The sequence below is a fragment of the Colwellia sp. MB02u-6 genome (assembly GCF_014077095.1).
GTDB lineage: Bacteria > Pseudomonadota > Gammaproteobacteria > Enterobacterales > Alteromonadaceae > Cognaticolwellia.
The window spans coordinates 173,014-288,356 of record NZ_JACGVG010000038.1 but is presented as its reverse complement, the minus strand read 5'-3'; the positions used below and the strand labels follow the sequence as shown (position 1 = coordinate 288,356).

Below are 115,343 nucleotides of genomic sequence, written 5' to 3'. Positions count from 1 at the left end.
GATTAAGTTTTCTTGCTAAATAACCATCAAGCGCGTCACTCACAGCGGCAAACCAAAAGACGACAAAGGCACCAAAATGATTCCACGACACCGGCAAATAAAACACCACGATAAAAACCGGGATTAAAACAATTCTAAATAAAGTAATTTGGTTGGGGATTGTCCACATAATATGTCTTATATTCTTATCGTTAACTAATTAAAATTACATCGAGGTAAAAGACATTTTACACAGATTGTGAGTTAATTGTCATGCAAGGCGTCATAAATATTTTCTGCCAATACTTTACTGATACCCGGCACTTTTTCTAGCGCGGTTCTGTCTGCCTTTAATACTTCTTGTAAGCCACCTAAATATTGTAAAAGTACTTGTCTTTTCTTAGCCCCTATTCCTGGAATATCTTCTAATGTAGATTTTTTACTGGCTTTTTGTCGTTTTGCTCTGTGTCCCGTGATGGCAAACCGATGCGACTCATCTCGTATATGTTGTACAAGGTGCAGTGCCGGTGACGTGGCAGGTAACGATATGAGTTGATGACTGCCAGCTAATATTAAGGTTTCTAGCCCCGGCTTTCTTGACTCACCCTTCGCAACCCCAACCAATAGCGGGGTTTTTACTTTATCTACGCCGGCAAAAAACTCTTCAGCTTTTGCTAACTGCCCTTTACCGCCATCGATAAAAATAATGTCTGGCATTTTTTCTTCACTGGTGACTTTGCTATAGCGTTTGTCTAAAGCAAATGCCATGGCGGCATAGTCATCACCTGGCGTAATGCCATATACGTTGTAGCGTCGATAGTCACTTTTTAGCGGCCCTTCTTGATTAAACACCACATTTGACGCAACGGTTTGTTGTCCCATAGTATGGCTAATATCAAAACATTCAATTCGTGATATGCCATTGGTTAGTTCAAACACTTCATTTAATGCGACAAATCTTGCCTGCATTGATTCTTTATGGGAGTTTCTTGTCATTAAAGCCGTTGCAGCATTAGTGCAAGCTAATTTAAGGTATTGCGCGCGCTCAGTGCGAACATTATGTGATATTTTTACTTCATGCTCTGCTTGGGCGCTAATAACCTGAACGATGTCTTGCTGGTTATCAATAGCCTCAGGGATAATAATTTCTTTTGGGATAGCACCTAAGTTAAGTTCATTACCAATATAATGTTGGCTAATAAAAGCAGCCATTATTTCGGCATCACTAGTATCGACTGGCACTGTTGGAAAATAACTTTTACTACCTAATATTTTATGCTCTCGAACAAATAATAAGTGAATACAAGCTTGAGACTTATGACGATGAAGCCCAATAACATCCATTTCCGCGGCAGAGCCACTGACAAACTGTTGCTGCTGAACTTTTCTTAAGGTCGCAATTTGATCTCGGTATTTTGCCGCGTGTTCAAAATTGAGCGCTTTGCTGGCGTTTTCCATATTCTCTACTAGGTGTTTAATCACAATCGAACTTTTGCCTTTGAGAAACAATTTGGCTAACTGCACTTGCTTTTGATAATCCGTTGGCGATATTTTATCTACACAAGGTGCTGAACATCGGCCTAATTGGTGCTGTAAACATGGTCGACTTCGGGCCCGATAATAGCTATCTTCACACTGTCTTAGTGGGAAAATCTTTTGCATTAAGCGCAAACTTTCCCAGACAGCACCTACCGTTGGATATGGCCCAAAGTAATCACCTTTAACTTTTTTTCCACCACGGTGTAAACCTAATTTTGGATGTTTGTGATCGGTAATCAGTAAGTAGGGATAGGTTTTATCGTCGCGCAGTAAGATATTATATTTTGGTTGATACTTTTTAATATAATTGTTTTCGAGGATCAGCGCTTCGCCTTCCGTGTGTGTTACGGTCACGTCAATAGCAGAGATTTGTTTAACCAGTGCGCGAGTTTTATTACTGCCAACATCTTTGCGAAAATAACTCGCTAAACGTTTTTTTAGTTGCTTAGCTTTACCAACATAAATTACCGTTTGGGCTATGTTATACATGCGATAAACGCCAGCTTGTTCAGAAACTGCCGCTAGAAAGGCTTTGTGATCAAATGAGGTTTCAGCATTTGATAAAATTTTATCAGACAATGCTATAGCACTTCAGTTTTTAACATACCATGGCGAATAGCCAAATGCGTTAGCTCAACGTCATTACCGACATTAAGCTTATCAAACATACGATAGCGGTAGCTATTAATGGTTTTAGTACTTAGCACTAATTGTTGTGAGATATCAGGTACTTTTTCGCCACGCGTGATCATTAACATGATTTGTAATTCACGTTCAGACAAACTACTGAACGGATTTTCATCTGGGGATTTGAATTGGCTTAACGCCATCTGCTGGGCAATCTCTGGTGTTATATAACGTTGGCCGCTATTAACAGCACGAATCGCATTAATCATTTCATCAGGACCGGCACCTTTCGTTAAATAACCTGCCGCACCAATCTGCATAACTTTTGTCGGAATGGGGTCATTGCAATAAACAGTTAAAACAATAACTTTTACATCAGGTGCATAACGAATAATTTTTTTTGTTGCCTCTAAGCCGCCAATGCCTGGCATGTTCATGTCCATAAGGACAACATTAGGCTCGACTTTACGGCAAAATTGTACCGCTTCCTCACCTGTTTTAGCTTCACCGATCACCTTAAGTCCTTTAACTTCGTCTAGGATTTTTCGTATTCCAGTACGAACCAACTCATGGTCATCAACTAACAAAACATTTATCAACGTAAAATTACCTTATTATCACTTTATAAAAAGCAGCAGAATTAATAAAAATAATATAGCGAATTGGTCTCTAACACAATATAAATTCTTGCTTTTTCTTTAATTCATTTCCTTAATCAAGGTCGTTTAAGCCATGATTACAGCTCGTTTTTATTTAGCCAGTTATTTAACAAGTTAATTTGGCCATTTTTATATGCCGCATAAGTTAAACGTACGGCATTACTTAAAATGATACTGTCATTCCATTTTGTTTGCTCAGCAATCAGTTCGTAACACTTTTGCGCTTCTGGTGTCAGATAACCCCGCATTTCTTTTTTACCGCTAACTTTTTGCCGTTCACGATAACGTTTTTGTTTTTCCGCATTAGTTAATATTTTCTTTTTTATATTCATCAATAGCTTACCTATTAAAATTTTAAAACCTTAGTTGTTATGTATAACCGATTTTTACAAAATATTTTGAATTTTTTAAGTCATATATAAATTTATTTAACTGTTCAGAGTTGTTTAGCGTACAAGTGTTAGCTAAAGTAAGGTCTTTGAAATTATTAATAAACGTAAGTGATGACATGGAACAACAAAATTCGTTCTCAAAAGAAGACCTAGTAAAAGCAGGTACTGGTGAAATGTTTGGCCCTGGCAACAGCCAGTTACCATCTGACAATATGTTAATGATGGATAGAATTGTTAGCATTAATGATGACGGCGGCGAACATGGCAAAGGCGAAATTATCGCTGAATTAGACATAAATCCAGATCTTTGGTTTTTTGATTGTCATTTCAAAGGTGACCCTGTTATGCCGGGTTGCCTAGGCTTAGATGCGATGTGGCAATTAACAGGTTTTTTCTTAGCGTGGTCAGGTGGTCCAGGTCATGGTAGAGCTTTAGGTGTAGGTGAAGTTAAATTTACTGGCCAAATTTTGCCCACCGCAAAAAAAGTCACTTATAAAATCACCTTAAAACGCGTTATTAAGCGTAAATTATTTATGGGTATTGCTGACGGTACGGTTTCTGTCGATGGTCGTGTGATCTACACAGCGAAAGATTTAAAAGTGGGCTTGTTTACCGATACCACTAAATTTTAATCATTATTTAACGTAAGTGGTAATCAGTAACATTGTCGCGTTCACATTCGTGTGAACGCGACATCCCCCTCTTCATGAAAATAAAAAGCCAGCAATTAAGCTGGCTTTGGTTTATCTAATATTGTCAATACACTTAGATCTTGCCCAAAACTCACTACCCTTAAGTATTCACGGCTTCTTTTTTCATTTTCTCCTTGCTGTAAAAAATAATAAAAATAATTTGCAGGCAGAAAACAAGGAGGACTACAGGAGGTAAAACTTTGATAGTAAAATCTCTTAAATCCCTTTTCATTTACGGCTAATATACTCAGCAGTAAAATACTTTGCGAAGGCCCTAAACAAAAAAAGCCAGCAATTACGCTGACTTTGGTTTATGATTTTCCACACAAGGTTAATTTTATAAATTAACTATTAGCGATACGCGCATCAACCACGGCGATAGCTTGATCAATTCTAGCCAAAACTTTTTGCTGATCTAACAATGCCAAGGTAATATCCAATGAAGGTGAATTACCACCACCTGTGGCAGCAACACGCAAAGGCATGCCTACTTTACCCATACCTACTTCAAGCTCTGTTGCTGTGTCATTAATCGCAGCATGAATGGGTGCAGGTGACCAATCAGTCAAAGCCGCTAATTTTTCTTTGACTAACAACAGTGGTGCTTTTACTACCGGGCGTAAATGTTTTTTCACCGCACTAGCATCAAGTTCAGTAAAATCTTCATAAAAGTATCGGCTAATTTGTGCCATTTCTTTTAATGTTTTTACTCGGTCCGCTTGTACTTTAACAACTTCTTCAAGGGTTGGGCCATTTTCAACATTGATACCCTGCTCTTTCATATGCCAAGCAAGGTGAGTAGCAACATAAGCGGGATCGAGTGTTTTCATGTAATGCTGATTAACCCAGATAAGTTTGTCAGTATTAAAGCCTGAGGCTGCTCGGTTACAATCCTTAAGATCAAATAACTCAATCATTTCTTCACGAGAAAAAATTTCTTTATCACCATGTGACCAACCTAAACGCACTAAATAATTCAATAGTGCTTCTGGCAAGAAACCGTCATCACGATATTGCATTACACTCACAGCGCCATGACGTTTTGATAAACGTTTACCGTCATCACCTAATATCATTGGGATATGAGCATATTCAGGTATGGTTGCGCCTAATGCTTTTAAGATATTAATTTGTTTTGGCGTATTGCTGATGTGATCATCACCACGAACCACGTGTGATACTTTCATATCCCAATCATCAACAACAACCGTTAAGTTATAAGTGGGTGTACCATCTGAGCGAGCAATAACTAAATCATCAAGTTGCTCATTACTGATAGTAATATCGCCCTTAACCATATCTTTGATAACAACATCACCGCCTAATGGATTTTTAAAACGAATCGCATATGGCTTATCTGCTGGATAATCGGTACGTTCTCGCCATAAACCATTGTATTTCTCAATCTCACCTTTCGCTTTCGCTTCTACACGCATAGCATCAACTTCTTCAGCAGTACTATAACAACGATAAGCGTTACCCGATGTTAGTAGTTGCTCAATCACTTCTTTGTAACGGTCAAAGCGTTGCGTTTGAAAATAAGGCCCATGAGTCCATGGTAGGTTTAACCAATTCATGCCGTCCATGATGGCGTCAACGGATGCCTGTGTTGAACGCTCTAAATCCGTGTCTTCTATTCTAAGAATAAAGTCACCGCCATTTTTTTGAGCATAGAGCCAACTATATAAAGCAGTACGAGCACCACCAACATGTAAATATCCCGTAGGGCTAGGGGCGAATCGAGTTGTTAAAGTCATAAAAGTCTCAATGAAATATTTATTTGCTTAAGTCAGCAAATAAAACAAAGGTTATTAAAAAAGTTGCGGCATTTTATCAGGCAAGTGCATGAAATACACCTTTTAGCGCGTTAAATTTCCTGACGACCTGAGACAACAAATAAAAATAAAGTTCACAAAACCATCAGTCTGTCCAAATTTGAAGCATTCAAGCGCAATAGTGAAAATAAATATAAATAATTACTGAGTTTTGGTTGACAGCTTTTATGATCTCCCTATAATACGCCCCCACAGAGAAGGACGATTAGCTCAGTTGGGAGAGCACCGCCCTTACAAGGCGGGGGTCACTGGTTCAAGCCCAGTATCGTCCACCACTTCTCTGTTAGTAGTGTGTAAATAGTATGTGTAAATTTATATCGGACGATTAGCTCAGTTGGGAGAGCACCGCCCTTACAAGGCGGGGGTCACTGGTTCAAGCCCAGTATCGTCCACCACTTCTTTTGCCATAAAGAAGTAAAAATAAAATGGACGATTAGCTCAGTTGGGAGAGCACCGCCCTTACAAGGCGGGGGTCACTGGTTCAAGCCCAGTATCGTCCACCATTTCTATTTCAAGTTAAAATTTCCATGTAATCAATACTCTTCTTAAAGTAAGACTAAAAGTAACTCACCTCTTTATTACTTGCTCCGGATCATGGGTTCAAGTCCAGTATCATCATCCACCTTTATTGCTTATTTAATTTCCTTATCATTAATATTAAAGTCATATCTGGTCTTTTGAATATCACCTTCATCGTTAGCCGAAATGGCTCAATAAAGACTTTACAATGATATTCAACCATCTACACAAAGTGATTAATTAGTCGCTCAACAGTATCTATATTTTCTAGCCTTAGTGCTAATTCGTACTATTAATTTCTTTTACAAATTCGCCAGAGTTTTCTAAAAATCAATCTAGATGAAACACTAATTTTGCTCTCTAGTGGCCAGTATCGCTTTTACGCCATCTAGATAAGCGTCATATTTTTTCCAGTTACCCACTGAGCTATTATTAATTGGACTACGAACTTGCATTGCACTGGCTGTAGCTACAGGCGCAGAATTTTGGTCAATATCAACACATTGTTCTTGCCAAGAAAGATTACAAAATTCAATCAGCTGCTTGGCTTCATTTACTGGGTCATTAACCAACTTCTCATAATTAATAAAATAAAAGTTTTCTGGAAAAAGTGCTAACCATAACGCTGTTAACTGTTTAAATAGTAAATAAAATTCTGTAGTGCTTTCTAAATCATATGAATAACTATAATACGATTGATTAACTGCAAAAAGCTGTCGAAAATTACTCACAATGGTATCCAGTGGATTTCTATCTAAGCAGACAATTTTAGCTTTTGGTAATGCTTTTAAAATAAAGCCAACATAAAGTACATTTAATGGCATTTTATCAACAAATTTTGCTGTTTTTCCAGTTATTGCCCGCGTACTTTCAATATAATCTTCACCTAACTTGGCAAAATTTATATTTTCTGTCGCGGCTATTGTTTCTGCATCAATTACACGCTTGCTCGTGGTTTTAGTCATTTTTTTAAGTAGCAAACCAAAGTGCTGCAATTCACCGGCACTCGTTACTTCGCTGTGCTGTGAAATAATTCGTTCAACCAGCGTTGTTCCTGATCTTGGCATACCAACGACAAATATTGGCTCATCAGTTTCGAAACCTTGAACCTTTAAGCTATCAACATTTTTAAAGTGACTTTGAAGACGGCTAAACAGCGCTTTATCTTCATCAATATGGTAGTTAAATTGTTTGAGTTTACTTTTTTTTGCCCTATCTAAATAGAAAAATGCTTTATCAAAATTTTTCAGTGATTCATATTCTCGGGCAAGAGCATGGCCTATATATAAGCTGTCGTCTGCATGTTGCGTTTGTGAGAACAATTGTTCAAGTAGAGGAATATGGTTTGATGTTGCTGATATGCCGCCTAAGCCAGTTAACGCGGCATGAGCTTTGTAATAATTTGGTGCCATTGCAATCGTTTTTTCATAGGCTTTTTTAGCGCCGTCAAAATCACCAATAAACTTGAGTGCTGCGCCTAAATTAAAGAAATAATTAGGATTTTTATCGTTAATAGCCACAGCTTGTTGAAAAAAAATCACCGCTTTTTCGTGTAAGCCAATTTTACTATATGCCACACCAAGCGTATCTAGCGTTAATGATGATTTTGAGGCAAGTTGAGCCGTAAGTTCAGCAAAGTACACCGCCTGTACATGATTATTTTCCAGTGCATAGTGCTTGGCCAGTTGTGACAAATATTCGGCATTGTTAGGAGCAAGTTTGTTGGCTTGTTTAATCAACTCAATAGCTTTGAGAAAATTATGATGCGCACTAGCAATCATGGCTAGCAAAAAATAAGCATCCGAAAAATATTTATCTTGTTGTAAAATAGCGATTAATTTTTTATGGGCTTGTTGATACAAACCTTGATTTAAAGCTTGTTGTGCCTGCTGATGCAATATTTTTGTTGTGTAAGACATACTTCAACTACTCGAATTTAATTATTTCAAATCACACTTGTCGATATACTTTGCCAGTTTTCATCACAAAAACAATATCTACAAGGGTATTAATTTTTTTTATTGGATTATCATTAACCGCGATAGTATCCACAAAATTTCCCATTTTTATTTATGCCACTTTTTATCTGTTTAATCATCGCGCACTGTTAATAAGTCACTGCTTGCCTCATTTGTAATGGTGTCATAACAAACTGTGTCATACAGTTGAATGGTTTGGCGGTGTCGTCATGGGGATAAAATGCTAAATAAAATGCTAAAAAGGCACAGTATCATTTAACGTTTAAATGATACTGTGCCTTTTTTTTTATAGCTTTTATTTAAGTGAAAATTATACTTAAATAATTACATATCGAATAAATATTCGAAACGTACTCCTACTTTGCGTGGAGTGATTAAGTAATGTCCATAGTTACGCTGAAGACTGGCATCGTTCGAGTTCATCACAGGAAACTTTGCTAAGCCAATATCACCTTGATCACGACGTACCGAGCTATAGGCATATTTATCAAACATATTATCCACGTATAAGGTGACCGACCAAGCACCTTCAGTTAATTTTGCTGACATATTACTTATTGCATAGCCGGATAAAGCCTCACCATCAGCGCGTAAACCGACCTTAGAGTAAACATCACTTTGATAAGTTAAGCCGTAATTGATATCTAAACCTGTACTACCAAAAATTTCGGTAGAATAGCTTGCTCCTAATGAAAACTGCTGTTCAGGTGAGCCAGGTAAACGATCACCATTTTTACCATCATAAAAACTTTGCTCTGCACCTGCATCAAGCTGATCTTCACTTAAGACTTGAAATAGAAAAGGTGCGTCACTGGTTAATTCTGCATTGGTGTAGGCATAAGTAGCATAGGCGGTAATATTATCACTTAGCATAGCGCGAGTTGATATTTCAACCCCTTTTGATTCTGCTGCTGCGGCATTACTGGTAATGGGTTGCTGACCATAGAAAGTAGCACCCGCTACTTGAGCATTGTCCCACTCAACCATAAATACAGCGGCATTAAAGTGTAATTGGTTACTCAACCAAGTACTCTTAAAACCTAATTCATAGTTAGTCGTGGTATCTGCTTCGTAAAGAGCTTCATTGGGTAAAGCACAAACATTTTGAAAGCCCGACTCTTCGACGTCATCAGGGCAGGCAGCAACACCATTAGAGCCACCAATTCTAAAGCCTTCACTTACCGTGCCATATGCCATCACATCATCACTAAATTGATAACTGGCATTAATTTTCAATAAGTTGCCATCACCATCAGCAGGCGGAGTGCTTTCAAGATCTAAATTGATTTCACTTGCTGCATAGTCATCAAATAAGGTGTTATACAAAGGTAAGTCTACTGCTGAAGACGAGTTAACTTCATAGTCATAAAAACGAGCACCAATCATCAGCGTTAATTTATCGGTTAGGCTATAAGTTAACTCACCAAACAGAGCTGATTCAGTGATTTCAGTATTACCCACCGAAATATACTCTAATGAATCAGGACGTAATTGATTGCCACCCCAGTTATCAACAGCATATTGATCGAAGCCAGGCGCATATTCACGGCTATCACCAAAACTTTCGAATTGGTTGTAATAAGCACCTACAATCCAAGAAAGTGCTGAATCTCCTGTTGATACTAAACGAATTTCTTGGGTAAAGTTTTCAGCCTCATCCACTTCTCGAGTAAAAGTAGAAAAACCCGGGAATTCTTCATAGCTGTAATCTAGACGGATAAGTAAGTCAGTTTGATCACGTTGCCCCAGTGCTTCAAATTCTGAATAACCGGTAGCTGAGGTCAGTTCAGCAAAACCTAAATCAAGGGTAATTTCTAAACTAAGTAAAGTGTCTTCTTTTTCTCTTGGTTCTTGGTAGCGATAACCTGAGTCATATTCTCCTATAACTGTCGTTAAAGGATTTGTCTCGCTTAAGCTACTGTTATGCACAATAGAACGACCACCGATGTCTTGTTTTTGATAAAAATACGACAAGGTTGCATCAAAAACTTCATTCGGCTGCCAGCGGATCATCGCTTTAGCTGTACTGGTTTTTTCATCGTTAGCATCTTTCACCTGTTTTAGGTTAGCGTTAACTGCATCAGTATCTGACCAATTTGGATCAGGTAATGAAACACCTCCCTCGCGCACCACATAATTGTAATCAATATAGCCAGGTTCATTTAAATAATTAAAGGCAAAACGCACGGCTAATTCATCTTCAATTAATGGCGTGTTAAAAACAAAACCGGCTTCACCACCGGTATCATCACTTTCAGATAAAGTGAAAATGTCACCATAGAGCGAACCAGAGGTTACATCAAGTACGGGTTTATTCGGTAAGTAGCGAATAGCGCCACCTAAAGTTCCTGCACCATATAAGGTTCCTTGTGGGCCAATTAATATTTCAACTCGTTCAACATCAATGAGTTTCATGTCAACGACTAGGGGAATTTCACCAATATAAGTGGCCACAGTGCCACCATCAGAGCCAGGCCCTGATGAGTTAGTATTCAAACCGCGTACAACAATCGGGGAGCCAGTACGACTCCCTTGATCAGCAACACTTAAACCTGGTACCCAACGAGCAACATCTGATAATTGTGTAATGTTTTGATCTTTCATCACATCACTATCAAGTGCGGTGATATTTAAGGGAGCATCTTGCACAGTCGATGCACGACGTGAGGCCGTAACTTGAATGCGTTCAATGCCTTCAACAGCAAGTTTTCCGGCGACTGCTTCAGCGTAACTATAGGTGGTTATAGATAATGCGGAACTGAGTGCTAAGCATACAAGAGATTTTTTAAAGGTTTGCGATTTTTTTACATACATGGCTGGGTTCTCTTCCTCAGAGTTATTTATATAGCTTGTTACTATTTTTTATATTAAGTGTTTTTATAATTGGTTTTTATTCGTTCAAATATCGTTATTCATAAGTTATCAAGCGTTACAATTAATCTATAAATAAAAATTAATCACCAAGCTTGTCAAATGAAAATATTGTTTAAAATGAAAAAACCTATTATTTAAATGTGTTACAGAATTTAGGCAACAAAAAAGCGGACAACAGCCCGCTCGTTTACATCAATAAATGCAATACTACTTTAATTTAACCATAAATGCATGTATTGCCGCTACGGTTAATACTGGCGAAATAATGGTTGCTGACGGGGGTATTACATTATCTAGGCATTGATAATTGACGCTACTCTAGTTATTAACTTTACTTGCCGTTCTCGCTAATACGACAACGACATCACAAAACAAGTAAGATATAATCAGTTTTTTCGTTAACTACAAGAATAGACCTTACATGCCTTCAAATTTTCCGCTTATTGATGTTTCCACACAACCTATTGAACTTTGCAAATTATTAAAAATAGCGAATATGGTCAGTGGTGGCGGTGAAGCTAAAATAGTAATCAGTGAGGGGTATGTGTTATTGAATAACGAAGTAGAATTTCAAAAGCGCAAAAAAGTTTATCACGCTGATATCATAGAATTTAACAGTGAAATTATTCAGGTTAATGTTGTTAAAATAGGCAAAGACGAACTCCCCCTAACAACAAAAAAACAAGCAGAAGCCACCTTAACTAAACAGAACGCGTTTAAAAAAGCTAAAAAGAAAAAATCCATTAATAATGACAAAGCACAAAGTGTTCAAGTCACTGATAAAGCTCGCTCAAAGCGCAAACCAATTTCTTTTTAATTCCGCTTAGTATGCGATTGTTGCAAGTAAGCATCTAAACTGAACCTAGTCTGTTAAGTTGACTACATAAATTCCATCCTACAGATAATATTGTGCCTAAAAACGGCTTTACTCATTCAAGTACTTAGCACAAAACTCTATAACTTAATTTTATATCAGTTGGTCGCCAAAAATTAAGCAAGCCAAACTATATTAATTAATTGTATCGTTTGCTTGGAAATCTGAAGAAATGCCCAAAGCAGTACAGTTTCCTGCGCGATCTGGATCATCTGAAATATTATCAGCATCACATAGATCGCGTATGCGTGCAAAGCCAGGAGAAACTGGATCAAATGCTTCAGTAATATTTGGAGCACGTAACGCTTCACCAATTGTAACGCGAATTCGTAAATCTTCGAATGGTGCATACATCAAACCAATTTTCCATGCTTCTGCTTTACCAGCATGAGAATAGTCAGCGGTACGAAACGCTGGATCTTCAGTGAGTTCATGTGCTAATTTCATCCCAGCAAGTAGAAGTAAACTTACTTCAACAAAAAATTCACTTACATCGTATTCACCGTATGAGTCTGGTAAAGCAGCGCTCGTTAAAAAACCACGCGGTGTGAATTCATCAGTAACTGACTCTGAAGACTCTTCACGATATTCAAAGCCAGCAGCAAACCCGATACCACCACCTTGTAATTTTATAAATTCTGCTGAATCAAACGAGATTACACCACCAACAAATTCTTGTTTGATAATATCAGATCTTGTTACATCTGCAGACACATAGTCACGAGCTTCTTGTGAAGAGTTTTGGCCAAATGGATTGAATGCAACACAATTATTACCATTCACAGAGGCTGGATCTTCGTAATCATCACCTTGAGCACTAGCTACTTGACTACGACACGCTGCTTGGCCAGTACTAGGATTAATTACTGAGTCAACAGCTGCAACAAAGTTATCTGGTATTAAGTCATTAAGTGTTTTACGTACGTTAGTTGTTTCACCGTTAACGTAATATAATTCCCAATCCATGGCAGTTTTACTAACTGGAAACTGCCCTTTCAAAACCTGCAGTATATCTAAATAAGTTACGGCGGTTAGCTACAGAGCGGTTACCAAGCTATTCAAAAACTTAGCCATCCCTGCATTAGTTTGACCCACGTCTAATAATGTTTGACGCAAACCCGCATCTAAAAAGGCATTATCTTCTACATCAACATTAATACTACCGAATCTAAATGAAGGTTGGAATTGTTGTACTACGTCTGAACGAAGGTATTTAAAGTCACTGTTAAAAGAAATATTATTAGTAAGATCAAATCTTAATGTCGAACCGACATTAACTTTCTTCACACCTAGCGAGTAATTTTCATAATCTTCGCCATTAAAGCAGAATTGACAACCGTCAGGGGAATTACCAAATGCAAAGCTGTTGCTATGGACCATTGTGGCCTTTTAGAGCTCAATGGAAAATTACTGACCATTGGCGGTATGGACGAGAACCAACAAGTGCTTAAGGGAATTAACTACTATTAATCTTCATTTATAAGAAAATTTTCTCTATTGGCGCAATTTAAACCTTTTGTGGCTGAAATTGCCCTGCTAGAATAAGCGCCATATTTTATACTTGTTTATTAATGGAATTTTTTCTCAATGCGTACAAGCCAATATTTACTTTCAACTTTGAAAGAAACCCCTGCTAGTGCTGAAGTTATCAGTCATCAATTAATGTTACGTGCTGGTTTAGTGCGTAATGTCGCATCAGGTTTATATACTTGGTTGCCGACAGGCTTAAAGGTACTTCGTAAAGTTGAAAACATTGTGCGTGAAGAAATGGAACGAGCCGGCGCATTAGAAGTACTAATGCCAATGGTTCAGCCCGCTGACCTATGGGAAGAGTCGGGCCGCTGGGAAGATTACGGCCCAGAGTTATTACGTTTAAATGACCGCCATAATCGTGCTTTTGTTTTAGGCCCAACGCATGAAGAAGTGATCACTAAGCTGGTTAGTAACGAAATTAGTAGTTATAAACAACTACCATTAAATTTGTTTCAAATTCAAACAAAATTCCGTGATGAAATTCGTCCTCGTTTTGGCGTAATGCGTGGGCGTGAATTTTTAATGAAAGATGCTTACTCTTTTCATTTAGGTGAGGAGTGTTTGAAAAAAACATATCAAGCAATGTTCGATGCCTATTGTCGTATTTTCGACCGTTTAGGCCTAGATTACCGCCCAGTTATTGCTGATACTGGCTCTATTGGTGGCGAAGCTTCGCATGAATTTCACGTTTTAGCCGACTCAGGCGAAGATGACATCGCCTTTAGTGATGTTAGCGATTTCGCTGCTAATGTTGAAAAAGCAGAAGCGCTAGCGCCAATGGGTGAACGACCTGCAGCAAAACAAAGTTTAACGAAGGTTTCAACCCCTAACGTGCGAACAATAGAAGATCTTGCCAAGTTCTTATCTGTTGATGCCAGCCATACAGTTAAAACATTATTGATCCTTGGCGCAGCGACAAAAGAAAATAAAGCCCCTATTGTTGCTTTAGTCTTGCGCGGTGATCATCAGTTAAATGAAGTTAAAGCTGAAAATTTAGCACAAATTTCCTCACCATTAACCTTTGCTACTGACGAGCAAATTTTAGCCGCCGCTGGCTGTAATGCGGGCTCAATTGGTCCGGTTGATTTAAGTATTGATGTTATTGTTGACCGAAGTGCGGCGCATTTAGCTGACTTTGTTTGTGGCGCAAATAAAAATGATAGGCACCTAACCGGCGTAAACTGGGATCGTGACGCACAAAACTACAGTGTTGCCGACTTACGTAATGTAATAGCGGGTGACCCTAGCCCTTGTGGTCAAGGTAGCATTGTTATTAAACGTGGTATTGAAGTAGGTCATATTTTCCAACTGGGTGAAAAGTACGCTCAAACAATGAACTGTGGCGTGTTAACGGAAAATGGTAAAAACCAAATTTTGACTATGGGTTGTTACGGTATTGGCGTTTCACGCATTGTTGCCGCTGCCATTGAACAAAACCACGATAAATATGGTATTAAATGGCCCGCAGCGATTGCACCTTATCAAGTTGCCATTGTACCAATGAACATGGCAAAGTCAGCTCGTGTTAAAGAAACTGCCGAAGCGTTATATGAACAATTACAAACAGCGGGTATAGAAGTTATTTTTGATGATCGCAAAGAACGCCCTGGGGTTATGTTTGCAGATCATGAATTAATTGGTACACCATTATTACTTATTATTGGTGAACGTAATCTCGACAACCTAGAAATTGAAGTAAAAAATCGTATTTCTGGTGAAAAGTCTATGTTAGCAATAAGTGATGTTATGTCATTGTTTGCCTAATCACGGCTCTTTGCAAGTTTGGCCCTAAAGGTCAAACGAAGCTAAATATAATAACGGCTTTGCAGTTTATGCACAGCCGTTTTTTATCTCAATATGTTACTAACTGTGCCACAAACAATGGCAACTATCCCATCCCGTCAAGCATTCGGTCAACCTATTGGCTAATTCTCCTGAGCAAAACTTAATATACCAAGTTGAATAAATAGCTGAAAAATCAATCATAATAATAAGATGGTATAGTTATTAATGAGTTATTAGTGAATTATTATAAAAAGTTGCAAGTAACTGTTTCAAAGTTAAGTAATATTAGCAACAATGGACTCAAGCAGATTAATGTAATACCACTGCCATTAAGTTTGTGAACTTGTTGTGTGCAAGAAAATAAATTAAGGTACTGCGCTGGATTCATTGATTACGAGCTATTTGGCTTAAGGACACAGGTTTTAGTTCAAGACAACACCTAACTACTCACATCCATGTAAGTAGTTCCTTAAGTTATTTTAACTAGCGCAAGTGGTTAATAACTAAATAAAATACGCTCACACAATGACTATAGCTTTATGCTTAGCTTAATTTTCTTTTAACGATGACGATAACGTTAATTCACTTTTATCATTTATAAGACTGCCATTATGAAAACTATCACCAAATCTTCAAAATTAAAAAACGTCTACTACGAAATTCGTGGACAAGTTGCCGCAGAAGCCAAACGTTTAGAAGATGAAGGCTATAAAATTTTAAAACTTAATATTGGCAACCCTGCTTCCTTTGGCTTTGAAGCGCCTGATGATATTTTAAAAGATGTTATTCATAATCTGCCAACAGCTCAGGGTTACTGTGAGTCAAAAGGGATCTACCCTGCACGCGTAGCCATAATGCAGTACTTTCAACAACAAGGCATTTTAGATGTCAGTGTTGACGATATTTATATCGGTAACGGTGTCAGCGAACTCATTGTTATGGCGATGCAAGGTTTGTTAGATAATGGCGATGAAGTGCTCATTCCAGCACCTGATTACCCATTATGGACTGCAGCAGTTGCCCTGTCTGGCGGCAAACCTGTGCATTATCGTTGTGATGAAGAAAATCAGTGGTTTCCAGATCTGGAGGATATCGCCAGCAAAATATCGTCAAAAACCAAAGCTATTGTTTTGATCAACCCTAATAATCCTACGGGTGCAGTTTATAGCGAAGAAGTGCTTCAGGGTATTGTCACACTTGCGCGTGAACATAACTTGATCATATTCAGTGATGAAATATACGATAAAATTCTTTATGACCAAGCACAACATGTTCCAACCGCAAGATTAGCAAACGATGTTTTAATCATTACTATGGGTGGTTTATCTAAAAACTATCGTATCGCTGGCTTTCGTGCCGGTTGGATGGTGATTACTGGCCCTAAAATACATGCCGAAGATTATTTAAAAGGCTTAGATATTCTCTCTTCAATGCGCTTGTGTGCCAATGTGCCTGCCCAACATGCTATTCAAACCGCACTCGGTGGCTATCAAAGCATTAATGAATTAATTAAAAATGATGGCCGTTTATTAAAGCAACGTAATCTTGCGCATAAAATGATCAACAATATTGATGGTTTGTCATGCAACCCCGCTATGGGCGCTTTATATTTGTTTGTTAAAGTAGACCAAGAAAAATTTAACATCCATGATGATGAAAAAATGGTTTTAGACTTACTCAAGCAAGAGAAAATACTATTGGTGCACGGTCGCGCCTTTAATATTAAGCAAGACAATTACTTTCGCTTAGTGTTTCTACCGCATGTGGACGAATTAAAACCTGCATTGGAAAAACTAGGCAAGTTTTTCCGTACTTACCGTCAGTCAACAAGTGAATAAGGTTATATAATGCAAAGTACTTTTCTTGCCTGGATGTTCAGAATGCCACTGATTAAACGTTGGTCATTGATGTTTTGTGTTAAACCAGAAAATGTTGCTGAGCATTCTCATCAAGTGGCTATTGTCGCCCATTTGCTGGCGGTGATTAAAAATCAAAAATTTTCGGGCAACATTAATGCTGACAAAGTAGCTACTGTTGCACTTTATCATGAAGCCAGTGAAACCCGTTTTGGTGATATTGTTAGCCCAACAAAATATGCTAATCCTGAGATTGCTCGAGAGTTTAAAAAAATTGAATATATAGCTGAAAAGCAATGTCTTCAGTCCTTGCCTGAAGAGTTTCAAGCAATGTTTGCCGATATAATTGTGCAAGATAACGTGGATGAGCAATATAAGAAAATTGTCAAGGCAGCTGATATTTTAGTGGCTTATATTAAAGCGCTTGATGAATTAAATCATCAAAACCATGAGTTTGATCATGTAAAAGAACGTTTAGAATTAAAGCTAGACACCATTAAACAGCAAATGCCTGAAGTCGGCTATTTTATGGATGTTTTTCTGCAATCATGCTCAGCAACGGTTGATAAATTAACCGAAGTTCAAGTTAAAAAATAGTGTAGTTCACCAGGGATGCCTGCTAGAAATATCGCTAACAATATTATATACCTGCTCAACTTAATTTTGGAAAATTTTATAACATGATGATTAAAAAACATTTAGGTTTTTTCTTTAACCTTATTGCCATCACATTATTTATTCCGGGTATATTATTGCCAATGTTTTCTCTCAATATGGTCATGACAGCTAATGTCAGTGGTGCAAAAATCACGAATACAATCATTGATAAAAACTTGTCATTGTTACAAACCATACAAGAGCTTTGGCAAGATGATCGCCTGTTAGTGGCCTTATTAATTTTTTCTTTTTCTATTTCAATACCGGTATTGAAATTTATTTTACTCAGTATTGCTTACGCAAGTAAAAACGCTAGATTAGAGATTACCGTTTATAAGTTTATTAGCCAAATTGGCAAATGGTCAATGGCTGACGTTTTTGTTGTCGCCATTTTTCTTGCAGTACTATCAACTAATCACGCTGAAACCGCAGCACAACAACAATTAGCGTTATTTGGTTTTAAGTTAGATTTTATTGTCAGCAGTGAAACATTATCCGCATTAGGACCAGGCTTTTATTTCTTTACTAGCTATTGCCTATTATCTTTATTAGGGTCAAGTATGAGTAACAGTAGTCTTAACACCAAGACCAAAAAGCTATCACCATCACCATCAGTTAACACTTTGATAGATTAAAACTGTGATGGATTAAAACTATTGATCATATAAAGTAAGTTCTTCTATAGTTACTATACTTAGGCACTTAAATACTTAATACAGGAGTATTTTATAGAACTTTCAAAGCACAATAGGGCAAACTTATTCGCTCAATTGGGTATTAAAAATAGTGATGAGGAAATAAGGGGTTATTGCATCTAATTCTAGTATCCCAGAAAATCAGGCACTTGCTAATGCTGATTTTTGGAGCAATGGCCAAGTGCAATTTTTACAAGAAGCTATTGTACTTGATTCTGATTGGAGTGAAGTTGTTGATAGCTTAGACGCCTTATTAAGAAACTAAACAATTAAAAAAAGCTTAGTTTCTTCTAAAACGATACGTTAAAAATGCCTATTATAATTCTTCGACAAGCTCTTATAGTTCATTAATAATCTCTTAATAAATATTTCACCATAACACTTATATTTATCTTACTGGACGTTAGTGCTTTATTTATTAAAATTTACTAACAATAACTTATATAAGTTATCTAGGTTATATCCATTAACTGAATCTGATATTGTCCTATATTTTGTATTTTACAATACATAACATAGTTTATTTAATGGTTATTTGAATTAAGTACGTGATTGAACTGAGTTCCTGATTTAATTAGGTCATATAAGAACTGTTCTTGATTTAAAGAAAAACCTTTGGCGTCAAGCCAATTAATGGCATCATTTAAATTGTCAAAGACTGCGCGCTCATAGCCCCGATGTGTTTGTGGTATCATTTTTTCTAATTGCATTTCTTTAACTGGACTAGCTTGATAGACATGGCAATCTTTAATACAACCCTGTTCTTTAAACCATTCACAAAGCTCAATAACATGTTGCTCTATTTCTGGTATACCTAACTCCCACTGCTCAAAAATAGAAATTATTGCCCAATCACTACCCACCAAAGGTACTGCTGCTGCTTTAAACTCTTTTACATAAGTAATAATAGCTTCTTCATTCCATGAATCTGCAAACCACTGCATAAGTACTTTATCAGTAACCTTTATTTTCCAACGACCGTGAATTTCTAACATAAAAGTCCAAGTGAAATAAAAGCTATTTATAATATAGCGTTTACGGTGATCATAAGCTAACTATGCTTCAAAGACCATAAAAAAAAATCATGTCATAAAGAGCACTGTGACACTCTAATGGTCAACTAATTAATTTGGTAACTGAGTCGTGTTGAAAAATCTTTATAAGTAATCGCATACAAATTTTTATTTTTTTAGTGCTAACAATAACAAATAATTTGTCTTACGCTAACGATAAAACCCTTAGTATTAGCTTACCGCCTTTCCCACCATTTAACCGTTTTTCTCAGGGTACAGCATTTACAGGCGTAGGGGTTATTGCAATACAAGAGGTGACCAAAAATCTCAAAGTAAAACTGGCATTAGCACCTTACCCATACGCCAGAATTATGCACTCTTTGAAAACTGGCGAACTCGATTTAGCCCTTATTTTCAAAAACAATCTTATTGCCAATGATGTTGAATATATTGGTCCTCTCTCGCTATCGAAAGTGCTTGTACTCATTAGAAATAATATTACCATTGAACATTACGATGAGTTATATAAACTTAACAGTATTGGCGTGATTAGAAATGCACATTTTAATGAAGAGTTTGACCAAGATAATTTATTAAATAAAGTAAGCGTTAACAGTTATAGCTAAGCTATTCATTTACTCAAACTCGATCGTATTAGTAGTGTTGCTGGCTCAAAAACAGGTCTTGAATACGCCTTACGTCAGCATAATATGGATTAAGTGCTAATAACTAATGCTTTTAATCTTGGCGACAAAGAATGGGGCATACACCTGTCAAAAAAATCTCTTTTTATGGCTAAGCTGGCTGTATTAAGAACTGTAGTTAAAAGTAGCTATAGAAAAGATGTTATTTATCGCCTCTATCAACGGCAGATCAGCCATTGTTCACTCGTTAAAAGTTAACAGTTTTTTCAGCATTGATTTATTTTGGCATGTATTACACCAATGAATATTATTTCAAAGAGAACCCGCGGTTATGACCAGCGATTATCAAACCTAATAAGTAGATTTACATCCTAAACTATTAAGCTTTAAATCAATGTAAACTGTTATTGATAGCGTAATTAAAACAGAGTTAACATTAGATTAACTGTGCTTACAGCCACTCGCCTCAATTTGCAGTACACTGGTATTAACATCGAATTGTTCTTTTAGCATACGCTCGATTTGAAAGCGGCATATTTCATCGTGCTTTTCTAAAGTACATTGGTGTTTTAGTACGATATGAGCACCAACCACTACTTGGCCGCTGTCACTTGTAACAATTAAATTGTGCACATTGTCTATGTGCTCTAAACCTTGCAGAGCCATTTCAATTTTCTTCAATGCCGGTAAGCGAACGCCATTAAAAAATAAACCTTTAATACATTTATAAAGTAGTTTAGAGCCTGTATAAAGTACAAATACAGAAATAAGTATGCTCGACAACGAATCGACAATTGTCCAACCCGTAACATGAATGACAATGCTGGTGACGAATGTGACTATGGTAGATAGCAGATCAAAAAAGGTATGCAAAAATACCGCATAAACGTTAACACTATCTTTACGGCCTTTATATAAAACATACGCTGACGCGCCGTGAAATAGAAACCCTAACGAGGCAACCGCCGACATAACAAAAGTATTTATTTCATGTGCATCATGATGTTCGTGGCCAAATAATCGCTCGGCCCCTTGCAATAAAATCCAACAACTGATCAGTAAATATAACGTACCGTTGATCAGGCCACCTGAAAGCTCTAAACGACGATAACCATCACTAAACGTTCGACCGAATTTTATCGCTAAGGTCGACGCTATTAAGGCAATAAATAGTGAACTATTATGCACAAACAAGTGCCCTGCATCTGCATATACCGCTAAAGAATTTGCATAGGTGGCGCCAACGAGCTGCAGCAACATGAATACACTGGTAATAGCCAATGCAATCAGTAAACGACGTTGTGATGATTTATGTGTTGTAAGAGTAGTCATGCAAAAAATCAATGTCTCATTAAAGTAATTAAATAGTATGTTCCATGTGCTCTTATCAATTAAAAAGCGTTGCTATTGTTATCTTAATTTAGCTAATTAAAAAGTTGCCTCCATAACAAAGACTAAACGCTACTGGATTTTATCCGCAGGTTTACCGTTAACTACTGTGACCAATAGGCTTGATCTAAACTGTCTTCTCGTTCTGGTAAACCACGTGACAAACGCGGAGAATGTTGTACTAATACTTCATAACTAACTCTGTTGGCGTATTTACTCATTTGCGATAATGACGAGTAAGTTAAGGCTAATTGCTCATGCTTACTTGAGTTTTCCACAGTATTTTTATGATAAACATTGGCACTTAAGTCATGTAATATAGCTGCAAGCGCTGCGTCTCCAGCGCCATTGGTATTTTTGATACTTTCGGGGCCTCCCATGTAAGGTGCAGAATGGGTATATATTCGCATCGGTTGCTGGCAATCTTTCAATAACATGGGACGAGAATATTCATAACGATTAAACTCATCTATCTCGCCTGATAATAATGGGTATTCACTTTCGCGTTTAAACGTTTCATCAACATAGCCCGCCATATATAAGCCGTGTTTACCGGCGGTACAAATAACCATATCAACCCAATCCAAACATTTATTCGCAGCGAGTAGTGGTTCTTCAATACCCGTGATGGCTAATGCTTCTTCTTCGTTCATGGTCAGTATGTTGACATGCTTTTGAACAAAATCACGCCAAAAATCAGGTTCTTCTTCAATCAAAAATTTAGTACCTAAGGTCAATACCACAGGTACGCCAGCAGCATTTGCACATTTTACCGCTTTAATTGCTGCTTGGGTCATGGTGTCGCCAGCTTGTGTGCGCATCAAATAAGAGCTAATAACCAGTGCTGAAGCCCCAGCAATTAATGACTCATCAATAGAATCAGGATGTAGACGATTGATTAAGCCAGCATTAATACCAAAAGTGCGCTCACCGTTATCATCAATCAAGGTAAAACAACGACCAATAGGGCCATCGACAGGCTGAAGATAGTTAAGATCAACACGTGAAGAGGTATTACTTATAAACCGGTAAGCATAGTCACCAACATGTATGTTTTTGGACATTACACCCAATAAAACTGAACGGTCATCCGCTAACACAGAGTAATTATGCATAGTATTGCCAATAGTGCCGCCAGCAAATTCATAATTGATTAGCGATTCATCTTTCAAACGTTGATAAAGGCGCAGAGTAACTTCGTCTGAGATAACCTGTGACATACCAAGTTTTAAATCAAATTCATTCAAAAATTCTTGATCAACTTTAGCTTCAATATCCACTAAAACCTGATCTATACCAACAATATAGTTTTGAGCCGCTTGAGCGCTAGGACTTACTTGGTTTGTTAATGGGTTTTTATGGTCGACAGGAAAGTAATGTCGATGTTGACGGCGTCCGGGAAACTTCATGAAGTAATACACGGTTAATGACAAAAAACGGATTATAGCGCAATGCCCTTTGGTTTGACCAGAACCATCACCTAAATTTTGGAGAAATGTCTATAATCGCTGGTTTGAATATCATGACCAGTACAAATGAAATTAAAGAGCGCAAACTACGACAACAAAATGCCAATCATTTACGCTCAAACATAATATGGCTGAGTATTCACATTCCATATTAATGTGTTATGTAATCATCATAAGACGCCATTTCTCGCTGCATTCTTTTTTTTTCCTTAAAAGCCTCTATTTCTTGCCACTTACGCTTAGCCTGTTTACTATTTTTTTCTTCTGATTATCGAAGTAAGCATCGATATCATTAAGGTTTTCTTCTTGCCATTCTTTAGATTGCATCACAAATACTCCTATTGATAGTTTGCTCTACACTAATCAATTTATATGACAGTTTGGTTAAATTACCTTTATCTGGAATAAATGATGTTAAGCACGAACTATATTCACTTACCTACTTACCTACTCACTTACTCACATAGTCTAGGTGAATATAGCTTCTTGATTTTTATGCCATTGTCAAATTGTGATTTAGAAATAACTAACCTATCATAAGAATATTGCCAAGAAAAACGGTAAACTTAACGTTTACCGTTTTTCTTTACTTTAAACAACCTATCTATATCGAGTAATAAAAGTCGTGTTAACACGACTAGTGACCACTGAGTATAAGAAATAATAGCGCTGTTATTGTACTGGAATAGTTATTGCGCCAGTAGAAATATCACCAGCTATGGTTTCATAGGCATATTCAAATGAAATCGTATTCTTAGAGCTGGGGGTATTATCTGACATATATTCATAATTACTCATACGATAAACAGCTTGTGAGTCGTCTTGAGCTGTTCCTGTGTATACAGTGACTTGCATACGATCTCTAACAATAACTTCATTTTCGGCCAATTTAACCGTACCAACACGGCTATTATTTACATTGCCATTATTAATAAAAGTAAAGCTGCGAGCATCTGTTCTAACAACATTATCTTTAGTAATACTTAATTGACGCATAGTAAAATTTTTCAAACTATGAATACTTGCTGGTAAGTAGAAGTAAACACTTCTATCGCTATTTGAACTTGTTGAAGCTTCATTGGCCGTATTAACAGTGGTAATCGCAATACCCTTGGTAGTGAAATTCTCATTATCCAATTTAACGTCTGTAATATCAAAAGTTTGATTAGGATTAGTGATTGTAAAAAACAGTGAATCATCATTGATGTCAGTCACTTCTTCCGTTGAAATAACTTCAACGTTACCAACATTATAATGATAACTACCCGGCAGCACTAAAACTGACTCAGGGATAACTTCAAGTTTAGTATTATTTAAAGTAACGGTATGTGACGTAGCAATATTAAAACCACCGGTGAATAATGTCGCACCCGGTAAAATTAAATCGTTACTGTCATCATTTCCTTTAACTGTAGTAAAACCGCTTGTTCTTACTAAAGAAACGCTTGCATTAGGAATCGATACCCCTTGAGAGTAAAATACTTTAAAAATAGAGTTAACTGAATCAATTTCTTGTGACTTTGTTACTACTTCTAAAGCACTGACATTTGAGGTAACACGCGGCAGCAATACTAATGTCATAGTGTCTGAATTTGGTATGCTATAACAACAATTTTGATAAGTGCCTGATATACTAACCTCTAACTCCTCTTCGCTTTGTTGATATAAGCGAATCGAAGCACTTTGATAATGAATACCATTAGCGCTAAACGCTGGCATATTAAGTGAAATTTGTTGTGAAAATTTGGCCAATACTACGTGTTGCTCTGTCGTAGCATCATAAACTGACTTAAGCATGGCATTATTTTCGTCTTCAATCACCAATTCTGCTGAAGGAATTGAATTGGCAGCGCTATCAAGAATAGATATTCGATATTCAACATCACTAATAACAGCGTCATTGTTATCGGCAACATATACCGTTAATACATCAATTGAGTTTGCTGAATTAATATATAAATCAGTACCCATGAGATTATTTGAATATTCAGGTATCAAGTCAACTTTCCCATCACGGTTAAAATCAAGGCCAGCGCTAACACTGGTGTTGATATGCTTTGGCAGAGTAATGTTATATTGACCATTAACCGCGTCATAAGTGGAGGTGTGCTTATATTTTAACGTCGAAGAACTGCTACCAACATGCGAATAAGCACTAAACTCTAAATTTTCAACCGACGAATTATCGACACTATTTAAAACACTAATCTGAACCTCTTGTGGTTCAGAAACCGCAAAAGTGCCAAAGTCTTTTATCGCGACATTTGCAGTACTAGCACCGGTATTTAAGAAAAAAGCTCGACGTGAAAATTGCTCATTATTACTGGAAATAATAACTTCTATATCTGAATTAGCGGGTAATGTCGCTATTTCAAATACACCATTTATGGCGATTAATCCGTCAACGACAGTTTCAGTGCCTAAATAAACAGTGATTAATGCCGAAATAACTGGTTGGTCATCAAAACTATCAACAACAACGCCATGAAAGGTAACAGACGCTTCGCTGGTTTGTTGTTCTGAAATAACAGCTGTTTGAGCGTTAATAGCTTGCACAACATCTTTACTATCGTCGTTATAATCTAGACAACCGTTTAAAAATAGCAACGAGGCTGTTGCAATAAAAAGTTTTGAATATTTCAATCTATTTTCCTTTGAAAAGTGAATACCTTAGAGGAAAAATTAAAAATCGACCAGTTGACTTTTATCTCCCTCCGTGGCGATAAAATTTTGTGGCTAAATACTACCTTATTGGAAGTACTAACAAAAGCATTTAACCTTATTGATCAGTTATTTAATCAACTTAGAACCGAATAAACCCTAAAAACAATCTATATCTGCGCTATAATTTAATGCTTAAAACCTATGTGGCCGCGATTTACACGATTTAGGACCCAATGATATCTCCATTAACTTACCTTTCGTTGACGGCGTTTATATCGTTTTTGATCATCATCACAGTGAAATCCTGCGTAATGAAAAACGCGACAATCATGTAATTGGCCCTGATGATCCTTCAGCTGCTCTTGTTGTTTATGGTTATTATGGTGGTACTGCAACCTTCCCATCAACCTTCCCATCAAGCTGGACAAGCATGATGTAAGCCTTTGATAAAGGCGACTCAGCACAATTTAATATCGCAGAAGTTTTACACGCCAAGCGCTAGGAGTTACTTAATTTTATTATGAACTCTCACACAGGTTTAGGCCGTTTTAGAGACTTTCGGATCTCGAACTGATGGAAAAAATATTGAATAAATATAATCTGAAGGTGATTTTTTTTCGTAGGTTTTAAATAAGATAGATAAAGTAAAGACTAAACCCACTGCATTAAACGCGGAAATATTAAAAATCACGGAAAAAACACGTTTAATGCAGCTGCGCCGAGCCAGTCTAAAGCTAAAGAAGTATGAGCGGCGTTAGCCTCCCTGCTCTTTTCTTGCTGTAGTCGTCACCCGACACCAAACCAGTAAAAAATACCAAACAATTAATTTACAATTCCTAATCATCTGGCCCCTATTTTATTAAGTTAAATACGAGAAAATTAATACTGATGGCTTGATAAGTTATCAGCTAAAACATGAGCAATTTAAGCTTCAATTCCCCAACCATCCGTATAACCATTAAACTGAGTTACTATTTGTTCAAACTGAGCTTCTTGAGCAATAATTACATCATAAAGAGGGATCACTTTTATTGCACAATCTAAATCCCATGCTTTTGGATCTTCATTAATGTGAACATCACAAATAATATCAGGTGCTATTTCAGCAAGATGAGCTGCCATAGCCTGTGCTTTTTCTTGTGTTTCAAATAAGTGAAAAAAAACAATAGTATGCATAATGGTTAAATCGATACCCGCTTTTTGCATTTCAAACAATACTTTACCGGTTTCATCTTTTGGGAAGTTCATATTACTCTTCAAAGCTATAAATTAATGCGGCATTATAAACGGCAATGTTTTAAATAAATAGAATAGAAAACAAAAGTATGTGAAATCTTTTTAATAGGTGTAGTCGGCACGCCGATGCCAAACCAGTAAGCTGACTCCAAAATGCTAAATTAGAGTAAGTGGGATCTAGTTTTATAAATTGAACAGCTTGGAGTTTAATTTTTATGTCTGGCGTCGCGGTGGCGACAACACCCAGAGGAGCGTTACACACTGCTCATATTAAACTCGGCCTCTGGACTCCCCATGGTGCCCTACTCAGCAAAACACTCCAACTCACTTTTCTTTAAACATAAGCGGCGCGATGTTTATACCTGCCGAAAATCATCCCTTCACACGGCAGTCTACGCTATCCATGGCTCCGATAAACATCGCACTTATCTAAATTAAGTTTACGTTGCTGAGATGGTATTAGGAATTTGCTGCACTAGTGGTATTTTATAAAAAGTTAAAAAGAAACACCACAGATAAACCAAACACTAAGTCTGCTTCATTAAGCGCCGGAATGACGGCCAATATTCACGTATCACTGGCATGGATGCCAGTGAAAGCGCTGTTGGCACACGGACGTGCCATCAGCGCTGGTACGTCGAAGAATATTGGACGTCATGGAGGAAACACGTTTAATGCAGCAGCGCCGGGTGAGTCCAGAGAGCTTTACTTAAACATAGCGCGTTTAACCCTCTTTGGGTGTAGTCGGCACCCCGACGCCAAACCAGTAAACAAACTCCAAACCATTAATTTAGAGCCAGTAACAACTTAAACTCTAGTTTACACAGTTAAATATGAGAAAGTTATTATGGGTTGCCTGATAAATTTCTTAATCTAATTTATTTATACCAAAAATAAGCCTCAATAAAATTGAAACTTTAGGTAATCCACCAAATGATAAACACTTATAAAAATAAGGATATTTAATGACTAATACAATAGATATTGGCTATATGAAATATAGTGGTGAAGGCGTAAAAAAGGAATAATAGATGCAAAAAAATAAGCTGTAGCTCTAATTGGAATACACTTCACTTTACGTTCATGCATTAATAAACAGTCTCCTGATTTACAAAAATTCGATTACAAAATTCTTATCAAAATACAAGAAGGTTCTTGGCAAGCACTTATTCCTGACTCTTCAGCACAATGGGTTCTTGCAACAGCTAGTGCACTTGGCTTTACATATGCAAAAAAGCTATTGAAAAAATGGCAGAAAATGATTTTGGAGATATTGGATTTAAAGATGTTATAAGGAAATCTGTAGATGCGATAAAGTGGTTTGCGAAAATAACTATTCACGTAGGCGATACAACAACAAAATCATTCCACAATGTAAAATTTTTGAATAATAATAGTAAAATTGGTATTAGAAATAATGTTGGTGAATACTTATATGTCCCAAATTACATATTAGATATGTATGTTACGAGCAATCCTAATCTACTAGAAAAATTAGCGGAAAATATATTAAAAAATAAAGATCTCAAAATAGGTACTATTAGTAAAAATGAAAGAGATGAAGTGACAATTAGTCAGTCTAAAAAATTTATATTTTGCAAAGTTGACACTGATGAAGAATTATTTCCAGAATTAAAACATGGCGATATAGTTACTTTAGAGGGAGAAGTCACTCGCCAGAACAAAACAACTAATAACATGGGATTCAAATATTTAAATCACATCCTCACTGCTTACCCTAAGAATGGAAACATTGTTCAATACATGCCTCTTTTATTTTTAAACTGTAAGCTATATGGAATTGTCAGTCGAGCAGATGATAAAGGTAATATAACATTGATAAAGCCTAAACTAATTTTTAGCAGCCTTTAGATAAAGATAAAAGTAAAAGTAAATCATTATTCTAACAAAAAACCCGCTAAAAGCGGGTTTTTATTAAGATTTACAAGCTGTAAGCAAATCGCTTACCAACCTGTTTTCTCTTTAAGTGCTGAGCCAATTTCAGCTAAAGAACGTACAGTTTTAACACCGGCCGCTTCTAGTGCTGCAAATTTCTCATCAGCTGTACCTTTACCACCGGCGATAATCGCGCCAGCGTGACCCATACGCTTACCTTCTGGTGCAGTCACACCAGCAATGTAAGATACTACAGGTTTAGTAACATGAGCTTTGATATATTCCGCAGCTTCTTCTTCAGCAGTTCCGCCAATTTCACCAATCATGACGATTGCTTCAGTTTGTGGATCGTTTTGGAACATTTCCAATACGTCGATGAAGTTAGTACCTGGGATAGGGTCGCCACCAATACCTACACAAGTAGATTGGCCAAAACCAGCATCAGTTGTTTGTTTAACGGCTTCGTACGTAAGCGTACCAGAACGTGAAACAATACCAACTTTACCTGGTAAATGGATATGACCTGGCATGATACCAATCTTAGTTTCGCCCGGAGTGATAACACCTGGACAGTTAGGACCGATCATACGAACGCCAGATTGATCAAGCTTAGCTTTAACGTCAACCATATCTAAAGTTGGAATACCTTCAGTGATAGTAACGATAAGCTCGATGCCTGCATCAATAGCTTCTAAAATTGCATCTTTACAAAACGGAGCTGGTACGTAGATAACTGTTGCTGTTGCGCCAGTTGCTTCTACTGCTTCACGTACTGTATTAAATACTGGTAGGCCTAAATGCGTTTGACCGCCTTTACCTGGGCTTACGCCACCAACCATTTGTGTACCGTACTCAAGTGCTTGTTCTGAATGGAATGTACCTTGACCACCAGTGAAACCTTGACAGATTACTTTAGTATCTTTGTTAATTAAGACAGACATTATTTGGCCTCCGCAGCTGCTACAACTTTAGTCGCTGCATCAGTTAATGACTCAGCAGCAATGATATCTAAGCCAGAGTTTTTAAGAACTTCACGACCTAATTCAGCATTAGTACCTTCTAAACGTACTACAACTGGTACTTTAACGCCTACTTCTTTAACTGCGCCAATAATACCTTCAGCGATCATGTCACAACGTACGATGCCACCAAAGATGTTAACTAAAACAGCTTTAACGTTGTCGTCAGAAAGAATGATTTTGAATGCTTCAGAAACACGTTCTTTAGTCGCCCCGCCGCCTACATCTAGGAAGTTAGCTGGCTTGCCACCGTGTAAGTTAACGATATCCATTGTACCCATTGCTAGGCCTGCACCGTTAACCATACAACCAACATTGCCATCTAATGCAACGTAGTTTAATTCATAGCGTGCTGCATGAGCTTCACGTTCATCTTCTTGAGATGGATCGTGGAACGCGCGCATTTTAGGTTGACGGTATAACGCATTACCATCAATACCAATTTTACCATCTAAACAGTGAAGATTACCTTCGTCAGTAATAACTAACGGGTTAATTTCTAGTAAGGCGAAATCACAATCTTCAAACATTTTAGCAAGACCTAAAAAGATCTTAACAAATTGCTTCATTTGCGTTGGGTTTAAACCTAACTTGAAACCTAATTCACGAGCTTGGTATGGTTGAGCTCCAACAAGTGGATCGATTTCAGCTTGGTGAATTAACTCAGGCGTTTCTTCAGCAATCTTTTCAATGTCAACACCGCCTTCAGTAGAGGCCATGAATACTACTCTACGACTAGCTCGGTCTACAACAGCACCAAGGTATAATTCGTTAGCAATATCTGTACAGCTTTCTACTAAAATTTTAGCTACTGGCTGACCATTCGCGTCTGTTTGGTAAGTAACTAAGTTCTTACCTAACCAGTGTTGGGCGAAATCTTTGATTTCTTGTTTTGTTTTAACTAGCTTAACACCGCCAGCTTTGCCACGGCCACCGGCGTGTACTTGAGTTTTAACAACCCACATTGTGCCGCCGATTTTATCAGCCGCTTCTGCCGCTTCCTGAGGAGTATCGCAAGCGAACCCTTCAGAAACTGGTAAACCATATTCAGCGAATAATTGTTTCGCTTGATATTCATGCAAATTCATGGTGTTTTATCCATTTATCTGTAGATGTAAATGGCAATAATTTTTAAGTTACTACCATCGAAAAAAGTCGAAAGAGTATAGTACAAAAGCTCTAAAGAACATAGTCCTTAGAGCCTAATACTATAGTCTAGATCGAACGATAGATTTTATTATTACTACTTACTATATGTTCAGCAACAAGCGTGTTGGGTCTTCCAACAACTCTTTAATTGTTACTAAGAAACCTACTGATTCTTTACCATCGACTAAACGATGATCATAAGAAAGTGCTAGGTACATCATAGGTAAAATTTCAACTTTTCCGTCAACAGCCATTGGGCGATCTTGGATTTTGTGCATACCTAAAATTGCCGCTTGTGGCAAATTAAGTATAGGTGTTGAAATTAATGAACCAAAAACGCCGCCATTAGTGATAGTAAAATTACCACCTTGCATCTCATCCATGGTTAATTTTCCATCACGACCTTTAATAGCTAAGGCGCGAATACCGTTCTCGATACCAGCCATGCTGAGTTGATCTGCATCACGTAATACCGGTGTAACTAGACCACGTGGTGTAGATACTGCAATCGATATATCAAAAAAGTTATGATAAACAATGTCATCACCGTCAATTGAGGCATTAATTGCAGGGTAGCGCTTAAGTGCTTCAGTGACCGCTTTAACGTAGAACGACATAAAACCTAAACGGGTATCATGGGTTTTTTCGAATACGTCTTTATATTGTGTGCGAAGATCCATAATTGGTTTCATATTAACTTCGTTAAACGTGGTTAACATGGCCGTAGAATTTTTCGCTTCTAGTAAACGTGTCGCAATTGTTTTACGCAAACGTGTCATAGGTACACGTTTTTGTGTGCGCTCACCTAATGCAGCAGAAGCTGGTGCAGTTGACGCTGGCGCCGCTGCTTTAGCTGGTGCCGCTTTTGGCGTATTTTTAACAGCAAGGGCGGCGGCTTCTACGTCTTCTTTAGAAATACGACCACCTTTACCTGTGCCTGTAACATTACTAGCCGTTAGACCTTTCTCGGTCATTAAACGACGTACTGATGGACTAGCTAGTTCGTCAGAACTAATAGCTTCTTCAGCTGAAGTAACTGGCGCTGAGCTTGCTGTTGCACCAGCGTTAAGCTCACCAAGTTTTTGACTGCCTAAGACTGTGTCACCTTCAACATGAATTATTTTGCCAATAATACCATTTTCTTGTGCCACAACTTCTAAAACGACTTTATCAGTTTCAATATCAACTAAGTTTTGGTCAACAGTGACTGTATCGCCTTCAGCAACATGCCAGGCTGCTACAGTTGCGTCAGCAACTGATTCTGGCAATACCGGCACAACGATATCAATCACTTTAACTGCACTGTCTGATGCTTTAGGAGCACTTACAGTAGCTGGAGCTTCTTCGCTCTTACTTTCAGATGCTTTACCTTCAGACAAGATAGCAATAACTTGCTCGCCTAAAACCGTAGCACCTTCAGCTTGAGATATTTCAGTAATAACGCCATCTGATGTTGCTGGTACTTCAAGTACCACCTTGTCAGTTTCGATATCAACTAATACTTGATCACGAGACACTTTATCGCCTACTTGTACATGCCAAGTCGCTATTGTTGCATCTGCAACTGATTCAGGTAAAACGGGAACCTTGATTTCGGTTGTCATTTATATAATTCCTTACACACTCTTAATTAATCTCTTTATAAAAAAGAGGGTCTATTCCACATTGAGCGCGTCATAAACTAGCGCCTGTTGTTCTTTTACATGTAATGACATATAACCTACAGCTGGTGCTGCAGATGCATTACGACCTGCATATGTCAAATAGCCTTTCTCAGGGATAGCCGCTCTAAAGTGATGCTGTGAACAGTACCAAGCACCCTGATTTTGCGGTTCTTCCTGACACCAAACGAATTGCTTAACGTGCTGATATTTTGCAATTTCAACTTTTAACTCATCTTCTGGGAACGGGTATAATTGTTCGACACGAATGATGGCAACATTAGTTTGCTCATTCTTACGGCGTTGATCGAGTAGCTCGTAGTAAACTTTACCACTACAGAACACTACGCGTTCAACACGGTCAGCGTCAAGCTCATCAACTTCACCAATAACATTATGGAAAACACCGGTAGAAAGCTCTTCTAATGAAGAAACGGCCATCGGGTGACGCAATAGTGATTTAGGAGACATAACCACCAATGGACGACGCATAGGGCGTACCACTTGACGTCGTAACATATTAAACACTTGTGCAGGCGTTGTAGGTACACAAACTTGCATATTGTGATCAGCACACAGTTGTAAAAAGCGTTCTAAACGTGCAGATGAATGCTCTGGGCCTTGACCTTCATAGCCATGAGGTAACAACATGGTTAAGCCACATAAACGGCCCCATTTTTGTTCACCTGAACTGATAAATTGATCAAATACCACTTGTGCACAGTTAGCAAAATCACCAAATTGAGCTTCCCAAAGGGTTAAGCCACTTGGCTCTGCTGTAGTATAACCATATTCAAACGCTAGTACTGATACTTCGGATAGTACTGAGTCATTGACATTAAATGGGCCTTGACCTTCGCGAATGTGTTGCAATGGTAAGTGACAACTAGCATCGTCTTGATTATGTAAAACGGCATGGCGATGGAAAAACGTACCACGACCTGAGTCTTGACCGGTCAAACGAACACGCTTGCCTAGATCAACAATCGAGGCATAAGCTAAGTTTTCTGCCATACCCCAATCCAGTAATTTTTCACCACTAGCCATTTTCACACGATCGTCATAAATTTTATTTACGCGATTGTGTACTGGAAAGCCTTCTGGAATAGTCGAAATTTTACTCGCAAGCTCTTTTAACTTCTCAAGCGAAATTTCTTTATCGTAGTCGTCATCCCAGTTATGACCAATATAAGGTGACCAATCAACAGAGTGCTCTGTCATTGGACGCCACTGTTCTACAGTACATTGGCCTTCATCGAGCAATTTACGATAATAAGCGGTTAACTCATCAGTCTTCGCTTTGTTAAGCGAGTTTTCAGCATTAAGCTTATCAGCGTAAAGTTGACGGGGGGTAGCATGCTTTTTAATTTTTTTGTACATAACTGGCTGAGTGGCACTAGGCTCATCAGCTTCGTTATGCCCATGACGGCGGTAACATACTAGGTCGATTACCACATCACGTTTAAATTCATTACGATAATCAAGGGCGATTTGTGTTGCTAAGATCACCGCTTCAGGGTCATCACCATTAACGTGTAGAATCGGTGCTGAAACCATTTTTGCAACTTCAGTACAGTATTCACCACTTCGGGTATCTTCTGAACTTGATGTCGTAAAACCTACTTGGTTATTCACCACGATACGAATAGTACCACCAACTTTAAATGCACGTGCTTGTGACATATTAAAGGTTTCTTGCACGACACCTTGGCCAGCGATTGCCGAGTCACCATGAATCGTGATGGGTAAGACTAAATCACCCTCATTACAATCACGACGGTCTAATCTTGCACGCACAGAACCGATAACCACAGGGTTAACAATTTCAAGATGCGATGGATTAAAGGCCAGTGCTAAATGAACATTGCCACCTGGGGTAACAAAGTCAGACGAGTAACCTTGATGATATTTAACATCACCAGAAGATAATATTTCGTCATGCTTACCGGCAAACTCGTCAAATAGCTTAGAGGGGTTCTTACCCATAACATTAACTAACACATTTAAACGACCACGGTGGGCCATACCCATTACTACTTCTTTAGCGCCTTGTGTACCAGCACGAGTAATAAGTTGTTTTAACATGGGGACTAGCGCATCAGCACCTTCAAGAGAGAAGCGTTTTGCACCTGGGAATTTTGCCCCTAAGTACTTTTCAAGTCCATCAGCCGCAACTAATCCCTTAAATATTTCTTCTTTCTCTTCAACACTAAGTACAGCTTTTGACTGCACTGACTCCAGTCGTTGTTGTAACCAACGCTTCTCATCAGTGGAGTTGATGTGCATATATTCTGCACCAATAGAGCCACAATAAGTCGTTTTAAGGGTTTTATATAAGTCACCGAGTTTCATTGAGTCATGGCCAGTCGCCAAAGAACCAATTTTAAACTCACGATCAAAATCATTTTCTGAAAGATCATGGTGAGATAATTGCAGGTCACGTACTTTGTCACGTTTCCATAACCCTAAAGGGTCAAGGTTAGCATTTTGATGTCCACGAAAACGAAAAGCATTAATCAGCTGTAAAACTTTTACTTGCTTAGCGTCACTGCCACCTGAAACAACCACAGTTTTATGTGTCTGCTGGGCCAGATCTTTAAATTCATCGCGGATTTCAGAATGCCGATATTCAACGTCAGCACCTTCAATTTTAGGAAGTTGTTGGAAAATACCTCGCCACTCTGCAGTAACAGATTGTGAGTTATTAAGATAAGATTCGTATAATTCTTCAATATAAGCAGCGTTTGCACCACTTAAATGAGAAGACTCTATCCAAGCCTTCATAGCACCTTCGGGCATTGCCTGTTCCTTTATGGGATAAAAGCAATTAAAACAAATGGTTGAAATAAAATATCCGAGCACATTCGCTAGAAAGCACCCGGATGATTAAATTAAACCGCTCTGGTTAGCAACATTGACTTAATATGGCCAATGGCTTTGGTTGGGTTTAATCCTTTCGGACAAACGTCAACACAGTTCATGATACCGTGACAGCGAAATACACTGTAAGCATCTTGTAGGTCATCTAAACGTTCTTCTGTAGCGGTATCACGGCTATCGATAAGAAAACGATAAGCATGTAATAAACCCGCTGGACCGATAAATTTATCAGGATTCCACCAGAAAGAAGGACAAGATGATGAGCAACACGCGCATAAAATACACTCATAAAGACCGTCTAATTTTTCACGTTCTTCAATAGATTGCAAGTGCTCACGTGCAGGTGGCGCTTTACCATCGTTAATAAGGTAAGGTCGGATTTTCTCATATTGATTATAGAACTGAGTCATATCAATAACTAAATCACGTATCACCGGTAAACCTGGCAATGGACGCAAGACAATTTTCTTTGCTGGCACAGCAGACAAAGGTGTAATGCAACCTAAACCATTTTTACCATTGATATTCATACCATCAGAGCCACAAACACCTTCACGACATGAACGACGAAATGATAATGATGGATCTTTTTCTTTTAATAAAGTTAAAGCATCAAGTACCATCATGTCTGAGCCTTCTGGAATTTCCAGCTCATAGTCTTTCATGTAAGGCTTGTTATCAACATCAGGGTTGTAACGGTAAATCGAAAAAATTTGTTTCATCGCTAGTTCTCCTTAGTAAGTTCTTGCTTTCGGAGGGAAAGCTTCACGGTGGACCGGAGCCATATTTACTTTACGCTTAGACATAGATTGTGTCTCTGGCGTATAAATACTATGGCATAACCAATTTTCATCATCACGAACAGAAAAATCTGCGCGCGCATGAGCACCCCGTGATTCAGTACGGAAATTCGAAGCTTTTGCCGTACAAAAAGCAGTTTCCATCAAGTTGTCTAATTCTAAACACTCGATACGCGCAGTGTTAAATTCTGAAGACTTGTCATCAAGGCTGGCATGTTGAATACGTTCACGAATTTCTGTTAATTCTTTCATGCCTTCAGCCATGGCATCGCCGTCACGAAACACTGAGAAGTTAAATTGCATGCACTTTTGTAGATCTTTACGGATCTGGAATGGACTTTCACCTTTAGTAGATGACTCCCAACGCTTTGTACGCGCTAATGAAGCCTCTAAGTCAGACTCAGATGCATCTGTACCTGCTTGAGTATCATTTAGGTAAGTACCTAAGAAATTACCTGCAGAGCGACCAAATACTACTAAATCAAGTAAAGAATTACCGCCTAAACGGTTTGCACCATGAACTGATACACAAGCAATCTCACCAACAGCAAATAAGCCTTCTACAATTGTCTCTTTACCCGTTTCTGGATTAAAGTTAACTGCTTGACCATTGACATTACAAGGTATACCACCCATCTGGTAATGACATGTTGGTATAACTGGAATAGGTTCTACTGCTGGGTCAACATGAGCAAATGTTTTAGATAAATCACAAACACCTGGCAAACGCTTTTCTAGTGTTTCACGACCTAAATGGTCAAGTTTAAGCTTAAGGTGTGGACCCATAGGACCATCAAAACCACGACCTTCACGGATTTCTGTCATCATAGATCGAGCTACAACATCACGTCCTGCTAAATCTTTAGCATTTGGCGCGTAACGCTCCATGAAACGCTCACCGTCTTTGTTAAGCAGGTAACCACCTTCGCCACGACAGCCTTCAGTTACTAGTGTACCTGCACCGGCAATACCTGTTGGATGGAACTGCCACATCTCCATGTCTTGCATTTGTATGCCAGCACGAACTGCCATGCCAACACCGTCACCAGTGTTGATATGGGCATTAGTTGTTGATGCATAAATACGACCAGCACCACCAGTAGCAAGTACTGTTGCGCGGGCTTTAAAGTAAACTATTTCACCTGTTTCAATGCAAATAGCCGTAGTACCAACAATGGCACCGTCACTATTTTTAACTAAATCTAAAGCGTACCATTCTGAGTAGACGTTAGTTTTGTTTTTAACATTTTGTTGATACAAGCAATGTAACAAGGCATGACCCGTACGATCAGCTGCTGCTGCTGTACGTGCGGCTTGTTCGCCACCAAAGTTTTTCGATTGACCACCGAATGGACGTTGGTAGATTTTACCTTCTTCGGTACGAGAAAAGGGTAAACCCATTTTCTCTAATTCGATAATGGATTCTGGACCCGTTTTACACATATATTCGATAGCGTCTTGGTCACCGATATAATCAGAACCTTTAACCGTATCGTACATATGTTGTTCCCAGTGATCTTCATGAGCATTACCCAAGGCTACGGTAATACCGCCTTGCGCTGATACCGTATGAGAACGAGTAGGAAATACTTTTGAAATCAAAGCACAAGATTTGCCTGATTCTGATATTGCTAAGGCAGCGCGCATACCTGCACCACCTGCGCCAATAACAATGGCGTCGAATTCACGAATTGGAACGTTCACTTACACACCCCACACAGTTAATGAGCCTGCTACAAGATATACTAGCAACAGAACAGAAAAGAAAAATTGCAAACCACCACGTAAAAGCGCTGGTTTGATGTAATCGGAAAGTACTTGCCAGACACCAATCCACGCATGAACTAATAACGCAATAAGTGCTAAAATTGTAAATACTTTAGTGCCAAAACCACTAAAGTATGTCTGCCAGATTTCAAAAGTTACATCTGGGGTTATAACGAAAAAACCGACAAGATATAAAGTATAAAATGCTAGAATTATTGCACTTGCACGAACAAGTACATAGTCATGTACGCCACTACGGCCTACTGTTGCTGCATTATTTACCATAATTTAACTCCTACTACTACAGTAAGCACTAACCAAAGTGCGATAACAAACTTTGCTGTAGCATTACCCGAAGCTAGCTCTTCAAAATAACCTAAATCCATAATTAAATGACGAATACCGCCAAGTAGATGATAAATAAGTGCAGAAAGCGTACCAAGGATAATTATTTTGAAGAATACACCACTAAGTAGTGCCTCTATTTGGCTGAATCCTTCAGCAGAAGATAGGGATAAAGAAAGTGTCCACAATAAAATACCAATAGCAAACACCATGATTACACCTGATACTCGGTGTAATATAGAAGCATTGGCTGCTGCATGCATTTTAATTGTTGACAAATCTAAGTTTACAGGACGTTGTTTTTTCACGATTGTCGCCTAAGGAGCTCTTGGAGCATTCAACTTATTTGTTTTTACGCTACCTAACTAATTTACTAAGTTAGATAACCCCCTTTCAATTCAAATTATATTTCTACACTTAATAATTGAATGCAAAAAAAGAATTTAGATCGGCCCGATTATATAGATGAAATCCATTAATTACAATTCTCTTGCTGACAAATTAGAGCCTATTTTCATGGCTTACGACTAATGGCTAACCTTGGTTTACAAATATCTATTTGCACATCTGACTTTAGTCTAAGTGTTTAACAAACGAATTGACTTATAGGGGGTGATCTGAAGTAGAATGGTGTCAGTTTTATATTAACAAAAATTGTCTAAGCACTTAATTTTAACGTTTTAACAATTTTTAAGATAAGCGATTTATTATAATGGGGACGAAACATATGGCTGATTCAAAAGCCTCTCTTAGTATCGACGGTAATGTAATTGCAGAATTGCCAATTCATAAAGGTAGTGCGGGTAACGATGTCATAGACATACGTACTTTAGGTGCTGCGGGCTACTTTACCTATGACCCAGGTTTTATGGCAACAGCGTCTTGTGAGTCTGCGATCACTTTCATTGACGGTGATAAAGGTATTTTACAACACCGCGGTTATGCGATAGATAGTCTTGCTAAACAAGCAGATTACTTAGAAGTTTGTTATATTTTATTGCACGGCGAAGCGCCAAATAGAACGCAATACGATGAATTTAAAGGCATTATTAACAATCACACTATGGTACATGAAAAATTAGTACACTTTTTTCATGGTTTCCTTCCTGATGCGCATCCTATGGCGATGCTATGTGGTGTGGTTGGCGCGCTATCTTCATTTTATCATAGTGACTTAGATATACACGCACCTGATCAACGTATGCGTAGCGCGCATCGCTTAATTGCCAAAATGCCAACTATTGCGGCAATGGCATACAAATATAGTATTGGACAGCCATTCGTTTACCCACGTAACGATTTAAATTATGCAGAAAACTTCTTGCATATGATGTTCTCTGTTCCAGCAGAAGAATATGTTGTTAGCCCAACAGTTGCCCGTGCGATGGACCGAATTTTTACGCTACACGCTGACCATGAGCAAAATGCATCAACATCTACTGTACGCTTAGCTGGTTCTTCTGGTGCTAATCCATATGCCTGTATTGCTGCGGGTGTTGCATCGTTATGGGGCCCTGCACACGGCGGCGCAAATGAAGCATGTTTAACTATGCTTACAGAAATTGGTTCTTTAGACCGTGTTGACGAGTATGTTGCTAAAGCAAAAGATAAATCTGACCCCTTCCGTTTGATGGGCTTTGGTCATCGTGTTTATAAAAACTTCGATCCTCGTGCCACGGTAATGCGTGACACTTGTCACGAAGTGTTAAAAGAATTAGGTATTCAAGATCCGTTGCTTGACGTAGCAATGGCGTTAGAAAAAGTAGCACTTGAAGACTCTTATTTTATTGAGAAAAAATTATACCCAAATGTTGATTTTTACTCAGGCATCATTTTAAAAGCTATTGGTATTCCAACGAATATGTTCACGGTTATCTTTGCCATGTCACGTAACGTTGGTTGGATTGCTCATTGGGATGAAATGCTAGGTCAACCTGGACAAAAAATTGGTCGTCCTCGTCAAAAATATACTGGCGAAATCAACCGTACATTTATTCCTCTAAGTGAAAGATAACCAAAGCTAAATCTCATTAGCTAACCCTTCATCTTAGATAAAAAAGGCAACCTCTTGGTTGCCTTTTTTGATTTATAATTTTGTTCAGTCCTGAAATAAGTTATTGCACAACTAATAGCCTAATATATTGGGTCGACAAACTTCTGTACATTGTTGTTTCAAACACTATATTGTTGCAGCGATTTTTTATAATTTAAGCGGTGTCATATTTGTGCTAGACCATATTTTAATCGTCGATGAAAGTCGCTTAGTTCGAGAAGCTCTTGCTAAAATATTACTCTCCTGTGGTATTAGCAAAAATGCCATTGCATGTATCGAAAGTGCTGAAGACGCAAGAGAATATGCGCAATTTTCAGCCATAAGCTTGTTGATTTGTGCCGATAATTTAACCAGTAAAAGCAGCTTAATTTTTCGTGACGAATTAGCAAAAGCATCAAAGATAAAACAACTACCATTAATGGTACTGACGCATCAAATTGATGAAAAGAATTCAGCCATAAATTTAGACAAAACCCATAATGTAAAGTGTGCATTAACTGATAGCATTTCTCTATTCCCCCCTTTTAGAAAACAATATGTGATCGAAGCATTATTTGCATTAACACAAAACACTATATTTACCGCTCAAGCTCATCAGGAAGATGATAATGAAGCATTATCAAAGCCTGCTAGTAACACAGCACCTGTGTTACTAGAACAAAAGCCAACTATCCTTGTCGTGGACGATGAAAGCAGTAACATTGATGTAGCAGCCGGTAACTTGCGTGATCTTTACCGCGTAATGGCAGCAAAATCAGGTGAACATGCACTGAAAATAGTGGCAAATATCAAGTATAATATCAGGTTGATTTTACTTGATATTATGATGCCAAAAATGGATGGCTATCAAGTTTGTAAAAGCCTTAAAGACAATGAGGCAAGCGCCAATATCCCGGTAATATTCCTTAGTGCTAAAGCACTCGTTGAAGATATAAAATATGGGTTTGATTTAGGTGCTGTAGATTATATTACCAAACCATTAAATGGTGATTTGCTGCGTGCTCGTGTTGCTACACACATCCGCTTACAGCAGCAAAAGCTAGACCTCTCTGCGCAAGTAGCCACCCTTAAAGAAAATGCCAAGTTACGTGAAGATATTGAGAAAATAACTCATCACGATTTAAAAGCGCCCCTGAACAATATTTTATTTGAAACATATCGATTAACTGATAAAAAAGCGGCAAGATCAATTAATCGCGCAGTAAATAATGTTGTAAACATGGTTAATAACTCCCTCAATGTTTACAAAATTGAACAAGGTATTTATACACTAATGCCGCAGGCAACCAACTTAAACCTGTTAATTGACGATGCCATCAATGCGATATCCAGTATTAGCCATGACAAAAAAATCCACTTTGCATTAAGTGGCCTTGATATTGAATATGCCATTATGGCTGAGCCTTTACTTTGTTTGTCAATTTTCAATAATTTGATCAAAAATGCAGTAGAGGCCTCACCTGTAAATCACACAATAACGATAGAATTAACGCATGATAATAATGATATCTGCTTTAAACTGACCAACCACGGGATTATTGCTAAGCACTTACGCTCATCCTTATTTAACAAGTACAGTAGCTCAAACCATAGTACTGGCACAGGATTGGGCACTTATTCAGCTAAACTAATGACTGAAGTACAGCATGGTCAAATATCGTTTACTATTATCAATGAGCAGCAAACACAGTTTATAGTCAAACTGCCTGCAGCTTAACCGTATTGTTATAGATATTATTTAGCTATAGCAAGAACAGTGCTTAAAAAATGGCTAAAAATTAAGACTATATTCATATTACAGTGGGCAAAAAACACTTAATTAGTAGCCTGATTTGTTATGGCATCTAACTAAAATTCTTTGTAAATGACTAATGAGCACCTGCTAGAACACTTATTTAAAGCGCTTTAAATATCCTATGCACAAGCTAATAATGTGGCTAAATCATCAAGCAATAACCCTTAACAAAAATCAGCACATCAATAATACCGCTTGAATATTTGTTATTTTTAGCCATAAACATGTCAAAAAAATCCCCTTTTATGGCGATTAAAATGTAGTAGAGTGATATTTAGACAAATATTAGCGTTAATTAAACAAATTATTTTATAAAAATGAGTCTTAATTAGCTAAAAAATGACACATTTACTTATATTTATACTTATATTTATCACAAAATTTTACACTCTGACTAAAGCAAGCTTCATTTATGATTAAAAAATCAGCGCACTTGGCTCTTTATCATCAAGATAAGTCTAATTTTCTATCAATACTATAAATATTGAATATAAGGCTAATAAATACTAAATAGAGCAATAGGGTAAAATTGAAGCTAATAAAAAAATTAGGTCTTTACTGAGCGCTATATTACCTGCATCCATAGCTTTACTGAAAGGTACTGCTATAATGCGCAGCGAATTTTCAAGCGAGTGGATAAATAATGTCAGATTATCAATTAAGGTTCGGTGGTATTGCCCGGTTATATGGTAATAGTCAAAGTGCAGCGCTACAGCAGGCACACTTTTGTGTGATCGGTATCGGCGGTGTGGGTTCATGGGTAGCAGAAGCCTTAGCCCGTAATGGCATTGGGCAAATAACATTAATTGACCTAGATGATTTATGCGTAACCAATATTAATCGCCAAATTCATGCCTTAACCGATACCGTAGGCTTAAGTAAAGTTGACGTTATGCGCGATAGAATAAAGCAAATTAATCCTGAGTGCTTGGTTAGCACCATAGAAGACTTCGTAACCCTGGAAAATGTCCATGATTTACTGTCAAATTCGTTTGATTACGTTATCGATGCTATCGACTCTGTTAATGTTAAAACGGCCATTATTGCTCATTGTAAACGAAATAAATTACCGATTATTACCATCGGCGGTGCTGGTGGTCAGATTGATCCCAGTAAAATTGCCGTTGCCGATTTAAGCCAAACATTTCAAGATCCGCTGCTAGCAAAAGTACGTAACCAACTGCGCAGAGAGTACAATTTTTCACGGAATGTGAAACGCAAATTTTCAATTGATGCGATATTTTCCACTGAACAACTACGCTACCCAGACTCCGAAGGTAATGTTTGCCATGCTAAACAGTCAGGCGATGGATCGATGCGTTTAGATTGTAGTGGTGGCTTTGGCGCAGCAACCCAGGTTACTGCTTGTTTTGCTTTTTTTGCAGTTGCCAAGGCAATGGATAAATATTTGAAAAAAGCGCTTAGTTAGCCTTTATATATTCTACATAAAGGCTACCACGTCACTGTTATCACTCTACCGAGTGCTGTATTTTCTGCACAATAGCCCGAAGTCCATTACCACGTGAAGGGCTTAAGTGTTGCAATAAACCTAACTTAGCGAAATAACCATCCATATCAAAAGCGCTTATTTGCGCTGCAGTTTTGTTATCAACCGCAGCCAATATAATGGCAAATAGGCCTCTAATAACTTTGGCGTCACTATCACCTTTAAAGCGAAATAAGCCATCTGCCTCTTGATAACACAACAACCATGCCTGACTTTCACAGCCAGAAATTAATGACAGCTCGGTTTTATCTTCATCAGGTAAGCGTAATTGCTTTTTACCCAACATCATAATTTCACGATGTTTACTGTCCCAACTTTTTGCTTTAGCGAACATAGCTAATATGTCATCAACGGCTAAATTACTATTGGCAAGCGCATTAACACTAATCATATCATCAGATTTTGAAGCACTTAAATCATCAATAACATTCGATATTGACTCACTCAAGCTTCGTAATTGCTGCACAGTAAAGTCTATCTCTTGAAAGCTATTATATGCCGACAAAGATAAGCGGATGCAGCCATCAATATTGAGATATTGCATTAAAGGCATAGCACAATGATGCCCCGAGCGAACCGCAATCCCTACGCTGTCTAGCGCAGTAGCAACGTCATGATTATGTTGCCCTGTAAGAGTAAATGAAAATACCGGAATATCCGGCACTTCATCAACAATAAAATTTAACCCCTGCACGCTTGATAACTGCTCAAAGCAATATTGTGTTAATTGCCTTTCATATTCGAGTATCCCTCTATACCCTTGCTTTTCAATGAAACTAATCGCCACACCTAAGGCTACAACACCAGCAATATTAGGTGTGCCGGCCTCAAACTTATACGGTAAGTCATTAAATGTTGTTTGCTCAAAGCTCACCGCTTTTATCATTTCGCCACCGGCTTGATATGGTGGTATATCCTCTAGTAATTCCTGCTTACCATACAGCACACCAACACCTGTTGGACCATACATTTTATGAGCAGAAAAAACATAAAAGTCGCAGCCTAATGCACTGACATCAATATTTACATGAGCAATGGCCTGAGCGCCATCAACTAAAGTTAATGCTTGGTACTTATTCGCTACACGAATAATCTCTTCAATTGGATTAATTCGGCCAACGACATTAGATATATGACCAAAACAAACAATTTTGCTGCGTTCGCTGATAATTCCCTCTAGTTGTGTAACATCTATTTCACCGGTTTGCGTTAGTGGCAATACTTTAATTTTAGCACCCGTTTGCTTTGCAACAATTTGCCAAGGCACAATATTAGCGTGATGCTCGCTATAGCTTAAAACAATTTCATCATTGGGTTGTAATCTTGTTCGTCCCCAACTCTGCGCAATTAAATTAATACTTTCAGTACAACCTTTGGTCCAAATAATTTCTTTACTGGTTTTAGCATTGATAAATTTCTGTGCTTTTTCTCTAACACTTTCATAAGCCACAGTTGCCCTGGCGCTTAAGGCATGAGAAGAGCGATGCACATTAGCATTATTTGATTGATAATAATTTTTATGGCTGTCAATAACACAGCTTGGTTTCTGAGTTGTGGCCGCATTGTCAAAATAAATTAACGGTTTGCCATTAACTTTGCTGGCAAGAATAGGAAATTGTTGACGAAAGGAAGTAAAAGAAAATTTTTCCATAAAAATGTAATAATAATTTCATTAAGTTGCCACAATTATATCTTAACTTTCTTTGTAAGCGCGAGAAAATCTTTAGATAGATAAAATATCTAACATCATTCAGCAAAAAGAAATAATTTACGCTATACCTTAAGTGAGTAATTGGAGGAATAAATACTATGGCATTATTTTCATGGTTTCTTAGAAGGACAAAAGTTAGCTCCACCAAAAATAGTAAAGCGTTAATAGAGAAAGAACTGACAGTATTTAACAACAACACCATGTGGCCGATAGCTAAAGTAAGAATCAACACTGTATTACAGCAGGAATACGCAAGTTCGGCAGCACATTTTAAAAAAGCAACTAAGTTCAATGCACTAAAGGAATCTAAGATTAATGTACTTAAAGAACACATTAGCTGACATCAAGTTAACTAATGAAACGAAAAAATAATCATATAGCCAATAAGTATAATGTTTAAGTTGGCTATATTTCAAGTTGCTAAGTTCTAAGTTGCTAAGTTGCTAAGTGTTAGTTAATCAAATTGCTTAGCCCTTAATATACTTTCCACCTTGGCATAATCCCCTTAATGAGCTAAATCTCGTTTCAGATTAAAATGATAATTTGGCATTAAAAAAAGCTTGGGTGCTAACTCAATAATATTTAAATATATTTCTGGAAAATACAATTCAAAATACTCCAGTTTTGTACGTGAGGCTAAGGGTTTAAACGCTTGCGTCTTACGCTGTTTATTACAAGAAGCTGTGGTAAACAGTCCTATTTCGTTTTGATATGTTACTGGTGTGGCTAACGTCCAGCCTTGCTGATACTTCGACAATATTGGTGTTGAGTGTTTAATTAAATTTCGCCATGGTACCTGAGACAGTATGCTTGCTCGCAACTTTTCACGCTCACCTTGATAATAATCAGGTAAAACAACCAAATTATGCGCAAAGGGGTTTTGCTGAACTTGCTGACACTTTTGATGTTGTTTTGGTAGCGGATATTCATCAACAAAACCAATAAAATGACTAAGCTCATGAATTAAAACATCAAGATTATCATCTTGATCTATATACATAATACCATGATCAACATTAGCACCACCTTGCTCAACAATAACACCAATATAACGAGTATTAATGTCATCACGTGTGATCCAAACACTTGTATTACAGCTTATATTTTCGCTAACGCTATGTAAGCAATTAATGGCTTCGGCAGGAATATATTTAGGTGTTCGCAAACAAATATATTTTGCCAACTTTTGATGCTCAAAAGCTGACATTAACTGTTGGCCATGGCGTAAACCTTTTAAGTTTGTTGCAAACAGTTGCACATCTACCGAGCAAGCTGAATTATTTTTTATATTTTTTTCTAGATTGTACTCGTGTTTTTCTTCACTCTTCTTTTGCTCTTCGCTTTCACTAAACACAGAAAACTGTTCAAGCTCATTGTAAAAGCCAATATTATCACCTTGCGCTAGCCTGTTTTTATGCTCTGCAATAAAGGCTAGATCACCTTGATATAAGGCTATTTTATATAGCATGGCTAGTGCAGTGTCATTGACCGCAATAGACAATAATAATGGCTTAATTTCAGCATATTTTTGATGCTTAAAATAAATATTTGCCAAGGCTATTCGCGCCAAAAGGTGCTGCTGACGTATCGCTACTCGATACCATAGTTCAGCTAATCTTATTTGCTTACTACGACGATAATATTCAGCTAATTGATAAGCCGTATTGGCGTTGAAATCGCCATGAAGTTTTGCTAAGTGTAGCCATGCCTTATTATTACCTTTTGCTAAGAGCTGAACTAATCGTTCATCTGTAGTAATAAATGGGTCTAAGGTTTCTAGTATAGATAATTGTTGACGAGTGATCTCGGCATTAGCAATTTTTTCGCGATAATCAGTGATAAAAAAAAATAAGCTTAGTGATGTAAAAACGACTAGGCTTATTAAAATTTTTTTAATTATCATTAAATTTTGTCTGTAATATAGATTAAGGTTCTCTACTTTCTAGTGCTGTTTCGCGCATTAAGTCTAATTCAAGTTTGGCATACCTGTGCTCAACAAATTCATATACGTTGGTACTGAGCGCTAGTTTAAAAAAGTTAATCGCCGCATTAGCATCACCTTGCAGTTGACTGTACTTACCTAAATAGAAATAGGCTTCACATAAGCGTTCTGCCAGTGCTTCATTTGAATTAACATCTTCCGCCATCCGATCAATAAAAGTACCTTGGCTCATTTCGCCTAAGTAAAGTTTAATAACATTTTTTGCCCAAACCCTATCACCTACCTGTAGTGCATAAACGACTAAGTCTTGATTGGCTTTTTTCTGATCTAATTCTACGTCCGCCAAGTATTGCCACAACAGGCGATAAGGATCATTCTGCTGGTATTGTCTAAATACCTTAAAGTCATCTGCAGCTAAATTTGGCCGGCCACCATAATAAAGCGCAATACCACGATTTAAATAAGCGTATTCATGATCAGGAGCCAATTCTATCGCGGAATCAAAGGCATCATATGCCTGATTAAATTCTCGTAACTGAGTAAAGTGAATACCTAAGAAATTGTAGGCGTCTGACATATCAGGCTTTAGATTAATCGCTTGGTTAAAGTCAAAGCGAGCTAAAGCACGTAAACCCACTTTGTCGTATTCAACCCCGCGCTGATAAAATAATTCTGCTCGTTGGCCATCGCTGATTTCAGCGCGTTGTAATACTTGTGTTAATCGTGCCAGCGCTATTTCATTTTTATAACTAATGGCAATGGGTTCAGCAATGATCAAGTCGCCAATAACAGAGGGCTCGGGGGTTGTTGATAAGCAACCTTGAGTGAGCAATAAACCTGAAATAAGTAACACTTTGGAAAATAAAGCTTGAGAAAGTAGAGTTTTAGAAAGTAAGCGCACGTAAAGCAGTATCCTAGTGAGTATTTATACTATTGAGTATATAAAAAAGGGAGCAATTAAGCTCCCTTTTTGTGTACAAGATCTCAGGTGATTTTTACAAACACACCTGATACACTTGATTTATAACAAAATAATTATTCTGCTGCGTCAGTTGTAGGCGCTGCAACAGGTTTTTCCATTGCTTCTTTCATGCTTAAACGTACGCGACCTTGACGGTCAACTTCTAATACTTTAACTGTTACGTCTTGACCTTCTGTCAATACGTCGCTAACAGCGTTAACACGTTCTTCAGAAATTTGAGAAATATGTACTAAACCGTCTTTACCTGGCAATACGTTAACAAACGCACCAAAATCAACGATACGTACAACTTTACCCGTATAAACAGTACCCACTTCAATTTCAGCAGTTAATGCAGTAATACGTGCAATAGCATCTTTCGCTTGCTCGCCATCAGTCGCCGCGATTCTAACGGTACCATCATCTTCAATTTCAATGGTCGTGCCTGTTTCTTCAGTTAACTGACGAATAGTTGCGCCACCTTTACCGATAATGTCACGAATTTTATCTTGAGGAACTTTCATGGTATGAATACGTGGAGCAAATTGAGAGATATCATCACGATGTCCGCCAATAGCTTCATCCATAACAGCTAAGATGTGATTACGAGCCGCTTTTGCTTGATTTAAAGCAAGTTGCATGATTTCTTGCGTGATACCTTCAATTTTAATGTCCATTTGAAGTGCAGTAATACCACCGGTAGTACCCGCTACTTTAAAGTCCATATCGCCTAAGTGATCTTCATCACCTAAAATGTCAGAAAGTACAACAAAGTCATCGCCTTCTTTAACTAGGCCCATAGCAATACCAGCAACTGAAGCTTTGATTGGTACACCTGCATCCATAAGTGCTAATGAAGTACCACAAACAGAAGCCATTGAAGACGAACCGTTTGACTCAGTAATTTCAGACACTACACGAACTGAATAAGGGAATTCTTCCGCAGAAGGCATAACAGCCAACATACCGCGTTTTGCAAGACGACCATGGCCGATTTCACGACGCTTAGGAGAACCAACAAAACCTGTTTCACCAACACAGTATGGAGGGAAGTTATAATGTAGCATGAAGCTATCAGTTTTCTCACCCATAATAGTGTCAAGACGTTGTGCATCACGTTGTGTACCTAAAGTAGCAACAACTAAAGCCTGAGTTTCACCACGAGTAAATACAGCAGAGCCATGAGTACGTGGTAATACACCAGTCATTACGTCTAGTGCCCGGATCATTTCAGGATCACGACCGTCGATACGAGGCATGCCTTTTGTAATACGACCACGAACGACTGTTTTCTCTAAGTCGTGGAATAAATCTTTGGCTTCTTGCACATCAAGCGCAGGATCGGCAGCTAATAATGTTTCAATAACACCATTGCGAATTTCTTTAATTTTTTCGTAACGAACTGCTTTTTCCGTGATTTGATATGCTTCGTTTACCTGGCTTTCAGAAAGCTCTGTAATTTTAGCGATAACATCAGCGTTCTTGACTGGTGCAACCCAATCCCATTTAGGATTGTTAACTTCTGCAGCCATTTCTTTAATAGCAGTAATAGCTGTTTGCATTTGCTCATGACCAAACATAACAGCGCCAAGCATAACTTCTTCAGAAAGCACGTCAGCTTCTGACTCAACCATTAATACAGCAGAGTCTGTACCAGAAACAACTAAGTTCAACTGAGAAGCTTCTAATTCAGATTGTAATGGGTTAAGAATATATTTTCCGTCAGTATAACCAACGCGCGCTGCACCAACAGGACCGCTAAAAGGCATGCCTGAAATAGCTAATGCCGCAGAGGTACCCAATAAAGCAATAATATCTGGAGAAATTTCTGGGTTAGCCGAAACTACAGTGATAACGACTTGAACTTCGTTAGTAAACCCTTCAGGGAATAGTGGGCGAATTGGACGATCGATTAAACGACAGATTAATGTTTCTTCTTCTGAAGGACGGCCTTCACGTTTAAAGAAACCACCTGGGATTTTACCAGCAGCGTAAGTACGCTCTTGATAGTTAACCGTTAATGGGAAAAAGTCTTGTCCTGGTTTTGCTTCTTTTTTACCAACAACAGAGACTAATACTGAGGTATCGTCCATGCTAGCCATAACGGCACAAGTGGCTTGACGAGCAATAACGCCCGTTTCTAGAGTTACGGTATGTTGACCGAACTCAAATGTTTTAGTAACTGGATTAAACATTTAGTTAGTTCCTTAGATATTTTTGATTTTAATCAATCTGTACAATTATTTATTCACTTAGTTAATCATTAAATATTAAGGCGTTACCGATAAGTTACGCACTAAGCTGAACAAAAAATTATACAGTTTGATTGATTATTTTTTTACAAATACGAAATTTGCAGGCACATTATACTTAACACCTATGTTTTTACTAGCCTGAAAGCATAAATGATGGGTTTAAAAGAGCAAAACCTGAAGATTTTTGTCTACATTAGATATTTTGACAATTTGCATGCATGTTATATCGGCTCAACTTTAAGATGCAGATTTGGATACGTTAAGCAGGAATAAGTTACTGGTATGGCTTGAAGACAACACTAACGATGGTGATGGTGGAGCGCAACATTATGCCAGAACAGAGCATAGTTTTGCTCGGTAACTGCCTCCAGTGTTATTCTAATAACTCACCTATAGGTAAGAGTGGTGTCTAAAATCACCATACAGGCAACAGCCCTTCATCGACTTACCAGTAAGAGACTAAGTTGGCCTTAATTAACCTGTAAAAATCTTATCACTGCCGACACTGTTGCTTGGGGATCTTCCTCATGTGGTACATGACCTAATTTATCAAAAATAATCAATTGACTGTTAGGAATTTCTTGCGAAAATTGCACGCCAAATTTCTCCGGTATTAGCTGATCTTTTTTACCCCAGAGTACAAGTGTAGGCTGCTTTATTGTTCGAATTTTTTTTGCCATCGGCCCAGGTAATGTTTGCTCAAAACGTGCTTTTAAAGCGCTACGGTTACCCTCACGAAGAGATAGTTGATAGTATCGCTCAACTAATTCATTGCTGACCAAGTCAGGATTTCCATAAACATTTTTAACACTGCGTGCTACCAAGGATTTTGGTAAAACATTTTTTAATAAGAGACTTGTGACTGGATTTTTTGACAATTTAAAAGCAAGTGGCATGGATTTAGACTCATAAGGATACCCACTCGCATCAACTAAAATCAATTTTGATACTCTATCGGGGTGCAATACAGCTGTCGCCCAAGCAATATAACCACCTAACGAGTTACCTGCTAAGACACTTTCATTGATTTGCAATTTATCTAACACGGCAATAACTACTTCAGCGTAATGTTCAATTTTATAGTTGTTTTGCGGATCGGGGCCTGTCAAACCAAAAGCGGGTAAATCAAAACGAATAACTCTACGTTGCTCTTTTAAGACCTCAACCCAACCGTCCCATGTATGCAATGAGGCACTCGTGCCATGGATTAACACAATAGGCTCTTTATCAGATATTGGTCCCTCATCTCTGAGGTGAATGTTCATACCGGCAATATTTAAAAATTTTGAGGGTTCAGGTGCCCAACGTTCACTAAGTTCTGCAACAGATCTGTCAGGGGCTTTATTTGCATAGAGGTAAATGGCAAAGGAAACTATTGCTATTAGCAATAGGTACAAACTACGCTTTAAAATTATCAACGTTTTTGACACCTTATTTTTTCACTATATTAATGATTGCAGCTATTTATATCAGATAACCTTATACCCTCTTTATTAATTTTGTTGTTACTCAAAAAAATCATTACGATGGCTATGACTAAAATTCAAAGTAAATTCAACATTTATTAAGGTTAGATTTATCTGAAAAATGCATATTCTCTTTATCTAACTTTTAATTTTAACGCTAAGAATACCTTATACTTTTCAGTTTATTAGATTATATCCATAAGCGACATAGGTATTATACTTTTGCATAAATCCGAGCTGTCATGGCGATAAAGTACAAGCAACTCCTTTTATCTATCAGGATTAAATTTAGATTTTATGCACGATAACAGTTAAGTAGCTACATTATGATGCTAATCGCTGTAAAAAAAACCTAGACACAGTTCCATATCTCTCAAACTTAGGTCAGTAAACTCAAGGGATAAAAAAAGGAGCTATTAGGCTCCTTTTTATGATTTTTGCTTATTTTATAATAAAGCTCGTCTTAACGACGTAGACCTAATTTACCAATTAAAGCAGTATAACGTTCAACGTTTTTGCCTTTTAAGTAATCAAGTAATTTACGACGTTGGCTTACCATGCGTAATAAACCACGACGTGAATGGTGATCATGGATGTGCTCTTTAAAGTGACCTTGTAAGTGGTTGATTTGTATAGTTAACAAAGCAACTTGTACTTCTGGAGAACCAGTATCACCTTCAGCTTGTGCGTATTCTGCAACGATAGCAGCTTTTTCAACAGCATTTAAAGACATAATATTTACCTTAATTTTAGTGTTTAAAATCGCGTCGAGCCGAACACTAAATCAGCAAGACGTTCCAAGAGCGCGTATTCTATCAATAACTGCTGTAATTGCAACCTAAACCTATAGTCTAAAGTTATCCAACAACAGTGATACGTTTAGGATTAACTAAACCATCATCATCAATTTCTCCAACGCCAATAAACTCACCCGTATCAACATCATCGCCAATGAATACTTGTACTAGACCGGTTGCTGGCGCATTTGAGCACTGTACAGGGTTACCGTGGCGTAAAAAGTTTGCTGACATATCATCAACGAAAACTGCAGGAATACCATCACAAGCGGTTGTCATCGGTAATAATAAGTCATCTAAATACACCGATGGCGGAACATCTTCAGCGACGGCTTGTGCTAACAGGGTTTCTAATGTTTTGATTGTCACCATTTTTTCTGTCGGGTAATTACCCACAGCACTGCGACGTAAATGAGCAACATGAGCACCACAGCCCAAAAGCTCGCCTAAATCGTCAATAATAGTGCGAATGTAAGTACCTTTAGAAACATGAATATCTAAATCAACTTCATCACCTTCAAAGCGTAATAAGTCCAAGCGAAATACCGTAATGTCACGTGATTCTCTAGGTACTTCAATACCTTCACGGGCATATTTATATAAAGGTTGCCCTTGATACTTTAACGCTGAATACATCGATGGGATCTGTTGAGTTGTACCGCGAAATGAGTTTAATGCTATGGCTAATTGCTCAGCACTGACATCTACAGACTTTTCGCTAACAATCTCACCATCCGCGTCACTAGTGGTAGTACGCACACCTAATTTAGCGGTAACTTGGTAAGTTTTATCGGTATCAAGTAAGAACTGAGAGAACTTAGTTCCTTCGCCCAAACATATCGGTAACATACCAGTGGCTAATGGGTCTAAAGCGCCGGTATGACCTGCTTTTTGCGCGAAATAAATGTGTTTAACTCGCTGTAGCGCATTGTTAGACGACATATCATAGGGTTTATCAAGTAATAAAACGCCGTTAATAGCACGGCCTTTTCTTTTCTTCGCCATGGTTATTCGCTCTCTGGGGCTGGGGCTTCGTCTATTTCACCTTCGTGATTCTTCACGTCTTCAGCAACCGCTTTATCAACTAGGTTACCCATGCGAACACCTTCAACCATAGAGCTATCATAAATAAATCGTAGCTCTGGCATAATGCGGGCATTAATGCGTTTAGCTAACAAAGTACGAATGTAACTTGCCGCTTCATTTAATACCTCGATTGAAACATCAACATTTTGACCTTCCAAAGTGAAGAAGGTAACAAATATTTTTGCATAGGCTAAATCACGGGTAATTTCTACCGCATTTACCGTCACCATGCCTAAACGTGGATCCTTTACTTCGCGTTGAATAATCATCGCGATTTCTTTTTGAATTTCTTGTGCAACTCGATCAGTACGAGCAAATTCTCTGGCCATAAATAATTCCTACAACATAATGAGATAATATTGATGACAGTATACCTGTATCAATATTAAGTATTACTTATATTTTGTAAATGAAAATGGAGGCTAAGCCCCCATTTTAACTAAACCATGAAAACTAAACGCAATTAAAGTGTGCGTTTAATCTCAACCGTTTCAAATACTTCGATTTGGTCACCAACACGAACATCGTTATAGTTCTTAACACCGATACCACATTCAGTGGAGTTACGAACTTCTGCTACATCATCTTTAAAGCGACGTAAAGATTCTAACTCACCTTCGTAAATAACTATGTTTTCACGCAATACACGAATCGGTGCTGAACGTTTGATAATACCTTCAGTAACCATACAACCAGCAATTGCGCCAATTTTTGGTGACTTAAATACATCACGTACTTGTGCTAAACCGATGATCTCTTGCTTAAACTCAGGAGCAAGCATACCGCTCATTGCTGCTTTAACTTCGTCGATTAAGGCGTAGATAACACTGTAGTAACGTAAGTCAATTTTATCAATTTCAATGACTTTACGTGCTGCTGCATCGGCACGAACATTAAAACCAATCACAATAGCGTTAGAAGCCGAAGCTAAGGTTGCATCTGTTTCAGTAATAGCACCAACGCCACTACCAATAATGCGTACTTTAACTTCATCAGTAGAAAGCTTAGTCAATGAATCTGAAATGGCTTCAAGTGAACCTTGAACATCAGATTTAAGTACTACATTAACTTCAGACACTTCGCCAGTAGCCATACTTGCAAACATATTTTCAAGTTTGGCTTTCTGTTGACGCGCAAGTTTCACATCACGGAACTTGCCTTGACGGAATAAGGCAACTTCACGCGCTTTCTTCTCATCTTTAACAACGGTTGCTTCATCACCTGAAATTGGAACACCACTTAGGCCAATAATTTCTACTGGAATTGATGGACCAGCAGATTGAATAGCGTTGCCATTTTCATCACGCATAGCACGAACACGACCGTATTCTAAACCACAAAGTACGATATCACCTTGGTTCAATGTACCTTCTTGAACAAGTACTGTAGCCACTGGACCACGGCCTTTATCAAGTTTAGACTCAACAACAACACCATTAGCCATTTTATCAACAACAGCAGTAAGTTCTAGAACCTCTGACTGTACTAATATAGCGTCAAGTAATTCGTCAATACCTAAACCCGTTTTGGCTGATACATGACAGAACTGAACGTCACCGCCCCACTCTTCAGAAAGTACGCCGTGTTGTGATAACTCACTCTTAACACGGTCAGTATCTACACCTTCTTTATCCATTTTATTGACAGCGATGATAATTGGCGCGTCAGATGCTTTAGCATGCTGAATAGCTTCAATTGTTTGTGGCATTACACCATCATCTGCGGCAACAACAATAATAATAATATCTGTTGCTTTAGCACCACGTGAACGCATGGCTGTAAAGGCCGCATGACCAGGAGTATCAAGGAATGTAATCATTCCGTGCCCTGTTTCTACATGGTAAGCACCGATATGCTGGGTAATACCACCTGCTTCGTCATCAGCTACTTTAGCTTTACGAATGTAATCAAGTAATGATGTTTTACCGTGGTCAACGTGACCCATAATAGTCACAACGGGTGCACGTGTAATAGCTTCACCGGTATGATCGCGATCTGAAAGTACCGCTTCTTCTAAGGCATTTTCTTTTACTAGCACAACTTCACGACCCATTTCTTCAGCAACTAATGCTGCAGTTTCTTGGTCAATCACTTGGTTAATGGTTGCCATGGCACCCATTTTAAACATGGCTTTAACGACTTCAGCGCCTTTAACCGACATTTTGTTCGCTAACTCTGCCACCGAAATTGTTTCGCCAATGCGAACTTCGTTCAGCTTAATTTCAACTGGCTTAGTGAAACCATGCTTCAAGCTTTGAGGTGAAGATAAACCTGACTTACCTTTACCTCTAGCATTACGACCACGGTTATTTCTGTCTTGGCCAGCAGGTTTTTTCTTCTTGCGGCGACGACCACTTTCATCTGCCGAATCACTTTTATCTTCAGCTTCTTGCGCGTATTTAGAAGAAGTTAAATGTACCACTTCTTTCTCTTTCGCTTTACGCTCTGCTTCTTGCTCTTTCCAGCGTGATTCGTTTTCTTCAGCAAGTTTACGTGCTACTTCTGCAGATAAACGGGCTTCTTCTTCAACTTTAGCGGCTAATTCAGCATCTTGCTGTAGGCGTAATTTTTTCGCTTCTTCAGTTTCAGCTACCACTGGTGCTGGTTTAGCAGCCGACTCTTCAATGTTTTTTGCTTTCACTACAGCAGCTTGCTTAGCTTTTGCGTCTGCTTCAACTTTTGCTTCGGCTTTAGCTTCTGCCTGCACTTCTGCTTTTACTGCGGCTACTGCAAGCGCGTTTACTACTTCTTTAGCATCAGCTTCTGCTTTGGTTTTCAAATCGATTTCTGCTTGAATATGTGCTTCTTCTGCAGCTTTCGAATCAACTTCAGCTTGTTGTTGCTCTTCTAAATCGCTGCGTTTTACGTAGGTACGCTTTTTACGTACTTCTACTTGAACTGACTTAGCTTTGCTACCGTGACCTAATACCAAAGTAGATTTTTGCTTACGGCTAAGGGTCATTTTGCTTGGGCTAGCGGTTGAGTCATCACCATGTTGCTTTTTCAAGTGGTCAAGTAATGATTCTTTTTCTTCTTGCGAAACAGAATCGGTTGCCGATTTATTCACGCCAGAGTCAGCCAATTGGCTAACTAAGCGATCCACCGGTGTACCGATCTCTTTGGCAAGTTGTTCTACTGTTACGTTTGCCATCTATATAATTCTCCCGGTGAGTTATTCTTCGTTAAACCAACAAATATTACGTGCAGCCATAATTAGCTCGCCCGCTTTGGTTTCATCTAATTCATCAATGTCTGATATTTCATCAACACCTTGTTCAGCAAGATGTTCTAATGTTGTAATACCACGACTCGCTAATACAAACGCTAAATGACGTTCTAAACCGGCAAGATTTAATAAATCTTCGGCTGGCTCTGAACCTTCAAGTGTTTCTTCACTGGCTAATGCTTGCGTAGTAATTGCCGCTTTTGCACGTTCGCGCAATTCTTCAACCATGTCTTCATCCATGCCGTCAATATCAAGCATTTCAGCAACAGGTACGTAAGCAATTTCTTCTAACGATGTGAAGCCTTCTTCTACTAACATCAAGGCAAAGTCTTCATCAAGATCTAGCTTGTCAATAAATAGCGTTAATACTTTATCGTTTTCAGCTTGGTGTTTTTCGTTCATGTCTGCAACGGTCATGACGTTTAGTTCCCAGCCTGTTAATTGGCTAGCTAAACGTATATTTTGACCACTTCGACCAATCGCCATGGCTAAGTTGCCTTCTTCAACAGCGATATCCATGGTATTTTTATCTTCGTCAACAATGATAGAGGCAACTTCTGCCGGTGCCATTGCATTGATAACATATTGTGCCGGATTGTCATCATATAAAACGATATCAACACGTTCACCGCCTAACTCACTTGAAACGGCTTGTACGCGTGAACCACGCATACCAACACAAGCACCAACAGGGTCGATGCGTTTGTCGTTACTTTTTACAGAAATTTTTGCACGAGAACCTGGGTCGCGAGCTGCGCCTTTGATCTCAAGCATTTCCTCACCAATTTCTGGTACTTCAACACGGAAAAGTTCAATTAACATTTCAGGTTTTGTACGGCTAACAAATAATTGCGCACCACGTGCTTCTGGTTTAATTTCATAAAGTAAACCACGAACACGATCGCCTGGACGGAAGCTTTCACGCGGTAACATATCATCGCGGTAAATAATCGCTTCTGCATTATTTCCTAAGTCTAAAATAACACTGTCACGGCTGGCTTTTTTCACCACACCTGTGATAATTTCGCCAATTTGTTCTTGGTAAGCATCAACAATAAGACCACGCTCTGCTTCACGTATTTTTTGTACAATAACTTGTTTTGCCGTTTGCGTTGTGACACGGTCAAACTTCACAGATTCGATTTGATCTTCAACATAATCACCAACGTTTAATTCTGGCTCATCATATTGTGCGGCTGCCAAACTAATTTCAGCATACGGATTTTCCATTGGTGTATCGCTTTCTTCAACGATTAACCAACGACGAAAAGTATCAAATTCACCCGTTGTACGGTCTATACTGACACGAACTAAAATGTCGCCTTCGTATTTCTTTTTTGTCGCTGTTTCTAAAGCGGTTTCCATCGCTTCAAAAATGCTTTCTCGTGGTAGTGCCTTTTCATTAGAAACAGCATCTACAACCAGTAATATTTCTTTACTCATGCTAGTTAGCCTTTCTCAGTATTTTAAATTTATTTACGATGGTTATAAATAAGGTGAGCCTTATCTATGTTACTGATAACAAGTTCATATTCTTCATTATCAACCATTACAATTAAACTGTCGTTTTCAACAGTAACTAATTTACCTTTGAATTTCCGACGGCCATTCAATGGCATTGAAATTTTTACTTCTACTGTTTCATCAACAACCGCTTCGAAGTGCGCTTTCTCAAAAAGCGGGCGATCAAGCCCGGGTGATGAAACTTCTAAGCTATATTCACTACTGATTGGGTCTTCTACGTCTAGCATAGCCCCTACTTGACGACTTACTTCAGCACAGTCATCAACATCGATACCATTTTCATGGTCGATAAATATTCGTAAAACCGAGTGGTTACCCGCGCTATGAAATTCAACGCCTAATAACTCCTTACCCGTTTCTTCAACGGCAGGACGTAACATTGCGGTTAGTTTGTGTTCAAATTTAGCCAATCATTTTCTCCAATTTGGAAGAGTCCAGAAACAAAAAAAGGGCATAAAGCCCAGCGATATACCTTGCTGCTATTGCACCTTTTTACATAGTTAAGATACAAAAAAGCCCCATTACGCGGGGCTTATTCACTGAACCCACGATGTAAACCAAGCAATAACTCTCTTGGTTCTGTATAACAATATCTTAGAAATTTACCTAATTGCGATAAAAATCTATTCAGTGAAATATTGCTACATTCAAGCTGCGCGTATTATATAGAATAGCTATTTTTATAGCAAGTTAATTTTCTTAAACACGATAAGGCCGAAGTAGTAAGCTAACCGCACTCTAGCGAAAAAATTTACTACAAACTTTACCGACATGAGTATAATAATTATTGTGGTATAATCAGACAGTTAGTAAATTACCTAAATTCATGTTAAAAATCATTTCCAACACTTAACTTGTTATCATTACAGCGGCACGTACCGGCATTCTGGAATTATATGTATAGATATTCTCAATTACTTTTAAGAAATTTTCTCTTTGCTTTAATCTTGATTGCTAGTACGGCACTTGCCTGTACTTTGCTATTAGCATTTCAAATCTCTGAGCAACAAACTCAACACCAGCAGACATTACTCACTTTAGACCAAGAGATAATACTTGGTGACAGTGCAACGTTTGCCAAGCAAATATCAAGGTTTAACCATTACCAATTTATTAATATTGCTAATAATGAGGGTACCATCATTATTAATCAGCAACAAAAACCTATGCAATTTTCTGACTTGATACTGGCGCCTATTAGCCAAGTGAAATTGCCTAATTCAGCTCTAACGATACGTTATCAATTAGGTGCCAATGATAAGGTAGTATTTTTACGTCAGGCGGTATTATCGATGTTTGTATTAAGTGTTTTATTCATTTTTATTGCAACGTCATTTAACCTTGCACAGTATCGTCGATTAACTCAGAATATTTGTTATCAAATAAAGCAAGACCTTAGCGTTATCATTTCCGGTCAAGATGAAGAATTTAAAGATAATAAAATTGATTTACCTGAAATTCAGCAATATTTAACTGAACTTAAAGCACTGCTTGCTGAAAAAAATAGCGTAACAGTCTTATTAGAAAAAGATGCTTACATCGAGCCAGTCACTAAATTAGAAAATCGAAATCGTTTTATTCAATTTTTTGAAGATGCTGATAGCCGTTCCGATTTTGGGGTTTTATCGATTACTCGTTGCTCTGAATTACAAACTATTAATCAAGTGCACGGTTATCATCAAGGTGATAATTATATCCGTAAGGTGGCTGACATAATGAAAAATGCCATCAGTCAATATAGAGGTGCGCAAGTTTTTCGATTAAATAGTTCTGACTTTGCGACATTAATCCCCAATGTTAGCTTAAAAAGTGCAGAAACATTTGCGGCAGACCTAACGGCAAGTTTTAATGACTATCAACATGCGTCAGATTTAGACTCTATTGGCTATACAGGTTTGGTTTATTTTAATGATAACAAGCCGTTAAGTGAACTTTTAGCGTTAGCCGATACCGGTATTAGTGTCGCCCAAACCAAAAGTGTTAATGCTTGGTATGCCCAAGCTGACAGTAGCATTTTATACAACATGAGCGCGAGTTATGGCAATCAACATTGGCGGCAAGAAATTGATAGTGTTATTGAAAACCAAAGAGTTAATTTACTTGTCCAGTCGATTAAACCCAGCAGCCCTAACAAACGGGTCTACTCAGAAGTTTTAGCTCGCTTTTTAAATAGTAATGACGATATTCTTCCCACAACTTCTTTCTTCGCTATGGCTGAAAAACTCGACAAAATTGCTGCTGTTGACCAAATGATTATAGAAACTGTAATAAAAGAAATTGCTGAAAAAAATATGCAAAATCATTTCTTTGGTATTAATATTAGCGCTCGTTCGATAAACGACAGGCATTTTGTTATTTGGCTAGAAAGACGGCTTTTGCGCGATACCGCCATCGCCTCAAAACTGGTGTTTGAAATTACTGAAAGTGGTTTACAACAAAATATAAAAACCAGCAAGAAATTTATTGATATGATCCACCGGGTTGGTGCCAAAATTACCGTTGAGCGTTTTGGTATTGGCTTAACTTCATTCAAATTTTTTAGAGATTTAAAGCCTGACTTTATTAAAATGGATAGCACGTACACTCAAGATATTGACGAAGACAAAAATAATCAATATTTTATGCGTTTGATGGTAGATTTAGCACACAGATTAAGTGTGAGTGTACTGGCAGAAAGCGTTGAAACCCAAGAAGAAAAATTTATGCTTGACAAACTCCTTGTTGATGGATGTCAGGGTTTCTACATTGGTAAGCCTAGGGCTATTTCTTTGGTGTAGTGGATTAAGCAACCTTAACTAAAGCCACTAAAATACTGTGGCCTTTTATTTTTTATCCGATTTTAAAAGCCATTCACTTGTTGCTTCATTGCTTAACTTTACTCGCGTTTTTTCACCATAAGTAATTAATGACAGATTAAATGAATACCCTTACGGTTCGTATGTTGTTTATTGCCTGATAAACACGGATAATGGTGTCAATTTCCACAGTAATATATTGATCAAATGACTGATTATCTCTTGCTACTTGTTGGCACAGTATTAGTAAATAACTTTGTCTTGGTTAAATTTCTAGGCTTATGCCCATTTATGGGTGTATCGTCTCGAACTGAAACTGCCATAGGTATGTCGTTTGCGACAACATTTGTTATGACGCTAGCTTCGTTACTGAGCTACATCGTCAATAGTTATATTCTAGCGCCCTTAGGTTTAGAATATTTAACCACAATGACCTTTATTTTAGTGATTGCTGTTGTCGTACAATTTACTGAAATGGTTGTGCATAAAACCAGTGCAAACTTATATCGCTTGTTAGGTATTTTTCTGCCACTTATCACCACTAACTGCGCGGTACTTGGTGTTGCGCTATTAAATCTTTATGAGCAACATAACTTTTTCGAATCTATAATTTATGGTTTTGGCGCCGCTGTCGGCTTTTCTTTAGTATTAATCATGTTTTCAGCTATGCGAGAAAAACTGGCTAATGCCGATGTACCAGCGCCATTTAAAGGTTCAGCTATTGCCATGATCACGGCAGGTTTAATGTCATTAGCATTTATGGGCTTCACAGGATTGGTTAAGTTTTAATGAGTACAATCATCGCAATATTAGTACTGGGTATTCTTGCCGCCTTATTTGGTGCCTTGTTAGGTTTCGCTTCAGTGCGGTTTAAAGTACAAGGTGATCCACTGGCTGAACAGTTAGATGCACTGCTGCCACAAACACAATGTGGCCAATGTGGTTACCCTGGTTGCAAACCTTATGCAGAAGCCGTTGCTAATGGCGAAGCTATAAACAAATGTGCGCCAGGTGGTGAAGACACCATTAAAAAAATTGCTGAGTTAATGGGTGTGGAAGTTCAGCCTTTAGATGAAAATCATGAAGCAGATAACTCACCTAAAGTCGCTTTTATTATTGAAGAAGACTGTATTGGCTGTACCAAGTGCATTCAAGCCTGTCCAGTTGATGCCATTATAGGCACAACCAAGCAAATGCATACGATCATTACTGATGAGTGCACCGGTTGCGATTTATGTGTTGCACCGTGCCCAGTAGATTGTATAGAGATGATCTCAGTTGCCACAACAACACAAAACTGGCAATGGGATTTAGATAGTATACCTGTAGTAAAAATAGATTAAGACGAGGTTTGGGTGGAATCGGTAATTGAACGTATAAAACGAGGAAGTTTTTCGCAATTTCATGGCGGCATACATCCACCTGAGCAAAAATTTCTCACCTGCTCCAAACCCATTGCCAGTGCTCAAATTCCTGAACAATTGATTATCCCTATTCGTCAACATATTGGCCAGGCAGGTAACGTAATTGTCAAAGTCGGTGACAAGGTGCTTAAAGGACAAATATTAAGTGATTGTGACAGTCCAATGTCGGTGCCGATTCACGCCCCTACTAGTGGTACAATCACGGCAATTAAATCAATGGCAATCCCTCACCCTTCTGGATTGAGTGAAGCTTGCATTATATTGACACCTGATGATGAAGACACTTGGAAACAGCGTCATATTTGTCCTGATTTTCACTTGTTAAGCAAAACACAAATATTAGAGAAAATAGCCAATGCCGGTATTTCTGGTATGGGCGGCGCAGGCTTTCCAACACAAGTTAAAGTAAGCACCTTAACTAAAATAAATTATCTAATTATTAATGCTGCTGAGTGTGAGCCCTATATCACTGCTGATGATTTATTGCTCCAAGAGCATAGCCCAACTATTCTAGATGGCATTAAAATTCTTGACCATTTATTAACACCAAAAAACATTCTTATCGGTATCGAAGAAAATAAAGCTAAGGCCATTGCAGCCTTAAAAAAAGCCACGGCAGATATTGACCATATCGACATTTGTGTCATTCCAACAAAATACCCAAGTGGTGGTGAAAAACAACTGATACAAATATTAACCGGTCAAGAAGTCCCTAGTGGTGTTTTACCTAGCTCGTTGGGTATAGTAATGCAGAATGTTGCCACCTGCTTTGCTATTGCTGACGCCGTAATCAATGACACACCACTGATCAAACGCGTTGTTACCGTTAGCGGCCAAGCGTTAGAGAAACCACAAAATATCTGGGCACTTATTGGTACTCCCGTTGGCTTTTTAACGAGTCAATGTGGCTACAACAATAGCCAAAATAGGCATTTAATCATGGGTGGCCCTATGATGGGCTTTAGTTTACCACATGATCAAATTCCGGTGATTAAAACCACCAACTGTATCTTAGCGCCGAGTGAAATTGAAATAGCCTCCCCCTTTTCGTCAACTAGTAGTAAAGAGGTTGAGTGTATTCGCTGTGGTCAATGTGCCGATGTATGCCCTGCACAATTACTACCACAAGAATTACAATGGAGTGCGAAAGCAAAAGATCAAGCACAACTTGAAAAACTTAATCTATTTGACTGTATTGAATGTGGCGCTTGTGCCTACGTTTGCCCAAGCCAAATCCCATTAGTGCATTATTATCGTGTTGCCAAAGCTGAAATACGTCAACAAAAATTACTCGATATCAAAGCCGAAAAAGCTAAAGTGAGATTTGAAGCACGTAAGCAAAGACTTGAACGCGAAAAAGTTGCCCGAGTAGAGAAACATAAAAAAGCGGCCGAGGCTCGCAAAGCCAGAATGAATACAGGTACAAGCGCAGCAAAATCAGAAAAATCTGCAGTAGCAGACGCACTTGCTCGCGTAAAAGCAAAAAAAGCTCAAGCCAGCATCAAGCAAAATACGGCTGAGATTTCTATTACCAGTACTCTCGAGATGACTGCTGAATCAGTTGCACCAGCTGACGATAGTAAAAGCCAAGTGGCCAATGCTATTGCAAGAGCAAAAGCGAAAAAAATAGTACAGAAAAACCAAGCACAAATAGAGTCGTTAGATACGTTGCAAAACAACGAATCGCCAAGCTCATCGCAAGCAGCGCCTGTTGTCATTGATAAAAAGGCTAAGCTTGACCTAGCTATTACAAAAAAAACAGCAAATGAAAATACACCTCAAGCAGAAACAATATCAGACAGCGCTAATGCTCAAGTTGACGCAACAACAAAAGTAGTTTCTCCTGAGGTAGTTAACTTAGCATCAGTTTCAGATGAAAAAGCCACTCAAGCACTAAATAAAAAAGCGAAAGTGGCCGCTGCAATTGCGAAGGCAAAGGCTAAGGCAAAAACTAAAACAACAGCAAGTTTAGCGGCTGAAACAGCGTTTGACAGTTCCCAGCTATCAACAACTTCCCCTAACATTGATGTAATGCAAGATAGTAATACAGCAGCACAAGTTAAAAATGTTGCAGAAGCTATAGCCAAAAAGACACCAAGCGGGCCACAAATGGTCAGTAACATTGATACTGCAGATCGAGATCAAAAAACTAAAATTGCAGCGGCTGCGGAAAAAGCAAAAGCCAAAGAGTTGCCACTAAAGTCTCAACAAATATCCAACTCAACATCAAGCTCCATTAAAAGTGAGCAAGATAGTATGCGGGCAACACAAGCGGATATTGCGGCAATTAAAAAAGCGCACGTAGCGGCAGTAGTTGCTAAAGCAAAGGCGAAAAAACTAGCCGCTTCATCCAACAAATTAACAACTTCAGAGTAATTAAGCACCATGGCCTTTTGGATAGCAAGTTCACCGCACAATCATCAACAAAATGAAACATCAAGCCTAATGAGGCTGGTGATTTATGCCACCATTCCAGGTATATTTGCGCAATGGTACTTCTTTGGCTGGGGTAACTTAATTCATATTTTTTTAGCAGTAGCCGCCGCAATTATCGCTGAATTTACCGTACTATCGTTAAGAAATAAAAAAATAAAGCCCCAGTTATTTGATGGTAGCGCCATATTAACCGCTGTTTTACTGGGTATAAGTTTACCTGCCTTAGCCCCTTGGTGGATATCAGTTATTGGTAGCGTTTTTGCGATTGCACTGGTTAAACAACTCTATGGTGGTTTAGGACATAACCCTTTCAATCCAGCGATGGCGGCCTATGTGATGCTGCTCATTTCATTTCCACTGCAAATGACCCAGTGGCAACCACCACTCTCATTACTGGCCATGGATATACAATTAACTGACACGCTTGCCGTTATTTTTTCTGGCTATACGCCACAAGGTTACTCAGTTGAACAAATTCGTACGCACATTGATGGTTTTACCATGGCGACTCCGCTAGATACGCTTAAAACTAATATGACTTTAGGGTTAACGGTAGTTGAGAGTATGCAAGCCCCAACCATAGGTAAACATTTTGGCCTTGGTTGGGAATGGATTAATGCCGGTTTTCTACTTGGCGGCTTATTTTTATTGAGTAAAAAAGCGATTCCTTGGAGCACACCAGTAAGTTTTCTATTAAGTTTATTTGTTTGTAGTTTCATTGCCTTTATGATTAGTCCTGATAGCAATGCCTCAACTATGTTTCACTGGTTTACTGGCGCTACTATGCTAGGGGCATTTTTCATCCTGACCGACCCTGTTTCTGGTGCAACTAGCGTTAAAGGTCGACTCATCTTTGGCGCGCTGGCTGGCTTATTAGTTTTTTTGATCAGAAAGTTTGGCGGCTATCCTGATGCTGTCGCCTTTGCGGTTTTACTGTGTAATATGGCTGCACCTTTAATTGATCAATATACCCGACCTCGCACTTATGGCCACGACTTAGGAGTGAAAAAATAATGTCTGAGTTAACGCCTGCAATAAGTAAAAACTCAAAAATATTAGCTTTATTCGCAGTAGCCTGTACGGCGACCGTTGCTTTAGTGCAGCTACTGACAGAAGATCGTATTGAATTTCAGTCTCAACAACAATTAATTCAACAATTAAATCAAGTTATTCAGAAAGATAGTCATGATAATGAAATGTTCCGTGACTGTATTATAGCGCCTACTGGCAACGACACAGAGTTGTTAATCGATGTAATTTACCGTGCAAGATTAAATAACATGCCAACAGCTGCTGCCATAAAAACAGTGGCACCCGATGGCTACAGTGGCAATATCGAATTGTTAATTGCGCTGAACATTGATGGCAGTGTTAGTGGTGTCAGAACATTACTACATAAAGAAACACCCGGTTTAGGTGATAAAATAGAACTCAGAAAAAGTGACTGGATAACAACATTTGCTGGAAAAAAAGTCTTAGATAAAAACGATAATCGCTGGGCGGTTAAAAAAGACGGTGGTATGTTTGACCAGTTTACCGGAGCTACCATTACCCCTAGAGCTGTAGTAAAAACAGTTAGAAAAACCATTGACTACTTTCAAGCTAATCAAAAAGTCATTTTTAATGCCGCAAGTAACTGTGGAGTGGAACAATGAAAATAAATCCAGAATATAAAGAATTAGCTTGGCAAGGTTTATGGAAAAACAACCCAGGCATGGTACAGTTGCTTGGCCTTTGTCCCTTATTGGCGGTAACCTCAACGGTTGTTAACGCCTTAGGTTTAGGCATTGCAACCATGTTTGTTCTGATTTGTTCAAACGCCACCGTCTCAGCCATCAGACAATGGGTTCCCAAAGAAATCCGTATTCCAATTTTTGTGCTTATTATTGCCACTTTTGTTACTTGTGTGCAGTTGCTGATGAACGCATTTACCTACGATTTATACCAGTCGTTGGGCATTTTTCTGCCGCTCATCGTCACCAACTGCGCTATTATTGGTCGGGCAGAAGCCTACGCCTCTAAGAACCCTATTAAGCAATCTAGTTTTGATGGCTTAATGATGGGGCTTGGTTTCTTAGCCGTATTAGTTGTTTTAGGGGCAATACGTGAAGTTTTAGGTCAAGGCACATTATTTGATGGTGCAAACCTGCTTTTAGGGCAATGGGCAACAGGATTTAGAGTAGAAATTTACCAACTTGATAGCCAGTTTTTATTGATGATATTACCGCCGGGTGCATTTATTGCCATGGGCTTTTTAATCGCAGGTAAAAATGTTATTGATCATAAAATAGCACAAGCAAAACCTAAAAAATTAGAGCAAGCTATTGAACGTGTTCGTGTAAATTTTGAAAATTAACTAAGCACACTTAAATAAGCATACTTAAATGAAAACAATAAAAAATATCTCTGATGAATAAAGAAACACGATTAGCCATGTTAACTCGGTTGCGAGACAACGACCCAAGTCCAACCACAGAGCTTAATTTCTCAAGTGCTTTTGAGTTATTAATTGCGGTGTTATTATCTGCTCAAGCTACTGATGTCAGTGTCAACAAAGCCACTGACAAACTATATCCTGTCGCTAATACACCACAAGCACTGCTTGATCTTGGTCTTGATGGCTTGAAGTTTTACATCAAAACCATTGGTTTATTTAACACCAAAGCAGTAAATACCCTTAAAACCTGTCAAATGATAATCGATTTACATGGTGGTGAAGTACCTGAAAATAGAGCGGCCCTTGAAGCCCTACCTGGCGTTGGTAGAAAAACCGCTAATGTTGTACTCAACACAGGGTTTGGCTGGCTAAAAGATAATGAAGGTAAATACTTTATTGCCGTTGATACCCATATCCAACGTGTCGCTAACCGCACTGGCTACGCCAAAGGCAAGACAGTAGAAGAAACAGAAAAAAACATCATCAAATACACACCAAGAAAAACAGAATTTTTCTTTAATTTACATCATTGGCTAATTCTTCATGGCCGCTACACCTGCATAGCTCGCAAACCAAAATGCGGTTCATGTACTATTGAAGACTTATGCGACTTTAAAGGTAAGACTGAAGACTAAAAGTTTACTTAACGTATTTAAGACCAGTGCAACTGCAATATTAGCCATTGAACTTAAGCTTTTATCATTAATGCCAGCAGCCAAAGCAGATAAAAACCACGTTGTTAATCCTGCCATGTCTATTCAACACTTGGCTCATAACTTAGCGGTCTTTACTGACAAACTAAACCCATCAGACTGCCTATGTGTTCATGACAATCACTTAGCAGTCTGATTTAATTATCTGTAATTTTTGTTTCATAAAATCGATAAACATGCGGTTTTTATTTGGCATATATTTACTTTGCACATACTGCAAACAAATGTCACCGTGATAACTACATTGTAACTGCCAGTCTTTCAATAGCGGGATCAGCCTTCCCGCCTCAAGCCCTTTCTGCGCAGTGTAATCGGGTAAAGAGCCAATACCAAAACCTTGTTCAATCGCATCTCGACGCATTTCACTGTGGTTAAGTAAATATGAGCCCGTAACTTCTACAGTGGTTTTATGATTTTCATTACTAAATCGCCATCGGTTGTCGGTCATATTTTCGCCTAAGCAAATGCAAGGTAAATCTTTTAAATCATCGGGGTGTTTTGGCAGAGCATGCTTTGCTAAAAAATCAGGACTGGCACATAGCACCTGTTCAACGCGGCCAATATTAACATTTACCAAAGCTTCAATAGGATAGTCATTAATATGAATCAAAAAATCGACACCGTCGTGGATCGGATCTAAAATACGGTCGGTTACTTTTAAATGTAACTGAATGTCTGGATAAAATTTTAAAAACTCAACAAAAAGTGGCCGTAATACCTGATTGGCCAGTGATTTTGGTGCCGCCACCCTCAATAACCCACTCACCGTCGATGTTACAGAACGACTGGCATTAACCGCTTTTTCTGCCGACTCAACCATCTGTTTACAGTAATCAAAAGTTATTTGCCCTGACTCAGTTAACGCCAGTTGTCGTGTCGTACGCTGCAATAATTTGATACCTAATGCATCTTCTAATCTGCTTATTTTACGGCTCACTGCCGAGGGTGTTACGCCAAGTTTTTTTGCTGCTTTACTAAAATTCCCCTGTTCAACCACAGTGACCAAAATAGCCATATCTGACAATAAAGGCATGAGTTTATTTGTGTCCATTGAGCACAAGTCCTTATACAAATATGTGTATTGTTTTAAATATCTCATAGATTAACATACATCCGCAGTCATGAGTCGGCTGCTGTGAGCATATGTTAAATGATGAGAGGTAAATATGGAGTTGTTAATAAGTACGTATATGGCTGAAATTATCGCGGTGAGCACCATCGCTATTTTTATGGCTATCTTACCTGGGGCTGACTTTGTGTTAGTGACCCGCACGAGTATCTACAATGGTCGTTTGGCCGGTTTATATATGAGTTTGGGTATGTGTTTATCTGTTTGTATTCATGCCAGCTATTCAATTGCAGGCTTAGCCGTGATAATTGCAAATTCAGCCTGGTTATTTTCTACAATCAAATATTTAGGCGCAGCTTATCTTATCTATATTGCTTGGCAGTTGTTAACAACACCCGAGCCTTTACATAATGACGAAAAAAATCAAACAGCAGATATTTCACCCTTTATCGCGCTGCGTCTAGGCTTTACTTGCAACATATTAAACCCTAAAACTTCTATCTTTTTCTTAAGTATTTTTACCCAAGTAGTATCGGTAGATACCCCATTAATAATACAAATAAGCTATGGTTTGATCATTATGTTGGCACATTTCATCTGGTACAGCGGTGTTGCTTTACTGTTATCACACCCAAGTATATTGCCTCGCTTTAATCGCCAAAAACAAAAAATTGATAAAATAGCAGGGGTTATCTTGATGCTCATTGCTATAAAGCTCACCCTAATGAGTGCTATTTAAGACAGAGCTACAATTAGCGATCTCAAGACATAGCTAATTGTAAGCCTTCAGACTGAGTTTTTATCAAGATATGGTCAATAAAAAATTCAGGTTTCACTGTTATTTTCACGTGATACTTATTGTTATACAAAGACTAATAGTGCCGAGGCAGATATTCAGCATTAAGATTCAACACTTAACATTCAATATTTGCCTTCCAAGTAATAACATTATTTAAGTTCAGCTAATTTTTTGATATGTGCAGGTGAAACCCCACAACAGCCACCGATAATAGAGGCACCAGATTTAAGCCAAGATGATGCAAATTCGCTATACTTTTCTGGCGGAACATCATCTCTGACACCAGAAATACCACTACTTTTATTCGCTTCGTGTAGCTCACCAATTGCTGGAAAATTATTAGCGTACACACCTAACTGAACTTCGTTTTCAATTCCTTGCTCTAATAATGCCTGTTTAGCGGTGATAAGTGCGGTTTGCATTACTTCAACACAGCTACAATTAAATAATATTGCCGAAACATTTTGCCCTGCAATTTGGCTAACAGCATCATAAACTGACTCTCCTGAACGTAGAGTCGACTCGGTGGATATTTCATCTTTAACAGTAAAGGCAATCCAGGTAGGTTTACCTGTGACAAGAGTGCGAGCCTTGATCATTGCGGCTTCTGCGATAGAAGATATCGTTTCGGCTAGCCATATATCTACATTAACTTCCTGATTTTTTATTAATAACTCAAGCAATGGCTGCGCGCGTGCAACTGAAAAAAGATCCGGTCGGTAAGAGCCTAACACTGGCGGAATACAACCCGCGACTAACAAACTTGAATTATCCTTAACGCACTCTCGTGCTAACCTAGCAGCTAATTTAATGAGGTTAGCCCCTTGTTCATTAAAGCGTTTATCACCAATATGAAAAGGCACTAACGCGTAAGTATTGGTGGTGATAATTTCAGCACCGGCCTTGATAAAACTACGATGCACTTGAGAGATAAGATGAGGCGCTTCAATTAACGCTTGAGCTGACCATTCTGGCTGTTGAAAAGGGGCACCAATACGTTGAAGTTCACGGCCCATACCACCATCAAGAATTATTGGTAATGTAAAGGGTAATTTCATACTCATTATTTCATCTATTATCTATAAAATAAAAGCAGAATAACCATGCGATTGGCGTAAAGCAAGCGTAAATAAGACATTAATAAAATTGCGCTACACTTTGCACTTTTGGGTGTTGCTCTCTAATAGCAAGGTACTGACCTAGTTAACTACCAATGTGCCCTTGCCTACTTAAGTCATATAAAAATCATTATACCAGGCATTCGTTACCCTATTATTTACCGAAAACAGATTGACCTTTAATATCAATCGAGCTAAATTGAAAGCGCTTCCAAATATGATAAAAAAACTGAAAAATCTAAAAATAACGAACTTTAACTAAAACCACTAACAATAAATCATTAAGAAAAAATAACTATGAAATTGACATTACCTTATAACTCAAAAATGAATTCAACAGATTTTATTTATGGTGTTGCTACTGCCTCATTCCAAATCGAGGGAGGTATCAAGCAACGATTACCTTGTATCTGGGATACATTTTGCTCTTTAGAAAATAGTATTGTCGATGGTTCAAATGGAGACGTTGCCTGTGATCATTACCATAGATGGCCTCAAGACATCGAAATGATTGAATCGCTCGGCGTTGATGCTTATCGTTTATCTATTTCGTGGGGAAGAGTTGTTAATGAAGATGGCAGTATCAATGCTGCAGGTGTAGCATTTTATATTGCTTTATTAGATAAATTAGTTGAGAAAAACATTAAATCCTTTGTTACGCTTTATCACTGGGATTTACCCCAACACCTTGAAGATAAAGGCGGTTGGTTAAACAGAGAAACGGCTTATGAATTTCAAAAATATACAGAAATAGTGATTAAAGCATTTGGCAATAGAGTACATTCGTATGCGACGTTAAATGAGCCTTTTTGCAGCGCTTATTTAGGCTATGAAATTGGCATTCATGCACCAGGTATTAAAGGTAAAGAGTTTGGCAAAAAGGCAGCTCATCATTTATTACTTGCTCATGGTTTAGCGATGCAATCACTTAAAAAATTAAGCCCAAACACACTTAATGGCATAGTACTTAATTTTAGCCCTAGCTACCCTGCTTCCCAAAGCCCAGCGGATATAGCAGCAGCCCAGTTCGCCGATGATTATTTTAATCAATGGTATATAAAGCCTATCTTTGATGCTCAATATCCTGAAATACTTGCGCAACTACCATTATCACAGCATCCTAATATTATTGCAGGTGATATGGACATCATTGCAGAATCTGTTGATTTTTTAGGTATTAATTATTATACACGTGCAATATATCAAGCTGATAAAGATGAAATATTCGCTCAAATTACCCTTAAAGATGTTGCATTAACAGATATGGGTTGGGAAATTTATCCATCAGGGTTTTCTGATTTATTGATTTCTTTAAATGCCAAATACACCTTACCTCCTATTTATATCACTGAAAATGGTGCCGCAATGCCTGACAACATCAAAGATGGCAAAGTAGAAGATGCTCACCGAGTGGCTTATTACCAAAGCCACCTTAATGCGGTAAATACAGCTATTGAATCCGGTGTCGACATCAGAGGTTACTTTGCTTGGAGTTTAATGGATAATTTTGAATGGGCTGAAGGCTATTTAAAAAGGTTTGGTATTGTCTATGTCGATTATCAAAGCCAAGAAAGAACAATAAAAGCCAGTGGTTATGCCTATCGTGATTTAATCCATCAACGAAATAGCAACTATTTATCAAATAGGTAATTGAACAATGTAAAGTGTCATTGTATATAAAACAAGAAAAATATTAACTTAAAAAAAGAGATTCACATGCTTAAAATTAAAGAAAAAATAGCTTACGGTTTGGGCGACACAGCCAGTAATATCATCTTCCAAACCGTGATGATGTTTTTACTTATTTATTATACCGATGTTGTTGGTCTTTCTCCTGCACTTGTTGGCACTCTTTTTCTTGTTGTTAGAATATTTGATGCAATTACTGATCCCTTAATGGGGGCAATGGCTGATCGAACGAAAACTAAGTGGGGACAATTCAGGCCTTATTTATTATGGCTAGCCCTGCCTTTTTGCCTGATCAGTATTTTAGCTTTTACCACCTTTGATTTATCTGAAAATGGTAAAATCGTTTATGCATTTGCTACTTATACCTTGTTAATGATCGCTTATACTGCGATAAATATTCCTTATTCAGCGCTAGGTGGTGTACTTACCGCTGACCCTGAAGAACGCGTATCAGTACAATCATATCGATTTGTTTTTGGTATGTTAGGTGGTCTAATCGTTGCTGCAGGCACTATGCCATTAGTAGAGTGGTTTGGTGCTGGAGATAAAGCACAAGGCTATCAGTACACTATGATAGCCATGAGCTTGCTAGGCTTAATGCTTTTTCTGCTTTGTTTTGCCGGTACTAAGGAAAGAGTCAGCCCACCAAAAGATCAAAAATCAAGCTTTAAAGAAGATTTATCTGCCTTATGGAAAAATGATCAATGGCGAATTCTTTGCTTAGCTGGATTATTGTTATTAAGTGGCCAAGTACTGCGCGGCACACTAGCCGTTTATTATGTGAAATATTATTTAGGTCGCGCTGACCTGATCACCTTGTTTATGACTTTAGGAATGATAGGTAGCATTCTAGGTTGTGCACTGGCGTTACCACTATCTAAAAAAGTATGTAAAATTAAAGCCTATATCTGTTTACAATCAATCGCTGCTTTTATTTGTATTATCAGTTATTTTGTTGGCAGTGAACAAACAGTTATGGCCTTCACTTTATTCTTTCTTTGGAGTTTTTTCCTGCAGATGGCTACCCCCTTACTTTGGGCTAAAATGGCTGATACCATCGATTATGGACACTGGAAAACTGGCGTTAGAATAACCGGCATGGTTTATTCAGCTATCGTTTTTTTCATCAAACTTGGCGTTGCCATTGGCGGTGCATTAGCGGGTTGGTTGTTAGCATATTATGGCTACCAAGCTGATACAGAACAAAGCACTACCACGCAACAAGGCATATTAGCCGCTTTCACTATTTTTCCTGCTGTAGGTTCGATATTAGTTGCCTGGGTAATGCGCTGGTACATACTTGATGCAAAGAAAGTACAGTTTATTCACCAAGCTTTAAAAAGTACACCAAGTTAGTTAATTTATAAAATGTAAACCGCTGACCTAAAAATAATATAGTTAGCGTTTTATTAGCCAGTTAAAATCGCCTCTATTAAGTAAATAAACGCGCGCTAAGGCTAGCAATTAAGTAACATTTAAACTTAAATTTAACGAGTAAAAACTCTAAAATAGTTAACTTTATTTATTAAAATACTGTTGACCTTATTAGTAAAATATTTTAAATTGTGGAAGCGCTTCCTGAGTGAATTTTTTTAAATAAAGCTGGAAGCGCTTCCAAAAATATAATCATCATAATATGGAATGCCTAGGGGAGATACATGAAGAATTCAACTTTTAAAAAAACTCAACTTGCTACAAGTTTATCTATAATTTTAGGCGTAACGGCAATAACGCCCGTTTTTGCTGTTGCCGAAGAAGTTACAAACAATAAAACTGAAGTGATCGAAGTTACGGGGATCCGTAGCAGTATGATCAAATCAATGGATATTAAGCGCTCTGCAAGTGGTATTGTGGATGCAATTAATGCGGAAGATATAGGTAAATTCCCAGACTCTAACTTAGCAGAATCATTACAACGTATTACTGGTGTTTCAATTGACCGCTCTAATGGTGAGGGCAGTAAAGTAAGTGTTCGTGGTTTTAGTGCCGACCGAAACTTAATCTTGTTAAATGGCCGTCAAATGCCTAATACAACAGGTGATCGCTCTTTTGACTTCTCAAACGTTGCAGCAGAAGGCATCAGTGGTGTTGAAGTTTACAAAACATCGATGGCAAAAATGTCTACGGGTGGAATTGGTGCAACACTTAACATTAAAACGAATAAACCACTAAACAACCCTGGCATGCACGCCGTTGTTAGTGTACAAGCTTTAAATGATACCTCAGCACAGACAGGTGGTACGACTCCTGAGTTGTCAGGTTTATATTCAAATACCTTTGCCGATGATACTTTTGGTATTTCTCTTTCAGCCAGTTATTCAGAACGTGAAAGTGGTAATCAACAAGCAGGTGTAAGTACTGGTTGGAGAAGTTATGACCCTGATGGTCAAGACATCAACGGTAATAATCGTTTTGGTCCTATAGAAAACGGTCAAAGCGATCAATTTAACCGTGCTGAAAATCCAGACGTTTATTCTGTTCCACAAACCACTTTTTATACTTTTGAAGAAGTACAACGTGAGAGAACTAACGCTCAATTAGTATTGCAGTACAGCCCGATGGAAAACATCACGGCAACATTGGATTATACTTACATCCAAAAAGAACAAGATACACAAGTAGCTAATGTTTCAGCTTGGTATGCCTCTCCTGGAAATGCTGTTGATGTATGGACCTCAGGTAATGTTGCCTCTCCATTATTACATTCTGAAGTTTATGATGATCCAACAGATTTAGCGATGGGCTCTGGTGATTATGGGATACGTGACAAAACCTCTTCAATAGGTTTTAACCTTGATTGGCAAGTTAGCGATAGCTTGAGCCTATCATACGATTATCACGATTCAGATGCTGAAAATACACCAAATAATCAGTATGGCTCTAATAACAACTTAGCGGCACGAGCACTTATTCGTACGGCATCAGCTACTGACTTCACGGGTGTTTTACCTACGCTTGCAGTACGTGGTGGTAATGCGGTAATGGCGTCAGATATGCAAGTAACAGGTAGTTCTTTCAGTAATGAGCAAGATCATTCTCACATTGAGCAACATCAGTTTGATGGTGCTTTTATTTTTGAAGAGTCGGGCAGTATAGACTTTGGCATCGCCATGACAACAGCTGAAAATCGTGATCAAAGACGAACAGTACAACGTAATAACTGGGGTGGTGAAGGTGAACCTGGATCATTTGGAGATGAAAACTTTACACGTAGAACTATTTTAGATCAGTTTGACGAAAGTGGTGGAAATTTCAGTGATTTTGTAGACATTACTGGTACTGATTGGGCACCAGATATTTTAAATACTTATTTTGAATTTGACTTTCTTGACGTAAGACAAATTGCTGAAGATACTTTATCTATACAGCCAGGTATTATTGGTGATTGTGGCTCATCTTTTTGTCCTTCAACAGATTATGCTCTTGGTGTCGATCAATATACCAAAGAAGAAATGACCGCAGTATACCTCCAGTATAATTATGAGGGTGAAATAGGTGACATGCCATTTGATGTGCATTTAGGTGTGCGTTATGAAGAAACAGAAGTTGCAACCACATCAAATGTTCCTGGTTTTAACGCAACAACTTGGGTTGGCGATACTGAATTACCGATAACTCTATCCGGTGGAACTGAATTTCAGACCAAAACGGGTAAATATGATCATGTATTACCAAGCATTAACTTCAATATAGAAGTAACCGACGATATTATACTTCGTGCCGCTTTCAGTGAAACGATAGGTCGCCCAAGCTATGGTCAAATGATTGGCGGTACATCATTAGGTGGATTAGCTCGAGTAAATAGTCCTGGTGCAGGTAACTCAGGTGATGCAGGTTTATTACCGCTTGAAGCTAAAAATTTCGACCTGTCGGCAGAATGGTATTATGGCGAAGGTAGCTATATTTCATTAGGTTATTTCCAAAAAGATATTACTAACGAAAGTATCCGAACAGAATCAGTTTATACCCAAGATAACCTTACTAACCCTGGTGCTTTAACAAGTCCGTTTGTTCAACAGGCTCTTGCAGCTGGTATTGACCCTAACGATCGTCCGGCTCAACGCGATTGGATTGCTGAAAACATTAATGACCCAGCAGTAAATGTTGTTGGTGGTAATGTAGAAATAAATGGTCGTCCGGTTGATCCATTAGTGCAATTTAATATTGCATCATTTGCTAACTCTACCGAAGAATCAGGTTTTGACGGTGTTGAATTTGCCGTACAACATTTATTTGGCGATACAGGTTTTGGTACGATTGTTAACTATACCTATGTTAACTCTGATAATTCGTATGATAATGCCTCTATTGGTAGCTCAATTAATAGTAATGGCGTTAACTATGATTCTGATCAAGTCGCAGAAACTGGCATTAGTGACACGGCGAACGTGGTAGGTTTCTACGAGAAGCATGGTTTTTCTATACGTATTGCTTACAATTGGCGTGATCAATACCTAGCATCTCATTTCCAAGGGGATGTAGGAGCTTCACCAGTTTATGTAGAAAAGTACAGCCAAGTTGATTTAGCGGTAAATTATGATGTGCCACAAGTTGAAGGCTTAACTGTTTTCTTCAACGGTATTAACATTACTGATGAAAAGAGACGCACACGCGGTCGTAGTAGCTATGAAGTATTAAATTACACCCAAACAGGTGCTCGTTTTGCTTTAGGCGCTCGTTATACGTTCTAATAATGACCTTGGTTATTTAGAAATAGTAAAGCCGCTAAATTAATAATTTATGCGGCTTTTATATTTACAACAAACAAAAATAAATTTTTCAAAAATACTTAGGTGCTATATTAACTAAATCTTAAAAGCTGCAGCTGTCTCAACATCATGTAAATAACAGTAATTAGACCAACTAAGATACGATATAGTTTAGTAAATAAAACCTAATTTTTCATGAGGAATTAAGAAAAAATTTATGAATCAACCATTAAAAAGAATAGTAATTGTTGGTGGTGGCTCTGCGGGCTGGCTAACAGCGGGTATTATCGCCGCCGAACATGCTACCAATCAAGATTCAGGGGTAGAAATTACACTAGTTGAATCAGCTGATGTTGCACCTATAGGTGTTGGTGAAGGTACCTGGCCATCAATGCGTAGTACATTACAAAAAATGGGTATTTCTGAAACTGAATTTTTATTAGAATGTGATGCAAGTTTTAAGCAAGGTTCGAAGTTTACGAACTGGAAGACGAATGCTAACGAGCACTATTACCACCCTTTCACCTTACCAAATGGTTTTAATGAGATAAATCTTTCATCATATTGGCAACCCTTCAGTGATAAAATTAGTTTTGCCGATGCCGTTTCTGAGCAAAGTCATTTAGGTGCTTACGGTTTAGCGCCAAAACAAATAACGACCGCTGAGTATTCATTTGTAGCCAATTATGGCTACCACTTAGATGCAGGTAAATTTGGTCAGTTTTTACAAAAACATTGCACAGTTAAATTAGGTGTAAAACACGTTATTGATCATGTCACTAAAATAAATTCATCTGCAACAGCTGATATAGCCTCAATTACCACAAAAAAACAAGGTGATATATTCGGCGATCTGTTTATCGACTGCACGGGGACATCATCATTATTATTAGCTCAACATTATAAAATTCCCTTTATTAGTAAAAAACATATTTTATTTAATGATTCTGCAATGGCCGTACATGTGCCTTACGAGAATAGTGATAGTCCTATTGCATCATTTACTTCATCTACAGCCCAAACCGCAGGTTGGATTTGGGATATAGGACTGCCAACACGACGAGGTGTTGGCTATACATATTCCAGTGCACATATATCACATGATATAGCAGAAGAAGAATTACGTAATTACCTAGTCCCTTCAATGGGAAAAGATGCTGCTCATTCAGTAATGATACGAAGAATACCTTTGAATCCAGGACATAGAGAAAAGTTTTGGCATAAAAACTGTGTTGCAATTGGTTTGGCTGCAGGTTTCATTGAACCCTTAGAAGCCTCTGCTTTAGCATTAGTTGAACTATCAGCAAAAATGATCAGTGAACAGTTGCCTGCGAATCGCCAGACCATGGATATTATTGCCAAACGTTTTAATGACAAATTTTTGCATCGTTGGGGAAACGTAGTTGATTTTTTAAAGTTACATTATGTCTTAAGTCAGCGAACTGATTCAGCTTATTGGCTAGATAATAAAAATGAAGAAAGTATACCTAAAAGTTTACAACAACTTATAAGCCTATGGCGTTATCAACCACCTTACCATTATGACGCAACACACACTGAAGAAATGTTTCCACCTGCTAGTTTTCAATACATTTTATATGGTATGAACTTCGTCACTGAGCCATTAGCACACAAAAAAAGGGTGAGTTATGCTGACAAAGCAGATAAATTATTTAATGATAATATAAAAAAAACACAGAAACTTTTATCTATTTTACCAACAAACCGTGAAATCATTAACAAAATTAAAAAATATGGTTTACCCAAAATTTAGCGTTACAAAAATACAGTAACTCTCTTTAACTGAAATAAATGTAAACAATATGTGGAATTAAAAATGACAAATTCTGTTTTACTAAACAACATCGATCACCAAAACTTAAAAATAATCACCGAACGATCTGACACCTACGGTGACAACCTATGGTATGCACAAACTTTTCCGATGGAATTTAAAAGTGTACAAGCCTATTACCCCATTTTTTTTAATAAGAATCCAGATACAGGTAAATTCTTTCCACTTGCTTTATTTGGTTTTGAAAATAAAGAGAACTTATTCCTCTCTGACGATAAATGGACCGCGGATTATATTCCAGCAATGGTTGCTAGACAGCCGTTTTTAATCGGTATACAAGCACTAAATGAAGGAGGTATTGAAAAGCAACAGAGAATGTTGAATATTGATCTTGATAATCCCCGTGTTAACCAAGAACAAGGTGAATCTATCTTTTTAGAACATGGTGGCAGTAGTCCTTATTTAGATAAAGTTGCAGATCTACTTGAAGCCATTCACCATGGGCTAAACGATAGTAATGATTTTATCAATGCTTTAAATGAACATCAATTATTAGAATCAGTAACTTTAGATATCACTCTTAATGATCACTCAAAAAACCAAATGCTTGGTTTTTATACTATTAACGAAGAAAAACTAGCTGAATTAAGTAGTGATATTTTAAAGTTATTGCATAAAAAAGGATATTTACAAGCAATCTATATGACCATTGCATCACAAGCAAATGTTAGAAAATTAATTAGTAAGAAAAATGCAAGACTTGGTCTTTAATCCCTTTAGTATCATCCTTTTTCATTATAAATTTAAACTTGGTATCTGCAAATGTTGGCAATAACAAATAAAGTTAAAGAGATAACCAATTGTCAACCAGGTGATATACCTGAATTTGTTTTATCATCAACACAACCACTTATTTTGAGGGGTTTTGGTGATAAATGGCCGATGGTGATTGAAAGTAAAAAGTCGCCTGAAAGTTCGGCGAATTATTTACGTAAATTATATAATAATAAGCCTGTATTTAGTGCTTATGGCGAACCAGAAAATCAAGGACGTGTTTTTTACAATGATGATATGAGTGGTTTTAACTTTAAAAACATTCGTGCTGATCTGAATATAGTCTTAGATAAATTATTAGCACACGCTGCAGATAATAAACCACCTACAATCTATGTTGCCTCAACAGAAATTAATGCTTGCCTTCCTGGTTATAATGATGAAAATAATGCTTCGATTGACCATCTAAAACCATTCACCAGTATTTGGATTGGTAATCAAAGTAAAATAGCCGCACATTATGACTTCCCAAATAACCTCGCATGTTGTGTTGCAGGTAAAAGAAGATTTACTTTATTCCCACCAGAGCAGATAGCTAACCTATATGTTGGCCCGATGGAAATGTCACCAGGTGGTCGTGAAATTAGTTTAATTGATTTTGAACAACCTGATTTTAAAAAATTCCCTAAATTTAAACAAGCATTAGAAGCCGCTCAAGTTGCAGAGTTGGAAGCTGGCGATGCCTTATTTCTTCCGGCTATGTGGTGGCATCATGTCAAAGCATTAAGTGCTTTTAATGTACTGGTAACTCATTGGTGGCGAGACAGTCCTGCGTTTATGGGACAACCAGAAAATGCATTGAACTTAGCGATATTAAGTTTGAGAAATCTTCCTCCAGCACAAAGACAGGCATGGAAAGCTATTTTTGATTATTATATTTTTGATCATCAAGAAAACGATTTAGATCATATTCCTGATTTTGTTAAAGGGATGCTATCTCAACCATTAGACGTAAATTCAGCAAAAAAAATCAGGGCTGGCTTACTTAATAAACTAAAAATATAAACTAAAAATATAAACTAAAAATATCTTTTTAAAACTAATAATTATATTTGTAAGGATAATTTAAATATGAATAACAAAGCCATAAAAAAAGTTGTTATTGCCGGTGGTGGTACTGCGGGCTGGATGACAGCAGCGGCATTATCAAAGCTGTTTGGTAAGAATTTAGACCTTGTCCTTGTTGAATCTGATGACATCCCTACCGTCGGAGTTGGTGAGGCGACAATACCTACTTTGCATATTTTCCACCGATTATTAGGCATTAATGAACAAGAGTTTATGGCAGCGACGAATGCTACTTTCAAGTTGGGTATTTCATTTGAAAATTGGCGTGATGTTAATAAAGACTATATTCACTCCTTTGGATTTTTAGGTCAAAATTGCTGGGCGGCTGATTTTCAACATTTTTGGTTAAAGGGAAAACAGCGTGGTATAGTTTCAGACATAGGCGATTACGTGCCTGAACACTTAGCCGCTAGAGAAGGAAAGTTTGCCGTAGACGCAGATCAAGCCTCTAACTATGCCTATCACCTTGATGCTGGTTTATATGCTGTTTTTCTACAAAAACTAGCAGAAAAGCACGGTTTAAAGCGAATTGAAGGCCGCATTAATAATGTTGTTCTAGATAAAGATAATGGTTTTATTAGTGCTCTTGAGTTAACCAACGGCAAAGTAGTTGAAGGTGACTTATTTATTGATTGTACTGGTTCTAGAGCTTTGTTAATTGAACAAGCGCTACATACTGGCTATGAGGATTGGTCACACGTATTACCTTGTGATAGCGCTATAGCGGTACAAACTAAAACTGTTACTAAACCTGTGCCTTATACTCGTTCTATTGCGAGAGATGCTGGTTGGCAGTGGAAAATCCCCTTGCAAAATCGAACGGGTAATGGATTTGTTTTTTGTAGTAAATACATGTCTAACGAAGAGGCTACAAAAACTTTATTAAATAATATTGAAGGTGAACTGCTAAATGAACCTCGCGTTATTAAATATAAAACAGGTACTCGTCGTAAACATTGGAATAAAAACTGTGTTGCTATAGGTTTATCTTCCGGTTTTATTGAACCACTAGAATCTACTGGTATTCATTTATTTCAAAAAGCGATTATACGCTTAATGCAGATGTTTCCATCGCAAGGGATTAAACAATCTAATATTGATGAGTTTAATATACAAACTAAAACCGAAGTTGACAGTATTAAAGACTTTATTATTTTACATTATAATTTAACCGATCGTAAAGACACCCCTTTTTGGCGGTACTGTAGCAATATGGATATCCCTGAAACGTTAAAACACCGTATGTTGTTATTTAAAGAAAGCGCCAATGTATTCAAAAAAGAAGAAGAGCTTTTTGGAGAAACATCTTGGGTACAAGTAATGATGGGACAGGGTCTAATGCCTGAACAATATCACCCTATTGTTGATTTAATGGATGATAATGAATTACAAAGATTTTTAGATAATATTAAGCTGACCGTCAAGCGTAAAGTTGATCATTGGCCTCATCATTTAGATTTTATTGAGCAATATTGTAAAGCAAAAGTAAAATAGCCTGTGGTATCTTAAATTAGTAATTATGTGGAAGAAACATAATATTCATACCCGCTCGAATAAAATGACTGGCAATGAGCAGGCAGATGCAATAGCCAGTTGAGTTTGTTACTTTATATACTGTTAGCATTCAAAATTTACAGTCACTATATTAGTTGTAAATGTAAAAAAGTGTAAAAAAACCTTTGTTATAAGCATTACTGGTGGTATAAATGTAAAGGCTTTCAAAATAAGAACGTTGTGTTAAAAAATAAATCAGCAGCACTTATAAAAAAAATTGGTAGCGCTTCCAGTAGGATTAATAGCGATACCTATATAAATGAACTCGCAGCATCAGACGTTGAAATTGAACTAACAACATATTGTTTTTTCCTCTTTTAAGCCGTTTGCGTGTGCAGTTCTAATAATATAATATCTAGGGGAACAACTACATGATCAAAATTAAACATTTAAATATTAAGCTATCAACTTTAGCTTTAGCTATTGCACTTACTGGCTGTGGTGCTGATTTGGAGCCAGTAGATGGTGACTCTATTGGACCAAGATTTGCGGCTCCAGAGTTTACTAGTGCCGCTGCTGGAACAGCTGCTGGAGTAGGGGAAGAATATAGTCATACCTTTACAGCAACCGATGCTGATGGTGATGCATTAACTTTCTCAGCAATTCTTCCAGATGGTTCTTGGTTAAACTTTGATACCAGTACCGGTGTTTTATCAGGTACTCCGGCATCAGGTGATAAGGGTCTTAGTTCTGTAACCGTAAACGTAACAGATGGCATGTTTACTACATCTGAGAATGTCATTATTTCAGCAGGAAGTGGTGGTAAGCCAGATACCGCGGGTAACTTATTAACAAATAGTACATTTGATGCTGGACTTACCGACTGGTCAGACGCTCCCGGTGTGTATGTATATGAAAATCTTGTTCCAGAGCCTACGACAAATGTGTATGATACGGGAATTAGCCATCCATTAACTTTAGTTACAGGTGAAGTTTATACTCTAACTTATGATGCTAAAGCCTCTACAGCCCGTCCTATGACTGCTGGTTTTGGTTTATTTCATGACCCATGGACGAATAACACACATACAGTTGAGTTAACAACTGAATGGGATACATATACGTTTATGGAAGCCGCTTCTGCGGGTGATGATAATAGTCGTACTATATTTGATATGGGTGGTGCAATTGCAGGAGATATTTCATTACGTAACATCTCACTTGTCAACTCTGCTGACACTGATATTTTTGCCACAACTGCTCCTGTAGGAAGCTATTACGAAGCTTATGTAGCAACTGCTGGTAACCCATATGATGTTAACTTAAGCCAAGTTATGACTATCATTCCTGATGCCATTTATGTAGTAGAGTTTAAAGCAAAAGCTTCTGTCGCTCGTGATATTATTGTTGGTGTTGGTTTAAACCATGCCCCGTGGAATAATACTGCAGAGTCTGTTGCTATAACGACTGAATGGGTGACATATTTTGTTGTTGTTCCTGCTACAGGTTTTGGTGATGACGATAGCCGTGTATTATTTGATATGGGTGCTCAAGTCGGTGACGTATCTCTAGACGAGATAACTGTAGGTATTGCTCAGTAATTCTTTGGTATTATTTAGCTGGAGAATAGCGGTTAATTGCTCAAGCTTCATATAATAATGCATTACTTCAATATTGATGATATCTCTTTAGATATCATCAATATTTTAATTAAAATACTTCAATTAAATTAACTAAAAAGCTGCAAGAACTACAATAGCTAAAAAATTTTTCCCATCAAGCGTTGATGACATACCTTCAGTTAAAACAAACACACCTATAATTTTTATAACTACCTAATATATTTTAAGTAAGCACCAGCCAATGGTCATATAAGGGGTAATTTCATGACTAAGAATCTGAAAAAATATCTTTTATAAATAATTAATATTAACTTAAGCAAATCATCTGACCACGATAGACATCGGAGTAATAGTAGCTATATGCTCAGATTTATGAAAATATTGGTGAATTTTTTGACCCTAGAGAGAATTCAATCGCCAAACTATCAAATGAAAACTTCAAGGTTGTGTATCCATTTGATATATAGCTTTATATTCAATATTTAAAACCAAATTATAAATATATAATTAAATAGCTGTAAGTCTTAGCTATGATGATGCCTTAAACAGTCAATTTATCCTGCTTTACCCGCCCTTAATAAGCTCAGCCTTAAGGCGATTTTCTATTTAATACTTAATTCATCTACCGCAGAAGATAATATAACCGATCGGCGAAAATCTGCCAACAAAGCCATAAATTAGCCAGTCATTCTATTAATCATACTTGTCGAGGATCATTAGCCAATAGAGCATGGCTGCCAAAACATATATCCAGATAATAAGTACTTAGCTAAAATTGTTAAGAAGTGAATACAACAAACTCATTTTTAAAAGTAATGGACGGTGAAATCACAATAAGCTTTACCGTACCTTGTACCTATCAAATGGTGGAAAATAAAAACTACGTAGATACTCTTTATGACATTTTTTTTGGTATTAAATCCCATATAGGGCAAATCAAAAAAATCGCCGTTCAATAAATATTATGGCTGCGACAGTTTGAACACCGTCAGAAAACTCAGGGGCTGAACTAATCGCTCACACACAACTCCGCTCTGCAGAGCACTATCACTAACTTTATTTTTTATGGCGTTGATAGCATCACCTTTTGCTATCAAAAAATGCTCGTCAAGAATGATTAGATTACCTAGTTAATAATAAAGCTACTTATTGGCTAGATAATTATCGTGATATTAATTTATGCGTAAAAAAAAACTAACTAGTACTTTTTAAAGTCTTAGTTAGCATTTAACTGTTCTATAAATACCTTATCAATCAATAAGAATTTTCAGAGTACTTAAACAATTACAGAGCCGGTGCTTGCTTACCACCAATTAAAGCGGCTTCATCACCGATTGTTGCACAGCCAGCACCTGTGAGAGGCGACACTGAGCATTCATAAACTCGGACATAATCTATTTCTAATGATTGTGGAAACACACTGTCATTAATACCTTTGTCGTTAACCGAAGCGGGCCAATTGCCCCCAACAGCAAAATTTAATAATAAATGAAATTTTTGATCAAAAGGTGCACCACCCTCACCGTTTATCAATAAGCCCTCATCATTCATATATTGGCTATACCAGCCGGTATCACGCTGTGTAGCAAAATGAATATCATCGACATACCAACGAATTTCCCCTGCTTGCCATTCAATGGCGTATTCGTGGAAACCATCTGCCGGGTTAACACCATCAGGTAAGTTAAATCCTTTACCTGAATAAACATTCTCAGGCCAGGCACGGCCATAATGAAGCGTGCCATGCACACGTGACTCTTCTTGCCCTGAGCTCGCACCCGCTTCATCTGATTGTGTTTTTAAATTCACCGCCTCCATAATATCAATTTCACCGGAGCCAGCCCATCCACCATAAGCCCAGTCAGTAGGCAGCATCCAAATAGCTGGCCAGGTGCCTTGTCCTTGCGGTAATTTAGCGCTAATTTCGAAGCGTCCAAAAGTCCAATCACCTTTGTTTTTGCTGCGCAACCTTGCTGATGTATAAGGTAGAGTGCGGGTATTTATAGGGTTGTAATTAGTATCATCATCATGTGCTGCAGGACCAGTAAAATTTTCTTTTAATGCCACTATTTTCAAGATACCTTGTTCAATAAAAGCATTATCTTCTCGATCGGTATAACATTGTTGTTCATCATTACCCCCACCAAAACAATTGACCTCAAAACTCCATTTATTTAAATCAATATTGTTATCATTAAATTCATCCTGCCAAATTAACTGCCATTGATTATTCACTACAGAAGCAGTTGTTGGGTCTTTACTCTCTTCACTCGCATGATCAGAAGATATATCTGTAGCTGGCGTAGTTGATATATTAGTCGTGCTCGTGTTGTTACCAGATTCACCGCCACATCCGAGCAAAGTCATTGAACAGGCTATGAGTAATAATGTTAAATGCTGCATAGAAAAGTCCTTGTTATATATATGTTTTTATTAGTGAATGCCAATCAGTAGTTACCGCCGTAATTTTAGTAATACGGCGGTTTAAGTTAACGCGTCAATAATAGTTTAATCACAGCTCATTGTTGCTTTATCAATAGTTTGTGGCGTTAAGTTTATATCAGCGAAGCTTAATGAAACTTTACCTTGGGTAGACAAGTTAAATGGTGACATAATTTTAGAAAAATCTGTGCCTGCTTTTTTAAAGCAAGCCAAGTCGATCGTCACTTTATGCCATTCATTTAAACTCTGGTTAATTAACAATGAGGTGATATCAAGAGAGCCTTTGCAATCCCCTTCACAACTCATAGCTAAATTAATCGGTGCTACTGGTGTAGTTTCTAAACGCACGCTAAAACTTAATACCGAGTCAGCCTCGATATATGCCCGCAAATCTTCTGGAAAGTTACTAAAGATATTGACACTTGCTAGCTCACTGCCATCAAAGATTATTGTTCTAGCATCTTCTTGTACCACTTTGTCCATAGTTCTCAAGGTAATAGCCCCTAATGACTGCGTATTTGAAGTAACAGGAGATGACTGTTCACCTGATTGCAACGCAATACTCCATGGCTGCTTAACCGCTAATTCAAATATTTTAAAAGCGGCTAACTCATCAGAAGCTATTTTAGAGACTTCACTTAACTGATCAGACAATATGGTCATTTTTTTATTATCTTGCTGCTGATAGGTTAAACCAAAACCATAAGGTAATAAAGGTTGATAGTTTTCATCAAATCGATTAACCGATGTTTGATCTGCACTAGCAGGCCAAGAATATGAAAGCTTACCCTTAAAGTCATAACGTAAACTGTTATCCGCTTTACTAAACAAAACGTCAGCGATACCATTGCCTTCTGAACCCGGCAACCAAGCGGCAACAAAAGCACTTGACGCATTAAGTTCCGCATTTACCCACATTGGCCGTCCACTAATGAACACAGAAACAACAGGTATCCCTTGTGCTTTTAAACGTTTGAGTAAAGCTAAATCGGTTTTATTACCGCGTTGATACTCAAGGTTATCTAAGTCGCCATTGCCCTCGGCATAAGGTTCCTCACCAAAAACAACAATAGCAACATCTGGTTTTTCAGTGAACTCACCTGTTGAGCTTAATTGCACTTTACCGCCAGCAGCATTAACAACTTGCTCTATACCGTCATAAATCGAAGACCCACCTGGAAAATCAGCGTTAGTGTTACCTGTACCTTGCCAAGTAATACTCCATCCCCCTGACTGCTTACCAATATTGTCAGCGCCGTCTCCTGCAACTAATACATTTGCACTCGGCGTTAAAGGTAATAAATTAGCTTTATTTTTAAGCAAAACTAAAGATTCACGTACGGCTTGACGAGCGACTAAACGATGTTCTGCTGAGCCAATTAAGTCAGTTTTACCTGATAATGGACGATTTTTTGGACTGGGTTTAGTGAATAAACCTGCGCGTATTTTTACTCTTAAAATACGGCTAACCGCATCATCTATTCTTGATAAGCTAATTTCACCATTGTTAACTTGTTTAATGGTATTTTCATACAAAGGTTTCCAAGCAGCTGTTGGCACCATATAAATGTCTAAGCCCGCATTGACTGCTTGTGGACAGCTTTCGTTAGTACAGCCTTTGACTTGGCCATGGCCGTTCCAGTCACCAACAACAAAGCCATCAAAGCCCATACGATCTTTTAAGACCTCAGTCATTAAATACTTGTTGCCATGCGTTTTAGCCCCATGCAAGCTATTAAATGATGCCATTACCGATTGTGCGCCAGCCGTTAAGCCACCAACATAACCTTGGGCATGATGTTTAAAAAGATCACTTTCGCTGTCTAAGTTATCCCCTTGGTCATCACCACCTTCTGTGCCACCATCACCAATAAAGTGCTTAACCGTGCTGATAACGCGAGTATCGCCTAAAAAGTCATCGTCTACAGAGCCTTGAAGCCCTTTTACAATAGCGGCCGAATATAAGCGGACTATTTCAGGGTCTTCAGAGTAACCTTCATAAGTTCTGCCCCAACGATCATCTCTAACAACGGCAACCGTAGGAGCAAACACCCAATCAATACCGGTTACCATCACTTCTTTAGCCGTTATACTGGCTATATTTTCCATAAGTTCAGCATTATTTGCCGCGCCTAAGCCAATGTTATGTGGGAATAATGTTGCGCCAATCACATTGTTATGACCATGTACTGCATCAGTACCCCACATAGTCGGAATATTTATCCCATCTACCGAGTCATCGATTGATGCTTGATACAGCGCTTCAGCTAATTTTATCCAATCAGCAGGCGTTGCATGTTTATTATTATCAGGGAAAGAACCACCACCATTTAAATATGAGCCAAAACCATATTTACGCATATCTTCAACAGTAATGTCTCGGATTTCAGGTTGGATCATCTGTGCAACTTTTTGCTCTAAAGTCATAGTCGCTAGAATTTTGGCAACTTTAGTTTCGACGTTACTGTCTTTTTTAACTTCAATATCAAGTACCGGCCAAATAGCTATATTGTTTTCGCCATAAGGGGCAACGTCAACCTGAGCTATGTCTGAGTTAGCGTTATCAGTACAAGCAAAAAGTGACATGGCAACAGCAATCCCCATAAAGGGTTTAGCAACGCTTTTAAGTGAGTTTATTTGAATAGACATAAGAATATTTATACCTTTACTGATACAGGTTTACTACCTGACAAACCATAATAAGCAATAAATACATAGCAAATAATGGGTAAGAAAAATGAGTTTTGTAGGCCAATACTGTCAGCCAAAACACCTTGAACAAGTGGTAAAATAGCACCACCAACAATCGCTAAACATAAAATACCTGAGCCTTGACTGGTATGCTGCCCTAGTCCATTAATGGCCAAACTAAAGATGGTAGGGAACATAATTGAGTTGCATAGACCAACTAACAGAATGGCCAACATCGCTATTTGACCAGAGGCAAGGATAGTAATAATCATCAATATCACCGCCATAAAAGCGTTGAAGGCTAATACTTTTCCGGCGGCTAATTTTTGCATAACCGCGGCACCAATGAATCGTCCCACCATCGCACCACCCCAATAGTAGGCAATATATTTTGCTGCTTGCGATTCTTCTAAACCAGCAATGTTCGGATCATTAAAAAAGCTAACTAAAAAGCTGCCAATAGAAACCTCAGCACCAACATAAACAAAAATACCAATGGCACCTAAAACTAAATGACGATATTGCCAAGCGCTGCCCGCTATCGGTTTTTCAGACACTGACTCTTCAATATGCTCAACAACAGGTAATTTTATATAAGAAAAAATAGCTGCAAGTATTAATAATAAACCCGCGAGTAAAACGTAAGGTAATTGCACAGATTCTGCTTGTTGAGCGACCGACATAGATTCTGCTACTTGATCTAAGATCAAATAAGCACCAAAAAATGGCGCGACTGTGGTGCCAAGTGAATTAAATGCCTGTGTCATTGTCAGACGTGAAGAGGCTGTTTTAGGATTGCCTAAGATACTCACATAAGGATTAGCTGACACTTGTAATATCGTAATACCACTGGCTAATATAAATAGTGCCAATAAAAATACCGGATAGCTGTGCATCGCTGCTGCTGGGTAAAAAGCAAAACAACCGATGGCAGCAACAATCAAACCAAGTACAATGCCTTTTTGAAAACCTACTTTTTTAACTATTTTTCCTGCCGGAATAGAAACAAGAAAGTAAGCACTAAAAAAACAAAACTGTACTAGCATTGCTTGGCTATAAGATAAATCAAAAATAGCTTTCAAATGAGGAATTAAAATATCATTTAAGCAGGTAATGAATCCCCACATAAAAAAGAGTGATGTTAATGATGTAAGTGCAAAAGTATAATTTTTGTTTTCAGTGTTTGACGAAAACCTATTCACATTTGATTGAATCGGTGTACTAGCCATATAATTCCCCTAATAATTATGAACAACAGGTCATTGCTGCTGTTGTTATTTTTATAATTTTCCACTTTAATATACTCAAGTAGCCCTTAAATGAGTGTTTTCAAAATAAACTGGAAGCGCTTCCATATTGAATGCCATTAAGATAAAAAGCAACTATTATTTACAGGTATAGGAAGCGCTTCTAAAATAGAAATTATTTGTGTATCTTATAACAGTTATAACAATAGGCTCAGTATTTGGTTTAGCTAAGACCTTTTATGTTTAAATCCTCTAAAGCAGCATTAATAAAAAAGATGAAGGAATAAAATGGCGACTATATACGAAGTTTCCGCATTAGCGGGAGTCTCATTATCATCTGTATCTCGCGTACTGAATGATCATGAACATGTCAGTAAAAAAACTAAAGAAAAAGTCGTGGCAGCAATGAACGAGTTAAACTATCGCCCAAATACCATTGCCCGATCATTAGCTTCCAATCGTTCAAACAGTGTTGGTGTACTAGTTTCTGAACTCCATGGTCCCTTTTTTGGTGCCATGTTAAGCAGTGTTGAATTAGAGCTCAGAAAGGCAGGTAAACATGCGGTTATTACTGCAGGTCATAGTGATGAAGAAAGTGAAATAAATGGCTTAGATTTTTTAATTGATCGAAAATGTGATGCACTTATTTTACTGGTTGACGCCATTTCAGATGACTACTTAATTAAATTAAGTAAAGGTAATACCCCTTTTGTTATCTTGAACCGCAATATCTCAGAAATTAGTGACCATTGCTTTTATTTAGATAACGAACTAGGGGGTTATTTAGCCGCAAAATATTTAATTGAACAAGGGCATAAAGAGATTGCTTATATATCTGGGCCTTTAACAAAACAAGATTCTACTGAGCGCTTAACTGGCCATAAAAAAGCATTAGCTGAAGCCAATATTTCCTTTAAAGAAAGTTTACTCTATGAAGGTGATTATTTAACAAAAAGTGGCCGAGATGGTATCAATTACCTCATCAAGCATAAAACCACATTTACTGCTGTTGCTTGTTCAAATGATGAGATGGCCTCCGGGGCCATGCGAGGAGCGAGAGATCACAAATGGTTAATCCCCGAACAATGTTCATTTATTGGTTTTGATAATGCGTTTTTCACTGAGTATCTCTACCCTCAATTAACGACTATTAATTTTCCAGTTAACGATATGGCGAAAATGTCTACTCAATGGATCCTGAAAAATGTTTATAAGCAAAAAGAGTTAGACATCATAAACATGTTTATTCCTGAACTTATTGAACGACAATCAGTCAAAAAAAATTAAAATTAAATGTCATCATCCATGAGCTAAAATTGATGCAAATATTGATGCAAATATTGAACTAATTAAGCTTTTAGCATCACAAGTTCTCTTCAGTAAAAGATACTAAGAGTTAAAACACTATGCTAAATAAAACGCTAGTAGTAAGGATGGTGCTTAAACTTGAACTCAATAATTCTTACCTGTTAGCCAAGCAAAAGACCAATGCTTTTATCAGGGAAAGCAGGAAGTGGAAACTGAGAGGGATATTTTTACAATAAGTAACTTAAAAACCTTCCCAAATAATAATATCAAAGGCTAAAAATGATAAGGTTATCAATTTTATTATTAAATATAAACTGGATGAGTAAACTATGAAATTTTTACATACTATGATTCGTATTACGGATTTAGATAAGTCACTAGATTTTTTTATTAAGCATTTAGGTTTAGTAGAAACCCGCCGTTTTGACGTTCCTGCAGGTAAATTCAGTTTAATATTTTTAGCAACTGAGCCCGGTGCCGCCGAAATAGAACTTACCCACAACTGGCATTCAGCAGAAGAATATACTGTGGGTAGAAATTTTGGCCATTTAGCCTTTGAGGTTGACGATATCTATGCTTTATGTGAAAAGCTAATGGCCGCAGGTATTACTATTAACCGACCACCACGCTGTGGCCACATGGCATTTGTTAAGTCACCTGATAATATTTCGATCGAATTATTGCAAAAAGGTGAGCGATTGGCGCCACAAGAACCTTGGTTAAGTATGAAAAACTCAGGTAACTGGTAAAAGAGTCCATACAAGCTGAAAATTAATTAATTCACTTGTTATAAGTTGCTATCACACGGACTTAATACGCGTTAATATACTGAATTAATTAATCAAAAATAATACTCAGAACCTTCATGGCCTTAAAAGCAACCATCAAAAAAGCGACGATCCATCTCTCTGATATGGACCGTCACTATTATGACACTATACAATTAACCATAGCACAGCACCCTTCTGAGAATGACCGTCGTATGATGATCAGACTCATTGCGTATGTCCTCAATGCTAGTGAAAACCTACAATTTGGTAAAGGTGTTAGTGATGAGGACGAAGCGGCCATTTGGCGAGTTAATTACAGTGATGTCATTGAACTATGGATTGAACTAGGCCAACTCGATGAAAAAAGGCTGAAAAAAGCCTGTAATCGTGCCCAACAAGTAAAGCTTTATTGTTATGGCAGCAGCGTAGACACTTGGTGGCAACAATCTAAAAGTAAACTAAATCAACTCAATAAACTATCGGTGGAAAGCTTTAGTGAAGAAACATCACAAGCTTTGGAGCTACTAGCCAATCGCTCTATGGAGTTTCAAGTGAGCATACAAGATGGACAGTGTTGGCTTACCTGTGGTGAACAATCACTATTAATTGAACTCAATAAAATTAAATAGCCTAAGCCTAGTATGCGCTAATTGAATAACAACACTTAGCGTTAACCACTTGATTATCAATGTGAAAATTAAATAAAAAAAGCTTTAAATACTATGGCAACACCAATAACTATGATGCGCACATTTAATTCTACACTAGAGAAAAACACTGATTATAAAATCAAAATCTTGTCAGTTATGCTAGTGATTACCTGCTCATTCTCTAGCCTTGCAGCAACAATACCGTTAAAACAAGTGGTCAAAGATATTACCTATTTAGCCGCTGATAATTTAAAAGGTCGGGCAAGTTTTAGCCTTGAAATTGACCAAGCAGCAAATTATATTGCTCAGCGTTTTGCTAAAATTGGCCTAAAGCCCCTGCAAAGTAATCTCTCGTTAAGTAAAACAGCCATTAATTCGATTGTTGACGCCAAAGATAAACCTGCGCTGTTCTTACAAGCTTTTACCGTCAATCAAATTCAAGCTCAAACGCTTAACGTGGTGTTAAATAGTAAAAAAATTAGTCCTGAATACTTGGCTATAGCGACAACGATGGAGCAATTAAATTGGCAATTCGGTAATGCACAAAGCCATAGAGTAGATAAAACCGATGATCTAGGTAAAATCTTAACTGAGTTAAACCAAGTTGGTGGTCAACACTTAGTTATTATCAATAGCGTACATGCCAAAAGCTTTAAGTCCTATCAAAACTATTTTAATCGTGGCTTAACAAAGCTTTCACTTGAACATCCTGGTGCTATTGTTATGGTATTAAGTGACGAAAATGAAATTGAAAACTATAGTGTTAACGCCAGTGCAATAATAACTAAACAATTGCTAACCAATGTAGTGGGTGTCTTACCCGGTATTGAAAGCCCTAAAGAAATCGTTTTATACTCATCACATTACGACCACTTGGGTATGACAGAAGATGGTAAAAAAATCTATAATGGCGCTGATGACAATGCATCAGGTACGACAGCGGTATTAAATTTAGCGCAATATTACGCTCAAAAAGGCGATAACAAACGTACATTAATTTTTAGTGCTTTTACGGCTGAAGAGATTGGCGGTTTTGGCTCTAGCTATTTTTCACAGCAGCTTAACCCTGATAACGTGGTTGCCATGATCAATATTGAAATGATTGGCAAACCATCTAAATTTGGCCCAGGAAACGTTTGGATGACGGGTATGGAACGCTCTAATTTAGGCGCATTACTCAATGAAAAACTCATCAAACTTAACACAAAAATATACCAAGACCCCTACCCAAAACAAGGGCTATTTTATCGCTCAGACAATGCAACTTTAGCGCGTTTAGGTGTACCTGCACACAGTTTTAGCAGTACACAACTCGATAAGGACCAACATTATCATCAAGTTAGCGACGAGATTAGTAGCTTAGACTTATCATCGATGCATAAAGTCATTGAATCGTTAGCCACAGCAACACAGTCACTTGTTGACGGCGCAGTAACACCAACACGTATTGATAAAGCGCAAGTAGCCACTGAAGGTAAAATTTACTAAACTGATTATGCTTTTTAGCTTTAAAGTCAGTTTTAGCCTTTAATTAGAGAAAAGTCATCCAGCATATAATGTGCAAAAGCACTAAAATTTTAAGCGGCTATTTTTAAACGGTTAAAGATCTGATACTTGCTCGTTACTGCTGACATTGCCAACGCATTTGATACTCAAGTTTATTACTATCCATAACAACAAAATCATGGCGTAAATATAACTGCCTAGCCGGATTTTTTAACAACACATTTAAGGTAATAGCGAGCTGTTTGGCTTGAGCTTTACACTTAACTAACTCAAGCACTCTGCTGCCGATTCCTAAACCTTGATATTGCGGTAATAACTGAAATTGGCGCAGATGAATTTTATCAGCAAACAAGCCTAATTTTAATAATCCAATCGCTTTATTTTGGTATGAAATAATATACGAATCAGAAAAGTACTCATCAATGCCCAGCAGATGAGCCGTATCATCAAGATAAAGTCCAGCATATTGTAAATGCTTGTTCATCGTTACTTTTCGTAAGCTTAATAGAAAAGCTCTATCGTTTATTATTGCCCGTCGAAAGCTAACCATAGCTGCACGCTTTTGGCTAAGGCTATTACTTGCCAATACTTTATTTATTTGTCACCTCGAAGGCGAATAATTTACCCACCAATGCCACTACTATAGCAAGTTGATTAATGAGGTAAACCATAATTTTCTTCTTTGAACTCTGAGAGAATAACTGAAAGTCATCGCAAAAAAACCACCATTGAGCGCGGCATGCTTGATCGCTAACGAAAGATAACGGCAATATAGTGCATAAACTAAAATAGGACTCAAACATGACCTTCAATAAATCACTTATTGTTATCTCTATTACCGCGGTACTATCCGTTGCTTGCAGTAATGAGACTATAGCACCCGTTGTTAAAGGCAATAATTCGCCTGCAATGCCATCTACATCAGCACAAAAGAATAGCAAAACTAAGGCTTCTCAAGTGGCAAATGAGCTATTTGACACTATTTTTATGGAAGGCGTTAATCGTAATCCTGTTAGACAAACCTATCTTGGTATTAAAACTGACTACGATAAGTGGCAAGATCTATCAGAGAAAAATAGTGCTCAAGAGCTCGAATTTGCTAAACAAGCGCTGCAAAGGATTCAAGTTATCGACATCAATAATGTCGATAAGCAAACCCAGTTGAGCTACCAGCTACTTTCACAAAAATTAACACAAAAAATTGCTGACTATCCTTGGCGTCACCATAGCTACCCTGTTAACCAAATGTTTGGAGTTCACTCACAAATACCCGCATTACTCATTAACCAACATAGTATTAAAGACACTAAGCAAGCCCATGACTATATTGCCCGGGTAAGGAACTCGAAACTGTTACTGGAGCAATTGGTTGATCAACTTAAAATCAGAGCGGATAAAGGTATTATTGCCCCCAAATTTGTTTTTGCTCATACCATACGCGATGCAAGCAATTTACTGGTAGGTGCCCCATTTGATAATAAAACTGACAGCACTTTATTCGCAGACTTTAATAAAAAAATAGCACAATTAGAGCTCTCTGATGAAGAGAAACAGTCCTTAACTGATGAGCTCGCAAACGCGTTAACCTCTGAATTTAAGGCCGGTTATCAACAATTAGTCAGCTACTTAACTGAACTTGAACAACAAGCTGATGATAACTACGGTGCCTGGAAATTTCCACAAGGCGATAAATTTTATAATAATGCCCTAAACCGAACAACCACCACTGAATTAACTGCAGATGAAATTCATAAAATTGGTTTAGATGAAGTTGCACGCATACATGATGAAATGCGCGTGATCATGAAAAAAGTTAACTTTGAAGGCTCATTAAACGAGTTTTTCCAATTTATGCGCCACGACCCACAATTTTATTATGCTGGCGATGAAGCTGGCCGTCAGCGTTATTTAACTGAAGCAACTGACATCATTAATACCATGAAAGGTGAGCTAGATCAGTTATTTATTACTAAACCAAAAGCAGACTTAAAAGTTAAACAAGTTGAAGCGTTTAGAGAGAAATCTGCGGGTAAAGCCTTTTACCAACAACCCGCCCCTGATGGCTCACGCCCTGGTATTTACTACGCTAACCTTCACGATATGGCAGCTATGCCAACTTATCAAATGGAAGCACTTGCTTACCATGAAGGCATTCCTGGCCATCATATGCAAATAGCGCTAAAACAAGAACTTGAAGGTATTCCAAAATTTAGAAAGTTTGGTGGTTACACCGCTTATAGTGAAGGTTGGGGTTTATATTCAGAGATGATCCCAAAAGAAATTGGCTTTTATCAAGACCCTTACGCCGACTTTGGCCGTTTGGCAATGGAGCTTTGGCGCGCTTGCCGTTTAGTGGTTGATACTGGCATGCACAATAAAAAATGGGATCGTACAAAAAGCCTAGCGTATTACATGAATAATACGCCAAATGCAGAGTCTGATGCGATAAAAATGGTTGAACGTCATGCCGTGATGCCTTCACAAGCCACAGCATATAAAATTGGTATGTTGAAAATTGTGCAGTTACGAGCCAAAGCAAAACAACAGTTAGGTGATAAGTTTGATATCCGCCAATTTCATGATGTTGTCTTAACCAATGGCGCAGTACCGCTTAACGTATTAGAAGCTATGGTTAATGACTACATCGCATTAAATCGTTAAAGCTATGATGAGTTAAGCTTAGAATACGTTAAGTATTGCCACTCTTTCACATCCATGTGATCCTGGCATTGACAAGATGGATGTCGGTACTTAGCTTTGTCGAAAACATAAAAGCTAACCATTCATCCTGGATATAAAAAACGCCAAGTGCATAAGCAGTTGGCGTTATTATTTTAACGGTAATTATATTTAAGCTGACTATTAAGCAGGTTTTATTTTTCGGCACTTAGTTTTAGCGTCCTACTGATACAATGCTAAACCACACATAACCAGTAATGCCCCAAAAACTAAAGATAAACTTACCCGCTCATTATTTAATCTTGCCCCTAAATACAAAGAAAAAAAGGTGTCATCATAGCGATTAGCGCTGCTTTAAAGTTAGGCTTTCTTTAAATAGCTAGCTACTAGAACAATACGCGTTCCGTTAACTTTACCTTCAATATGCTCTGGATTGTCCGTTAAGCTAATACCACGCACCATAGTGCCTTGTTTAGCGGTAAAGTTTGCGCCTTTAACTTTTAGATCTTTAATCAAAGTGACATTATCGCCATCTTGCAATTCAGCGCCATTGCTATCGCGCGTTGGCCCTTCGCGCTCAGCGGCAGCTATACCCTGCTCTGCCCATGTTTTTACCGCATCCTCTAGATAAATCATATCTAGCGCATCTTGCGCCCAGCTTTCTGCTGACAATTTATGTAGCATACGATAAGCCATGACTTGCACTGCAGGTTCTTGATTCCACATCGCATCAGTTAAACAACGTAAATGATTAATGTCGAGTTCAGCATGGCCTTCGACTTGTGCTAAACAAACGCTACACAAATAAATGCTTTGCTGGGCACTTAAATCACTGGTCGGCGGCACAGGAAATACCGTTAAGTTGTTAGTTGAAGTACAAAGTTCACAACTTGAGTTACTGCGTTGCTTTAATGCCTGTTCGGTTACCATAATAATATATCCACAAAAATTTTGGCGTTATTATGCTCTTAATTAAGTAATTTAAGAAGTGCTGATTATTGCCACAGAAGAAATTAAGCCGCACAATTTATTTAATGACAATGTTTTACTGCTTTATGCAGTAAAGCAGTAAAGCAGTAAAACCATCAAGCTGAATTTATTTCAGGACGATGGCTTTATTCTGTTTATTCCGTATGACAGTAACAAAGCACACTAAAATAGAGCTAAATGTATTATAAATTTTTAGTAATATGATGTGAGGCCGCCGCAGTAAAGACAACATCTGTAGAGCTATTCAGTGCGGTTTCTGCTGAGTCTTGAATAACACCAATAATAAAACCTATCGCTACCACTTGCATAGCAATGTCACTATCAATACCAAACAAACCACAAGCCAGAGGAATAAGCAATAATGAACCACCCGCAACGCCTGAAGCACCACAAGCTGATACCGCCGCAATAACACTCAATAAAATAGCGGTAGCAAAATCAACTTCAATATTTAAAGTGTTCGCTGCCGCTAGGGTTAATACTGTAATCGTGATGGCCGCTCCAGCCATGTTAATAGTGGCTCCTAAAGGGATAGAGACCGAATAAGTATCCTCATGTAAATCAAGTTTTTCACATAACGCCATATTTACCGGAATATTTGCTGCCGAGCTACGCGTGAAAAATGCGGTAATACCTGATTCTTTTAAACACCTTAGCACTAACGGATAAGGATTTTTACGCATAACAAAGTAAACAATGACTGGATTAACGATCAGTGCCATGATCAGCATTGAACCTAAAAGTACCAGCACTAAGTGACTAAATTCACCCAAGGTATCAAAGCCTGTTGTCGCTACTGTATTGGCAACTAAACCCATGATGCCTAAAGGTGCAAAACGAATAACTAACTTGACAATACTTGAAATAGCTTCGGCAAAATCGTGCACCATCACTTTGGTTGATTCACTGCCTTTTTTCAACGCAAAGCCTAAACCTAAGCCCCAAGCTAAAATACCAATAAAATTACCAGTAACAACGGCATTGAAAGGGTTATCAACAATTTTAAAAGCTAGTGTTGATAACACTTCACCTAAACCCTGTGGAGGATTAGCGCTGGCGCCAACTAAATCTAAAGTTAATTGCACAGGAAAAATAAAACTTAATACGACCGCCACTAATGCCGCACTTATAGTGCCAATTAAATAAAGCCCGACAATAGGCTTTAAATTAGCATCGCTATTCGGTTTTTGATTCGCAATAGATGACGCGACTAAAGCTAAGACCAAAATAGGCGCAACCGCTTTCAATGCACTGACAAATAAATTGCCCAGTATAGAAAATGACTGAGCAATATCAGGTGAAACAAGTGCTAAAGCAATGCCCAAAATAATAGCAATAATGATTTGATTAACAATATTAATCGCTTTTAGTTTGCTAAAAAGTGACTGACTTTCTAAAGGAGTATTTTCTGTTGTCATAGTTGCTCTTATTTAAGTTATTATTATTTGAATTATTGTTATTTGAGTTATTAAGATAATGTATTGATCAAATATTTTTTACCATTTATGCACCAATACTGTCTAGTTTATTCGTTACCCAGTAACTTTAAAAAGGCAGTTCACCATGCCATGAAATAGCCAACGCTGGACTTTTGTTATCAACGACATAGGCCTGACAAATAAACTGCCCTGCTATAGCGACTAGTTCATGGTCATAATATATAAAAGGTAATCTTTTCCTCTGCCATGGTGGGATAGCAAGCTCTTGTAATACTTTTTTTACCGGGCGTGAATGCTGTCGGTATTGCGGTAAGCAGATAGGGTTTTCGTGAGAAAAACGTATTGTGACTATTTGATTGTTTTTGGGTTTTTTGATCAAGGCTTGCCAATGACTTATATCTTGCTCTTGTGCGAGTAAACTCGAAAAGCTCAACACACCTAATTTATCTGGAAGACAAACCTGAAAGGATTTTTCATCGGCTAAAGCCGCTACATCTAGACTCTGTTGCCATTGTGAAAGATCCTGAAAAATAGGTGTTAAATATAGCGCTGCTTTATATCGCCTTATGCAACACGCGGCTAATTGAACAACCGGCGATTTATCAGCTTGAGCATTTAACTGTTGGCATATTTGCATTAGTTGCTGACGACTTGGCATTAAAAAATCATGACTAGATAAAAAATAGCGTAACAGGTTTTTAAGCCGTGGCTCACTCAGTGCATTCAATTTAGTAACAGACAACTGCCAAGACGAATATTGGCAATCGGCTAAGTCTTGCTGCGCTAATTCATCTAGCAATTGCTGCGCTTCCAGGCAATGCTCAGCACTACGCGCTATCGTCTTATTGATACTTGGCCAACGCGCATTCAATGTTGGAAGAATTTGATGACGCAGAAAATTTCGCTCAAAGCGCTCATCGGTATTAGACTCATCTTCAATCCAACTCAGTTGCCGCTGATTGGCATAGGCAACAATATCGGTACGCGATATCGATAACAGCGGCCGGGCAAGCGTATGCTGCGCTAACGGTAAGCTCACCTGCATAGCCGATAAACCTTTTAATCCCGAGCCACGTTTTAAGGCCAATAAGAATGTTTCTGCTTGATCATTGAGATGATGACCAGTAACAATAAAAGCAGGTTCAGTGCTTGCTTGCACTAAAACTTTATAGCGTGCATCACGCGCAATCGCTTCTAAGCTTTGCTGTGCGAGTTTTTTTAAATTTAATTTTTGACTGATAAAAGTTAAGGATAATCTATCGCATTCTTGCTGTGCAAACGCTTGCCACGCATCGGCATCAGGACTTAAACCGTGGTTAACATGACAAACAACAATAGCATTGGGCAGTTGTTGCTGTTGTTTTAACTTTGCCAAGGCAACAAGTAGTACTTGGGAGTCGACACCACCGCTATAGGCAATAATAATAGGTTTTTCTGGTGCAGGTTTAAAGAAACTCACCAGTGCTAATTCAATTATATTCACAGTTCTAAAATAACATCGCGTATAAAATATGATGACTAAGGGAAGTGTTACCAAGCATATAAAAAGCGACCCTTTGTAGGTCGCTTTTTATGGTTTTAACAGTAGCCGAATGACATTAATTTATCATAACGACTTTCAATTAATTCATCGCTGGAAAGTTTATCAAGTTCAGCAAGATCAGACTTTAACGCTTGCTTAAGAAATGCCGCCATTTGATCCATATCACGATGAGCACCACCTAAGGGTTCTTCAATAATACTATCGATAAGCCCTAACTCTTTAATACGTTTAGCCGTAATACCCATAGCTTCTGCTGCTGTGGGTGCTTTCTCAGCCGTTTTCCACAAAATAGAGGCACAGCCTTCTGGAGAAATAACTGAGTAAGTTGAATATTGCAGCATATTCACTTTATCACCAACACCAATAGCAAGTGCACCACCTGAGCCACCTTCACCGATAACAGTACAAATAATAGGTACATTCAAACGTGACATCGCTTTTAAATTCGTGGCAATCGCTTCACTTTGTCCACGTTCTTCAGCGCCAATACCAGGATATGCACCCGGGGTGTCGATAAAAGTGATAATTGGCATTTTAAAGCGCTCTGCCATTTTCATCAAACGCAAGGCTTTACGGTAACCTTCTGGACGTGGCATACCAAAATTACGTTTAACTTTTTCATTAGTTGAACGACCTTTTTGATGACCAATAATCATCACAGGTCGACCGTCTAAACGCGCTGTGCCACCAACAATAGCTCTATCATCAGCATAGGCTCTATCGCCAGCCAATTCGTCGAATTCAGTAAAAATGCGTGGCAGATAATCTAAGGTATATGGGCGCTGAGGATGACGGGCAACTCGTGCCGTTTGCCAAGGATCTAAGCCAGAGAAAGTCTTTTTAGTGAGTTCGTTATTTTTCTCTCGCAACTGAGAAATTTGATCTTCTAAATCAAGATCTAATCCTTGGCCATTATTGACCAATTGCAATTCTTCAATTTTTGCTTCAAGTTCCGCAATGGGGAGCTCAAAATCTAAAAAATTTAGTGACATATGATTATTCTTACCTATGTTGGCTTTGAGTACCGTTGTTAATAAACGCTACCTATTTAAATTTTAACTCGACTTGCTCTTCACCCAATAGGGTTTTCAAATCGTATAATAGCGTATCGCTTGGCGATACACGCCACTGTACTCCCAACTCTAGCATACCTTGCGCTTCATCTCTTTGATAAAAAACACGAACTGGGCAAATACCATCTTTATAGGGCGTTAACACCTCCGTAAACTGATCAATAAATCGTCCTGAGAGCAGATTTTTATCGATTTGCAAATCTAATGACGTGACATAGTTTTCCCGTGCATCAGCAATAGTCATAATATCTCGAGCGGTCATTGTAATACCCCCAGAGTAATCATCAAAGCTGACCTGTCCACTACAGACCAAAATTGCATCAGATATGAGCAATTCAGCGAATCTATCGTAGTCATCTGGAAATAATCGGATATCCATACGCGCACTTTTATCGTCTAGCGTGACTAAAGCCCAGCGCCGCCCACGTTTATTGACTAATACCCGCACCGCTAAAACCAAGCCTACGGCTATACTAGTTTTATCTTTATTTGTTGGCTGTAAGCTGACTAAACGCCCGGTTGCATAACGTTTAATTTCATTTAAATAACGATTTATTGGGTGACCCGTTAAATATAAACCTAATGTTTCTTTTTCACCATCTAACCAGCGTTGTTCAGGCCACTTAGCAACGGTTTTAAATGCTTGTCGATTGTCTTCTGGCTCTTCATTAATCAAGCCAAATAGGTCATTTTGGCCAATAGCTTGTGCTTTGGCATGTTGTTCGGCGGCTTTTAACGCTTCGGGTAGAGACTCAAATAAGGCAGCACGATGTGGTCCGTCTTTGGCATTAGGGCCAAGCGCATCCATGGCACCAGACTTAATTAATTTTTCTAATATGCGTTTATTAATTTTTTTCAAATCAATTCGAGCACAAAAATCAAACAAATCAATAAACTCACCATCACTTTCTCGTGCGGCGATTATGGCGGCTATCGGGCCCTCACCAACACCTTTGACCGCGCCAATACCATAGATAATTTGGTCGGCGTCATTAACGGTGAACTTATAGTGGCCACGGTTAACATCTGGTGGTAATAAATCAAGCCCCATGTTGCCACATTCATCAACTAAGGTAACAATTTTATCTGTGTTATCCATATCAGCTGACATCACTGCCGCCATAAAAGGTGCTGGAAAATGGGTTTTCATCCACAGCGTTTGATAAGACACTAAAGCATAGGCGGCAGAATGTGATTTGTTAAAACCATAGCCAGCAAATTTCTCAACTAAATCAAAAATCTTTATCGCCAGCTCACCATCAACACCACGGCCAACAGCACCGGCTTCAAAACCCTCACGCTGTTTGGCCATTTCTTCTGGCTTTTTCTTACCCATTGCACGACGTAACATATCTGCGCCACCCAGCGAGTAACCCGCTAGCACCTGCGCAATTTGCATGACCTGTTCTTGATAAAGAATAATGCCGTAGGTGGGCTCAAGGATAGGTTTTAAGTCCAGGTGTTGCCAAGTTGCATCAGGATAACTTATCGCTTCACGGCCATGTTTACGTTCAATAAAATTATCAACCATGCCTGATTGCAAAGGCCCAGGTCTAAACAGTGCTACCAAGGCAATTATATCTTCAAAGCAATCCGGCTTAAGTTTTGCGATAAGTGACTTCATACCGCTGGATTCAAGTTGGAAAACAGCTGTTGTTTGCGACCTTAATAACACTTTAAAACTGGCTTTATCTTCGAGATTGATGGTCGCTAAATTGATCCGATCTTTACCCTGTTTCAACAGTTTTTCATCAGCCATTTCTATGGCCCACTGCAAAATTGTTAAGGTACGTAAACCAAGAAAATCAAATTTAACTAAACCGGCGTCCTCAACATCGTTTTTGTCAAATTGGGTGACCGGATTTTTACCGTCTTCATCACAATAAAGTGGGGCAAAGTCAGTAATAGTGGTGGGGGAAATAACCACACCACCGGCATGTTTACCGGCATTTCGTGTTGTGCCCTCTAAGATGCGACACATATCAATAAGATCTTTTACGTCACTGTCTTGAGCATACATCTCCGGCAGCTTTGGCTCTTCTTCAAACGCTTTTGCTAAGGTCATGCCCGGCGTCGGCGGAATTAACTTTGAAATACGGTCAACAAAACCATAAGGGTGACCAAGCACTCGACCAACATCACGAATAACCGCTTTTGCGGCCATAGTACCAAAGGTAATAATTTGCGATACCGCATCACGACCATATAACTCTGCAACGTGGTCAATAACTTCATCGCGTCTGTCCATGCAAAAATCAATATCGAAATCAGGCATAGAGACACGTTCAGGATTGAGAAAACGCTCAAAAAGTAAGTCATATTCAAGTGGGTCAATATCGGTGATTTTTTGTGCATAAGCCACCAACGAACCTGCCCCTGAACCACGTCCAGGTCCGACCGGAATGTTATTATCTTTGCTCCACTGAATGAACTCCATCACGATTAGGAAATAACCAGGAAAACCCATGTTATTAACAACTTTTAGCTCAATAGCTAAACGTTCATCATAAGGTTTACGTTTTTCGGCATAATCAGGGGCGTTTTTATCAAATAAAAATTCTAATCTTTCTTCTAAACCTTCTTCTGATACTTTGACCAAGAAGTCTTCAATCGATAAGCCCTCAGTAGGAAAGTCAGGTAAGAAATATTCCCCTAAGCGCACGGTAACATTACAGCGTTTTGCAATTTCGACTGAGTTGGCTAGTGCTTCGGGAATATCAGCAAAAAGGGCTAACATTTCCTCTTCAGTGCGAAGATATTGCTCTTTAGAATATTTTTTTGGCCGACGTTTATCGTCTAAAGTGTAACCGTCATGTATAGCAACACGAATTTCGTGAGCATCAAAGTTATCAGGACTCAAAAACATCACTTCATTGGTGGCAACAACAGGAAGCTCATAACGAGACGCAAGCTCTACAGCAAGATGAAGGTAATTCTCTTCATCGTTACGACCAGTTCTAATCAGCTCAATATAATAACAATTAGGAAAATATTGTTGATAAAAACCGAGCATTTCATCAACAAGTTCACTATTACCTTTTAATAATGCTTTACCAATGTCGCCTTCTCGACCACCCGAAAGTAGAATCAAGCCTTCTGCGCGCTCAATTAGCCAATCTCTGTCTAGTACCGCCTTACCTTGAATATGACCACGTAAATAGGCTTGAGAGATTAATTCTGTTAAATTTTTATAGCCGACATTGTTACTTGCTAAAATCACTAAACGTGATAATTCATCTTCAAGCGCAGCGCTTTTAACCCAAAAGTCACAGCCTACAATAGGTTTCATGCCTGCATTATGTGCGGCATGGTAGTACTTAACTAAACCACATAAGTTAGTTTGGTCGGTTAATGCCATAGCGGGCATATTTAACTCGGCTGCTTTGGCAATGATGGGTTTAACTTTTTTTAAACCATCAGACAGAGAATAGTCACTATGCACTCTTAGATGAATAAACTTGGGATCATTAGCGCTGACTAATTGACCCGATAATGCGGCAGATATTGGGAATTCAGATTCAGACATCTAGTGCTCTAATTATTGGTAACATGGGCTGCTGTATTAGCAAGTACATTGGCGACAGGCTTAAAACTTCTGCGATAACAATCTAATACCCCATGTTCAATGATTTTTTCTAAATGTGCTTTTGTTGGGTAGCCCTTGTGTTGTGCAAAACCATAGTAAGGGTATAGCTTGTCTAAGGCGACCATCTCACCATCTCTGGCTACTTTCGCTAAAATAGAGGCAGCACTAATTTCTGCTACACGCGCATCACCTTTAACTACACTTTGCCCGGCAATATTACCACTTTCATGAGCAAACGTTGGACAACGGTTACCATCAACTAAGATGTAATCAGGTGTCACATTTAATCCTTGCACAGCACGTTGCATCGCCAACATGGTGGCGTGGAGAATATTAAGGCTGTCAATTTCTTCTGGCGACGCACGGCCTATTGACCAAGCAATAGCGTGTTGCTTAATTACTCCTGACAAATACTGTCTTTTTTTTTCTGAGAGCTTTTTTGAGTCCATTAATCCTTCAATAGGATTGTCAGGATCTAATATCACCGCAGCCGTCACGACATCGCCGACCAGTGGCCCGCGCCCCACTTCATCAACACCGGCGATGCAGTAGGCTAAGGGGTATTCAAAGGGTGGAAAAACTTTTTTAACTGCAGGCATAATTACTCTAGTTCACTATTATAATAAATCGATAACCGCTTTAGCCGCTTGCTTACTAGCATTTTGCTTAAGCGTTAAGTGGATATCAGTGTAAGCTTGATTCAACGCAGACTGATCTTCAAACAAACGTTCTACAACTAAAGGCAGAATATTTTCTACACTAACCTCTGCTTGCAAGAGCTCAGGCACTAAGCTTTTGTTAGCAAGTAAATTGGGTAATGAAAACCACTTCAATTTTACAAAACCTTTAAACATATGATAAGTCAACGGGTTAAACTTGTAACAAATCACCATTGGGCGTTTTACTAAGGCCGCTTCTAACGTGACCGTACCTGATGCGGTTAATAAGCAGTCACTGGCAGCCATGACTTGTTGAGTTTTTCCAACGATAACCTGTACCAAAAGCTCAGGCGCTATTTTATGGTGTAATTGATGAAATTGTTGCGCCCTTTGCTCACTGATCATAGGCACGACAAAGATAATTTCAGCGTTATTTGCTTGCTCAGTCTTCAACATTTTTTTTGCTGTCAATAAAAATGGCTCAACCAGTCGTGCAAGCTCTCCTGCACGACTACCTGGCATCAGTGCCAGTATTTTTGCTGACTCAGATAAACCAAGTGCTTGTCGCGCCATGCGTTTGTCACTGACCAGCGGAATATCATCAGCAAGCGAATGGCCAACAAAGGTACAAGGTATTTGATGTTTGTCGTAAAAAGCTTTTTCAAAAGGTAATAAAGACAGCACCATATTGGTTGCTTTGGCAATTTTGAAAACGCGTTTTTCACGCCAAGCCCAAACTGAAGGGCTGACATAATGTACAGTTTTTATCGCTTGTGTTTTTAGCTGAGCTTCCAAGCTAATATTAAAGTCAGGCGCGTCAATACCGATAAAAACGTTAGGTTTATTCGCAGTAAAATAATCGCTTAAGGTTTTTCGAATATGCAATAACCGCCGCAAGCGCCCAAGCACTTCAAAAACCCCCATTACCGATAATTCTTCCATATCAAATAGGCTTTCAAAGCCCAACGCCAACATCTTAGGGCCGCCAATACCAATAAATTTGGCCTTAGGGTAACTCAGTTGCAGTTGTTGCATTAAGCTCGCACCTAAGGTATCGCCAGAATGCTCACCAACCACCATAGCAAAAGTTACTACAACCTCATTCATCGTTTCACTACTAGGTAAATTATTTCCAGATAACGGCTTTGAATTCACTTTAATCACCAGAAAATCAACGGATAATACCGCGACTAGAGTTTTTAATAAAGTCAGTAAAGAAGGTTAATTCAGCTATATTTTCATCCCCTTCAGCAATTTTTTTCATGGCTTCATCAACCGTTAAACTTTGGCGATAAACCGCTTTATATGCACGTTTAATATGCAAGATAACCTCTTTATCAAAACCACGGCGTTTTAAGCCCTCACTATTTAAACCAAAGGGTTTTGCCGGTTGGCCTGATGCCATGACATAAGGAGGAATATCTTTAAGAATTAAAGAGTTGGCGCCAACAAAACAATGCGCGCCAATATGACAAAACTGATGTACACCTGTCATACCACCAATAATGGCATGGTCGCCAACATGAACATGTCCTGCAATTGACGCACCGTTTGCCAAAATACAGTGGCTGCCAACCATACAGTCATGCGCAACATGGGTGTAAGCCATAAATAAATTGTTACTACCAATTTGCGTTAGATTATTGTCTTGAATAGTACCGCGATGCACAGTGCAGTATTCACGAAAAACATTATTGTCCCCGATCACCAATTCTGTTGGCTCACCGGCATATTTCAAATCTTGGCAATCTTCACCAATCGAGGCAAATTGGAAAATACGGTTGCCATTACCCAGAGTCGTTGGGCCATTAATAACAACGTGTGAACTTATCTGACAATTATCACCAATAACAACATTCGCTGCGATATGAGTCCATGGTCCAATGTTAACATTTTTGCCAATAACGGCCCCAGCTTCAATAATTGCCTGCGGATGGATCAATGACGTTGAATTTATCATATTATATTGCTCTTCTTGCGCACATTAAATCCGCAGAACATACCACTTTGCCATCAACTTTAGCTTCGCCGTAAAACTTCCACATACCGCGGCGCTCTTTAATAAGTTCTAAATGTAAATGTATGGTATCTCCTGGATGAACAGGCTTTTTAAACTTTGCTTTATCAATTGAGGCAAATAAAAACAATTCACCATCGACTTTATCTGCCACTGATTTAAAGCCTAGAATACCGCTAGCCTGTGCCAGCGCCTCAAGAATAAGTACACCTGGAAAGATAGAATAGCTTGGAAAATGCCCCAAAAATGCAGGCTCATTGACTGTGACGTTTTTTATCGCATGGATTGACTTTCCAGGTGAATAATCAAGTACACGATCAACTAATAAGAACGGGTAACGATGTGGAATGATCTGTTTAATTCCTTCAACATCGATAATATTATTTTGCGATTCCAAAATTTATTCCTTTATGTATTTAATTATGACGTTTAAGTGCAAATTTTTTACTCATCGCCATTAACTTAATGAATTCATTCGTTAGCGAAAATTATTTCAATTGGGATAATTCTTTTTCTACTGTACTTAAGCGTTTAGTTAACGATTCAAGTTTTTTAATTCTTACGTTATTCTTATGCCATTCTTTATTGGGTTGACATGGCATACCGGATGAATAAACCCCTGGCTCAGATATCGTTTTTGTTACCATGGTCATACCGGTAAATACACAGCCATCAGCGATGTTAATATGACCATTGATACCAACAAGGCCGGCAATAACGCAATTCTTGCCAATCTCAGTACTGCCAGCAATAACACTACAAGCCGCCATGGCGGTATTCTCACCGACTACCACATTATGAGCAATCTGTATTTGATTATCTAAAATAACACCATTCTTAATAATAGTGTTACCTAAAGCGCCACGATCTATGGTCGTGCTTGCCCCTATTTCGACATTATCACCAATAATAACTGTGCCTAATTGTGGTATCTTCACCCAACTACCTTTATTATTTGCATAGCCAAAACCGTCGGAGCCAATAACGGTATTAGCATGCACTAAGCAATTTTTACCAATAACCACACCATGATAAATACTAACGTTAGACCAAATGCTAGAGTTAGCACCTATTTGAGCCCCAATGCCAATAAAACTCCCTACACCTATACTGACGCCGTCTGCAATATTAACACCGGCTTCAATCACCGCATTAGCACCAATAGTCACGCCTTCACCAATAATAGCGCCATCATCAATAACAGCACTGGCGTGAATATTGTGGGCAGGTTTTGGTGTTGTATCAAGTAATTGGGCAACTAAAGCATAGCCCATGTAAGGGTTACCCATAACCAAGGCATTGGTTTGACATTTTTCCGCATCAGCTTCAGTTACAATGACTGCACTAGCATGAGTTGTTGCTAATTGCTCACTGTATTTACTGTTCGCTAAAAAAGCGATTTGTCCTGATGATGCACCAGCTAAGGTGGCAATACTCAATATTTCACATTGTCCATTGCCTTGAACAACAGCCCCTATTTTTTCTGCAATGTCTGCAAGAATGTAACTCATAAGCATCAACTTTTTTATATGTTGTTTAAGGTAAAGTTTAAAGTAGCCGTTATACCAGGCAGGTTAATTAATTGTTCAGCTTTAAATCGTCTAAGTAATTGCATTGTTTCGCTGTACACAATCACATCAGCTGACTATTTCAACAATGTGCTGCACCTTGTTCTATTGGCTTACATCGACGTGCAAGTATTGACTTATGCCTTGGAGCCATGTGCTTACATGGGTGTAAGTCATCAGCGTATGTAGCAGCAATTATCCGTATTGAACACGACTATTTGTCGCATTGAATGTAGTCAATTATTTAACCCATTTCGACTTAAAGAAAGTGCTAGGCATCTTAGGGCTAAACGCAATATTCCGAATCAACTTGATTCGGAATATTAAATAGGCGAGAAAGCAAAGAATAAAGAACTGCATTAGCTTTTATTCAAACTGCCTGACAATATATTATTACTTCAGTACACTAACTTGCTTAACCACTTCTGCTGTAATGGCAGAGTCTGGTTTTGAGTAAACTACGGCACTTTGCTCAAGTACTAAATCATAATCACCTTTTGCAGCGATATTGTCTATTGCCTGGCGAACCAATGCGATAATTTTATTAGTTTCTTCGTTTTTACGCGCACCAGTTTTTTCCTGGAATGCTTTGCCTTTCGCTTGATAATCTTGATAAAGCGTACCAATTTGAGCTTCCAAATCTGCAATATCTTTAGCGCTCATCAATGAACCATCGCGCTTGCGCTTTTCTTGAAGGTACTTAATATCTGTCTCAAGTTGTGATAACACAGCTTGTTCGTCTTTAAACTCTTCGCCTAGACTTTTCATTATTGCTGCAGTTTGTGGAATTTTGCCCATAACTTCTTGAAAGTTAACTACACCAATTTTTTGCTCTGCTGCCATAGCTGAACTCGCTAATAAAAACCCTGATGCTGCAGTAGCCATTGCGACAGATTTAATCAAATTTTTCAATTTTTACTCCTAAAATATTTTTCAATATTTTTATTTAATTTTGTTATGCGGTAGTTATACCGCCTCAGTTAATTTGGTTCAAGCCTATTTATTTAAAGGAAGCTAAATTAAGTCAATTAACAGCCTTTATTTAGCCAAAACTTAAAACGTTTGGCCGATATTAAAGCTAAAGAATTCGGTATCATCGGTTTCAACTTCTTTCAACGTTTTAGCAAAACTAAAAATCATTGGCCCCATAGGTGATAACCACTGCACGGATAACCCTGCCGACGCTCGATAGCGACCTGCATCGGAGTAGTCATCAATTTTTTCACGCTCAACGCTATTTAAGTCCTTGTAGCTGTTTAAATCAAACTCTGTATCCCAAACATTACCGGCATCAATAAATATACTTGTGCGAACACTGTTGCTAAAGCCTTCATCTAGAAATGGCGTTGGCACAATCAGTTCAAGACCTGCAATAGCAATAGCATTACCACCAACAGAACGTCTAGAGGTTTGAATGAAATCATGATCAGGACCTAAACAACAGCCACCATTAGAACCAACTGAATCCGGTGTCCCTGGAATTGAGGTTGGTCGGCGATATATTGCACGTGGTCCGACAATATTTGATTCAAAGCCTCTTAAAGTACCAGAGCCACCTGCTCTAAAGTTTTCCCAAAATGGTAAAACTTGGTCGTTACCTTCAACAGAACCATAACCATTACCATAACCTAGCTGAAACTTAGCTAACACAGTCCAACGTTGGTCCTGGCTTAATGGAAAATACCATTTAGTATCTAAGTTAATTTTAAAATAATTCACGTCTGAGTTAGGCGTGGTCATTTTATAAGATAGACTTTGTTGTGAGCCAGCAGTAGGAAATGTTCCACGATTTAGTGTTGAACGTGATATTGCGGCATTAAGATCAAAGTTCTCAAAATTTAAACCACCATCAGGATCATCGGGATCTGAATATAATTCATAAAACTTCTGAATTTGTTCGTAAGATTCTAGGCGCGTAATGCCATTATTCTTATAACCTGCACCAAAATTTAAGCGCACATACTCGTTAATAGGAAAACCTAAGGTGACACCCGCACCGTAAGTTTTATTATTATACTCAACCAAGTTGGCATTACCGGCGTCAAACTCTTGATAAAAAAGATTACCACCTAACGAAACACCGTCAACCGTAAAATAAGGGTCGGTGTAAGAAACGTTGGCACTTTTTGAGTAGCTTGAGGTATTAATACTAAAACCTAAGCGATTACCAGTACCTAAAAAGTTATTTTGCTGGATACCCGCGTTTAAACTTAACTGTGTAGTTGAGCCGTAACCAATACCAGCGGTAAATGAACCCGATGGTTGCTCTTTTACTTCAAAGTCAATATCAACAAGGTCGTCTTCACCAGGTAATTGGTTAGTTTGAAATTCAACCGTTTCCATATAAGGTAAACGTTGTAACCAAGCTTTTGAGCCTTCAACGAGATTGTTAGATAACCAAGCTCCTTCCATCTGACGCATTTCACGGCGTAAGACGCTTTCAGAGGTGACATTATTGCCTTTAAAGTTAATGCGATTAACATAAACCCGTTTACCTGGATCAATAGACAACACCAGTTTCACAGTTTTGTTTTCTTCATCAATTTCAGGAATAGTTACCACTTTTGGATAGGCATAACCATAGCGACCTAAAAACTTGCTGACTAACTCTTCTGAGTAGGTCACCAGCGCACCATTATAAAGTTCTTCAGTTTTAATCGGCGTAATGGCACGAATAGTTTTGTCAAAGCCGGCCATATCACCAATAAAGTCAACGCCACTAACGGTATACATATCACCCTCAGTCACATTAAGTGTGATGTATACCGCTTCTTTATTCGGTGTCATTGATACTTGCGTTGAATCAACTTTATATTGCAAATAACCTCGGTCCAGGTAATAGCTTTTAATCGTTTCCATGTCACCTTGCAAGGTTTGCTTTTGATAGCGATCTTGCGCCATAAAGTCCCACCATGGTGAATCATAAGTTAATTCAATTCGCTCGAGCAACTCCGAATCTGAAAACTTTTCATTACCCACAATATTGATTTGCTCTATCGCTGCAGCATCACCTTCTTTAAAAACAAAGTCAATGTTAACGCGATTACGCGGTAAATAAGTGACATTGGCTTTAACATCAGCGTTGTATTTACCCACACTGTGATAAAAATCTTCTAAACCGACTTCAAGACCTGAGATAACGGTCATATCTAGTGTTTCACCAACACGAATATCACTGCCGTCGAGGCTTTCGATCAATTGCTCTTCTTTGAGATCTTTATTACCATCAAAAGTAATAGCACTAATCGTTGCTCTTTCTCGGACCCGATAAATAACAGCATTAGCATCTCTTGAGACTACAACGTCACTGAAGTGGCCAGACTTATAAAGTGCCTTAATTGATTGTGATACACGAAACTCGTTTAAGTTATCACCGACATTGAATGGGATATGAGTTAAGGCTGCTCCTAGCGCAACACGCTGTAGGCCTTTAACTTGAATATCTTCTACTTGAAAATCGTCAGCCGCTTGCACTGATGTTCCCAAACTACCTAATAATACCGCCAGGGCAAGTTTTTTAATAATCATAAAATATTAACTTTATATACTTCTTTTAGTTATAGTCGCGATAAATCGTTAAATATGGCGATACTCATTAAGCTTAGTAGCGCTATAGTACCAAATTTAAAACCTATTTCTTGTATTTTTTCTGGCACGGGTTTCCCCGTTAAAAACTCGATAAAATAATAAAATAAATGTCCTCCATCTAAAACAGGTAAAGGTAAAAGATTAATGATGCCAAGGTTGATACTAATAAGCGCTAAAAAGCCCAGAAAGTAGACAAAGCCATAACTAGCGCTATTACCTGCACCTTGTGCAATTGATATTGGGCCACTTAAATTTTTAACTGATACGTCACCGGTAATTAACTTACCAATCATATCAAAACTTAATGTTACTAAATTCCATGTTTTTACCACACTTTGTTCAAGTGCAGATATTGGACCATAAGCTTGTTCAAATAAATATTCTTTTGGATAGGGATCCGATATCGGCTGTACGCCTAAATAACCAATCACCTTACCTTTCTGCATTTTTTCCTCAGGTCGAACGTTAAGCGTTAATTCTTTACCATCTCGTAATACCTTAACCGGAATATTTTTCTCTGGATAGAGTTTAATTTGATCAGAAAACTTCTGCCACTGACCATTAATATTTTCATCCGCAATAGAAAGTAATTCGTCACCTACGACTAATCCTGCTTTTGCTGCTGGGCTACCTGCTGCAACAACGGCTAGCGTTGCTTGCACATTAGCACGATATGGCATAAAACCTAAGCTGGCTATCGAGGATTCTTTTTCCGGTGCGAATGTCCAGTTTTTGGTATTTAAGTTAAAGTCTTGACTTGATGTTCTACCCGGGGTCTTTACTGTAAAGATAATATTTTTGTCGCCTATTGCACTGACTAACGCTAAATTAACCG

The 115,343-nt window shown here is 38.2% G+C and carries 90 protein-coding genes and 3 tRNA genes (2 of these 93 only partly in view); 40 read left to right on the top strand and 53 right to left on the bottom strand.

What is annotated here, in order from left to right:
• The 4 genes from pgsA to H4J46_RS16145 form a co-directional block, all read right to left on the bottom strand.
• A protein-coding gene (pgsA, locus tag H4J46_RS16160; protein ID WP_182234639.1) for a CDP-diacylglycerol--glycerol-3-phosphate 3-phosphatidyltransferase crosses the window boundary here: on the bottom strand, window positions 1-169 show its 5' end (the start). It extends 416 nt beyond the left edge of the window; the window shows 169 of its 585 coding nt (coding positions 1-169); the start codon lies at window positions 167-169; the stop codon falls past the left edge of the window.
• Window positions 170-243: 74 nt separating this feature from the next.
• Window positions 244-2,097: an excinuclease ABC subunit UvrC gene (gene uvrC / locus H4J46_RS16155; RefSeq protein ID WP_259365910.1), complete on the bottom strand. Its 1,854-nt coding sequence runs from the start codon at window positions 2,095-2,097 to the stop codon at window positions 244-246.
• 2 nt (window positions 2,098-2,099) lie between these two features.
• Window positions 2,100-2,744: a UvrY/SirA/GacA family response regulator transcription factor gene (uvrY, locus tag H4J46_RS16150; RefSeq protein ID WP_182234637.1), complete on the bottom strand. Its 645-nt coding sequence runs from the start codon at window positions 2,742-2,744 to the stop codon at window positions 2,100-2,102.
• A gap of 137 nt (window positions 2,745-2,881) precedes the next feature.
• Window positions 2,882-3,136, bottom strand: coding sequence for a hypothetical protein (locus H4J46_RS16145; RefSeq protein WP_182234635.1), 255 nt, complete (start codon window positions 3,134-3,136; stop codon window positions 2,882-2,884).
• 176 nt (window positions 3,137-3,312) lie between these two features.
• Between H4J46_RS16145 and fabA the strand changes: the two genes are divergently transcribed.
• Window positions 3,313-3,828 (top strand): 3-hydroxyacyl-[acyl-carrier-protein] dehydratase FabA, encoded by a 516-nt coding sequence (gene fabA, locus H4J46_RS16140; protein ID WP_182137993.1) that lies wholly within the window; start codon window positions 3,313-3,315, stop codon window positions 3,826-3,828.
• Between the two features lie 404 nt (window positions 3,829-4,232).
• Here fabA and gltX read toward each other — a convergent pair whose 3' ends face one another.
• Window positions 4,233-5,645, bottom strand: a complete 1,413-nt coding sequence (gene gltX / locus H4J46_RS16135) for a glutamate--tRNA ligase (protein WP_182234633.1) — start codon at window positions 5,643-5,645, stop codon at window positions 4,233-4,235.
• 277 nt (window positions 5,646-5,922) lie between these two features.
• On the opposite strand from gltX, the gene H4J46_RS16130 reads away from it, so the two are divergent.
• The 3 genes from H4J46_RS16130 (at window position 5,923) to H4J46_RS16120 (ending at window position 6,226) form a co-directional block, all read left to right on the top strand.
• A tRNA-Val gene (locus H4J46_RS16130) sits at window positions 5,923-5,998 on the top strand.
• 44 nt (window positions 5,999-6,042) lie between these two features.
• Window positions 6,043-6,118: transfer RNA gene (locus tag H4J46_RS16125), tRNA-Val, on the top strand.
• 32 nt (window positions 6,119-6,150) lie between these two features.
• Window positions 6,151-6,226, top strand: a tRNA-Val gene (locus tag H4J46_RS16120).
• A gap of 363 nt (window positions 6,227-6,589) precedes the next feature.
• Here the strand turns inward: H4J46_RS16120 and H4J46_RS16115 are convergent.
• Entirely contained in the window at window positions 6,590-8,161 is a 1,572-nt protein-coding gene (locus H4J46_RS16115; RefSeq protein ID WP_182234631.1) for a sulfotransferase, read from the bottom strand.
• A 384-nt stretch (window positions 8,162-8,545) separates the two neighbouring features.
• On the bottom strand, window positions 8,546-11,035 hold the full coding sequence (locus H4J46_RS16110; RefSeq protein ID WP_182234629.1) for a TonB-dependent receptor: 2,490 nt from the start codon (window positions 11,033-11,035) through the stop codon (window positions 8,546-8,548).
• 481 nt (window positions 11,036-11,516) lie between these two features.
• Between H4J46_RS16110 and H4J46_RS16105 the strand changes: the two genes are divergently transcribed.
• Entirely contained in the window at window positions 11,517-11,912 is a 396-nt protein-coding gene (locus H4J46_RS16105) for an RNA-binding S4 domain-containing protein (RefSeq protein ID WP_182234627.1), read from the top strand.
• Between the two features lie 192 nt (window positions 11,913-12,104).
• Here the strand turns inward: H4J46_RS16105 and H4J46_RS16100 are convergent, their stop codons facing one another.
• Together H4J46_RS16100 and H4J46_RS17420 are read right to left on the bottom strand one after the other, a co-directional pair.
• Window positions 12,105-12,935: a TonB-dependent receptor gene (locus tag H4J46_RS16100; RefSeq protein ID WP_259365909.1), complete on the bottom strand. Its 831-nt coding sequence runs from the start codon at window positions 12,933-12,935 to the stop codon at window positions 12,105-12,107.
• A 69-nt stretch (window positions 12,936-13,004) separates the two neighbouring features.
• Entirely contained in the window at window positions 13,005-13,349 is a 345-nt protein-coding gene (locus H4J46_RS17420) for a hypothetical protein (RefSeq protein ID WP_259365908.1), read from the bottom strand.
• Window positions 13,350-13,556: 207 nt separating this feature from the next.
• On the opposite strand from H4J46_RS17420, the gene H4J46_RS16095 reads away from it, so the two are divergent.
• The 5 genes from H4J46_RS16095 (at window position 13,557) to H4J46_RS17585 (ending at window position 18,760) form a co-directional block, all read left to right on the top strand.
• Entirely contained in the window at window positions 13,557-15,266 is a 1,710-nt protein-coding gene (locus H4J46_RS16095; RefSeq protein ID WP_182234625.1) for a proline--tRNA ligase, read from the top strand.
• Between the two features lie 632 nt (window positions 15,267-15,898).
• The gene (locus H4J46_RS16090; RefSeq protein WP_182234623.1) at window positions 15,899-17,125 is read left to right on the top strand and encodes a pyridoxal phosphate-dependent aminotransferase; all 1,227 of its coding nucleotides are present in this window, start codon (window positions 15,899-15,901) and stop codon (window positions 17,123-17,125) included.
• Between the two features lie 9 nt (window positions 17,126-17,134).
• On the top strand, window positions 17,135-17,740 hold the full coding sequence (gene yfbR, locus H4J46_RS16085) for a 5'-deoxynucleotidase (protein WP_182234621.1): 606 nt from the start codon (window positions 17,135-17,137) through the stop codon (window positions 17,738-17,740).
• Window positions 17,741-17,823: 83 nt separating this feature from the next.
• On the top strand, window positions 17,824-18,435 hold the full coding sequence (locus H4J46_RS16080; RefSeq protein ID WP_310650257.1) for a paraquat-inducible protein A: 612 nt from the start codon (window positions 17,824-17,826) through the stop codon (window positions 18,433-18,435).
• A 172-nt stretch (window positions 18,436-18,607) separates the two neighbouring features.
• Window positions 18,608-18,760 carry a DUF2789 family protein gene (locus tag H4J46_RS17585; RefSeq protein ID WP_310650262.1) on the top strand — a complete coding sequence of 51 codons (153 nt, stop codon included), beginning with the start codon at window positions 18,608-18,610 and terminating at the stop codon, window positions 18,758-18,760.
• A 259-nt stretch (window positions 18,761-19,019) separates the two neighbouring features.
• On the opposite strand, the gene H4J46_RS16070 is transcribed toward H4J46_RS17585, so the two are convergent.
• Window positions 19,020-19,490 carry a hypothetical protein gene (locus tag H4J46_RS16070; RefSeq protein WP_182234619.1) on the bottom strand — a complete coding sequence of 157 codons (471 nt, stop codon included), beginning with the start codon at window positions 19,488-19,490 and terminating at the stop codon, window positions 19,020-19,022.
• A gap of 218 nt (window positions 19,491-19,708) precedes the next feature.
• Between H4J46_RS16070 and H4J46_RS16065 the strand changes: the two genes are divergently transcribed.
• The gene (locus H4J46_RS16065; protein ID WP_182234617.1) at window positions 19,709-20,134 is read left to right on the top strand and encodes a hypothetical protein; all 426 of its coding nucleotides are present in this window, start codon (window positions 19,709-19,711) and stop codon (window positions 20,132-20,134) included.
• A gap of 459 nt (window positions 20,135-20,593) precedes the next feature.
• On the opposite strand, the gene H4J46_RS16060 is transcribed toward H4J46_RS16065, so the two are convergent.
• The 5 genes from H4J46_RS16060 to H4J46_RS16040 form a co-directional block, all read right to left on the bottom strand.
• Window positions 20,594-21,484: a cation diffusion facilitator family transporter gene (locus H4J46_RS16060; protein WP_182234615.1), complete on the bottom strand. Its 891-nt coding sequence runs from the start codon at window positions 21,482-21,484 to the stop codon at window positions 20,594-20,596.
• Window positions 21,485-21,645: 161 nt separating this feature from the next.
• Window positions 21,646-22,950 carry an inosine/guanosine kinase gene (locus tag H4J46_RS16055; protein ID WP_182234613.1) on the bottom strand — a complete coding sequence of 435 codons (1,305 nt, stop codon included), beginning with the start codon at window positions 22,948-22,950 and terminating at the stop codon, window positions 21,646-21,648.
• Window positions 22,951-23,161: 211 nt separating this feature from the next.
• Window positions 23,162-23,233, bottom strand: coding sequence for a hypothetical protein (locus tag H4J46_RS17410; RefSeq protein ID WP_310650261.1), 72 nt, complete (start codon window positions 23,231-23,233; stop codon window positions 23,162-23,164).
• Window positions 23,234-23,682: 449 nt separating this feature from the next.
• A complete protein-coding gene (locus H4J46_RS16045; RefSeq protein ID WP_182234611.1) occupies window positions 23,683-25,653 on the bottom strand; it encodes a hypothetical protein in 1,971 nt (656 codons plus the stop codon).
• Window positions 25,654-26,598: 945 nt separating this feature from the next.
• On the bottom strand, window positions 26,599-26,922 hold the full coding sequence (locus H4J46_RS16040) for a ribonuclease E inhibitor RraB (protein ID WP_182234609.1): 324 nt from the start codon (window positions 26,920-26,922) through the stop codon (window positions 26,599-26,601).
• Between the two features lie 466 nt (window positions 26,923-27,388).
• Here H4J46_RS16040 and H4J46_RS16035 point away from each other — a divergent pair, with 466 nt between their 5' ends.
• Both H4J46_RS16035 and H4J46_RS16030 read left to right on the top strand, forming a co-directional pair.
• Window positions 27,389-27,721 (top strand): hypothetical protein, encoded by a 333-nt coding sequence (locus tag H4J46_RS16035; protein ID WP_182234607.1) that lies wholly within the window; start codon window positions 27,389-27,391, stop codon window positions 27,719-27,721.
• A gap of 437 nt (window positions 27,722-28,158) precedes the next feature.
• Window positions 28,159-28,782 (top strand): hypothetical protein, encoded by a 624-nt coding sequence (locus tag H4J46_RS16030; protein ID WP_220463051.1) that lies wholly within the window; start codon window positions 28,159-28,161, stop codon window positions 28,780-28,782.
• A 92-nt stretch (window positions 28,783-28,874) separates the two neighbouring features.
• Here H4J46_RS16030 and sucD read toward each other — a convergent pair whose 3' ends face one another.
• The 8 genes from sucD to sdhC form a co-directional block, all read right to left on the bottom strand.
• The gene (gene sucD / locus H4J46_RS16025) at window positions 28,875-29,747 is read right to left on the bottom strand and encodes a succinate--CoA ligase subunit alpha (protein WP_182137711.1); all 873 of its coding nucleotides are present in this window, start codon (window positions 29,745-29,747) and stop codon (window positions 28,875-28,877) included.
• The gene (gene sucC, locus H4J46_RS16020; protein WP_182234605.1) at window positions 29,747-30,913 is read right to left on the bottom strand and encodes an ADP-forming succinate--CoA ligase subunit beta; all 1,167 of its coding nucleotides are present in this window, start codon (window positions 30,911-30,913) and stop codon (window positions 29,747-29,749) included. The genes sucD and sucC overlap by 1 nt, the downstream gene beginning before the upstream one ends.
• A gap of 162 nt (window positions 30,914-31,075) precedes the next feature.
• Window positions 31,076-32,578, bottom strand: a complete 1,503-nt coding sequence (odhB, locus tag H4J46_RS16015; RefSeq protein WP_182234603.1) for a 2-oxoglutarate dehydrogenase complex dihydrolipoyllysine-residue succinyltransferase — start codon at window positions 32,576-32,578, stop codon at window positions 31,076-31,078.
• A gap of 51 nt (window positions 32,579-32,629) precedes the next feature.
• Entirely contained in the window at window positions 32,630-35,434 is a 2,805-nt protein-coding gene (locus tag H4J46_RS16010) for a 2-oxoglutarate dehydrogenase E1 component (protein ID WP_182234601.1), read from the bottom strand.
• A gap of 92 nt (window positions 35,435-35,526) precedes the next feature.
• Window positions 35,527-36,237 (bottom strand): succinate dehydrogenase iron-sulfur subunit, encoded by a 711-nt coding sequence (locus H4J46_RS16005; RefSeq protein WP_182234599.1) that lies wholly within the window; start codon window positions 36,235-36,237, stop codon window positions 35,527-35,529.
• Window positions 36,238-36,249: 12 nt separating this feature from the next.
• A complete protein-coding gene (gene sdhA / locus H4J46_RS16000; protein WP_182234597.1) occupies window positions 36,250-38,019 on the bottom strand; it encodes a succinate dehydrogenase flavoprotein subunit in 1,770 nt (589 codons plus the stop codon).
• Entirely contained in the window at window positions 38,020-38,367 is a 348-nt protein-coding gene (gene sdhD, locus H4J46_RS15995) for a succinate dehydrogenase, hydrophobic membrane anchor protein (protein ID WP_182234595.1), read from the bottom strand. It lies immediately after the preceding gene.
• Window positions 38,361-38,735, bottom strand: a complete 375-nt coding sequence (gene sdhC / locus H4J46_RS15990; RefSeq protein WP_182137702.1) for a succinate dehydrogenase, cytochrome b556 subunit — start codon at window positions 38,733-38,735, stop codon at window positions 38,361-38,363. Before sdhC ends, sdhD begins: the two co-directional genes overlap by 7 nt.
• A 419-nt stretch (window positions 38,736-39,154) precedes the next feature.
• On the opposite strand from sdhC, the gene H4J46_RS15985 reads away from it, so the two are divergent.
• The 3 genes from H4J46_RS15985 (at window position 39,155) to tcdA (ending at window position 43,704) form a co-directional block, all read left to right on the top strand.
• Window positions 39,155-40,441, top strand: coding sequence for a citrate synthase (locus H4J46_RS15985; RefSeq protein ID WP_182234593.1), 1,287 nt, complete (start codon window positions 39,155-39,157; stop codon window positions 40,439-40,441).
• Between the two features lie 211 nt (window positions 40,442-40,652).
• A complete protein-coding gene (locus H4J46_RS15980; RefSeq protein ID WP_182234591.1) occupies window positions 40,653-42,197 on the top strand; it encodes a hybrid sensor histidine kinase/response regulator in 1,545 nt (514 codons plus the stop codon).
• Between the two features lie 721 nt (window positions 42,198-42,918).
• On the top strand, window positions 42,919-43,704 hold the full coding sequence (gene tcdA, locus H4J46_RS15975; RefSeq protein ID WP_182234589.1) for a tRNA cyclic N6-threonylcarbamoyladenosine(37) synthase TcdA: 786 nt from the start codon (window positions 42,919-42,921) through the stop codon (window positions 43,702-43,704).
• 40 nt (window positions 43,705-43,744) lie between these two features.
• On the opposite strand, the gene H4J46_RS15970 is transcribed toward tcdA, so the two are convergent.
• The gene (locus tag H4J46_RS15970; RefSeq protein WP_182234587.1) at window positions 43,745-45,433 is read right to left on the bottom strand and encodes a SufS family cysteine desulfurase; all 1,689 of its coding nucleotides are present in this window, start codon (window positions 45,431-45,433) and stop codon (window positions 43,745-43,747) included.
• A gap of 158 nt (window positions 45,434-45,591) precedes the next feature.
• Between H4J46_RS15970 and H4J46_RS15965 the strand changes: the two genes are divergently transcribed.
• On the top strand, window positions 45,592-45,834 hold the full coding sequence (locus H4J46_RS15965; RefSeq protein WP_182234585.1) for a hypothetical protein: 243 nt from the start codon (window positions 45,592-45,594) through the stop codon (window positions 45,832-45,834).
• Between the two features lie 164 nt (window positions 45,835-45,998).
• Here the strand turns inward: H4J46_RS15965 and H4J46_RS15960 are convergent, their stop codons facing one another.
• The 10 genes from H4J46_RS15960 to rimP form a co-directional block, all read right to left on the bottom strand.
• Window positions 45,999-47,396, bottom strand: a complete 1,398-nt coding sequence (locus tag H4J46_RS15960; protein ID WP_182234583.1) for a lipopolysaccharide assembly protein LapB — start codon at window positions 47,394-47,396, stop codon at window positions 45,999-46,001.
• Between the two features lie 22 nt (window positions 47,397-47,418).
• Window positions 47,419-48,336 (bottom strand): lipoprotein NlpI, encoded by a 918-nt coding sequence (nlpI, locus tag H4J46_RS15955; RefSeq protein WP_310650256.1) that lies wholly within the window; start codon window positions 48,334-48,336, stop codon window positions 47,419-47,421.
• Between the two features lie 134 nt (window positions 48,337-48,470).
• Window positions 48,471-50,591: a polyribonucleotide nucleotidyltransferase gene (pnp, locus tag H4J46_RS15950; RefSeq protein WP_182188882.1), complete on the bottom strand. Its 2,121-nt coding sequence runs from the start codon at window positions 50,589-50,591 to the stop codon at window positions 48,471-48,473.
• Between the two features lie 530 nt (window positions 50,592-51,121).
• A complete protein-coding gene (locus tag H4J46_RS15945; RefSeq protein ID WP_182234581.1) occupies window positions 51,122-52,069 on the bottom strand; it encodes an alpha/beta fold hydrolase in 948 nt (315 codons plus the stop codon).
• A gap of 511 nt (window positions 52,070-52,580) precedes the next feature.
• A complete protein-coding gene (gene rpsO, locus H4J46_RS15940) occupies window positions 52,581-52,850 on the bottom strand; it encodes a 30S ribosomal protein S15 (protein WP_182234579.1) in 270 nt (89 codons plus the stop codon).
• Window positions 52,851-52,974: 124 nt separating this feature from the next.
• The gene (gene truB, locus H4J46_RS15935) at window positions 52,975-53,919 is read right to left on the bottom strand and encodes a tRNA pseudouridine(55) synthase TruB (RefSeq protein WP_182234577.1); all 945 of its coding nucleotides are present in this window, start codon (window positions 53,917-53,919) and stop codon (window positions 52,975-52,977) included.
• A gap of 2 nt (window positions 53,920-53,921) precedes the next feature.
• Window positions 53,922-54,329 (bottom strand): 30S ribosome-binding factor RbfA, encoded by a 408-nt coding sequence (rbfA, locus tag H4J46_RS15930; protein ID WP_182185793.1) that lies wholly within the window; start codon window positions 54,327-54,329, stop codon window positions 53,922-53,924.
• A gap of 134 nt (window positions 54,330-54,463) precedes the next feature.
• Complete coding sequence (infB, locus tag H4J46_RS15925; protein WP_182234575.1) at window positions 54,464-57,151, bottom strand: translation initiation factor IF-2; 2,688 nt, start codon at window positions 57,149-57,151, stop codon at window positions 54,464-54,466.
• 21 nt (window positions 57,152-57,172) lie between these two features.
• Window positions 57,173-58,669, bottom strand: a complete 1,497-nt coding sequence (nusA, locus tag H4J46_RS15920; protein ID WP_182234573.1) for a transcription termination factor NusA — start codon at window positions 58,667-58,669, stop codon at window positions 57,173-57,175.
• 29 nt (window positions 58,670-58,698) lie between these two features.
• The gene (gene rimP, locus H4J46_RS15915; RefSeq protein WP_182234571.1) at window positions 58,699-59,160 is read right to left on the bottom strand and encodes a ribosome maturation factor RimP; all 462 of its coding nucleotides are present in this window, start codon (window positions 59,158-59,160) and stop codon (window positions 58,699-58,701) included.
• A gap of 486 nt (window positions 59,161-59,646) precedes the next feature.
• Between rimP and H4J46_RS15910 the strand changes: the two genes are divergently transcribed.
• The 8 genes from H4J46_RS15910 to nth all read left to right on the top strand — a co-directional run bounded on the left by H4J46_RS15910 (window position 59,647) and on the right by nth (window position 68,477).
• Entirely contained in the window at window positions 59,647-61,527 is a 1,881-nt protein-coding gene (locus tag H4J46_RS15910) for an EAL domain-containing protein (protein ID WP_182234569.1), read from the top strand.
• 225 nt (window positions 61,528-61,752) lie between these two features.
• Window positions 61,753-62,334, top strand: coding sequence for an electron transport complex subunit RsxA (gene rsxA, locus H4J46_RS15905; RefSeq protein WP_081153075.1), 582 nt, complete (start codon window positions 61,753-61,755; stop codon window positions 62,332-62,334).
• Window positions 62,334-62,888: an electron transport complex subunit RsxB gene (gene rsxB, locus H4J46_RS15900; protein WP_182234567.1), complete on the top strand. Its 555-nt coding sequence runs from the start codon at window positions 62,334-62,336 to the stop codon at window positions 62,886-62,888. Before rsxA ends, rsxB begins: the two co-directional genes overlap by 1 nt.
• A 12-nt stretch (window positions 62,889-62,900) precedes the next feature.
• Window positions 62,901-65,345 (top strand): electron transport complex subunit RsxC, encoded by a 2,445-nt coding sequence (rsxC, locus tag H4J46_RS15895; protein ID WP_182234565.1) that lies wholly within the window; start codon window positions 62,901-62,903, stop codon window positions 65,343-65,345.
• Between the two features lie 9 nt (window positions 65,346-65,354).
• Window positions 65,355-66,419 (top strand): electron transport complex subunit RsxD, encoded by a 1,065-nt coding sequence (rsxD, locus tag H4J46_RS15890; RefSeq protein ID WP_182234563.1) that lies wholly within the window; start codon window positions 65,355-65,357, stop codon window positions 66,417-66,419.
• Entirely contained in the window at window positions 66,419-67,060 is a 642-nt protein-coding gene (gene rsxG / locus H4J46_RS15885) for an electron transport complex subunit RsxG (protein WP_182234561.1), read from the top strand. Before rsxD ends, rsxG begins: the two co-directional genes overlap by 1 nt.
• Window positions 67,057-67,761 (top strand): electron transport complex subunit E, encoded by a 705-nt coding sequence (locus H4J46_RS15880; RefSeq protein WP_182234559.1) that lies wholly within the window; start codon window positions 67,057-67,059, stop codon window positions 67,759-67,761. Before rsxG ends, H4J46_RS15880 begins: the two co-directional genes overlap by 4 nt.
• A gap of 53 nt (window positions 67,762-67,814) precedes the next feature.
• Window positions 67,815-68,477 carry an endonuclease III gene (gene nth / locus H4J46_RS15875; RefSeq protein WP_182234557.1) on the top strand — a complete coding sequence of 221 codons (663 nt, stop codon included), beginning with the start codon at window positions 67,815-67,817 and terminating at the stop codon, window positions 68,475-68,477.
• A gap of 202 nt (window positions 68,478-68,679) precedes the next feature.
• Here nth and H4J46_RS15870 read toward each other — a convergent pair whose 3' ends face one another.
• On the bottom strand, window positions 68,680-69,606 hold the full coding sequence (locus H4J46_RS15870) for a LysR family transcriptional regulator (protein ID WP_182234555.1): 927 nt from the start codon (window positions 69,604-69,606) through the stop codon (window positions 68,680-68,682).
• Between the two features lie 139 nt (window positions 69,607-69,745).
• Between H4J46_RS15870 and H4J46_RS15865 the strand changes: the two genes are divergently transcribed.
• Window positions 69,746-70,363, top strand: a complete 618-nt coding sequence (locus tag H4J46_RS15865) for a LysE family translocator (protein WP_259365907.1) — start codon at window positions 69,746-69,748, stop codon at window positions 70,361-70,363.
• A gap of 209 nt (window positions 70,364-70,572) precedes the next feature.
• On the opposite strand, the gene H4J46_RS15860 is transcribed toward H4J46_RS15865, so the two are convergent.
• Window positions 70,573-71,481 (bottom strand): homocysteine S-methyltransferase family protein, encoded by a 909-nt coding sequence (locus H4J46_RS15860; protein WP_182234872.1) that lies wholly within the window; start codon window positions 71,479-71,481, stop codon window positions 70,573-70,575.
• Between the two features lie 357 nt (window positions 71,482-71,838).
• Between H4J46_RS15860 and H4J46_RS15855 the strand changes: the two genes are divergently transcribed.
• The 9 genes from H4J46_RS15855 to H4J46_RS15815 all read left to right on the top strand — a co-directional run bounded on the left by H4J46_RS15855 (window position 71,839) and on the right by H4J46_RS15815 (window position 85,711).
• Window positions 71,839-73,191 (top strand): GH1 family beta-glucosidase, encoded by a 1,353-nt coding sequence (locus H4J46_RS15855; RefSeq protein ID WP_182234551.1) that lies wholly within the window; start codon window positions 71,839-71,841, stop codon window positions 73,189-73,191.
• Window positions 73,192-73,257: 66 nt separating this feature from the next.
• Window positions 73,258-74,586 carry a glycoside-pentoside-hexuronide (GPH):cation symporter gene (locus tag H4J46_RS15850; protein ID WP_182234549.1) on the top strand — a complete coding sequence of 443 codons (1,329 nt, stop codon included), beginning with the start codon at window positions 73,258-73,260 and terminating at the stop codon, window positions 74,584-74,586.
• A gap of 302 nt (window positions 74,587-74,888) precedes the next feature.
• A complete protein-coding gene (locus tag H4J46_RS15845) occupies window positions 74,889-77,921 on the top strand; it encodes a TonB-dependent receptor (RefSeq protein ID WP_182234547.1) in 3,033 nt (1,010 codons plus the stop codon).
• A gap of 235 nt (window positions 77,922-78,156) precedes the next feature.
• Window positions 78,157-79,713, top strand: a complete 1,557-nt coding sequence (locus H4J46_RS15840; RefSeq protein ID WP_182234545.1) for a tryptophan halogenase family protein — start codon at window positions 78,157-78,159, stop codon at window positions 79,711-79,713.
• A gap of 63 nt (window positions 79,714-79,776) precedes the next feature.
• Complete coding sequence (locus H4J46_RS15835) at window positions 79,777-80,505, top strand: SapC family protein (protein ID WP_182234543.1); 729 nt, start codon at window positions 79,777-79,779, stop codon at window positions 80,503-80,505.
• 51 nt (window positions 80,506-80,556) lie between these two features.
• Window positions 80,557-81,573: a cupin-like domain-containing protein gene (locus H4J46_RS15830; protein WP_182234541.1), complete on the top strand. Its 1,017-nt coding sequence runs from the start codon at window positions 80,557-80,559 to the stop codon at window positions 81,571-81,573.
• Window positions 81,574-81,639: 66 nt separating this feature from the next.
• Window positions 81,640-83,130: a tryptophan halogenase family protein gene (locus H4J46_RS15825; RefSeq protein ID WP_182234539.1), complete on the top strand. Its 1,491-nt coding sequence runs from the start codon at window positions 81,640-81,642 to the stop codon at window positions 83,128-83,130.
• Between the two features lie 431 nt (window positions 83,131-83,561).
• Window positions 83,562-84,731 (top strand): putative Ig domain-containing protein, encoded by a 1,170-nt coding sequence (locus H4J46_RS15820; protein ID WP_182234537.1) that lies wholly within the window; start codon window positions 83,562-83,564, stop codon window positions 84,729-84,731.
• An 806-nt stretch (window positions 84,732-85,537) separates the two neighbouring features.
• On the top strand, window positions 85,538-85,711 hold the full coding sequence (locus H4J46_RS15815) for a hypothetical protein (protein ID WP_182234535.1): 174 nt from the start codon (window positions 85,538-85,540) through the stop codon (window positions 85,709-85,711).
• Window positions 85,712-86,036: 325 nt separating this feature from the next.
• On the opposite strand, the gene H4J46_RS15810 is transcribed toward H4J46_RS15815, so the two are convergent.
• From H4J46_RS15810 to H4J46_RS15800, 3 genes are all read right to left on the bottom strand, one after another.
• Window positions 86,037-87,155 carry a glycoside hydrolase family 16 protein gene (locus H4J46_RS15810; RefSeq protein WP_259365906.1) on the bottom strand — a complete coding sequence of 373 codons (1,119 nt, stop codon included), beginning with the start codon at window positions 87,153-87,155 and terminating at the stop codon, window positions 86,037-86,039.
• A 105-nt stretch (window positions 87,156-87,260) separates the two neighbouring features.
• On the bottom strand, window positions 87,261-89,798 hold the full coding sequence (locus H4J46_RS15805) for a glycoside hydrolase family 3 protein (RefSeq protein ID WP_404851808.1): 2,538 nt from the start codon (window positions 89,796-89,798) through the stop codon (window positions 87,261-87,263).
• A gap of 53 nt (window positions 89,799-89,851) precedes the next feature.
• A complete protein-coding gene (locus H4J46_RS15800) occupies window positions 89,852-91,114 on the bottom strand; it encodes a sugar MFS transporter (RefSeq protein ID WP_182234531.1) in 1,263 nt (420 codons plus the stop codon).
• 306 nt (window positions 91,115-91,420) lie between these two features.
• Between H4J46_RS15800 and H4J46_RS15795 the strand changes: the two genes are divergently transcribed.
• From H4J46_RS15795 to H4J46_RS15780, 4 genes are all read left to right on the top strand, one after another.
• Window positions 91,421-92,419 carry a LacI family DNA-binding transcriptional regulator gene (locus H4J46_RS15795; protein WP_182234529.1) on the top strand — a complete coding sequence of 333 codons (999 nt, stop codon included), beginning with the start codon at window positions 91,421-91,423 and terminating at the stop codon, window positions 92,417-92,419.
• 350 nt (window positions 92,420-92,769) lie between these two features.
• On the top strand, window positions 92,770-93,189 hold the full coding sequence (locus H4J46_RS15790) for a VOC family protein (protein WP_182234527.1): 420 nt from the start codon (window positions 92,770-92,772) through the stop codon (window positions 93,187-93,189).
• A gap of 116 nt (window positions 93,190-93,305) precedes the next feature.
• A complete protein-coding gene (locus H4J46_RS15785) occupies window positions 93,306-93,839 on the top strand; it encodes a YaeQ family protein (protein WP_182234525.1) in 534 nt (177 codons plus the stop codon).
• A gap of 93 nt (window positions 93,840-93,932) precedes the next feature.
• The gene (locus H4J46_RS15780) at window positions 93,933-95,348 is read left to right on the top strand and encodes a M28 family metallopeptidase (RefSeq protein WP_259365905.1); all 1,416 of its coding nucleotides are present in this window, start codon (window positions 93,933-93,935) and stop codon (window positions 95,346-95,348) included.
• A gap of 133 nt (window positions 95,349-95,481) precedes the next feature.
• On the opposite strand, the gene H4J46_RS15775 is transcribed toward H4J46_RS15780, so the two are convergent.
• Complete coding sequence (locus H4J46_RS15775) at window positions 95,482-95,850, bottom strand: GNAT family N-acetyltransferase (RefSeq protein ID WP_259365904.1); 369 nt, start codon at window positions 95,848-95,850, stop codon at window positions 95,482-95,484.
• A 317-nt stretch (window positions 95,851-96,167) separates the two neighbouring features.
• On the opposite strand from H4J46_RS15775, the gene H4J46_RS15770 reads away from it, so the two are divergent.
• Window positions 96,168-98,027, top strand: a complete 1,860-nt coding sequence (locus tag H4J46_RS15770; protein ID WP_182234521.1) for a DUF885 family protein — start codon at window positions 96,168-96,170, stop codon at window positions 98,025-98,027.
• 378 nt (window positions 98,028-98,405) lie between these two features.
• Here the strand turns inward: H4J46_RS15770 and H4J46_RS15765 are convergent, their stop codons facing one another.
• The 13 genes from H4J46_RS15765 to rseP form a co-directional block, all read right to left on the bottom strand.
• On the bottom strand, window positions 98,406-98,975 hold the full coding sequence (locus tag H4J46_RS15765) for a PhnA domain-containing protein (protein WP_182234519.1): 570 nt from the start codon (window positions 98,973-98,975) through the stop codon (window positions 98,406-98,408).
• Window positions 98,976-99,217: 242 nt separating this feature from the next.
• Window positions 99,218-100,453 carry a serine/threonine transporter SstT gene (sstT, locus tag H4J46_RS15760; protein WP_182234517.1) on the bottom strand — a complete coding sequence of 412 codons (1,236 nt, stop codon included), beginning with the start codon at window positions 100,451-100,453 and terminating at the stop codon, window positions 99,218-99,220.
• Window positions 100,454-100,580: 127 nt separating this feature from the next.
• Window positions 100,581-101,957, bottom strand: a complete 1,377-nt coding sequence (tilS, locus tag H4J46_RS15755) for a tRNA lysidine(34) synthetase TilS (protein WP_182234515.1) — start codon at window positions 101,955-101,957, stop codon at window positions 100,581-100,583.
• Between the two features lie 95 nt (window positions 101,958-102,052).
• A complete protein-coding gene (gene accA / locus H4J46_RS15750; protein ID WP_182234513.1) occupies window positions 102,053-103,009 on the bottom strand; it encodes an acetyl-CoA carboxylase carboxyl transferase subunit alpha in 957 nt (318 codons plus the stop codon).
• Window positions 103,010-103,061: 52 nt separating this feature from the next.
• Window positions 103,062-106,616, bottom strand: coding sequence for a DNA polymerase III subunit alpha (gene dnaE / locus H4J46_RS15745; protein ID WP_182234511.1), 3,555 nt, complete (start codon window positions 106,614-106,616; stop codon window positions 103,062-103,064).
• 8 nt (window positions 106,617-106,624) lie between these two features.
• Window positions 106,625-107,275: a ribonuclease HII gene (rnhB, locus tag H4J46_RS15740; RefSeq protein ID WP_182234509.1), complete on the bottom strand. Its 651-nt coding sequence runs from the start codon at window positions 107,273-107,275 to the stop codon at window positions 106,625-106,627.
• A gap of 18 nt (window positions 107,276-107,293) precedes the next feature.
• Window positions 107,294-108,442 (bottom strand): lipid-A-disaccharide synthase, encoded by a 1,149-nt coding sequence (gene lpxB, locus H4J46_RS15735; RefSeq protein WP_182234866.1) that lies wholly within the window; start codon window positions 108,440-108,442, stop codon window positions 107,294-107,296.
• 64 nt (window positions 108,443-108,506) lie between these two features.
• Window positions 108,507-109,295 carry an acyl-ACP--UDP-N-acetylglucosamine O-acyltransferase gene (lpxA, locus tag H4J46_RS15730; protein ID WP_182234507.1) on the bottom strand — a complete coding sequence of 263 codons (789 nt, stop codon included), beginning with the start codon at window positions 109,293-109,295 and terminating at the stop codon, window positions 108,507-108,509.
• Between the two features lies 1 nt (window position 109,296).
• Window positions 109,297-109,749 carry a 3-hydroxyacyl-ACP dehydratase FabZ gene (fabZ, locus tag H4J46_RS15725; protein WP_182234505.1) on the bottom strand — a complete coding sequence of 151 codons (453 nt, stop codon included), beginning with the start codon at window positions 109,747-109,749 and terminating at the stop codon, window positions 109,297-109,299.
• Between the two features lie 91 nt (window positions 109,750-109,840).
• Entirely contained in the window at window positions 109,841-110,869 is a 1,029-nt protein-coding gene (gene lpxD / locus H4J46_RS15720) for a UDP-3-O-(3-hydroxymyristoyl)glucosamine N-acyltransferase (protein ID WP_404851805.1), read from the bottom strand.
• A gap of 444 nt (window positions 110,870-111,313) precedes the next feature.
• Window positions 111,314-111,832, bottom strand: a complete 519-nt coding sequence (locus H4J46_RS15715; protein WP_182234501.1) for an OmpH family outer membrane protein — start codon at window positions 111,830-111,832, stop codon at window positions 111,314-111,316.
• Between the two features lie 141 nt (window positions 111,833-111,973).
• Complete coding sequence (bamA, locus tag H4J46_RS15710; RefSeq protein ID WP_182234499.1) at window positions 111,974-114,448, bottom strand: outer membrane protein assembly factor BamA; 2,475 nt, start codon at window positions 114,446-114,448, stop codon at window positions 111,974-111,976.
• Between the two features lie 29 nt (window positions 114,449-114,477).
• Window positions 114,478-115,343, bottom strand: partial view of a sigma E protease regulator RseP gene (rseP, locus tag H4J46_RS15705; RefSeq protein ID WP_182234497.1) — the 3' portion only. It continues 490 nt past the right edge of the window; the window shows 866 of its 1,356 coding nt (coding positions 491-1,356); its start codon lies off the right edge, out of view; its stop codon occupies window positions 114,478-114,480.

What these genes read in the sequence shown, in the direction of transcription:
- H4J46_RS16090 (WP_182234623.1), top strand. Translation starts at nt 15,899, where the DNA reads ATGAAAACTATCACCAAATCTTCAAAATTAAAAAACGTCTACTACGAA.
- rnhB (WP_182234509.1), bottom strand. Translation starts at nt 107,275, where the DNA reads ATGCCTGCAGTTAAAAAAGTTTTTCCACCCTTTGAATACCCCTTAGCC.
- nusA (WP_182234573.1), bottom strand. Translation starts at nt 58,669, where the DNA reads ATGAGTAAAGAAATATTACTGGTTGTAGATGCTGTTTCTAATGAAAAG.
- yfbR (WP_182234621.1), top strand. Translation starts at nt 17,135, where the DNA reads ATGCAAAGTACTTTTCTTGCCTGGATGTTCAGAATGCCACTGATTAAA.
- H4J46_RS15865 (WP_259365907.1), top strand. Translation starts at nt 69,746, where the DNA reads ATGGCTGAAATTATCGCGGTGAGCACCATCGCTATTTTTATGGCTATC.
- H4J46_RS15880 (WP_182234559.1), top strand. Translation starts at nt 67,057, where the DNA reads ATGAAAATAAATCCAGAATATAAAGAATTAGCTTGGCAAGGTTTATGG.
- lpxB (WP_182234866.1), bottom strand. Translation starts at nt 108,442, where the DNA reads ATGAATGAGGTTGTAGTAACTTTTGCTATGGTGGTTGGTGAGCATTCT.
- lpxA (WP_182234507.1), bottom strand. Translation starts at nt 109,295, where the DNA reads ATGATAAATTCAACGTCATTGATCCATCCGCAGGCAATTATTGAAGCT.
- accA (WP_182234513.1), bottom strand. Translation starts at nt 103,009, where the DNA reads ATGTCACTAAATTTTTTAGATTTTGAGCTCCCCATTGCGGAACTTGAA.
- H4J46_RS16070 (WP_182234619.1), bottom strand. Translation starts at nt 19,490, where the DNA reads ATGTTAGAAATTCACGGTCGTTGGAAAATAAAGGTTACTGATAAAGTA.
- H4J46_RS16060 (WP_182234615.1), bottom strand. Translation starts at nt 21,484, where the DNA reads ATGACTACTCTTACAACACATAAATCATCACAACGTCGTTTACTGATT.
- rbfA (WP_182185793.1), bottom strand. Translation starts at nt 54,329, where the DNA reads ATGGCCAGAGAATTTGCTCGTACTGATCGAGTTGCACAAGAAATTCAA.
- H4J46_RS15820 (WP_182234537.1), top strand. Translation starts at nt 83,562, where the DNA reads ATGATCAAAATTAAACATTTAAATATTAAGCTATCAACTTTAGCTTTA.
- H4J46_RS15870 (WP_182234555.1), bottom strand. Translation starts at nt 69,606, where the DNA reads ATGGACACAAATAAACTCATGCCTTTATTGTCAGATATGGCTATTTTG.
- lpxD (WP_404851805.1), bottom strand. Translation starts at nt 110,869, where the DNA reads ATGCTTATGAGTTACATTCTTGCAGACATTGCAGAAAAAATAGGGGCT.
- infB (WP_182234575.1), bottom strand. Translation starts at nt 57,151, where the DNA reads ATGGCAAACGTAACAGTAGAACAACTTGCCAAAGAGATCGGTACACCG.
- H4J46_RS16095 (WP_182234625.1), top strand. Translation starts at nt 13,557, where the DNA reads ATGCGTACAAGCCAATATTTACTTTCAACTTTGAAAGAAACCCCTGCT.
- H4J46_RS15845 (WP_182234547.1), top strand. Translation starts at nt 74,889, where the DNA reads ATGAAGAATTCAACTTTTAAAAAAACTCAACTTGCTACAAGTTTATCT.
- H4J46_RS15835 (WP_182234543.1), top strand. Translation starts at nt 79,777, where the DNA reads ATGACAAATTCTGTTTTACTAAACAACATCGATCACCAAAACTTAAAA.
- bamA (WP_182234499.1), bottom strand. Translation starts at nt 114,448, where the DNA reads ATGATTATTAAAAAACTTGCCCTGGCGGTATTATTAGGTAGTTTGGGA.
- H4J46_RS16145 (WP_182234635.1), bottom strand. Translation starts at nt 3,136, where the DNA reads ATGAATATAAAAAAGAAAATATTAACTAATGCGGAAAAACAAAAACGT.
- H4J46_RS15805 (WP_404851808.1), bottom strand. Translation starts at nt 89,798, where the DNA reads ATGGGGATTGCTGTTGCCATGTCACTTTTTGCTTGTACTGATAACGCT.
- H4J46_RS16005 (WP_182234599.1), bottom strand. Translation starts at nt 36,237, where the DNA reads ATGAAACAAATTTTTTCGATTTACCGTTACAACCCTGATGTTGATAAC.
- H4J46_RS15860 (WP_182234872.1), bottom strand. Translation starts at nt 71,481, where the DNA reads ATGAAATTACCCTTTACATTACCAATAATTCTTGATGGTGGTATGGGC.
- gltX (WP_182234633.1), bottom strand. Translation starts at nt 5,645, where the DNA reads ATGACTTTAACAACTCGATTCGCCCCTAGCCCTACGGGATATTTACAT.
- H4J46_RS15790 (WP_182234527.1), top strand. Translation starts at nt 92,770, where the DNA reads ATGAAATTTTTACATACTATGATTCGTATTACGGATTTAGATAAGTCA.
- rpsO (WP_182234579.1), bottom strand. Translation starts at nt 52,850, where the DNA reads ATGTCTTTAAATGCTGTTGAAAAAGCTGCTATCGTTGCAGAATACGCA.
- H4J46_RS15970 (WP_182234587.1), bottom strand. Translation starts at nt 45,433, where the DNA reads ATGGAAAAATTTTCTTTTACTTCCTTTCGTCAACAATTTCCTATTCTT.
- H4J46_RS15830 (WP_182234541.1), top strand. Translation starts at nt 80,557, where the DNA reads ATGTTGGCAATAACAAATAAAGTTAAAGAGATAACCAATTGTCAACCA.
- H4J46_RS15910 (WP_182234569.1), top strand. Translation starts at nt 59,647, where the DNA reads ATGTATAGATATTCTCAATTACTTTTAAGAAATTTTCTCTTTGCTTTA.
- nth (WP_182234557.1), top strand. Translation starts at nt 67,815, where the DNA reads ATGAATAAAGAAACACGATTAGCCATGTTAACTCGGTTGCGAGACAAC.
- H4J46_RS15780 (WP_259365905.1), top strand. Translation starts at nt 93,933, where the DNA reads ATGGCAACACCAATAACTATGATGCGCACATTTAATTCTACACTAGAG.
- H4J46_RS16055 (WP_182234613.1), bottom strand. Translation starts at nt 22,950, where the DNA reads ATGAAGTTTCCCGGACGCCGTCAACATCGACATTACTTTCCTGTCGAC.
- H4J46_RS16105 (WP_182234627.1), top strand. Translation starts at nt 11,517, where the DNA reads ATGCCTTCAAATTTTCCGCTTATTGATGTTTCCACACAACCTATTGAA.
- odhB (WP_182234603.1), bottom strand. Translation starts at nt 32,578, where the DNA reads ATGACAACCGAAATCAAGGTTCCCGTTTTACCTGAATCAGTTGCAGAT.
- dnaE (WP_182234511.1), bottom strand. Translation starts at nt 106,616, where the DNA reads ATGTCTGAATCTGAATTCCCAATATCTGCCGCATTATCGGGTCAATTA.
- sdhD (WP_182234595.1), bottom strand. Translation starts at nt 38,367, where the DNA reads ATGGTAAATAATGCAGCAACAGTAGGCCGTAGTGGCGTACATGACTAT.
- H4J46_RS17420 (WP_259365908.1), bottom strand. Translation starts at nt 13,349, where the DNA reads ATGGTCCATAGCAACAGCTTTGCATTTGGTAATTCCCCTGACGGTTGT.
- H4J46_RS16115 (WP_182234631.1), bottom strand. Translation starts at nt 8,161, where the DNA reads ATGTCTTACACAACAAAAATATTGCATCAGCAGGCACAACAAGCTTTA.
- H4J46_RS15785 (WP_182234525.1), top strand. Translation starts at nt 93,306, where the DNA reads ATGGCCTTAAAAGCAACCATCAAAAAAGCGACGATCCATCTCTCTGAT.
- tcdA (WP_182234589.1), top strand. Translation starts at nt 42,919, where the DNA reads ATGTCAGATTATCAATTAAGGTTCGGTGGTATTGCCCGGTTATATGGT.
- H4J46_RS16040 (WP_182234609.1), bottom strand. Translation starts at nt 26,922, where the DNA reads ATGAACTTCCCAAAAGATGAAACCGGTAAAGTATTGTTTGAAATGCAA.
- H4J46_RS15765 (WP_182234519.1), bottom strand. Translation starts at nt 98,975, where the DNA reads ATGGTAACCGAACAGGCATTAAAGCAACGCAGTAACTCAAGTTGTGAA.
- rsxD (WP_182234563.1), top strand. Translation starts at nt 65,355, where the DNA reads ATGGCCTTTTGGATAGCAAGTTCACCGCACAATCATCAACAAAATGAA.
- H4J46_RS15795 (WP_182234529.1), top strand. Translation starts at nt 91,421, where the DNA reads ATGGCGACTATATACGAAGTTTCCGCATTAGCGGGAGTCTCATTATCA.
- truB (WP_182234577.1), bottom strand. Translation starts at nt 53,919, where the DNA reads ATGGCGAAGAAAAGAAAAGGCCGTGCTATTAACGGCGTTTTATTACTT.
- H4J46_RS15965 (WP_182234585.1), top strand. Translation starts at nt 45,592, where the DNA reads ATGGCATTATTTTCATGGTTTCTTAGAAGGACAAAAGTTAGCTCCACC.
- H4J46_RS15770 (WP_182234521.1), top strand. Translation starts at nt 96,168, where the DNA reads ATGACCTTCAATAAATCACTTATTGTTATCTCTATTACCGCGGTACTA.
- H4J46_RS16110 (WP_182234629.1), bottom strand. Translation starts at nt 11,035, where the DNA reads ATGTATGTAAAAAAATCGCAAACCTTTAAAAAATCTCTTGTATGCTTA.
- sucD (WP_182137711.1), bottom strand. Translation starts at nt 29,747, where the DNA reads ATGTCTGTCTTAATTAACAAAGATACTAAAGTAATCTGTCAAGGTTTC.
- rsxB (WP_182234567.1), top strand. Translation starts at nt 62,334, where the DNA reads ATGAGTACAATCATCGCAATATTAGTACTGGGTATTCTTGCCGCCTTA.
- H4J46_RS16080 (WP_310650257.1), top strand. Translation starts at nt 17,824, where the DNA reads ATGATGATTAAAAAACATTTAGGTTTTTTCTTTAACCTTATTGCCATC.
- H4J46_RS15810 (WP_259365906.1), bottom strand. Translation starts at nt 87,155, where the DNA reads ATGCAGCATTTAACATTATTACTCATAGCCTGTTCAATGACTTTGCTC.
- H4J46_RS15775 (WP_259365904.1), bottom strand. Translation starts at nt 95,850, where the DNA reads ATGAACAAGCATTTACAATATGCTGGACTTTATCTTGATGATACGGCT.
- rsxG (WP_182234561.1), top strand. Translation starts at nt 66,419, where the DNA reads ATGTCTGAGTTAACGCCTGCAATAAGTAAAAACTCAAAAATATTAGCT.
- H4J46_RS15840 (WP_182234545.1), top strand. Translation starts at nt 78,157, where the DNA reads ATGAATCAACCATTAAAAAGAATAGTAATTGTTGGTGGTGGCTCTGCG.
- H4J46_RS16010 (WP_182234601.1), bottom strand. Translation starts at nt 35,434, where the DNA reads ATGCCCGAAGGTGCTATGAAGGCTTGGATAGAGTCTTCTCATTTAAGT.
- pnp (WP_182188882.1), bottom strand. Translation starts at nt 50,591, where the DNA reads ATGTTTAATCCAGTTACTAAAACATTTGAGTTCGGTCAACATACCGTA.
- H4J46_RS15800 (WP_182234531.1), bottom strand. Translation starts at nt 91,114, where the DNA reads ATGGCTAGTACACCGATTCAATCAAATGTGAATAGGTTTTCGTCAAAC.
- H4J46_RS15850 (WP_182234549.1), top strand. Translation starts at nt 73,258, where the DNA reads ATGCTTAAAATTAAAGAAAAAATAGCTTACGGTTTGGGCGACACAGCC.
- H4J46_RS15960 (WP_182234583.1), bottom strand. Translation starts at nt 47,396, where the DNA reads ATGATAATTAAAAAAATTTTAATAAGCCTAGTCGTTTTTACATCACTA.
- H4J46_RS15985 (WP_182234593.1), top strand. Translation starts at nt 39,155, where the DNA reads ATGGCTGATTCAAAAGCCTCTCTTAGTATCGACGGTAATGTAATTGCA.
- H4J46_RS16100 (WP_259365909.1), bottom strand. Translation starts at nt 12,935, where the DNA reads ATGGATTGGGAATTATATTACGTTAACGGTGAAACAACTAACGTACGT.
- H4J46_RS16030 (WP_220463051.1), top strand. Translation starts at nt 28,159, where the DNA reads ATGGCAGAAAATGATTTTGGAGATATTGGATTTAAAGATGTTATAAGG.
- H4J46_RS15825 (WP_182234539.1), top strand. Translation starts at nt 81,640, where the DNA reads ATGAATAACAAAGCCATAAAAAAAGTTGTTATTGCCGGTGGTGGTACT.
- rsxA (WP_081153075.1), top strand. Translation starts at nt 61,753, where the DNA reads ATGACTGATTATCTCTTGCTACTTGTTGGCACAGTATTAGTAAATAAC.
- sucC (WP_182234605.1), bottom strand. Translation starts at nt 30,913, where the DNA reads ATGAATTTGCATGAATATCAAGCGAAACAATTATTCGCTGAATATGGT.
- sstT (WP_182234517.1), bottom strand. Translation starts at nt 100,453, where the DNA reads ATGACAACAGAAAATACTCCTTTAGAAAGTCAGTCACTTTTTAGCAAA.
- H4J46_RS15855 (WP_182234551.1), top strand. Translation starts at nt 71,839, where the DNA reads ATGAAATTGACATTACCTTATAACTCAAAAATGAATTCAACAGATTTT.
- fabA (WP_182137993.1), top strand. Translation starts at nt 3,313, where the DNA reads ATGGAACAACAAAATTCGTTCTCAAAAGAAGACCTAGTAAAAGCAGGT.